Origin of the sequence: Sedimentitalea sp. XS_ASV28 (genome assembly GCF_041224545.1) — a bacterium.
Classification (GTDB): Bacteria; Pseudomonadota; Alphaproteobacteria; order Rhodobacterales; family Rhodobacteraceae; genus Sedimentitalea.
This window is the reverse complement of the sequence record NZ_JBGFGP010000166.1, coordinates 229,305-341,083: the sequence shown is the minus strand read 5'-3', so window position 1 is coordinate 341,083 and position 111,779 is coordinate 229,305. Positions and strand designations below refer to the sequence as shown.

General features: G+C 62.0%; 112 protein-coding genes, 2 tRNA genes and 1 other RNA gene (1 of these 115 only partly in view). 43 read left to right on the top strand and 72 right to left on the bottom strand.

Annotation, left to right across the window (positions count from 1 at the left end; translation table 11 throughout):
* From AB9K34_RS20735 to AB9K34_RS20725, 3 genes are all read left to right on the top strand, one after another.
* Positions 1-701, top strand: the 3' portion of a protein-coding gene (locus AB9K34_RS20735; protein ID WP_369956452.1) for a MerR family transcriptional regulator. The gene continues 130 nt to the left of window position 1, outside the view; only the last 701 of its 831 coding nucleotides appear in the window; its start codon lies beyond the left edge, outside the window; its stop codon occupies positions 699-701.
* Positions 702-761: 60 nt separating this feature from the next.
* A tRNA-Pro gene (locus AB9K34_RS20730) sits at positions 762-838 on the top strand.
* A gap of 40 nt (positions 839-878) precedes the next feature.
* Entirely contained in the window at positions 879-1,952 is a 1,074-nt protein-coding gene (locus tag AB9K34_RS20725; RefSeq protein WP_369956450.1) for a 2'-deoxycytidine 5'-triphosphate deaminase, read from the top strand.
* Between the two features lie 24 nt (positions 1,953-1,976).
* On the opposite strand, the gene AB9K34_RS20720 is transcribed toward AB9K34_RS20725, so the two are convergent.
* From AB9K34_RS20720 to AB9K34_RS20690, 7 genes are all read right to left on the bottom strand, one after another.
* Entirely contained in the window at positions 1,977-2,219 is a 243-nt protein-coding gene (locus AB9K34_RS20720; RefSeq protein ID WP_369956449.1) for a hypothetical protein, read from the bottom strand.
* 167 nt (positions 2,220-2,386) lie between these two features.
* On the bottom strand, positions 2,387-2,995 hold the full coding sequence (gene scpB, locus AB9K34_RS20715) for an SMC-Scp complex subunit ScpB (RefSeq protein ID WP_369956504.1): 609 nt from the start codon (positions 2,993-2,995) through the stop codon (positions 2,387-2,389).
* Positions 2,996-3,051: 56 nt separating this feature from the next.
* Positions 3,052-3,843 (bottom strand): ScpA family protein, encoded by a 792-nt coding sequence (locus AB9K34_RS20710; RefSeq protein WP_369956447.1) that lies wholly within the window; start codon positions 3,841-3,843, stop codon positions 3,052-3,054.
* Positions 3,836-4,840 (bottom strand): beta-N-acetylhexosaminidase, encoded by a 1,005-nt coding sequence (gene nagZ / locus AB9K34_RS20705; RefSeq protein ID WP_369956445.1) that lies wholly within the window; start codon positions 4,838-4,840, stop codon positions 3,836-3,838. Before nagZ ends, AB9K34_RS20710 begins: the two co-directional genes overlap by 8 nt.
* Positions 4,837-5,799, bottom strand: a complete 963-nt coding sequence (locus tag AB9K34_RS20700) for an SPOR domain-containing protein (RefSeq protein ID WP_369956443.1) — start codon at positions 5,797-5,799, stop codon at positions 4,837-4,839. The genes nagZ and AB9K34_RS20700 overlap by 4 nt, the downstream gene beginning before the upstream one ends.
* Before the next feature lie 85 nt (positions 5,800-5,884).
* On the bottom strand, positions 5,885-7,630 hold the full coding sequence (gene argS / locus AB9K34_RS20695; protein ID WP_369956442.1) for an arginine--tRNA ligase: 1,746 nt from the start codon (positions 7,628-7,630) through the stop codon (positions 5,885-5,887).
* A 118-nt stretch (positions 7,631-7,748) separates the two neighbouring features.
* On the bottom strand, positions 7,749-8,918 hold the full coding sequence (locus AB9K34_RS20690) for a deoxyguanosinetriphosphate triphosphohydrolase (protein WP_369956441.1): 1,170 nt from the start codon (positions 8,916-8,918) through the stop codon (positions 7,749-7,751).
* Between the two features lie 82 nt (positions 8,919-9,000).
* Here AB9K34_RS20690 and AB9K34_RS20685 point away from each other — a divergent pair, with 82 nt between their 5' ends.
* On the top strand, positions 9,001-9,324 hold the full coding sequence (locus AB9K34_RS20685) for a HesB/IscA family protein (protein WP_369956440.1): 324 nt from the start codon (positions 9,001-9,003) through the stop codon (positions 9,322-9,324).
* A 9-nt stretch (positions 9,325-9,333) separates the two neighbouring features.
* Here AB9K34_RS20685 and AB9K34_RS20680 read toward each other — a convergent pair whose 3' ends face one another.
* From AB9K34_RS20680 to AB9K34_RS20670, 3 genes are all read right to left on the bottom strand, one after another.
* Positions 9,334-10,242 carry a DMT family transporter gene (locus tag AB9K34_RS20680; protein WP_369956438.1) on the bottom strand — a complete coding sequence of 303 codons (909 nt, stop codon included), beginning with the start codon at positions 10,240-10,242 and terminating at the stop codon, positions 9,334-9,336.
* The gene (locus AB9K34_RS20675) at positions 10,239-11,315 is read right to left on the bottom strand and encodes a hypothetical protein (protein WP_369956436.1); all 1,077 of its coding nucleotides are present in this window, start codon (positions 11,313-11,315) and stop codon (positions 10,239-10,241) included. The genes AB9K34_RS20680 and AB9K34_RS20675 overlap by 4 nt, the downstream gene beginning before the upstream one ends.
* 67 nt (positions 11,316-11,382) lie before the next feature.
* Positions 11,383-11,805: a hypothetical protein gene (locus AB9K34_RS20670; protein ID WP_369956434.1), complete on the bottom strand. Its 423-nt coding sequence runs from the start codon at positions 11,803-11,805 to the stop codon at positions 11,383-11,385.
* On the opposite strand from AB9K34_RS20670, the gene AB9K34_RS20665 reads away from it, so the two are divergent.
* Both AB9K34_RS20665 and xth read left to right on the top strand, forming a co-directional pair.
* Positions 11,804-12,211: a hypothetical protein gene (locus tag AB9K34_RS20665; RefSeq protein ID WP_369956432.1), complete on the top strand. Its 408-nt coding sequence runs from the start codon at positions 11,804-11,806 to the stop codon at positions 12,209-12,211. The genes AB9K34_RS20670 and AB9K34_RS20665 overlap by 2 nt on opposite strands.
* Complete coding sequence (gene xth / locus AB9K34_RS20660; RefSeq protein WP_369956430.1) at positions 12,186-12,965, top strand: exodeoxyribonuclease III; 780 nt, start codon at positions 12,186-12,188, stop codon at positions 12,963-12,965. The genes AB9K34_RS20665 and xth overlap by 26 nt, the downstream gene beginning before the upstream one ends.
* Before the next feature lie 9 nt (positions 12,966-12,974).
* Here xth and AB9K34_RS20655 read toward each other — a convergent pair whose 3' ends face one another.
* Entirely contained in the window at positions 12,975-14,132 is a 1,158-nt protein-coding gene (locus AB9K34_RS20655; protein WP_369956428.1) for an FAD-dependent monooxygenase, read from the bottom strand.
* Between the two features lie 74 nt (positions 14,133-14,206).
* Complete coding sequence (gene dksA, locus AB9K34_RS20650) at positions 14,207-14,629, bottom strand: RNA polymerase-binding protein DksA (RefSeq protein ID WP_369956427.1); 423 nt, start codon at positions 14,627-14,629, stop codon at positions 14,207-14,209.
* A gap of 184 nt (positions 14,630-14,813) precedes the next feature.
* Between dksA and AB9K34_RS20645 the strand changes: the two genes are divergently transcribed.
* Entirely contained in the window at positions 14,814-15,653 is an 840-nt protein-coding gene (locus tag AB9K34_RS20645; RefSeq protein WP_369956426.1) for an AAA family ATPase, read from the top strand.
* A gap of 133 nt (positions 15,654-15,786) precedes the next feature.
* Here the strand turns inward: AB9K34_RS20645 and AB9K34_RS20640 are convergent, their stop codons facing one another.
* The 7 genes from AB9K34_RS20640 to AB9K34_RS20610 all read right to left on the bottom strand — a co-directional run bounded on the left by AB9K34_RS20640 (position 15,787) and on the right by AB9K34_RS20610 (position 24,903).
* The gene (locus AB9K34_RS20640) at positions 15,787-18,219 is read right to left on the bottom strand and encodes a DUF3772 domain-containing protein (protein ID WP_369956425.1); all 2,433 of its coding nucleotides are present in this window, start codon (positions 18,217-18,219) and stop codon (positions 15,787-15,789) included.
* Position 18,220: 1 nt separating this feature from the next.
* Positions 18,221-19,255 (bottom strand): cysteine synthase A, encoded by a 1,035-nt coding sequence (locus AB9K34_RS20635; RefSeq protein WP_369956424.1) that lies wholly within the window; start codon positions 19,253-19,255, stop codon positions 18,221-18,223.
* A gap of 72 nt (positions 19,256-19,327) precedes the next feature.
* Positions 19,328-20,449 (bottom strand): NUDIX domain-containing protein, encoded by a 1,122-nt coding sequence (locus AB9K34_RS20630; RefSeq protein WP_369956422.1) that lies wholly within the window; start codon positions 20,447-20,449, stop codon positions 19,328-19,330.
* Between the two features lie 19 nt (positions 20,450-20,468).
* Positions 20,469-20,909, bottom strand: a complete 441-nt coding sequence (locus AB9K34_RS20625) for a TrgA family protein (RefSeq protein ID WP_369956420.1) — start codon at positions 20,907-20,909, stop codon at positions 20,469-20,471.
* A gap of 15 nt (positions 20,910-20,924) precedes the next feature.
* Complete coding sequence (locus AB9K34_RS20620) at positions 20,925-22,133, bottom strand: class I SAM-dependent methyltransferase (RefSeq protein ID WP_369956418.1); 1,209 nt, start codon at positions 22,131-22,133, stop codon at positions 20,925-20,927.
* 76 nt (positions 22,134-22,209) lie between these two features.
* On the bottom strand, positions 22,210-23,631 hold the full coding sequence (locus AB9K34_RS20615; protein ID WP_369956417.1) for a deoxyribodipyrimidine photo-lyase: 1,422 nt from the start codon (positions 23,629-23,631) through the stop codon (positions 22,210-22,212).
* A 48-nt stretch (positions 23,632-23,679) separates the two neighbouring features.
* Positions 23,680-24,903 carry an aminotransferase class V-fold PLP-dependent enzyme gene (locus AB9K34_RS20610; RefSeq protein ID WP_369956416.1) on the bottom strand — a complete coding sequence of 408 codons (1,224 nt, stop codon included), beginning with the start codon at positions 24,901-24,903 and terminating at the stop codon, positions 23,680-23,682.
* A gap of 132 nt (positions 24,904-25,035) precedes the next feature.
* Between AB9K34_RS20610 and AB9K34_RS20605 the strand changes: the two genes are divergently transcribed.
* Positions 25,036-25,410, top strand: coding sequence for a VOC family protein (locus AB9K34_RS20605; RefSeq protein ID WP_369956415.1), 375 nt, complete (start codon positions 25,036-25,038; stop codon positions 25,408-25,410).
* 53 nt (positions 25,411-25,463) lie between these two features.
* Here AB9K34_RS20605 and AB9K34_RS20600 read toward each other — a convergent pair whose 3' ends face one another.
* The 3 genes from AB9K34_RS20600 to AB9K34_RS20590 form a co-directional block, all read right to left on the bottom strand.
* Complete coding sequence (locus tag AB9K34_RS20600) at positions 25,464-27,098, bottom strand: BCCT family transporter (protein ID WP_369956413.1); 1,635 nt, start codon at positions 27,096-27,098, stop codon at positions 25,464-25,466.
* A gap of 418 nt (positions 27,099-27,516) precedes the next feature.
* Entirely contained in the window at positions 27,517-28,512 is a 996-nt protein-coding gene (acuI, locus tag AB9K34_RS20595) for an acryloyl-CoA reductase (RefSeq protein ID WP_369956412.1), read from the bottom strand.
* A gap of 110 nt (positions 28,513-28,622) precedes the next feature.
* On the bottom strand, positions 28,623-29,732 hold the full coding sequence (locus AB9K34_RS20590) for a dimethylsulfoniopropionate demethylase (protein ID WP_369956411.1): 1,110 nt from the start codon (positions 29,730-29,732) through the stop codon (positions 28,623-28,625).
* 246 nt (positions 29,733-29,978) lie between these two features.
* Here AB9K34_RS20590 and AB9K34_RS20585 point away from each other — a divergent pair, with 246 nt between their 5' ends.
* The 6 genes from AB9K34_RS20585 (at position 29,979) to AB9K34_RS20560 (ending at position 34,604) form a co-directional block, all read left to right on the top strand.
* Positions 29,979-30,716, top strand: coding sequence for a FadR/GntR family transcriptional regulator (locus tag AB9K34_RS20585; protein WP_369956410.1), 738 nt, complete (start codon positions 29,979-29,981; stop codon positions 30,714-30,716).
* Positions 30,717-30,775: 59 nt separating this feature from the next.
* Positions 30,776-31,122: a transfer-messenger RNA gene (gene ssrA / locus AB9K34_RS20580) on the top strand.
* A gap of 138 nt (positions 31,123-31,260) precedes the next feature.
* Entirely contained in the window at positions 31,261-31,890 is a 630-nt protein-coding gene (locus AB9K34_RS20575; protein WP_369956409.1) for a thiamine phosphate synthase, read from the top strand.
* Positions 31,891-32,015: 125 nt separating this feature from the next.
* Positions 32,016-32,912, top strand: coding sequence for a PfkB family carbohydrate kinase (locus AB9K34_RS20570; RefSeq protein WP_369956408.1), 897 nt, complete (start codon positions 32,016-32,018; stop codon positions 32,910-32,912).
* Complete coding sequence (locus tag AB9K34_RS20565; protein WP_369956406.1) at positions 32,909-33,832, top strand: pseudouridine-5'-phosphate glycosidase; 924 nt, start codon at positions 32,909-32,911, stop codon at positions 33,830-33,832. Before AB9K34_RS20570 ends, AB9K34_RS20565 begins: the two co-directional genes overlap by 4 nt.
* Before the next feature lie 70 nt (positions 33,833-33,902).
* Entirely contained in the window at positions 33,903-34,604 is a 702-nt protein-coding gene (locus AB9K34_RS20560; protein ID WP_369956405.1) for a DUF502 domain-containing protein, read from the top strand.
* Between the two features lie 4 nt (positions 34,605-34,608).
* On the opposite strand, the gene AB9K34_RS20555 is transcribed toward AB9K34_RS20560, so the two are convergent.
* Both AB9K34_RS20555 and AB9K34_RS20550 read right to left on the bottom strand, forming a co-directional pair.
* Positions 34,609-35,646, bottom strand: a complete 1,038-nt coding sequence (locus tag AB9K34_RS20555) for a patatin-like phospholipase family protein (protein WP_369956404.1) — start codon at positions 35,644-35,646, stop codon at positions 34,609-34,611.
* 94 nt (positions 35,647-35,740) lie between these two features.
* Positions 35,741-36,514: a 3-hydroxybutyrate dehydrogenase gene (locus tag AB9K34_RS20550; protein ID WP_369956403.1), complete on the bottom strand. Its 774-nt coding sequence runs from the start codon at positions 36,512-36,514 to the stop codon at positions 35,741-35,743.
* A gap of 325 nt (positions 36,515-36,839) precedes the next feature.
* Here AB9K34_RS20550 and AB9K34_RS20545 point away from each other — a divergent pair, with 325 nt between their 5' ends.
* Positions 36,840-38,657 carry an extracellular solute-binding protein gene (locus AB9K34_RS20545; RefSeq protein ID WP_369956402.1) on the top strand — a complete coding sequence of 606 codons (1,818 nt, stop codon included), beginning with the start codon at positions 36,840-36,842 and terminating at the stop codon, positions 38,655-38,657.
* Between the two features lie 268 nt (positions 38,658-38,925).
* Positions 38,926-39,162 (top strand): hypothetical protein, encoded by a 237-nt coding sequence (locus tag AB9K34_RS20540; protein ID WP_369956401.1) that lies wholly within the window; start codon positions 38,926-38,928, stop codon positions 39,160-39,162.
* Positions 39,163-39,198: 36 nt separating this feature from the next.
* Here the strand turns inward: AB9K34_RS20540 and AB9K34_RS20535 are convergent, their stop codons facing one another.
* Complete coding sequence (locus tag AB9K34_RS20535; RefSeq protein WP_369956400.1) at positions 39,199-39,822, bottom strand: helix-turn-helix domain-containing protein; 624 nt, start codon at positions 39,820-39,822, stop codon at positions 39,199-39,201.
* A 64-nt stretch (positions 39,823-39,886) separates the two neighbouring features.
* Here AB9K34_RS20535 and AB9K34_RS20530 point away from each other — a divergent pair, with 64 nt between their 5' ends.
* From AB9K34_RS20530 to AB9K34_RS20510, 5 genes are all read left to right on the top strand, one after another.
* Entirely contained in the window at positions 39,887-41,404 is a 1,518-nt protein-coding gene (locus tag AB9K34_RS20530; protein ID WP_369956399.1) for a class I adenylate-forming enzyme family protein, read from the top strand.
* Entirely contained in the window at positions 41,401-42,063 is a 663-nt protein-coding gene (locus AB9K34_RS20525; RefSeq protein WP_369956397.1) for a DsbA family oxidoreductase, read from the top strand. The genes AB9K34_RS20530 and AB9K34_RS20525 overlap by 4 nt, the downstream gene beginning before the upstream one ends.
* Entirely contained in the window at positions 42,060-42,443 is a 384-nt protein-coding gene (locus AB9K34_RS20520) for a potassium channel family protein (RefSeq protein WP_369956396.1), read from the top strand. The genes AB9K34_RS20525 and AB9K34_RS20520 overlap by 4 nt, the downstream gene beginning before the upstream one ends.
* 142 nt (positions 42,444-42,585) lie before the next feature.
* Entirely contained in the window at positions 42,586-43,794 is a 1,209-nt protein-coding gene (locus AB9K34_RS20515; protein ID WP_369956394.1) for a multidrug effflux MFS transporter, read from the top strand.
* 159 nt (positions 43,795-43,953) lie between these two features.
* A complete protein-coding gene (locus AB9K34_RS20510; RefSeq protein ID WP_369956393.1) occupies positions 43,954-45,621 on the top strand; it encodes a hypothetical protein in 1,668 nt (555 codons plus the stop codon).
* A 39-nt stretch (positions 45,622-45,660) separates the two neighbouring features.
* Here AB9K34_RS20510 and AB9K34_RS20505 read toward each other — a convergent pair whose 3' ends face one another.
* The 5 genes from AB9K34_RS20505 to AB9K34_RS20485 all read right to left on the bottom strand — a co-directional run bounded on the left by AB9K34_RS20505 (position 45,661) and on the right by AB9K34_RS20485 (position 49,250).
* Entirely contained in the window at positions 45,661-46,197 is a 537-nt protein-coding gene (locus AB9K34_RS20505; protein WP_369956392.1) for a GNAT family N-acetyltransferase, read from the bottom strand.
* Between the two features lie 265 nt (positions 46,198-46,462).
* Positions 46,463-46,732, bottom strand: coding sequence for a 50S ribosomal protein L27 (rpmA, locus tag AB9K34_RS20500; protein WP_369956391.1), 270 nt, complete (start codon positions 46,730-46,732; stop codon positions 46,463-46,465).
* A gap of 11 nt (positions 46,733-46,743) precedes the next feature.
* Positions 46,744-47,382 (bottom strand): 50S ribosomal protein L21, encoded by a 639-nt coding sequence (locus AB9K34_RS20495; protein ID WP_369956389.1) that lies wholly within the window; start codon positions 47,380-47,382, stop codon positions 46,744-46,746.
* A gap of 187 nt (positions 47,383-47,569) precedes the next feature.
* Positions 47,570-48,388 carry a DUF2059 domain-containing protein gene (locus AB9K34_RS20490; RefSeq protein ID WP_369956387.1) on the bottom strand — a complete coding sequence of 273 codons (819 nt, stop codon included), beginning with the start codon at positions 48,386-48,388 and terminating at the stop codon, positions 47,570-47,572.
* Position 48,389: 1 nt separating this feature from the next.
* On the bottom strand, positions 48,390-49,250 hold the full coding sequence (locus tag AB9K34_RS20485) for a DUF2059 domain-containing protein (protein ID WP_369956386.1): 861 nt from the start codon (positions 49,248-49,250) through the stop codon (positions 48,390-48,392).
* Between AB9K34_RS20485 and AB9K34_RS20480 the strand changes: the two genes are divergently transcribed.
* Positions 49,249-49,419 carry a hypothetical protein gene (locus AB9K34_RS20480; protein ID WP_369956385.1) on the top strand — a complete coding sequence of 57 codons (171 nt, stop codon included), beginning with the start codon at positions 49,249-49,251 and terminating at the stop codon, positions 49,417-49,419. The genes AB9K34_RS20485 and AB9K34_RS20480 overlap by 2 nt on opposite strands.
* 428 nt (positions 49,420-49,847) lie before the next feature.
* Positions 49,848-51,017 (top strand): dTDP-4-amino-4,6-dideoxygalactose transaminase, encoded by a 1,170-nt coding sequence (rffA, locus tag AB9K34_RS20475; RefSeq protein WP_369956384.1) that lies wholly within the window; start codon positions 49,848-49,850, stop codon positions 51,015-51,017.
* 60 nt (positions 51,018-51,077) lie between these two features.
* Here the strand turns inward: rffA and AB9K34_RS20470 are convergent, their stop codons facing one another.
* Positions 51,078-52,712: a sodium:solute symporter family protein gene (locus tag AB9K34_RS20470; protein WP_369956383.1), complete on the bottom strand. Its 1,635-nt coding sequence runs from the start codon at positions 52,710-52,712 to the stop codon at positions 51,078-51,080.
* Between the two features lie 224 nt (positions 52,713-52,936).
* Positions 52,937-54,421, bottom strand: coding sequence for an aldehyde dehydrogenase family protein (locus AB9K34_RS20465; protein WP_369956382.1), 1,485 nt, complete (start codon positions 54,419-54,421; stop codon positions 52,937-52,939).
* Positions 54,422-54,617: 196 nt separating this feature from the next.
* Between AB9K34_RS20465 and AB9K34_RS20460 the strand changes: the two genes are divergently transcribed.
* Entirely contained in the window at positions 54,618-56,015 is a 1,398-nt protein-coding gene (locus AB9K34_RS20460; protein ID WP_369956381.1) for an NAD(P)/FAD-dependent oxidoreductase, read from the top strand.
* Here the strand turns inward: AB9K34_RS20460 and AB9K34_RS20455 are convergent.
* Entirely contained in the window at positions 55,988-56,920 is a 933-nt protein-coding gene (locus tag AB9K34_RS20455) for a LysR family transcriptional regulator (protein WP_369956379.1), read from the bottom strand. The genes AB9K34_RS20460 and AB9K34_RS20455 overlap by 28 nt on opposite strands.
* Before the next feature lie 153 nt (positions 56,921-57,073).
* Here AB9K34_RS20455 and AB9K34_RS20450 point away from each other — a divergent pair, with 153 nt between their 5' ends.
* From AB9K34_RS20450 to AB9K34_RS20440, 3 genes are all read left to right on the top strand, one after another.
* A complete protein-coding gene (locus tag AB9K34_RS20450) occupies positions 57,074-57,439 on the top strand; it encodes a cupin domain-containing protein (protein ID WP_369956378.1) in 366 nt (121 codons plus the stop codon).
* Positions 57,440-57,485: 46 nt separating this feature from the next.
* Positions 57,486-58,433 (top strand): agmatinase, encoded by a 948-nt coding sequence (speB, locus tag AB9K34_RS20445; RefSeq protein ID WP_369956376.1) that lies wholly within the window; start codon positions 57,486-57,488, stop codon positions 58,431-58,433.
* A gap of 141 nt (positions 58,434-58,574) precedes the next feature.
* Positions 58,575-58,892 (top strand): DUF3775 domain-containing protein, encoded by a 318-nt coding sequence (locus AB9K34_RS20440; RefSeq protein ID WP_369956375.1) that lies wholly within the window; start codon positions 58,575-58,577, stop codon positions 58,890-58,892.
* A 20-nt stretch (positions 58,893-58,912) separates the two neighbouring features.
* On the opposite strand, the gene AB9K34_RS20435 is transcribed toward AB9K34_RS20440, so the two are convergent.
* The 7 genes from AB9K34_RS20435 to AB9K34_RS20405 all read right to left on the bottom strand — a co-directional run bounded on the left by AB9K34_RS20435 (position 58,913) and on the right by AB9K34_RS20405 (position 64,027).
* On the bottom strand, positions 58,913-60,049 hold the full coding sequence (locus AB9K34_RS20435) for a saccharopine dehydrogenase family protein (RefSeq protein ID WP_369956374.1): 1,137 nt from the start codon (positions 60,047-60,049) through the stop codon (positions 58,913-58,915).
* 3 nt (positions 60,050-60,052) lie between these two features.
* Entirely contained in the window at positions 60,053-61,108 is a 1,056-nt protein-coding gene (locus AB9K34_RS20430; protein ID WP_369956372.1) for a saccharopine dehydrogenase, read from the bottom strand.
* Between the two features lie 12 nt (positions 61,109-61,120).
* Positions 61,121-61,738, bottom strand: coding sequence for a glutathione S-transferase family protein (locus AB9K34_RS20425; RefSeq protein WP_369956371.1), 618 nt, complete (start codon positions 61,736-61,738; stop codon positions 61,121-61,123).
* Between the two features lie 11 nt (positions 61,739-61,749).
* Positions 61,750-62,400, bottom strand: a complete 651-nt coding sequence (locus tag AB9K34_RS20420; RefSeq protein ID WP_369956370.1) for a histidine phosphatase family protein — start codon at positions 62,398-62,400, stop codon at positions 61,750-61,752.
* Positions 62,401-62,807: 407 nt separating this feature from the next.
* Positions 62,808-63,305, bottom strand: a complete 498-nt coding sequence (locus AB9K34_RS20415; RefSeq protein WP_369956368.1) for a MarR family winged helix-turn-helix transcriptional regulator — start codon at positions 63,303-63,305, stop codon at positions 62,808-62,810.
* A gap of 75 nt (positions 63,306-63,380) precedes the next feature.
* The gene (locus AB9K34_RS20410; RefSeq protein ID WP_369956367.1) at positions 63,381-63,638 is read right to left on the bottom strand and encodes a succinate dehydrogenase assembly factor 2; all 258 of its coding nucleotides are present in this window, start codon (positions 63,636-63,638) and stop codon (positions 63,381-63,383) included.
* Positions 63,635-64,027 carry a multiprotein-bridging factor 1 family protein gene (locus tag AB9K34_RS20405; RefSeq protein ID WP_369956366.1) on the bottom strand — a complete coding sequence of 131 codons (393 nt, stop codon included), beginning with the start codon at positions 64,025-64,027 and terminating at the stop codon, positions 63,635-63,637. The genes AB9K34_RS20410 and AB9K34_RS20405 overlap by 4 nt, the downstream gene beginning before the upstream one ends.
* 93 nt (positions 64,028-64,120) lie before the next feature.
* On the opposite strand from AB9K34_RS20405, the gene AB9K34_RS20400 reads away from it, so the two are divergent.
* The gene (locus tag AB9K34_RS20400; RefSeq protein ID WP_369956503.1) at positions 64,121-65,323 is read left to right on the top strand and encodes a pyridoxal phosphate-dependent aminotransferase; all 1,203 of its coding nucleotides are present in this window, start codon (positions 64,121-64,123) and stop codon (positions 65,321-65,323) included.
* 19 nt (positions 65,324-65,342) lie between these two features.
* On the opposite strand, the gene AB9K34_RS20395 is transcribed toward AB9K34_RS20400, so the two are convergent.
* The 3 genes from AB9K34_RS20395 to AB9K34_RS20385 form a co-directional block, all read right to left on the bottom strand.
* On the bottom strand, positions 65,343-66,812 hold the full coding sequence (locus AB9K34_RS20395) for a carboxypeptidase M32 (RefSeq protein ID WP_369956364.1): 1,470 nt from the start codon (positions 66,810-66,812) through the stop codon (positions 65,343-65,345).
* 5 nt (positions 66,813-66,817) lie between these two features.
* Positions 66,818-67,963, bottom strand: coding sequence for a heme A synthase (gene ctaA, locus AB9K34_RS20390; protein WP_369956363.1), 1,146 nt, complete (start codon positions 67,961-67,963; stop codon positions 66,818-66,820).
* 61 nt (positions 67,964-68,024) lie between these two features.
* Positions 68,025-68,771, bottom strand: coding sequence for an RNA methyltransferase (locus tag AB9K34_RS20385; RefSeq protein ID WP_369956362.1), 747 nt, complete (start codon positions 68,769-68,771; stop codon positions 68,025-68,027).
* A gap of 353 nt (positions 68,772-69,124) precedes the next feature.
* On the opposite strand from AB9K34_RS20385, the gene AB9K34_RS20380 reads away from it, so the two are divergent.
* Complete coding sequence (locus tag AB9K34_RS20380; RefSeq protein ID WP_369956361.1) at positions 69,125-69,508, top strand: hypothetical protein; 384 nt, start codon at positions 69,125-69,127, stop codon at positions 69,506-69,508.
* Positions 69,509-69,561: 53 nt separating this feature from the next.
* On the opposite strand, the gene AB9K34_RS20375 is transcribed toward AB9K34_RS20380, so the two are convergent.
* Genes AB9K34_RS20375 through AB9K34_RS20365 form a run of 3 tightly spaced genes read right to left on the bottom strand, consistent with a single transcriptional unit; the run spans position 69,562 to position 72,973 of the window.
* A complete protein-coding gene (locus AB9K34_RS20375) occupies positions 69,562-70,914 on the bottom strand; it encodes a cytochrome P450 (RefSeq protein ID WP_369956360.1) in 1,353 nt (450 codons plus the stop codon).
* On the bottom strand, positions 70,911-72,185 hold the full coding sequence (locus tag AB9K34_RS20370) for a hypothetical protein (protein WP_369956358.1): 1,275 nt from the start codon (positions 72,183-72,185) through the stop codon (positions 70,911-70,913). The genes AB9K34_RS20375 and AB9K34_RS20370 overlap by 4 nt, the downstream gene beginning before the upstream one ends.
* Positions 72,186-72,220: 35 nt before the next feature.
* The gene (locus tag AB9K34_RS20365) at positions 72,221-72,973 is read right to left on the bottom strand and encodes a cytochrome c biogenesis CcdA family protein (RefSeq protein WP_369956357.1); all 753 of its coding nucleotides are present in this window, start codon (positions 72,971-72,973) and stop codon (positions 72,221-72,223) included.
* 103 nt (positions 72,974-73,076) lie between these two features.
* On the opposite strand from AB9K34_RS20365, the gene AB9K34_RS20360 reads away from it, so the two are divergent.
* Positions 73,077-73,325 carry a sulfurtransferase TusA family protein gene (locus tag AB9K34_RS20360; RefSeq protein WP_369956356.1) on the top strand — a complete coding sequence of 83 codons (249 nt, stop codon included), beginning with the start codon at positions 73,077-73,079 and terminating at the stop codon, positions 73,323-73,325.
* A gap of 229 nt (positions 73,326-73,554) precedes the next feature.
* Here AB9K34_RS20360 and AB9K34_RS20355 read toward each other — a convergent pair whose 3' ends face one another.
* The 6 genes from AB9K34_RS20355 to purC all read right to left on the bottom strand — a co-directional run bounded on the left by AB9K34_RS20355 (position 73,555) and on the right by purC (position 81,765).
* Positions 73,555-76,455, bottom strand: a complete 2,901-nt coding sequence (locus AB9K34_RS20355) for a ribonuclease E/G (RefSeq protein WP_369956355.1) — start codon at positions 76,453-76,455, stop codon at positions 73,555-73,557.
* A 447-nt stretch (positions 76,456-76,902) separates the two neighbouring features.
* Positions 76,903-78,237, bottom strand: a complete 1,335-nt coding sequence (locus tag AB9K34_RS20350) for a sigma-54-dependent transcriptional regulator (protein ID WP_369956354.1) — start codon at positions 78,235-78,237, stop codon at positions 76,903-76,905.
* A 13-nt stretch (positions 78,238-78,250) separates the two neighbouring features.
* Positions 78,251-80,023 (bottom strand): ATP-binding protein, encoded by a 1,773-nt coding sequence (locus AB9K34_RS20345; protein ID WP_369956353.1) that lies wholly within the window; start codon positions 80,021-80,023, stop codon positions 78,251-78,253.
* A 36-nt stretch (positions 80,024-80,059) separates the two neighbouring features.
* Positions 80,060-80,728 (bottom strand): phosphoribosylformylglycinamidine synthase subunit PurQ, encoded by a 669-nt coding sequence (gene purQ / locus AB9K34_RS20340; RefSeq protein WP_369956351.1) that lies wholly within the window; start codon positions 80,726-80,728, stop codon positions 80,060-80,062.
* Entirely contained in the window at positions 80,728-80,958 is a 231-nt protein-coding gene (purS, locus tag AB9K34_RS20335; protein WP_369956349.1) for a phosphoribosylformylglycinamidine synthase subunit PurS, read from the bottom strand. The genes purQ and purS overlap by 1 nt, the downstream gene beginning before the upstream one ends.
* A 45-nt stretch (positions 80,959-81,003) precedes the next feature.
* Positions 81,004-81,765 (bottom strand): phosphoribosylaminoimidazolesuccinocarboxamide synthase, encoded by a 762-nt coding sequence (purC, locus tag AB9K34_RS20330; protein WP_369956347.1) that lies wholly within the window; start codon positions 81,763-81,765, stop codon positions 81,004-81,006.
* Positions 81,766-81,926: 161 nt separating this feature from the next.
* On the opposite strand from purC, the gene AB9K34_RS20325 reads away from it, so the two are divergent.
* Complete coding sequence (locus AB9K34_RS20325) at positions 81,927-82,244, top strand: DUF1476 domain-containing protein (protein WP_369956346.1); 318 nt, start codon at positions 81,927-81,929, stop codon at positions 82,242-82,244.
* A 247-nt stretch (positions 82,245-82,491) separates the two neighbouring features.
* Entirely contained in the window at positions 82,492-83,505 is a 1,014-nt protein-coding gene (gene bmt, locus AB9K34_RS20320; protein ID WP_369956345.1) for a betaine--homocysteine S-methyltransferase, read from the top strand.
* A gap of 17 nt (positions 83,506-83,522) precedes the next feature.
* Here bmt and AB9K34_RS20315 read toward each other — a convergent pair whose 3' ends face one another.
* Together AB9K34_RS20315 and AB9K34_RS20310 are read right to left on the bottom strand one after the other, a co-directional pair.
* On the bottom strand, positions 83,523-84,152 hold the full coding sequence (locus AB9K34_RS20315; RefSeq protein WP_369956343.1) for a class I SAM-dependent methyltransferase: 630 nt from the start codon (positions 84,150-84,152) through the stop codon (positions 83,523-83,525).
* Between the two features lie 30 nt (positions 84,153-84,182).
* Positions 84,183-85,262, bottom strand: coding sequence for a PA0069 family radical SAM protein (locus AB9K34_RS20310; RefSeq protein WP_369956341.1), 1,080 nt, complete (start codon positions 85,260-85,262; stop codon positions 84,183-84,185).
* A 203-nt stretch (positions 85,263-85,465) separates the two neighbouring features.
* Here AB9K34_RS20310 and AB9K34_RS20305 point away from each other — a divergent pair, with 203 nt between their 5' ends.
* From AB9K34_RS20305 to AB9K34_RS20295, 3 genes are all read left to right on the top strand, one after another.
* The gene (locus AB9K34_RS20305) at positions 85,466-86,164 is read left to right on the top strand and encodes a corrinoid protein (protein ID WP_369956340.1); all 699 of its coding nucleotides are present in this window, start codon (positions 85,466-85,468) and stop codon (positions 86,162-86,164) included.
* A 62-nt stretch (positions 86,165-86,226) separates the two neighbouring features.
* Entirely contained in the window at positions 86,227-86,892 is a 666-nt protein-coding gene (locus AB9K34_RS20300; protein ID WP_369956338.1) for a DUF1638 domain-containing protein, read from the top strand.
* A gap of 10 nt (positions 86,893-86,902) precedes the next feature.
* Complete coding sequence (locus AB9K34_RS20295; RefSeq protein ID WP_369956336.1) at positions 86,903-87,496, top strand: hypothetical protein; 594 nt, start codon at positions 86,903-86,905, stop codon at positions 87,494-87,496.
* Between the two features lie 5 nt (positions 87,497-87,501).
* On the opposite strand, the gene AB9K34_RS20290 is transcribed toward AB9K34_RS20295, so the two are convergent.
* On the bottom strand, positions 87,502-87,912 hold the full coding sequence (locus tag AB9K34_RS20290) for a SufE family protein (RefSeq protein WP_369956335.1): 411 nt from the start codon (positions 87,910-87,912) through the stop codon (positions 87,502-87,504).
* 130 nt (positions 87,913-88,042) lie between these two features.
* Here AB9K34_RS20290 and AB9K34_RS20285 point away from each other — a divergent pair, with 130 nt between their 5' ends.
* Positions 88,043-88,543, top strand: a complete 501-nt coding sequence (locus AB9K34_RS20285; RefSeq protein ID WP_369956334.1) for a hypothetical protein — start codon at positions 88,043-88,045, stop codon at positions 88,541-88,543.
* Between the two features lie 217 nt (positions 88,544-88,760).
* Here AB9K34_RS20285 and rnd read toward each other — a convergent pair whose 3' ends face one another.
* The 3 genes from rnd to purM form a co-directional block, all read right to left on the bottom strand.
* A complete protein-coding gene (gene rnd, locus AB9K34_RS20280) occupies positions 88,761-89,918 on the bottom strand; it encodes a ribonuclease D (RefSeq protein ID WP_369956332.1) in 1,158 nt (385 codons plus the stop codon).
* Between the two features lie 118 nt (positions 89,919-90,036).
* On the bottom strand, positions 90,037-90,633 hold the full coding sequence (gene purN, locus AB9K34_RS20275) for a phosphoribosylglycinamide formyltransferase (RefSeq protein WP_369956331.1): 597 nt from the start codon (positions 90,631-90,633) through the stop codon (positions 90,037-90,039).
* Positions 90,630-91,676 carry a phosphoribosylformylglycinamidine cyclo-ligase gene (gene purM / locus AB9K34_RS20270; protein ID WP_369956329.1) on the bottom strand — a complete coding sequence of 349 codons (1,047 nt, stop codon included), beginning with the start codon at positions 91,674-91,676 and terminating at the stop codon, positions 90,630-90,632. Before purM ends, purN begins: the two co-directional genes overlap by 4 nt.
* Positions 91,677-91,792: 116 nt before the next feature.
* Between purM and AB9K34_RS20265 the strand changes: the two genes are divergently transcribed.
* Positions 91,793-91,869, top strand: a tRNA-Ile gene (locus AB9K34_RS20265).
* A gap of 125 nt (positions 91,870-91,994) precedes the next feature.
* Here the strand turns inward: AB9K34_RS20265 and AB9K34_RS20260 are convergent.
* Genes AB9K34_RS20260 through AB9K34_RS20245 form a run of 4 tightly spaced genes read right to left on the bottom strand, consistent with a single transcriptional unit; the run spans position 91,995 to position 93,946 of the window.
* Complete coding sequence (locus AB9K34_RS20260; protein WP_369956327.1) at positions 91,995-92,489, bottom strand: periplasmic heavy metal sensor; 495 nt, start codon at positions 92,487-92,489, stop codon at positions 91,995-91,997.
* Positions 92,490-92,495: 6 nt separating this feature from the next.
* Positions 92,496-92,849 carry a hypothetical protein gene (locus AB9K34_RS20255; protein ID WP_369956326.1) on the bottom strand — a complete coding sequence of 118 codons (354 nt, stop codon included), beginning with the start codon at positions 92,847-92,849 and terminating at the stop codon, positions 92,496-92,498.
* Positions 92,842-93,423 (bottom strand): RNA polymerase sigma factor, encoded by a 582-nt coding sequence (locus tag AB9K34_RS20250; RefSeq protein ID WP_369956502.1) that lies wholly within the window; start codon positions 93,421-93,423, stop codon positions 92,842-92,844. Before AB9K34_RS20250 ends, AB9K34_RS20255 begins: the two co-directional genes overlap by 8 nt.
* 52 nt (positions 93,424-93,475) lie before the next feature.
* Positions 93,476-93,946, bottom strand: a complete 471-nt coding sequence (locus AB9K34_RS20245; RefSeq protein ID WP_369956325.1) for an EF-hand domain-containing protein — start codon at positions 93,944-93,946, stop codon at positions 93,476-93,478.
* 236 nt (positions 93,947-94,182) lie between these two features.
* Between AB9K34_RS20245 and AB9K34_RS20240 the strand changes: the two genes are divergently transcribed.
* A complete protein-coding gene (locus AB9K34_RS20240) occupies positions 94,183-94,581 on the top strand; it encodes a DUF983 domain-containing protein (protein WP_369956323.1) in 399 nt (132 codons plus the stop codon).
* A 47-nt stretch (positions 94,582-94,628) separates the two neighbouring features.
* Entirely contained in the window at positions 94,629-95,330 is a 702-nt protein-coding gene (locus tag AB9K34_RS20235) for an NUDIX domain-containing protein (protein ID WP_369956321.1), read from the top strand.
* 97 nt (positions 95,331-95,427) lie between these two features.
* On the opposite strand, the gene AB9K34_RS20230 is transcribed toward AB9K34_RS20235, so the two are convergent.
* Entirely contained in the window at positions 95,428-96,330 is a 903-nt protein-coding gene (locus AB9K34_RS20230; RefSeq protein ID WP_369956319.1) for an EamA family transporter, read from the bottom strand.
* Between the two features lie 19 nt (positions 96,331-96,349).
* Positions 96,350-97,246 (bottom strand): fatty acid desaturase, encoded by an 897-nt coding sequence (locus AB9K34_RS20225; protein WP_369956317.1) that lies wholly within the window; start codon positions 97,244-97,246, stop codon positions 96,350-96,352.
* 203 nt (positions 97,247-97,449) lie between these two features.
* Here AB9K34_RS20225 and AB9K34_RS20220 point away from each other — a divergent pair, with 203 nt between their 5' ends.
* The gene (locus AB9K34_RS20220; RefSeq protein WP_369956316.1) at positions 97,450-98,319 is read left to right on the top strand and encodes a helix-turn-helix domain-containing protein; all 870 of its coding nucleotides are present in this window, start codon (positions 97,450-97,452) and stop codon (positions 98,317-98,319) included.
* A gap of 170 nt (positions 98,320-98,489) precedes the next feature.
* Here AB9K34_RS20220 and AB9K34_RS20215 read toward each other — a convergent pair whose 3' ends face one another.
* Together AB9K34_RS20215 and AB9K34_RS20210 are read right to left on the bottom strand one after the other, a co-directional pair.
* The gene (locus AB9K34_RS20215) at positions 98,490-99,962 is read right to left on the bottom strand and encodes a carnitine 3-dehydrogenase (RefSeq protein ID WP_369956314.1); all 1,473 of its coding nucleotides are present in this window, start codon (positions 99,960-99,962) and stop codon (positions 98,490-98,492) included.
* 87 nt (positions 99,963-100,049) lie between these two features.
* Positions 100,050-100,967, bottom strand: coding sequence for a 3-keto-5-aminohexanoate cleavage protein (locus AB9K34_RS20210; RefSeq protein ID WP_369956312.1), 918 nt, complete (start codon positions 100,965-100,967; stop codon positions 100,050-100,052).
* Between the two features lie 78 nt (positions 100,968-101,045).
* On the opposite strand from AB9K34_RS20210, the gene AB9K34_RS20205 reads away from it, so the two are divergent.
* Positions 101,046-102,023 (top strand): GlxA family transcriptional regulator, encoded by a 978-nt coding sequence (locus AB9K34_RS20205; protein WP_369956311.1) that lies wholly within the window; start codon positions 101,046-101,048, stop codon positions 102,021-102,023.
* A 10-nt stretch (positions 102,024-102,033) separates the two neighbouring features.
* Here AB9K34_RS20205 and AB9K34_RS20200 read toward each other — a convergent pair whose 3' ends face one another.
* Positions 102,034-103,080, bottom strand: a complete 1,047-nt coding sequence (locus tag AB9K34_RS20200) for an aldo/keto reductase (protein ID WP_369956309.1) — start codon at positions 103,078-103,080, stop codon at positions 102,034-102,036.
* A 269-nt stretch (positions 103,081-103,349) separates the two neighbouring features.
* Between AB9K34_RS20200 and AB9K34_RS20195 the strand changes: the two genes are divergently transcribed.
* Positions 103,350-104,573, top strand: a complete 1,224-nt coding sequence (locus AB9K34_RS20195) for an MFS transporter (RefSeq protein WP_369956308.1) — start codon at positions 103,350-103,352, stop codon at positions 104,571-104,573.
* Positions 104,574-104,653: 80 nt separating this feature from the next.
* A complete protein-coding gene (gene metG, locus AB9K34_RS20190; protein ID WP_369956307.1) occupies positions 104,654-106,372 on the top strand; it encodes a methionine--tRNA ligase in 1,719 nt (572 codons plus the stop codon).
* A gap of 99 nt (positions 106,373-106,471) precedes the next feature.
* On the opposite strand, the gene AB9K34_RS20185 is transcribed toward metG, so the two are convergent.
* From AB9K34_RS20185 to AB9K34_RS20165, 5 genes are all read right to left on the bottom strand, one after another.
* A complete protein-coding gene (locus tag AB9K34_RS20185; RefSeq protein WP_369956306.1) occupies positions 106,472-107,077 on the bottom strand; it encodes an ATP-binding cassette domain-containing protein in 606 nt (201 codons plus the stop codon).
* Positions 107,074-107,811 (bottom strand): ABC transporter permease, encoded by a 738-nt coding sequence (locus AB9K34_RS20180; RefSeq protein WP_369956304.1) that lies wholly within the window; start codon positions 107,809-107,811, stop codon positions 107,074-107,076. Before AB9K34_RS20180 ends, AB9K34_RS20185 begins: the two co-directional genes overlap by 4 nt.
* Before the next feature lie 4 nt (positions 107,812-107,815).
* Positions 107,816-108,793, bottom strand: coding sequence for an ABC transporter substrate-binding protein (locus tag AB9K34_RS20175; protein WP_369956303.1), 978 nt, complete (start codon positions 108,791-108,793; stop codon positions 107,816-107,818).
* 135 nt (positions 108,794-108,928) lie between these two features.
* Entirely contained in the window at positions 108,929-110,713 is a 1,785-nt protein-coding gene (locus tag AB9K34_RS20170; protein WP_369956301.1) for a TRAP transporter permease, read from the bottom strand.
* Between the two features lie 55 nt (positions 110,714-110,768).
* The gene (locus tag AB9K34_RS20165) at positions 110,769-111,725 is read right to left on the bottom strand and encodes a TAXI family TRAP transporter solute-binding subunit (RefSeq protein WP_369956299.1); all 957 of its coding nucleotides are present in this window, start codon (positions 111,723-111,725) and stop codon (positions 110,769-110,771) included.
* Between the last annotated feature and the right edge of the window lie 54 nt (positions 111,726-111,779).

Genomic DNA, 111,779 nt, shown 5'->3' with positions numbered 1-111,779 from the left:
GACGGTATTATCGGCCCGCCGACATGCAATTGCTCGGCGGTATCAAACAACTGCTTTACGAAGACGGCCTGACCATCAAGGGTGTTCAGAAAATCCTGCGCGAGCAAGGTGTTGGCCACGTCGCGTCCATGTCTCCTCCCCTTGCGGAGCCTTCGCTTGCAGAGGCCGCCGTCACGGAAGGCGTCACGCCCTCCACGCCGGCACGCGCGGATGACGCCCAGGAGACAGATCAGCCTTTCGTGGAACCGCAAACGGAACAGAGCTCCGAACACACGGTCGAACACACGGACGAAATTTCAGAAACCACGCCCGCCGCGACCGCGCCCACCACGGATGACGCCGCCGGAACAGAGCCTGATGCATCGGAAACCGAACAGGAGCAACTTCCCCTGCCCCAGTTCACCCACCGCCGCCCGGCACATCCTGCCGCCGGGAGTCCGGCACCGGTAACACCTGACGCTCAACCTGCGGACGTGTCCGAGACCGCAGTCCCGAAAGAAACCGTTGCGCAGCAACCCAAGGTCGTTCCGCTGGTCGTGGACGCGGCGGACCCGCCTGACGAAAGCGATCTGCCCTATTCCCCCGGTATACTCGCCGATCTCGCGGCCTGTGACTCGCTCGATGCCCGCAGGGTTGCAGCTGTCGTCCCGCTGATCGGGGCGCTGGAGGCGTGGTTGGACAAAGCGTCCGGCGCGGCATAGGAAATTTGCGGTGATTCCCTCTTGCTCCCGGTCTGAAAACCGGTATGAACGGCCCATCGTCGGGCTATGGCGCAGCCTGGTAGCGCGTCCGTCTGGGGGACGGAAGGTCGCAGGTTCGAGTCCTGCTAGCCCGACCAAATCACACCGACGATTTCCCCCATCGCCAAGGGGAACGAAATGACAGGCGTCAGTCCGAATCAGCAGATCACCGCGATGCTGGAAAACGGCACGATCACCGCCAGCGCGCCGATCGCACCGGGCCAGGTGCAGCCCGCCAGTCTTGATCTGCGTCTGGGTGACGTCGCCTATCGTGTCCGTGCCTCATTCCTGCCCGGTCCCGAGCGGACCGTACGCGAACGGATGGCCGATTTTGCCATGCACGAAATCGACCTGACCGGCGGGGCCGTTCTGGAAAAGGGCTGTGTCTATGTCGTCCCGCTGATCGAGAGCCTTGCCCTGCCCGCCGGCATGTCGGGCGCCGCCAGCGCAAAGTCTTCCATCGGACGCCTCGATCTGCTGACCCGCATCATTACGGATCGCGGTCTGGAATTCGATCGCATCGCGCCGGGATACCACGGTCAACTCTTTGTCGAGATCTGTCCGCAGAGCTTCTCCGTCATTGCACGGACAGGCCAGATGCTCAATCAGGTGATCTTTCGCACCGGCAAGACCGTCATAGAAGATGATGAGTTGCGCGACATCCATGCAGCTTCGCCCATCGTGTCCGGCGATGCGGTGATTTCGGACGGGCTCGGATTTTCCGTCGACCTGCGCCCCGAGAGCGGCACGCTGGTTGGTTACCGGGCCAAACCACACACGGGCGTCATCGATCTTGCACGGCTGAACCACTATGACCCCGACGATTTCTGGGAGCCGGTGCGCACCGAAACCGGCTGGATCATTCTCGATCCTGGCGCGTTCTATATCCTTGTCAGCCGCGAGGCGATATCGATCCCGCCCCATTGTGCCGCCGAAATGGCCCCCTATCTCGCGATGGTCGGCGAATTCCGGGTGCATTACGCGGGCTTCTTCGACCCCGGCTTTGGCTATGCCGGGGCGGGCGGCTCGGGATCGCGCGGGGTGCTTGAAGTGCGCTGTCACGAGGCGCCGTTTGTTCTGGAGCATGGCCAGATCGTCGGCAAGCTGGTCTATGAGCGAATGGCCGACATTCCGACCCAGCTTTACGGCGCGGGAATCTCGTCAAACTATCAGGGCCAGGGGCTCAAACTCTCGAAACACTTCCGATCCTGATTCTCGGCAGCGCAGATGCCGCCATCACATCTTGGTCATGCGCGCGGCACGCTTTGCCATCCGAACCGCACGACGGGCTCGGCGCTGTTCCTTGGTCATGGCGGGCGGCTTGCCTTTGGAACTTGGCGGTTGGTCCGGTCCCTGATCGGCCCCGCTCCGCCGCCGCGAATATCTGGATGCGGCATCGATGCCCGCATTGACGCCCCTGTTGACAGCCTTGCGCATGAATATCCGCAAAACCATGTTGATGACCTGATTCAGGTTCATACCGACCACCTCGCTACTGATCGAAGTATAGTTATCATCGCGCCATTTTCACGGCAAAAGAGCGTTATAGCATTTCGCGATAAACCTGAATCACCTAAAGCTGCCTGAAATCAAAGATTTCAACGCGTTAAGTGATACCAGATGTTTCAAGTTAATCGCGAAACGTTTTAATCCTCAAAGAGTTCGGGCTGTCCCGCCCCGATATCGTCGTCGTCCTCGTCCTTGTCGCTCACTGTCGGCAAGGCACTTGGCGGCAAGCGGTTCTCAAGCAGCCCCGCCGAACGCAATTCCTTTAGGCCCGGCAAATCACGTGCGCTCTCAAGGCCGAAATGATCGAGGAATTGCGGCGTCACGACAAAAGTCACGGGTCGTCCCGGAGTCATCTTGCGCCGCCCGAACCGGATCCATTCCATCTCGAGCAGTTGATCCACCGTCCCGCGCGACACCGAAACCCCCCGGATCTCTTCGATCTCGGCGCGGGTTACGGGCTGATGATAGGCGATGATCGCCAGCGTTTCGATGGCCGCCCGGCTCAGTTTACGCGTCTCGACCGTCTCTTTCTGCATCAGAAAGCCAAGATCCGGCGCAGTCCGGATCGCCCAGGCATCCCCGATCTTGAGCACCTGCACGCCGCGCCCCTCGTAACGCTTGCGCAGACGCACCAGAGCCTCGGCCGCGTCACAGCCATGGGGCATACGTGATTCCAGATCGCGCACGCTGACCGGTTCGGCGCTGGCAAAGAGCACCGCTTCGACCATGCGCTCCTGCTCGCCCATGGGTGGCGCCTGAAACAGGCTCTCTGATGGCGTCTCTTCGGCGTCACTCTCTTCGGTCACGAGCGTTCGTCTTTCCTGCGCAACTGTATCGGAGCAAAGGTTTCCGTCTGGCGGATCTCCAGATGGCCCTCCTTTACCAGTTCAAGCGAGGCGGCAAAAGTCGCCGCAGTTGCCGACCGTCGGCGCACCGGGTCAGTGTCCCAGCCATCCGGCATGTAGGTGGTCAGGTCGGTCCAGGTCCCCGCGAAACCGATCAGCGGGCGCATCCGTTCGAGCGCCTGCTCCATGGTAAAGACCGAATCGCGATCCATGACAAAAGGACGGAAGTCGTCCCGGGTGCGGATACGCGCATAGCCCTGCATCAGATCAAGCAGGGTCGCAGTATATGTCACGGTCTTGATGCGCGCGACATCCTCGGCCTGACCACGGGCAAAGAAATCCCGGCCCAGCCGGTCACGCCCCATCAGCCGCGCGGCGGCATCGCGCATCGCCTGCAACCTCTCGAGCTGAAAAGCCAGATGCGCGGCCAGTTCTTCGCCCGACGGCCCGTCCTCGGTCGGATCCGGCGGCAGCAGAAGGCGCGATTTGAGAAAGGCCAGCCACGCGGCCATGACGAGATAATCGGCGGCAAGCTCCAGACGCAGGGCCTTGGCCTTTTCGACAAAGGCAAGATACTGATGCGCGAGTTGCAAGACCGAGATTTTACGCAGGTCGACCTTTTGCGTGCGCGACAAGGTCAGCAACACGTCGAGCGGGCCCTCGAACCCGTCGACATCGACGATCAGCGCCTCGGCGGCAACGCGTTCCGCCACCGACATGCCATCGTCCTGAAAGGGTGTTTCAGCCATAGACCTTTCCGCTCATCAGGCGGTGAAGGTCGGCTTCGCAGGCCGGAATGTCAAGTTCGGAGGGGTCGCGCCGTGCCGCAAGCGCGGCCTCGGCGCGGTGTTGGGCGGCATCGGTCATGCGCCCCGCCGCCTCGGCCACCTCGGCGCGTTCCGACAGCGTACCATTGCAATGCAGGATCACGTCGCATCCCGCCGCAATTGCCGCGCGCGACAGATCGCCCAGCGACCCGGTCAGCGCCTTCATCGAAATATCATCGGTCATGATCAGACCGTCAAACCCGATCTGCTCGCGGATGACCGAGATCATGCGCGGCGAAATCGTCGCGGGCTGTGGATCGATCGCATCATAGACAAGATGTGCGGTCATCCCCATCGGCAGGTCATTCAGTGCGCGAAACGGTGCGAAATCCGTGTCATCCAATGCCTCGGCATTGACCGACACATGCGGCAGGTCAAAATGGCTGTCCTGCGTCGCCCGGCCGTGGCCCGGGATGTGCTTGACCACCGGCAGAACCCCGCCCGCCAGCATACCGTCCGCCGCCGCGCGTCCAAGCTGTGCCACCTGCCCGGGTTCTTCGCCATAGCACCGGTTCCTGAGAAACGCATGTGTCTGCGGCCCCGCAACATCAACCATCGGGGCACAATTGCTGTCGATGCCGTAGTCCCGCAATTCCTGGGCAATCAGCCGATAGCGCAGGTACATCGCCCGTTCGGCCCCGTCCCCCGCATTGGCGACATGCTCCAGCGGCGGCAGCCAGTCGCGCGCGAGCGGCGGGCGCAAACGTTGCACCCGCCCACCTTCCTGATCGATGGTGATCGGCGCATCCCGCCCCACCGCCTCGCGAAAATCGGCGCATAATGCACGTATCTGCTCCGGCGTCTCCAGATTTCGGGCAAACAGGATAAAGCCGAACGGGTCCACATCGCGAAAAAACGCTTTTTCATCGGCGCTCAGCCGCAAGCCATCCGCATCCAGAATCGTCGCGCCAAAGTTCATCGGGTGACGACCGGAATGCAATCCGCCTGTTCCGCGACAAGTGCCGAGCAGAACCGCCGCGCGTCGGCCAGATCGTCAAATCCCATGGCGCGCAACCGGTAAAAGGTGCGTCCGCCACTGCTGGCCTTTTGAACGACGCGCGACTTGCCTTCCATGTAATCGCCGAACTTGCCGGCAAGCCGATCCCATTCCTGAAGCGCCAGTTCCGGGCTTTCGAAGGCCCCCAGCTGCGCCAGACGCGTCCCGACCGGCAGGCTGTCGGGATCGACATCCAATCCGGGTTTCGTGACCACCGGTATCACCATCGCAGACGTGCCGACACTGCGGATCGGACGGATCCTGGGCCGCAGCGAACGCGCGGGCCCTGGGCCTGTCACCACCGCCGGCATCGGCTCTGCCCTGTCGCTTGCGGCCTGCGCCGACGCAAGATCGCCGGGCTGTTCCACCCGTGCCGCGGCCTTGACGATAGTTGCATCATTCTGCTCGTCCGATCCCGAAAGCACGCCGGCCAGAAGGCGATCGACCATCGAGCTGACGCTGCCGGATTCCGTCCTGCCTGCATCGGAGTCTTCCTTGGCGGCCATGATGTCATCACCCGGTTTCACCGGTTGATCCTCATCGGCAAGATCCACCGGTCGGGGCGCAAGAATGAGCCGGTCCGCCGGTGCCTCGGCAGCGCCCTGTACCGCAACCGCGTTCACCGCCAGCCCCTGGTGATCGGCCGGCATTCCGCCCGGATCCTCAGGCTGTACCCGCATCGGCCCCTCGACCGCGCGCACCACCGGAACGCCGCTGACATCCCGCATCACCAGCTGATAACCCCAGACACCGATGCCCGCGATCAGCGCCAGCGACGCAGCCGCGCCCAAAAGGTTGAGAGCCGTGCCAAGTGATGGCCCACCCGCTTCGCCGGATGACTCCTGTTCGTCCACGTCTTGCATGGAATAGATATCTGCCATGTCCGCCTCACTGCCCGTGCGCACCGTGACTTGTGGCGCAATGGGTTCTCGTTACTGCCTCGGACCGGCGTTTCGGGCGAAGTTCTTATCGCATCTCCTGCGCCGGCGTCACACCAAGAATACCAAGACCTGCGGAAATAACAACGGAAACGGCACGGGCCAACGCCATTTTCGACTGGCTGGTGGCAATATCACCGTCCTGAATGAAGCGCAGACCGGGCACGTCGTTGCCCCGGTTCCACAAGGCGTGGAAGTCTCCGGCGAGTTCGTAAAGGTAAAACGCGATGCGGTGCGGCTCGTTCGTGCGGGCGGCTATTTCGACCAGCCTCGGCCATTCGGCCAGCTTCTTTGCAACGCTCAGCTCGGCCTCGTGATCGAGCGCCGCCAGATCCGCCGCCAGCAATGTGGCGTCATCGACCGCAATGTCGGCCTCTTTGGCGCGCCGCATGACGCTCATCACCCGCGCATGGGCGTATTGGACGTAAAACACCGGGTTGTCGCGCGACTGTTCCAGCACCTTGTCGAAATCGAAATCCAGCGGCGCATCGTTCTTGCGCGTCAGCATCACAAAACGGGTCACGTCCGGACCAACCTGATCCACCACGTCGCGCAGCGTCACGAAGTTACCGGCGCGCTTGGACATCTTGAACGGTGCGCCGTTCTTGAACAGGCGCACCAGCTGGGCCAGTTTGATGTCCAGCGGCACCTTGCCATCGGACAGCGCCGACACCGCCGCCTTCATCCGCTTGACATAGCCTCCGTGGTCCGCGCCGAACACATCAATAAGCGCGTCGAACCCCCTGGAAACCTTATCATAATGATAGGCGATATCCGGCGCGAAATAGGTCCACCCGCCATCGGATTTCATGATCGGTCGATCAACATCATCGCCATGCGCGGTGGATTTGAACAGGGTCTGTTCGCGCGGCTCCCAATCTTCGGGCGTCTTGCCCTTGGGCGGTTCCAGAACGCCGCGATAAATCAGCCCCTTGGCGCGCAGATCCTCGATCGCGGCCTCGATACGCCCGGTGCCATAAAGCGACTTTTCGGAAAAGAACACATCCATCCCGATGCCCAGCGACGCGAGATCCGAGCGGATGAGTTCCATCATCGCATCGGTTGCATAGTCGCGCAGCGCCTCCAGCCAGACGCTCTCGGGCTGGTCGACCCATATGTCGCCTTTGTCGCGCGCAAGCTCTTCGCCGACCGGGATCAGATAGTCGCCGGGATAGGTGCCGTCCTCGAACGCCACCTCCTGGCCCAGTGCTTCAAGATAGCGCAGATAGACCGACCGCGCGAGCACATCGACCTGCGCCCCGCCATCGTTGATATAGTATTCGCGCGTGACATCGTGCCCCGAGAACTGCAGCAGGCTGGCCAGCGCATCGCCAAAGACTGCCCCCCGTGTGTGACCCACATGCAGCGGCCCGGTCGGGTTGGCGCTGACGAATTCGACATTGACCTTGCGTCCCTGGCCCATCCGGGAGCGGCCAAAATCGGTTCCGGATTGCAACACCTGCCCGATCACGCCCTGCCACACGACGGGCGCAAGCCGCAGGTTCAGAAAGCCGGGTCCCGCGACCTCGGCCGATTGCACACGCGCATCCTCCGCGAGCTTGCCCGCCAGCGTTTCCGCGATGTCCCGCGGCTTCAGGCGCGCGGGTTTTGCCAGCACCATCGCCGCGTTGGTCGCCATGTCGCCATGCGCCGCATCGCGCGGGGGTTCGACCGCGACATTCCGGAAATCCAGACCTTCGGGCAAGGCGCCCTCGGCGACCATTGTGTCCAGGTTCTGCAGGACAAGCGTGCGAATATCGGCAAACAGGTTCATCTTGGTATCCTTAGGCTTTGGCGCGGTGTATCACGCGCGCCGCGACGGTCAATGCTCCGCGCCAGCGGCAGTTGCGGCACGGTAAATGATGTATTCGCGCTGCGTCGGGCCCAAACACCTAGATCGGCGGCCGCCGATCCGGACCATCACCCGCGCCGCACAGGCGCGCATGTTCCTGGAGCGCGAACCGGTCGGTCATACCGGCGATGTAATCCGACACGATCCGCGCCAGTGTGGTCTCGCCCTCGGCCTCGTCGACATCCTTGCGCCACTGTTTCGGAAGCTGGTCCGGATGCGTCATGAAATATGGGAACAGGTCGTTCACGACGTCGGTAACCTCGGCCCGCATCGTCACCACGCTCGGTGCGCGATACATGCGTTGAAACAGGAATTCCCGGATGACCTTGAGATCGGCGAAAATCCGGTCCGAGAATTGCACGATCGCATGCCCCGCATGACGGACATCCCTGGCGCTTTGCGGATTCAGCGCCTTCAACCTGCCTCGCGCCACGGTGATGACGTCTTCAACCAGCACGCCGAAAAAGCGGCGCAGCGCCTCGTGTCGACGGCGGTAATAGTTCAGCCCAGGATAGAGGCGATCCACCTCGGCAAAGTTTTCCGAGAGAATCGGCAGTTCCGCGAGTTCATCCGTCGAAAACAGTTCCGCACGCAACCCGTCATGCAGATCGTGATGGTTATAGGCCACATCGTCGGCAATCGCCGCAACCTGAGCTTCGGCGCTGGCAAACGTGTGCAGTTCCAGATCATGCCGGGCATTGTATTCCTCAAGCGCCCAGGGGATCGGCGCGGGCACCGGCCCGTTATGCTTGGCGATCCCTTCCAGCGTTTCCCAGGTCAGGTTCAGACCATCAAAATCCGCATAATGCCGCTCAAGATGCGTGACGATACGGATCGCCTGCGCATTGTGATCGAAGCCTCCATAGGGCTGCATCAACGCATGCAGGGCGTCCTCCCCCGTGTGTCCGAACGGCGTGTGACCCAGATCATGCGCCAAGGCCACCGCCTCGGTCAGTTCCGCGTTCAGCCCCAGCGTACCCGAGATGGTCCGGGCCACCTGGGCCACCTCGATGGAATGTGTCAGCCGGGTCCGGTAATAGTCACCCTCGTGTTCCACGAACACCTGCGTCTTGTGCTTCAGCCGCCGAAACGCGCTGGCATGGATGATCCGGTCGCGGTCGCGCTGAAAGCACGAACGAAAGTTGCTCTCTTCCTCCCGCACCAGCCTTCCCCTGCTGGCCGACGGGTCCGAGGCATATGGGGCGTGCATTCTCGGTTGTCCTTGTCGCCTGTCCATGAGGTTTCTATATGATAGGCAGAGGTCTATTGAAACCGCCGCGGAGTAAGCAACGATGAACCTGCCCCCAAAAGTCACGGACCGTGCCTTTGCGCGGCTTGCCGAGATCGGTGCATCGGATCAGGGCCAGGCCCTGCGCGTCGCTGTTGAAGGTGGCGGGTGTTCAGGCTTTCAATATGAAATCGCGCTCGATACCCCGGCCGAGGACGATCTGGTGCTTGAGGGTCAGGGCCAGAAGGTCGTGGTCGATACGGTGTCGCTGCCGTTTCTGGAAAACGCTGTGATCGATTTTACCGAGGAACTGATTGGTGCACGATTTGTCATCGAGAACCCCAACGCCACCTCTTCCTGCGGGTGCGGGACGTCGTTTTCATTGTAAATCAAATAGTTACAGATCAGAATTGACGCGCCTCGGCGTTCCCGCAATCTTGCCCCGTGGTGCCGCAGGCGCGAACTGATCCCAGACTAGGAACAGGCCGCTGCCGATAACGATTGCCACGCCCAGATAGGTGCCGGGTGCCGGCAATTCATCAAAGATCACGGCCCCCAGGACCACCATCCAGACAAATTGCAGGTTCATCAGCGGAGTCACCGCGTAGGCCGCAAGCAGCCGCAGCGCGATTACCAGCAACCAGCGCGCACCGAACAGCAGCGCCGCATAGGCCGCAACCAGCCCCAGATCGGACAGCGGCATCGGCTTCCAGACAAAGGGCAATGCAACGCCCATCACGGCAAAAATCGCAAGATTCGGATAGAAGACCTGCGCGAGGCTATTGGTTTCATATCGCCCGATAAAGCGCGCCATAACCATGGAAAATGTGCCGAACAGAGCGGCGGCCATGGCAAATCCATGTCCGAGCGTCACCGCACCAAGCCCCGCCGGAAACAGGCACATGACACCGACAAATCCCGCAACCAGCGCCGCCCAGGCCGCCGGGCTCACATGCTCGTCCAGGATCAGACCCGACATCAACCCTGCGAGAATCGGCATCAGGCCAATGAACAGAAAGACCTCGGCGAAAGGCAGATAGCGGAACGCGTAAAAGAACGAGACCGCGGCCAACACCGTCGCCCCGGACCGAAGCGCCATTGCACGCGGGCAAGCGGTACGAAATCCACGCCGCTGAGAGCGATGCCGGTCGGCACATGCGCTGAGCGCGACGACGAACAGACCGGACAGACAGAACAACTGCGGTGCCGCATATCCGCCCGCGATCAGCTTGGTGATCGCATCTGCCGACGAAATCAACGCCGTGTAGATGACGACGAGGCATGCACCAAACGCGGCTGCCTTCACAATGCCACCCCGCGCAGGCCGGTGCGCGCAAAACCGGCAAAAAAGTCCTCGAACTTCGCGCTGCTCTTCTGCGCTTCACAGAGAATTTCATGGCCGGTTTCGGTCAGCGAGTCTTCGACATGGCTGCGCATGCTGCCCCAATCCGCGCTGCGGGCATCCTCCAGCCGGAACATGCATTCCGAAATCTCGCGCAGTGGTGCGGCAAAGGGCGCAGCCCTGAAAAACGCCATCCGCTCATTGCTGGCCGGCTTGCGGAACGTGTCCCGTCCGGACACGGCCATCAGCCAGTTGCAGACGAAATAGTCGTGGTAGTTGTCGGCGGTGTTGACCTGCGGGCCGGTTTCCACGCCGAAGCGATGGGTTTCACGTTCCAGCCAGGTTTCCCAGATCTCCGACGGTTCCTGGCCTGCATATCGCATGGCAACGCAAATCTCGGCCAAAAGATCGGCATTCTGATCCAGATACGCGAGGATACCCGCAAATTCGAGCGACGTCCTGGCATCCTGAGACAGGCCCGGGTCACGCCGGCCGTATTCGCTCAGATAGAACACGATGTGGGTCAGTTCGTAGGCGGCCTTCTTGTTCGGCATCGCAAAGGTGTCGGAGCGGTCGATGAACCTGCGCACGCGATCCTCGAGACCGGCGTCGCCCGGAAGCGGGTCAACCCCCCGTCGCTTCATCAATCGACGCGCTTCGAGCCGCTGCAAATCGGACAACTCTGCCTCGGCAAGCCCCTCTCGGGCCACCCAGTGCGACAGCGCCTCGGCCTTGCTTCCCGCCATCCCGAGATCCTCAAGATCGAGACAGATCGACAGCAGGAACCGGTAATATTGCGGAAAAAACCCGAGGCGCTTTTCGACCTGGTCATAAAATCCCTGGTGCGGCTCCAGCGCCTGATCCGGCAGCGACAGGTCGGTGCATTCCAGGATGTTCAAGAGCTCGGCGTTTTCCTTCAGCCAGAACACATCATCCCCGAACCGGCGATGCTGGGCGAAACTGGCGATCAGCGCGGCGCGCCGCGCTGCACCGCTTTGACGCTGGGACGGGACGTTCAGACGGATGACATTCGACATTGGGATACCCTTTGCAAATGGCGTCTCTCTGAACGCCCCGTTTCCAACTTGGACGATCAGACCGGGCTTAGCTGCCGGACGAGAACATCTCGGTCCGTTCACCCAGCGATGCCTCGCTGCTGGCGACAGGAGCAGACCCGGACGAGAACATCTGCGTGCCCTCGCCGCTGATCGCGTCACCGCTGGCAACAGGTGCCGAGCCGGACGAGAACATCTGCACCAGGTCGCCTGACATCGCGGTCGATGCAGAAACCGGAGCCGAACCGGACGAGAACATTTCTACCCCGTCTCCGGTGATCGTTGCGCTGGTGGCGACCGGCGCGGAACCCGAGGAAAACAGGGCCGTTGCATCCCCGGTCAGGGCGTCATTCTGACAGGTCGGAGCCGAGCCGGACGAAAACATCTCCGTGCCGTCTCCATCGAACAGGCTGCTTGTCCCCTCATTGAAGGTAACATCCTGAAATTCCGTGATTTTACGTTGAGCATTCATGGCTGTGATCCTCGGTGTTGGAGTTGATTACCCCTCGACGCTTGCATCTCACAGTAGATTCTCAAAGAACTTTTTCTTGGCTAGGTTGCAGAATCGGCAACTTATCCACATGAAAAATTCGGGCCAGCCGGTTGACGCTGTACAAAAACAGGTTGACGCAGAATGCGTTAAAAAAATGTTATCCACATGGCCAAACTGTGTAGAAACGATGCGCTTACCTTTGGTCAACGCCGCCGAATCAGATCGCAATTTCGAAGGTCTGACCCATCAGCGATTCGATCTGACACAATATGTGTCAGGTCATGGGCGAGCCGTTGTCCTTGCCCTGCGCGCCCGCATCGGCGATAGATCGACAGGGGGCATCGGGCCGGGGAAACAGGATGAAAATCGCAACATTCAACATTAACGGCATCAAAGCACGGGCACAGGCACTACCCGCATGGCTGGACGATGCGCAGCCCGACGTCGTCCTCCTGCAAGAGATCAAGTCCGTGGATGATAATTTCCCCCGCGAGCTGTTCGAAGACCGTGGTTACAATGTCGAAACACATGGTCAAAAATCCTTTAACGGCGTCGCGATCCTCTCAAAATTCCCGCTCGAGGACGTCGAGCGCGGATTGCCCGGCGACGAGTCTGACGAACAGGCCCGCTGGATCGAGGCGACGGTCGTTGGCAAATCCGCCGTGCGTCTCTGTGGTTTGTATCTGCCCAACGGAAATCCCGCCCCGGGACCAAAATTCGACTACAAGCTGGCCTGGATGGATCGCCTGCGCACCCGTGCTGTCGCGCTTCTGGCGCAGGAACAGCCTGCGTTGATGGCTGGCGATTACAACATCATTCCGCAGTCCGAGGATGCCAAGACGCCAGATGCCTGGCGCGAGGATGCCCTGTTTCGCCCCGAGAGCCGCAATGCCTATCGGCGCATCGTCAATCTGGGCTTTACCGATGCCTTGCGCGCCCGCACGCAGGCGCCGGAGAACTATTCGTTCTGGGATTATCAGGCCGGAGCATGGAACCGGAACAACGGTATCCGCATCGATCATTTCCTGCTCACCCCGCAAGCTGCGGATCTGCTGGTCGATTGCCAGATCGACAAGGAGATTCGGGGCCATGACAAGCCATCCGATCACGTGCCGGTCTGGATCGAGCTTGACGCCTGACTCCGTGCGTCAGCGGGTCACGTCATGCCCATAAATCCACTCGTATCGCCGCGCGATGCGCGGTCCAAGCAGCGATAGACCGAGCTGCGCCAGTTGGCGCATCGGTGTCCTGAGGTGAAAATTTCGCGCATTCGCGGCGGCTGCGGCGACCACACGCTGCGCACGGTCGCGGCGTGCCGACTCATAGCGCGTCAAACCGCTGGCGGCATCCGTCGCGTGAGTCAGGCAATGCGCCAGAACCCAGGAATCCTCCAGCGCAAGGCACGCCCCCTGCGCCATGAAAGGCAAGGTCGGGTGCGCCGCGTCTCCGACCAGTGCCAGACGCCCATCCTGCCAACGCGATGCGACCGGATGCAGGAACAGGGCCCACAGATACACATCCGTCACCGCACCGAGTTGATGGGCGACATCCCCGCCGAACCCCGCGAACCTGCTGCGCAATTCCGCGGCGTCGCCACGATGTCGCCACCCCTCTTCACGCCAATCCGTGCGCTCTTCGACCGCGACGATGTTCAGCTCCCGTCCGGAGCGGATCGGATAGGTCACCACATGCCGGCCCGGCCCCATGGTCAGGGTCGCCCTGCGATCAGCCTTGGCCTGTCCCCAGGGGATCGTCGCACGCCACGCAACCTGCCCGGTAAAACGTGGCGCTCCCTCTTCTCCGACAAGCGCGCGTCGCAACAGACTGCGGCCACCATCCGCCGCAACCACCAGATCCGCGTGTTGTGCCCGACCGTCCGTCATCTCGATCCGGGCGCCGCCCTGCTCCGCCTCACAGGACGTGACCCGTTGCCCGAGAACAAGCTCGACGCCCATTCGCTCCGCCGCCTTGCGCAAGAGATCGATCAGGTCGGCGCGATGAAAGTAATAGGTCGGACCCGCTGCCGGAGCGGGCATGACTGTCACCTCCCGCCCGGAACGACAATCACGGATGACCGTGCCGGCAGAGCGCAATCCCGGTCCGCCCTCGCCTCGCGGCAGAATGTCGAGCGCGTGCAGAACCGCCATCCCGTTGGCGCTGATCTGCAGGCCCGCACCCACTTCGGTCAACTCCGCCGCCTGCTCGAACACCCGGACCTGCGCGCCCGAACGACGCAGCGCAATGGCCGCCGACAGGCCGCCGATCCCGGCGCCGACCACAACAATGTTCAGATTTTTCAGCGCCATGGTGCCCCCCTGAAACAACAAACGCCGGAGCAAGCGCCCCGGCGTACACAGTTCGTCACACCCGGTCCGGGCGATCAGTCGTCGCGGTGCACTTTCTCGCGCCGTTCATGCCGTTCCTGCGCCTCAAGGCTCATGGTGGCGATCGGGCGTGCATCCAGCCGCTTCAGCGAAATCGGTTCTCCCGTCACTTCGCAATAGCCGTATTCGCCGTCCTCCACCCGGCGCAGGGCGCTGTCGATCTTGGCAACCAGCTTTCGCTGGCGGTCCCGAGTGCGCAATTCAAGCGCCCGATCGGTCTCTTCGCTGGCACGGTCGGCAACATCCGGAATGTTGCGTGTCCCGTCCTGCAATCCTTCGATGGTATCGCGGCTACCCGCCAACAACTCGTTCTTCCAGTCGATCAACTTGCGGCGGAAATATTCCAGCTGCATGTCATTCATAAACGGCTCATCCTCGGCCGGGCGATAGTCATCCGGCAGAAAAACGTCCTGCTTCATCTTAGCTCCCTTGGATTGGCCAACATCGTCTGGCAATGGTACTTCCCTGGATAACCGGCTCCTCACTGTGGCTGCGTTTAGCTGACGCTATTCAGAATGTCACTACACAATCCTGCGCGGCTCGGGTTAAAAGCACGGCCAACCGGTCTCCCCCGTGGAACCAACACCAAAGGGTTGTAAAAACATGAAATTTCAAGGCACCGAAAGTTACGTAGCGACAAGTGACCTGACCATCGCCGTCAACGCCGCGGTCACTCTGGAGCGCCCTCTGCTGGTCAAGGGCGAGCCCGGAACCGGCAAGACAGAACTTGCGCGTCAGGTCGCCGACTCCCTGGGCCTGCGGATGATCGAGTGGAACGTGAAATCCACCACCCGCGCGCAACAGGGCCTCTATGAATATGACGCGGTGAGCCGCCTGCGCGACAGCCAGCTTGGCGAAGAACGGGTGCATGACGTGTCAAACTACATCAGGAAAGGCAAACTCTGGCAGGCGTTCGAATCCGAGGAAAAAGTGGTTCTGCTGATCGATGAGATCGACAAGGCCGATATCGAGTTTCCAAATGACCTGCTTCAGGAACTCGACAAGATGGAGTTCTTTGTCTACGAAACCGGCGAAACAATTCGCGCGGCGCAGCGCCCGGTTGTCATCATCACCTCGAACAATGAAAAGGAACTGCCCGACGCGTTTCTGCGACGTTGCTTCTTTCACTACATCCGCTTCCCGGATGAGGCGACGATGCGCAAGATTGTCGAAGTCCACCATCCCGGCATCAAGGACTCGCTGCTGACCACCGCCCTGACCCAGTTCTACGAACTGCGCGACCAGCCGGGACTCAAGAAGAAACCGTCGACATCCGAGGTGCTCGACTGGTTGAAGTTGCTTCTGGCCGAGGATCTGACCGCAGAAGATCTCAAGCGGGACGGGGCCAACGCGCTGCCGAAACTGCATGGTGCCTTGCTCAAGAACGAGCAGGATGTGCACCTATTCGAACGCTTGGCCTTCATGGCACGCAGCCAGAGATAGCACTCAGGCTCAGACCCCGCACGATCGGGGATGGCCGCCGCGCTTGGCGAGAGAGAACTGTGACACGAATACGTTGCGGCACTCGCGCACCCACGCTGGTCCGGCCACCCCGTCGCTAACGCGACAGGAATTTTCAGTAGTCATCCCCGGCGTCGTTATCCATATCGACCTCGGTCATCTCAACCGGTTTCGAAGACGGCGAAGCGTCAGGCGTCGCGGTGTCCCCGGACCCCTCTTCGGCAGGCACTGTGCCAAGCGCCTCGGGATTGCGAATCCAGATGTCGCGCTGCGCGAAGGGGATTTCGATCCCTTCCTCGACAAAACGACGCGCGATCTCGTGATTCATGTCGGACTTGACCGACAGAACCCAGTTCACATCCCGAAGGATCGCGCGGATTTCGAAATCCAGCGAGTCCGCTCCGAACCCCTTGAACACCACGCTCGGAGCCGGATGCGCCAACACCATGGGGTGCGCATTCGCGACTTCGGACAGGATGGTTTCGACCTTGCGGGTATCGGTTCCGTAGGCAATGCCAACAGGAACGATGACGCGTCCGATGGTGTTGCCACGCGTGTAATTGGTCACTGTGCCGCTGATGAGATCCGAGTTCGGCACGATCACATCGGTCCGGTCAAAGGTCTCGATCCGCGTGGAGCGCACCGCGATATCGCGCACATAGCCCATCTGGCCGTTCACATCGATCCAGTCGCCCTTGGAAATCGGACGCTCGATCAGCAGAATGATGCCCGAGACAAAATTGGACACGATGTTCTGAAGGCCGAACCCGATGCCGACCGACAGCGCACCGGCCACGTAACCGAGCGCGGTCAGATCGATACCGGCGCTGATGATTGCCACCAGTGTCGTGATGAAGATACCGATATACCCGACCCCGGACACCACAGCGTTCTGTCCGCCGGGATCCATCCGTGTCTTTGGCAGCAGCGAATTGCGCAGCCCGCTTTGCAACAGCCGCGTCAAAGTATAGCCGATCGCAAAGACCACGGCGAACACGATGAAGATTGTCGGCGAAATCCGGATCCCGCCGATGACGAAACCGCTCATGAGCAGCGACCAGGCTTCGGCAAGCTGAGCCGGGCGCGCGCCCCAGATCAGGGCCAGGATCGGCAATGCCAGAAGCGTCAGCACGAACCCGACAATGACGATCAGCAGCGAGTCCGCCGCCGCCTCGCCCTTGCCTGAAACCCATCCGTAGACGTTGGCGATGAAGCGGTGAAGAATGACGAAAGTCGCCATGAGCGCGATTGTCTCAACCGCCGGAAAGACAATTGCTACAGCGGCGGGGACATATCCGAAAATCGCCAGCAACGGCGACAGAATCCCGAGCATGTATACAATACGCTGCACCATGTCGATGACGCTGGAAAACCCGACCCTGCGGCCGTCGTCTCCTTCGCCTTTTTCGACCTCGGGAGCAGGTGGTCTGCTCAGCCGCATCACCCGCAAGAGCAATAGACCCGTTGCCAGGATCAGTGGAAAGTAAATGACCGCAAGCGTTCCGGAAGAGGGAGAGTCAATCCGTTCGAACAGGCGAATCAGATCATGCAGGACCAGGGACAACGCCAGCAGACCCACATAGATCCTGTATTTCGTCGCATTCGCCGCAACGTGACCCTCCGGATCGATATTGACCGCGTGGGTGACGAATTGCCTGCGGATCCAGTCGAGATACAGGAATATCGCGGCAAGATAGGGTATCTGCTGCACCAGCAGCGTGCCCCGCACGCCGAGAATGCCGGAAAACTGCATCGCACCGCAAAGAAAGACGACACCGACCCAGGGGATCAGGATACGTGTCAGCGAGATCACGAAGGTCCAGACACCACTCCCGGCCCCGCCGAACGAGCGCAGGTATTTACCTATCCGGTCGGACCACCGTTTGCCTTTGACGAGCAGGATCAGCCCGATAACCGTGAGGGCTGCAATCGCAGGCAATCGGTCCTGTACCTGCGCCCGGACCGCCGCGATCCCGATATTCTCTCTTGTCTCATGAAAGAGCCGCCGAATGGCCTGTCGCGTTTCGCGATAGGCCTCGGGCAGCAACGCCAGGTTCAGCGGCGATGGTCCACGTGACAAGAGTTCCTGCTTGGTGCTAGACCAGATCGCCGTGTCGATTTCACTTATCAGGCCATTGGCGCGGCTATAGGCCTCTTCCGAGATGACCTGCGGCACGCGCAGGTTGTCGAGTTGATCATTCAGGCGCTGTCGTAGATCTGCAATGTCCTCGGCCTCGGTCGCGCCGTCCTCAGGCGGCGGGCCGAGCGCCTCAAGCTGGCTTTCGAGTGTTTGAATCCGGTCGCTGTTGCGATCACGACCGGAGTTGAACGTATCTCGAAACTCCACGATCTCCGCGCGAAGCTGTTCCAGCGACGCGTTGGAAGCCCGCTTGGTGTTCAGTACCGCTTCGGCGCGCTGCGCCGTGGCCAGCCAGCGGTCGTGGAATGCGCGTTGATCATCGGTATATTGCTGCGCGCCAGCCAGCGTTCCGACCGACAGCAAGGCAATCGAGAACAGCGCGAACAGAAGGGCGCGCAGCGGCCGCATGTCAGACGTCCTCGAAAACGCCGGGAATCGAGACCGGCCCCCGTGTCATCCACGCGGGCACTGGCAGGTTCTTGTCTTTCAGGAAATCCGGGTTGAAGAGCTTGGACTGATACCGCGTGCCGTAATCGCAGAGCACGGTGACGATGGTGTGCCCCGGTCCCATCTCGCGCGCCATGTGTACAGCGCCTGCAATGTTGATCGCGGTCGAACCGCCCATCACCAGCCCCTCGTCACGCAGAAGGTCGAACACGTATGGCAACGCTTCTTCATCCGGGATCTGATATGCAAAATCCGGCTTGAAGCCTTTCAGGTTCTCGGTAATGCGCACCTGTCCGATGCCTTCCGCGATGCTGCTGCCCTCGCTAGCCAGTTCGCCGGTGGTGTAATAGCTGAAAAGCGCCGCGCCCATCGGATCGGCCAGCGCAATCTTGACGCCCTTGGGCTGCAACGCCTCGGCGACGCCGGCAAGCGTTCCGCCCGAGCCAACCGCACTCACAAAGCCATCGACGCGGCCTTCGGTCTGCGCCCATATCTCGGGGCCCGTGGTTTCGACATGCGCCTGCCGGTTGGAGACATTGTCAAACTGGTTCGCCCAGATGGCGCCGTTCGGTTCGGTTTTCGCCAGTTCCTTCGCCAGCCGTTCGGAATATCGCACGAAGTTGTTGGGGTTCCGATACGGGGCCGCGGGCACCTGCACCAGTTCTGCCCCCGCAAGGCGCAGCATGTCCTTTTTCTCTTCGCTCTGGGTTTCCGGGATCACGATGACCGTCTTGAACCCCATCGAGGCCCCGACCAGCGCCAGCCCGATCCCGGTATTGCCGGCCGTTCCCTCGACGATGGTGCCGCCCGGTTGCAATTCGCCGCGCGCAATCGCATCGCGAATGATGAACAGCGCCGCACGATCCTTGACCGATTGGCCCGGGTTCATGAATTCGGCCTTGCCCAGAATTTCACAACCGGTTTCCGCGCTGACGCGGCGCAGCCGGATCAACGGTGTATTCCCTACGGCCCCGGCCAGATCACGTGCGATATGCATGATGCCCTCAAAACTTGTTCCTGCCCCGTGTATCGCCGGACCTTGCCGACCTCAAGCGCCGTGGCGCAGAAGTTAGGCGGTTCTGCGCAGGCGTTCGCGATGTCGGGCCAGCCAGAGCGCCGTGGTGATCAACGGCATGTCCTTGTACTCCTCTGCGTCAATCCCCCGCATCAACTCGTCATAACCGATCACCTTGCTGCGAATATCCTCGCCTTCATCCGTCCCTCCAGTCCCGGTGACATCGCCCCGCAGATTCGCGAACCCGACGAAAAGATGCAGATATTCCGTCGATGAGCCCGTACTGGAATACATCTTGCCGGCCGACTCCAGCCGACCGAGCGCCAGCCCCGCCTCTTCCAGCGCCTCGCGGCGGGCGGCCTCTTCTGCCGGTTCACCGGGTTCCAGCAGCCCGGCGACAGGCTCCCAGACCCAGGGAGAAGGATCGCCCACCATGTAGACCGGCGCACGAAACTGCTCGATCAGCATCACGCAGTCGCGCAGTGGATCGTAGGGCAGCACAACAGCCGCCTCTCCGACCAGGATTGCCGCACGGTTCAGAACATCGCTCATCTCGCCATCATACTGACGCACCTGCACATCGATTTCCTGCAGGGAAAAGAACTTGGTATAGGGATGATGGTGTGACGCGACCCGCACATCGCGCGACAGGTCCCGTTCGGGATCAGCCGTCCGCCGACGCCCTGCGACCAGTGCCGAGGCCCGGCGGCGCATACCCGGAAACGCCTGTGCCATCTCTTGTGCGTTCTTGCGACCGAACCACGCCATCGCCTCCTCGGCGGCGCACAGGCTGATCTCTGCCCAGTCACGTTCCCAATCGGGCAGCGACCACTTACGGTCGGTGGCCTGACCGGCGTCATCGGGGTAGAATACATGTGCCGCGACCTGATCGCCTTCGTCCGTGCGCACCGAAACCTCGTGACGGCGATACCCGAACGCGCTTTCGTAAAACTGCAACCGCTGCGCCTCGTCCTCGGAGACATCCCGTAGCAGGATACCCGTTGCCGAGGAGCCGGCGACCGATGCGAAATGGGGAAACGGCTCGTCTCCGAGTTGGAAAACCCCATGATCCGCAAGCCTCGCTGCGCTGACCCGCAGGGTGTCCCCGGCGCGCCCCAGAACAATCCGCAACAAGGGCAAATGGCGCAGCGTGCCATAGAAAAAGAAATCAGCCAATTTATATCTGCTCCTGTGATCAGCGCCAGCGACGCCATGCCAATTCGCTTGCCAGCCCCGACAAGGCACCGCCAACAAGTGTTGTCGCGATGACAATCGGAACCAGGATGACCGTCAGGTATCCGGCTGCAATATCGAAGATGGCGAGAAGTGCCTCAAGCGGCCCATCGAAGCGGTCGTTCATCGCCTGATCGACCATTCCGTAACAGGACTGCACGAAGAGCCCCCAGAATATCAGGACCACGGCACCGGTCAGCCCGTTGTTGATGGCCGCGGTGATCCCCCGCCCTGCCCGGCTTCCCATGATGCTCCAGCCGACCAGAAACCCGATCACCATGTTCACATGGATGAAATATCCGAAATTCATCCCCTCGGGCATCAGCGGCATGATCTGCCGCGACAGAACGAACGCCAGCAACGCCAGGCAGATGCCGGCGACAAGACGTGACGAAGTGGGCATCGGGCGGGTCGGCTCCTAGGTCGGTCGCGTCACCGTTATCTGTGTCACATCGACATTGGAACTGTCAAAAGCGGCCGCACAGGAGGTGAGGTAGAAATTCCACATGCGCCGGAACCGCTCGTCAAAGCCGAGCCGGGCGATTTCATCCCATTTTTCGTTGAATGTCTGATGCCAGCGGCGCAGCGTCAGATCATAGCTCGGGCCAAACTCGATCGAGCGCGCAACGGTCAGATCCGCTTTTTCGATATGCTGCCGCAGGATCGACGGTGCGGGCAACATGCCGCCGGGGAAAATGTACTTCTGAATGAAATCGACACCGCGCTTGTAAACCTCCCACCGACGATCGGCGACGGTGATGATCTGCAGCGTCGCATTTCCCCCAGGTTTCAACCGCTCGCGCACGGTGTTGAAGAACACCGGCCAGTACTTTTCCCCCACCGCTTCGAACATCTCGATGCTGGCGATGCCGTCATAGGTGCCGGTTTCATCGCGATAATCCTGCATCTTGAAGGTGACCTGCTCGCTCAGGCCTGCTTTCTCGATCCGTTCACGCGCATATTTCAATTGTTCCGCGCTGATTGTCAGCCCGGTCACACGCATGCCCCGTTCCCGCGCCGCGTATTCCGCGAAGCCACCCCAGCCACAGCCGATTTCAAGAATGTGATCGCCGGGCCGGGCCTGCATCTGGTCGAGCATGCTGGCATATTTCGCGGTCTGCGCCATTTCGAGGCTTTCCTGCCCGGTGGTGAACAACGCGCTGGAATAGGTCATCGTGTCATCCAGCCACAGACCATAGAACTCATTCCCAAGGTCATAGTGATACGAGATGTTCTTGCGCGCCTGTTCCCGATGATTGCGCCGCAGCCAGAACCGCAAGCGTTCATAGGCGCGCACCAGCGACATTCCGGGAAACCCGTCATAGATCGTATCGTTGCCCAGATGCACGAGATCCATGAAGGCCTGCAGATCGGGCGTGCTCCACCAGTTTTCCAGGTAAGCGTCGCAAAACCCGAGATCGCCTTCACGCACCAGCCGGGCAAAAAGATCGGGATGATGCACATGCAGTTCGGCAACCGGGCCGGGTTCCGGTCCTTCGGCGCGAAACACCCGTCCGTCGTCCAGGTGGATATCCAGCCGACCGCATTGCATGCGCTGCACCGTGTCCATCGCCTGCGCGAAATACCGGGGCAGATCCTCCTGCCCGTCTACTGTCGTAAGGACCATAGGCTCACTCTCCGTGACTTCCCTGCGAAAAGGTTAATTCCTCTCCGGATATCAGGCAAGGGAACTGACGCCTTCCCTAGAAGCTGCGCGATTCATAGGCGGAAAGCGCCCGTTTCCTGCCCTCGTCCGCGGACACGACGGCGGATGGGTAGGCATCCTCTGGCGACAAGCCCCACCGACGCGGCACCGCCTTGAAATACGCCAGCGCGTCCTCGCCCGGCGTGTCCTGATCTTCGGCGATCCAGCGTCGAACGTAACGTCTGTCCCGGTCGAACTTGTCAAGCTGGGTCACCGGATTGAACACCCTGAAATAGGGTGACGCGTCAGGCCCGCAGCCCGCCGCCCATTGCCAACCCATCGCGTTGCTCGCCGGATCCCAGTCGGTCAGGCAATCGGCGAACCAGTTCATGCCGGTTTTCCAATGGCACATCAGATGCTTGGTCAGATAGCTCGCGACGATCATCCGCCCGCGATTATGCATCCGTCCGGTCACGTACATTTCACGCATCGCGGCATCGACGAATTCGATGCCGGTGCGCCCCTGTTTCCAGGCAACCGCATGAGGATGGTCAGGATCCGTTTCCCACGGAAAGGCTTCCCATTCCTCACGCCAACTGGTCCTGAGGATATGCGGGGTGTGGTGCATCAGGTGATAGGCAAACTCGCGCCACACCAGTTCCTTGAGAAAGGTCTCAGCGCCGCTCTTGCCATCGTGGCGCGCGCGCAACCCCGCATGCCAGCAGCGATGCGGGCTGATCTCTCCCAAGCTAAGATAGTCCGACAGGCCGGAGGTTCCGTCGACACCGGGTATGTCGCGTCGATCCGCATAGGTGTCAACATCATCTTCGATGAATTGATCAAGCCGCGCGATCGCCGCATCCTCGCCGGGATCGACATGATTCCCAACGATCCGTGCGCCCCGATCCATCATATCGTCGAGTCGCCAGTCAGCGAGCGTTTCCGAAGCCGGCCATTCGTCGGGAGCAACGAGGCGCGATGGTTCGGGCTGCGGGGCCTCGACATCGCGTTGCTTGACGGATTTCCAGTAAGGGGTGAACACCTTGTAATAGCCGCCGCTGCCGGTCTCCACGGACCAGGGTTCAAACAGCAGGTGACCGCCAAAGGACCGCGCCGTCATACCCTGCGACTTGAGTTCCGACTTGATCCGCGTGTCGCGTTCGACAGAATCCGGATCGTACAGGCGTGACCAGTACACCGCCCCTGCCCCGGTTTCCCGGATCAGGTTCTGCAAGGTCTCCAGCGCGTCGCCGCTGCGCAGGATCAGACGGCTGTCGCGGTCTGCGAGGGATTGCGCAAAACGCGCCAGCCCCAACCCCAGCCGAAACCGCGGAGCGGCACCAAGCGAGTCGACCACAGGATCGCGTATGAAAACGGGTATTACCGGCTGACCGCTCTGCGCCGCCTCGCTCAGTGCCGCGTGGTCGGACAGACGCAGATCGCGCCGGAACCATATCAGGATCGGTGAAGGAGTGCTCATATGCGTTCAACCTCTTTCAGATTGCTACGCAACACGCGCGCTACCGGATCAAAGAACCTCGTCCAGCGCCGTCAGCAGCTGATCCAGTTCGGCCTGCGATGTGTAATGCGTGAAACTGAGCCGCAGGACGCCGTCCTCGGGCCTGACGCCCACCGCGTCGAGCACCCGCCCGGCATAGAAATCGCCACCCCCTGCCATGATCCCGCGCGCCGCGAGTTCGGCGGCCACCGCCCCGGCATTCCGGTTCAACGCCAGCGCAACCGTGGGCGCGCGCAGGGCGGCATCGGACGGGCCGATCAGGCGCACCGCGTTGCGATCCCTGACCGCGTCCAGCAACGGTTGCAGCAATTCGATTTCATGCGCCCGCATAAGGTCATGCACATGGCTTCCCTTGTCGGATGGCTTGCCCGACGGACCGTCGTGATGGGCGTTCAGCATATCGACATAATCCGCCATGCCGGCACAGGCCGCGACCTGTGCGTGATCCGGTCCCGCAGGCGTGAACCGCTTGTACAGCGTGTCGCCATTGAACCAATGGCCCTGATTGGGCAACATCTGACCCAGCGCGCGGCGGATCACCATCACCCCCTGATGCGGACCATAGGTCTTGTAGGCGGAAAACATGTAGATGTCCGGCCCCAGCCGCCCGACATTCGCAAAGCCGTGCGGCGCATAGGACACGCCGTCAACGCAGACGAATGCCCCCGCCGCATGCGCGATCGCGGTGATCTCGGTCACCGGGTTGATTTCGCCCACCACGTTCGAGCAATGGGGAAAACAGACCAGCCGCACCGACTCGTCCAGCAGGTTTTCAAGCTCGGACGGATCAAGATGGCCGCTATCCGGATCAACCTTCCATTCGCGAATTTCGATGCCACGATCCGCCAGCCGCCGCCATGGCCCCGAATTGGCCTCGTGATCCTGATTGGTGACGACGATGGCCTCGCCCGGCTGCATCCATGCCCCAAAGGCCTGCGCCAGGACATAGGTGTTCTGCGTGGTGCTCGGGCCAAAGCTCAGCTCGTCCGTTTCGACCCCGAGAATTGCGGCCATGCGCCTGCGCGCCTCGTCCATTTCCTCGCCCGCCAGACGGCTGGCCTCGTAAGGACCGTAAGGTTGCACCTTGCGCTGTGTATAGTACCGCGACAGCCGGTCTATCACCGGCGCACAGGTATAGGATCCGCCGGCATTCTCGAAAAACGCCTGCCCCTGCAAGGATGGTTCGGAAAAGGCCGGGAACTGCCCACGCACGAATTCAATGTCCAACGCCATACCAATGCTCCACCTTTGCTGACGTGAAATGGATGCCGCTCCTGAACGCCAAGGTCAAGCATCGGTTCTGATGACAGAAACTGGCATCATCCACTGTTAGAGATGCGGTATTGGAAAAGCATAGGATACATCATGAACACGACATCCGAACACGCCCTTGTCTGGGCCGAACTGCCGGTCCGCGATCTCGACAAGGCCACCGCATTCTACGCGGAAACCACGGGCGGCACGCTGACCCGCCAGGAAGACGGCCCCAACCCGATCGCGGTCTTTCAGACCCCCGGACGGGGCGTTGCCCTGCATCTCTATCCCGGCGAACCTGCCGGGGACGGGCGCGGTCCGACACTGCACCTGTCCAGCGTGGGCACACTCGAAGACACCCTTGAGCGGGTGAAACAGGCCGGCGGCGAGGTGATTTCACCCATCATCGAAATTCCGCCGGGGCGGTTCTTCTACACCAAGGATCCGGATGGCAATTCCATCGGGTTCTTCGAAACCCGGTCCTGAAACGACGGCGCCCCGACCACACGGCCGGGGCGTCGCGCAAGGTGCAAGGGCGCTCAGCGCGCTTCGGTCGAAAGGCCCTTCATGATTGCCCAGCACATCATCAGCAGAACGACCGTAAAGGGCAGCCCGGTCGAGATCACCATCGCCTGAAGCGCGGCAAGCCCCCCGCCCAGCAAGAGCACGATCGCCACCGCCCCCTCGAACACACACCAGAACACCCGCTGCGGCACCGGCGCATCCACCTTGCCGCCCGCGGTGATCGTGTCGATCACCAGCGAGCCGGAATCCGACGAGGTGACAAAGAAAACCACGACCAGCACGATACCGACAAAAGAGGTGATCGACGCCAGCGGCAACTGCCCGAGCATCTCGAACAGCTTCAATTCCAGCGCCGCGTCCTGCGCCCCGGTAAAGCCGTCGACGACGACCTGATAAATGGCGGTGCCGCCGAACACGCTCATCCACAACACGCAGACCAGGCTCGGGATCAGCAACACGCAGATCACGAACTCGCGCACGGTGCGACCGCGGCTGACCCGCGCGATGAACATCCCGACGAACGGCGACCAGCTGATCCACCAGGCCCAGTAGAATGCCGTCCAGCCCTGGCTGAAGTTGACGTCTTCCCGACCGAACGGATTCGCCAGCGCCGGCAGATACTTGAAATAGGCCACCAGACTGTCGAAGAACCCGGTCAGGATCGCCGCCGTCGGCCCCACGATCAGCACGAAGAGGAGCAACACGAACGCCAGCCCCATGTTGATCTCGGAGAGCACCTTGACCCCGCCGTCAAGCCCGCGCACCACCGACACGAGCGCAACCGCGGTGATCGCGGTGATCAGCACAACCTCGGTCGTCGGACCCACCGGTATCCCGAACAGCGCGTTCAGCCCCGCATTGGCCTGCGTGGCACCGAACCCAAGCGATGTGGCAAGGCCAAACAACGTCGCGAACACCGCAAGCGTGTCGATGACATGCCCGGTCCAGCCCCAGACCCGCTCGCCAAAGATCGGATAGAACGCCGAGCGGATCGTGAGCGGCAATCCCTTGTTATAGCTGAACAGCGCCAGTGACAGTGCCACGATCGCATAGATCGCCCAGGGGTGCAGCCCCCAGTGATAGATCGTCGCCGCCATGCCAAGACGTATCGAGCCCGCCTGATCGCCGGCAGCACCTCCCAGCGGGGCCCAGTCGGTGCGCACACCGCCTTCTGACGCGACGCCGGCAAACGAGGTCGAATAATGGCTCATCGGTTCGCTGACGCCGTAGAACATCAGGCCGATGCCCATCCCGGCGGCAAACAGCATCGCAAACCAGCCCGCATAGGAATAATCCGGCTGCGCATCCGCGCCGCCCAGTCGCACCCGCCCCCAGGGGGATACGATCAGGAACAGGCAGAACAGCACGAAAATATCGGCTGCCGCCATGAAGAACCAGTCGAACGAGGCGGTCACCGCCGGGCGCAACCAGCCGAACAGCGCCGCAGAGTGTTCCGGCAGCGCAAGCGCATAGAACACGAAGGCGACAATCGTCACCCCCGACACCATGAAGACCGGGTTGTGAATATCAAAGCCGATCGGGCCGACGCTGCCCTCGACATTGTCCTGGCCGATCTCGTAATCGGTTTCAATGACATCGGCGGCCCCTTCCGGTTCCGGAATGCCCTGGTTGGTTGACTCATCGCTCATGGCAATCTCCCGTGTTTCAGTTCTGTTGATCGGTGCTGTCGCCCCGGTAGCTCATGCGCTGCGCACGATCATGACACGGCTACCGCCATCATGCGCCATCCGGCCGCCACATGCGCACATGGTCAGACCGTTCAGCAGGCACCGGATCGACCGCGACCGTGATTTTGGCAAACGCGTGTTTCCCCCTTTCCGTCACCCCATCCTCCGAAGGGCTGGCCCGGAACATCTCTGTTGCCCGGGAAATCCTCCGGAACTTTCCGGCCTTTCCGGACCGGGATGTGGGACTCAGGGTAAATCGATCCGGACAGCACACGCAACCAATCACGACGCTACAGCCGTCGCTTGCGACCGGACCGCATCACCCCGGCCGGCCATCGCGACCGGGGAACACCCGAACGGGCGGGCGCGAAACAACCGGTCAGGCGTTCACATCCACGACGACACGTCCCTTGACCCGGCCATTGAGAATATCCGCGCCCAACTGCGGCAAATCCCCCAGCGTCGCGGGCTGTACCATGCTTTCCAGCTTGTCCATCGGCAGATCGCGGGCAATCCGCGTCCACGCGCGCAGGCGATTGTCATAGCGCTGCATCACGCTGTCTATTCCCAAAAGGTTCACACCGCGCAGAATGAACGGCGTGATCAGTGCGCCCTCGATCGCCGCGCCCCCGGCCAGTCCGATCGCCGCAACGGAGGTTCCGTATTTCATCTGCTTGAGCACACGTCCCAACATGGCACCGGCCACCGCATCGACACAGCCCGCCCACAGCTCGCTCTCCAGCGGCTTGCGGGTGACCTCCGTCAGGTCGCTTCGCGCCACGATCCGGGATGCCCCGAGCCCGCGCAGATAGTCTTCCTGCTCCGGACGCCCGGTCACAGCGGCGACCTCGTGACCCAGCCCGGCCAGGATCGCCGTCGCGACCGATCCGACACCGCCCGCGGCTCCCGTCACCAGCACCGGACCATGACCGGGCTGCAAACCGTGATCCTCCAGCGCCATCACCGCCAGCATCGCCGTCAGCCCCGCCGTGCCCACCGCCATCGCGGCACGGGCATCCAGCCCCTCGGGCAGCGGCACCAGCCAATCGGCGTTCACCCGCGCCTTCTGCGCATAGCCCCCCCAATGGGCCTCGCCCACGCGCCAGCCGGTCAAGACGACCTTGTCGCCCGGCTTGTATCGCGCGTCCGCCGACTCCTCGACCGTGCCGGCAAAATCGATACCGGGCACATGTGGATATTTCCGGACCAGACCCGCGCCGGGACCGATACAAAGACCGTCCTTGTAATTCACGGTGGAATACTCCACCGACACCGTGACATCGCCATGCGGCAGATCATCGAGACCGATCCGCGTCACTGCGGCGCTGGTTTTGCCGCTGTCTTCGTCCTTGTTGACGAGCAATGCATTGAACATTTGAATCTCCTTTGCTTGTCGGCCGCGCAACCCGTGCAGCACTCATTGTCCAGTTGATTTCAGCTTTGTGCAAATACTCCCGCCGGAGGCACCCGACCGCGCCACCCGCGCTAGAGCCAGAAGGACTCCCGCACGGTCGCCCGGCGCAGCCCGTCGGGCGTTTCCACATCCAGACCGGTGCCCGGGTCCCAATGGGTCATCCGGACCATTCCGATGGCGACATTGGTTTCGAAATCCGGGCTCCAGGCGGCGGAACTTACCCGTCCCACGCGTTTTCCCCGCGCAAGCAGCGGCCACCACCGATCACAGCCGGGCACCGCGGGTCCGTCAATCGCGATCGGGCGAATCTGCTGGATCGGCCCTTCCTTGGCCACCCTCAACAGCGCGTCGCGACCGATGCACCCGATGGCGCTATGGGTGTTGCAGAACCTTCCCAGCCCACATTCATGGGGCGTGTTGTCGTCGGTCATGTCATTGCCATAGCTGAGCAGCCCGCCTTCGATCCGCTCGATCGCATTGGGACACCCCGCATGTACGTCGAGCGACGCCCCGGCCTCCATCAGCGCATTCCACAGCGGCATTCCGATGTCGCCCCCTTCGACATAGATCTCAAAGCCGCCCTGCCTGGAATAGCCCGAGCGCGCGATCACCATCTCCCGGCCCTGGAAGTCGAAGCGACCGAAGCGGAAAAAGCGGATATCACGCACCGCGTCACCAAAGACCCGCGCCATCAGCTCATCGGATTTCGGCCCCTGAACGGCGAGCGGTGAAACATCCGGTTCATCCACCAGCACATCGAGCCGCCAGCCAAGCGCCGTCGCCTTCACCCAATAGAGCAGATCGCTGTCCGCGATTGAAATCCACCACCGGTCCTCCGCCAGCTTGACGGCCACCGGATCGTTGAGCATGCCACCCGTCTCATCGACGATCGGGACATAAAGACACTGTCCCACGGTCATGCTCCGCAGATCGCGCGGGGTCAGCATCTGCATCAGCCGCGCCGCGTCCGGTCCGCGCAGCTCAACCTGGCGCTCGCAGGACACGTCCCAGACCTGCACCGCCTCCTTGAGGTGGTGATAATCCTCCTGAACGCTGCGGAACACCGTCGGCAACAACATGCGGTTATAGACCGTATAGGCCCTGACCCCGGCGCCCTCGACCCCTTCGGAAAAAGGCGTTCGCCGCAACCTGTTCGACGGTGACAACAATGGGGCAGCCATCAGTGTTCCTCCTCTGGCATGACAACGATATCGCTCACGGTCGCAGCCCGTTGCGCAGGTTCAGGTCGGGCGCCGTCCGTACAACCATCGAACAGAACCGCCTCCGCCCGCAGGGCAAGGCGGCCCAAATATCGGACCCGATCCCATTGCCAGGCTGCGTCACGGGCATGCCCCCTTTGATGCCGACTCATCTCTTGCATTTCAAATGTCAGACTTTTAAATGTCAGACAAATGAAAAATGCCCCGATGCAAATTGATCCGAACAGCAATGTGGATCTGTCCGCGCAGATCGCGCAGGCCATTCGCGATGCCATCATGGGCGGCGAACTGATCGTCGATGAACGCTTGCCCTCGGAATCCGAACTGGCCGACCATTTCGCCGTGTCGCGCCCCACGGTGCGCGAGGCGCTCAAACGCCTGGCGGCGCAGTCCCTGATCCGCACGCAACGCGGCGCGTCCGGCGGGGCCTTTGTCAATCGGCTCAGTTACCCCGAAGCCTACGCGCAACATATCACCACCGCGACACTGTTGCTCTCGATGAACGCGGTCAGCTTCGAAACCGCCTGCGAGGCCCGTTACGCGATGGAACGCGCCTGTGCCACCTTGTCGGCGCGCCGGCGCACGGCCGACCATCTGGCCACAATGCGCGCCGAGATCTTCCGACAGCAACAGCCCGGGCTGACCGATGAGGCATTCTGCATCTCCGACGTCGCGTTTCACCGGGCTTTGGTGGACGGGGCCGGAAACCCGGTCCTGTCCTATCAACTGGCTGGCGCGGTCGAAGCGATGCAGCCCCTGATGAACATGATCACCTTCTCTGCCCGCTCGCGCGAAGCCATCGTCAGGCTGCACACGGATATCGCCGACGCGATCGAAGCCGGGGACGGTCCTGCCGCGAGCACCGCTCTCACCGCGCTCGAATGCGAAACCCTCACGCTCGCCCAGACCGTCTTTGCCGCGCGCGCAAGAACCGGGAAGGGCTAGCGCCCGGCATCCGGACGGGGAAGGCCGGCAGTCGGGTTTGCCGGTTTTACCGATCAACACCAATTGCATCCCCGCTCTTGCCTGCCTATATTATGCGTGTCCTTCGGGACTATGGACATAAACGCGCTCGCAATAAGCGGATCGGACCCGGGGGCGGTACCCGGCGGCTCCACCAACATCCTTCATTTGAGGATCATGGGGCCGAAATAGGATCGACGAACGTCTAAAGGGGTTAGCTTTGTCTCGGCGGTCTGCCACCGTTACCGGCGAAAACAGTACAATTGCAAATGACAATCGTGCTCCGGTTGCCGTTGCTGCGTAAGCAGTAACAAGACCGAAACTTAAGCCCTTGCGCCTAGCCGCGTAAGGCGGGGTTCGCAGGCACCTGGCAACAGAAGCCTGCACTTTCCCCCTTCACACGCCCGATATGTCCCGGTTTGACAGAACCTGCACCCGGCGGCAGGCGAACACGGTTCGGGCAATGACGTTTCCATCCAACGGATGATCCGCTAAACCACCGCGAAACACTGCAAGGAAGATTTCGATGGACAGCCCCGACAAGCCGCAGATCTATCTCTCAACGCCGCCGGTCCTTGAACCCGAAGCGTTTTGCACAACACTGGCGCGGGTTATGGACTCATGCGAGATCGCCTGTGTGCGCCTGGCGTTGACGAGCCGCGACGAGGATCGAGTCGCACGCGCGGCGGATGGCTTGCGCGAAATCACCCACGCCCGCGACGTCGCCCTCGTCATTGATGATCATGTGGTTCTGGCCGAGCGGCTCGGGCTGGATGGCGTTCATCTGACCGACGCCGCCCGTTCGGTACGGGCCGCGCGCAAGGCTCTGGGGCCAGACGCCATCGTGGGAAGTTTCTGCGCCGCCTCGCGCCATGACGGGTTGACCGCCGGAGAAGCGGGTGCGGATTATGTCAGTTTCGGCCCGGTCGGCGCGACCGCACTGGGCGACGGAACCATCGCGGATCGCGACCTGTTTGAATGGTGGTCCGAAATGATCGAGGTGCCGGTGGTCGCCGAAGGCGGTCTGTCTGTCGACGTGCTGCGCAACCTCACCCCCGTCACCGATTTCTTTGGCATTGGCGAGGAAATCTGGTCGGCGGATGATCCGGTTGCGGCGCTTGCGACGTTGCGGCAGGCAATCGATCAGACGGGTTGATCCCGAGAACCGGCGCGCTGCTCGCACCGCAACCGGTCCAGTGGACACAAGCCCCAGGGACCAGGCCCCGACATCGCAACTCCGGCGGCTTGCGCCCGGACCGGTTTGACGGCACAAGGCAGGCTATGAACGGTTCAACCGCCCCCGTCCTGTGCATCGGTAGCGTCCTCTGGGACGTGATCGGCCGTTCCGCCAGCCACATGCGGCAGGGATCGGACGTACCCGGCCGGATCACCCGCCTGCCCGGTGGGGTCGCGATGAACATCGCCATGACGCTGGCGCGCTTTGGACTGCGTCCCGTCCTGCTCACCGCGATCGGCCGCGATGCCGAAGGGGACGAGCTGGTTGGCGCATGCGGCGACCTGGGCATGAACACCGAACATATCTATCGCTCCGACGACCTGCCCACGGATCGTTACATGGCGGTCGAGGGCGCAAACGGGCTGATCGCGGCCATCGCCGATGCCCATTCGCTCGAAGCGGCGGGTGACAAGATTATTCGCCCGCTGACCGACGGGACCCTCGGTTCAGAGACCGCGCCCTATCAGGGACATGTCGCGCTGGACGGCAACCTGACCCATTCCCTGCTCGAGAAAATCGCGCAAAGCCCGGCATTTGCCGCTGCCGACCTGCGTGTCGCGCCCGCCTCGCCGGGCAAGGCGGAACGCTTGCTGCCCTTTCTCAACCACCGCCGCGCCACGCTCTACCTCAACCTCGAAGAGGCCGGGCTGCTCTGCCAGACAGAGTTCAGCACATCGCGCGACGCCGCGATCGGGCTGCTGTCGCGCGGTGCGCTCAAGGTTCTGGTGACCGATGGTGGCAACCCCGCCACCGAGGCGGACGCGGACGATCTCATCTGCCAGACCCCGCCCGAAGTGCTGGTGACCCGCGTCACCGGCGCGGGCGATACCTTCATGGCCGCACATATTGCCGCCGAAGCCGCCGGTGCCGGGCGTGATGTTGCGCTCAGCCGGGCGCTGCACGCTGCCGCAACCTATGTTTCAGGAGATAACCCTCTGTGATCGATCCCATCCTCTCTGCCGAAGTTCAGGCCGCCCGCCGGCAGAACCGTCCCATCGTGGCGCTTGAAAGCACGATCATCACCCACGGCATGCCCCATCCGCAAAATGTCGAGGTGGCGTGCCAGCTCGAACAGGATATCCGCGATGGCGGCGCGACCCCCGCCACCATCGCCGTGATCGAAGGGCGCCTGCATGTCGGTCTGGAGCCCGAACAACTGGCCCATCTGGGTCAGGCCCGCGGGGTCGCGAAACTCTCGCGCGCGGATCTTGCCGCGTGCCTCGCCACAGGTGGCACCGGGGCCACCACGGTCGCCGCGACGATGATCGCCGCGCGGCTCGCCGGGATCGAGGTTTTTGCCACCGGCGGCATCGGGGGCGTGCATCGCGGCGCTGAAGCCAGTTTCGATATCTCCGCCGACCTGCAGGAACTCGCGCAAACGCCGGTCACGGTTGTCGCTGCCGGTGCCAAGGCCATTCTCGACATCAGCAAGACGCTCGAGGTTCTCGAAACGCTCGGCGTGCCGGTGATCGCGGTCGGACAGGATGCCTTTCCCGCATTCTGGTCGGCGCGCTCTCCGTTTCGCGCCCCGCTGCGCATGGATGAGGCCACGCCGATTGCCCGCGCACATGTCATGCGGCGCGCGCTCGGCATTCCCGGCGGTCAACTGGTCGCCAACCCGATCCCCGCAGCGGCGGAGATCCCGGCCGAGGAGTTGGCCCCCATCATCGTGTCGGCCCAGGCCGATGCCGCCCGCCACCGCATCGTGGGCAAAGCGGTGACCCCATACTTGCTGCAACGCATCTATGAACAGACCGAGGGTCGTTCACTTGCCGCGAACATCGCGCTGGTGCGCAACAACGCACGGCTCGCCGCCCGCATCGCGCAGGCAATGGGTGCCATCCGCAACGGCGCCGGCTGACCCGCCACAGTGGCTATTGTAGCCCGGATCACGAATACATAGATTGCGCGGCGGAACTGGCGGAATATACATGACGACCCCATTCGATGAAAATCCATCCCCGCGCAAAATCAGCCTTTTCGCAAGGTTGCGGTCGTCATTCCTGACGGGTCTGGTGGTGATCGCGCCGGTCGGCCTGACAATCTGGCTGATCTGGACGGTGATCGGCTGGATCGATGGTTTCGTGCTGCCGCTGGTTCCGCAACGGTTGCGCCCCGAAGAATATATCGGCATCAACCTGCGCGGCGTCGGTGTCATCATTTTCCTCGTGTTCACGATTGTCGTCGGTTGGATCGGCAAGGGCCTGATCGGGCGATCGCTGATCCGCTGGGCAGAGAGCATCGTCGACCGGATGCCCGTGGTGCGGTCGATCTATTCCGGGATCAAACAGATTTCGGAAACCGTCTTCGCACAATCCGAACGCTCATTCGAGACGGCCTGCCTGATCCAGTATCCGCGCAAGGGTATCTGGGCGATCGGGTTCATCTCCACCACCGCGAAAGGTGAAATCGCCAAGCGGGCGGAAACCACGGGCCAACTGATCAGCGTATTCCTCCCCACCACGCCCAACCCGACATCGGGCTTTCTGCTGTTCCTGCCCAAGGAAGACGTGATCGAACTGAACATGTCCGTCGAAGAGGCCGCCAAGCTGGTGATTTCCGCCGGTCTCGTCTACCCCCACGACAAGAACCAGGCCGTGCCGCAGGAAACCAGCGCCACGCGCGGGCCATAGGCATTCAGCCGTAGGTTTCCGACAGGTTCACCGTGCCCACCCGGTTCAGATCGTCCTTGTGCGCCTCCAGGAAATGCTCCGCAGCAGCACGCCCCGCCGCTTTCAGCTTCTCGATGAAATAGACACTTGGAACCAATTTGGTCGCGACAGAGAGTTCATTCATCAACCCGTCATCCGCGATCATGTGGATCAGCACCGGCGCCTTCTCGTCCCCGCTCAGCCTTCCGTCACCAAGCAACCGCTGCACAAAGGCAATCGCGCGCAGTTCCCGCAGCAAGGAGGAATTGAAACTGATCTCGTTGATCCGGTTCTGAATCTGCTGGCTGGTCACGGGCAGCGTGTCCCGTTCCAGCGGATTGATGTTGATGATCACGATATCAGCGGGCAGATGCCGGGCAAAAAGCGGATAGAGCGCCGGGTTCCCCGTGTAACCGCCATCCCAATAGGCTTCGCGGCGTCCCGTCTGGGGGTCGTCGATCTCGACCGCCTGAAACACGGTGGGAAGGCAGGCAGACGCAAGGATCGCGTCGGTGGTGATGTCGTCTCCGGAAAACACCCGGATCTTGCCGGTGCGCACCCGCGTGGCACAGATAAAGAGATCGGGTCCGGCGTCCGCGCAGACCTTGTCAAAATCGAATGCCTCGACAATCGACGTCAACGGATTGCGGTAGAACGGCCCATAGCTGTAGGGCGAAACCAGCCGCGACCAGATATCGAGAGCGGCAAAGCCCGGCGAATATTCCAGCGCCTGCGCCACGCGCCCCATGTCCAGCCCCTGCATCCAGCCGGACAGGCGCGCATCCTGCTGTCCGGTGACCTGCGACCACAACCATTCCAGGTTTTCACGGGCCCCGTCACGCCCGCCAGCCAACATGCCGGCCTTGAGCGCGGCGCCGTTCAACGCGCCCGCCGAGGTTCCCGATATTCCGGCAATCTCGATATCGTCGTCTTCCAGGATCCGGTCGAGCACGCCCCAGGTAAAGGCGCCATGTGCGCCGCCGCCCTGCAACGCAAGGTTTATCCGCTTCTTCTTCGCCGCCACGAATCATCCTTCAGCTTTGGAGAAATACTCCGGGGGTGAACGGTGGAAATCCCGATTTCCACCGGAGGGGGGCTGGCCCCCTCTTCAACCGGGGCTACAGCGCGGTCCAGCCGCCATCGACGCTGATCGTCGTGCCGGTGATCTGCGCGGCGGCATCCGAACACAGGAACACGACGGTCCCGCCCAGTTGCTCGACCGTCGCGAATTCCTTGGACGGCTGCCGCTCCAGCATGACCTTCTCGATCACCTCGTCGCGATCCATGCCGTATTTTTCCATCGTATCCGGGATCTGCGCCTCGACCAGCGGCGTCAGAACATAGCCCGGGCACACCGCATTCGCGGTAATAGGCTCCCGCGCGGTTTCCAGGGCGACGGTCTTGGTCATTCCCACGACACCATGCTTGGCCGCCACGTAGGCGGCCTTGAACGGGCTCGCCGTCAACCCGTGAGCACTGGCGATGTTGACCACCCGGCCCCACCCCGCCTTGCGCATCATCGGAAGCGCCGCTGCAGTGGTATGAAACGCCGAATTCATGTTGATCGCGATGATCGCATCCCACTTCTCGATCGGGAATTCGTCAATCGGCGCAACATGCTGGATTCCTGCGTTGTTGACCAGGATATCACAGACGCCGGCCTGTTCGACCAGAGCGCGGCACTCGTCGCCCCTTGACATATCGGCCTTGATATAGCGCGCCCGCACGCCGGTCTCATCTGCAATCCGGGCCGCCAGCGCGTGATCCTCTTCACGGTCGGTGAAGGAATTCAGAACGACATCCGCGCCCGCGCGCGCCAGTTCCCAGGCCACGCCCAGCCCGATTCCCGAATTCGACCCGGTGATGATTGCAGTCTTCCCCTTCAGCGACATGACAGTTCCCCTGCTCCAATAGTTGATCCCGCGCAAAATGCCATGCTGCACCTGCAAAGGAAACGGTAAAGATCGACCGGGTCCGGTTACGGAAAATTAACCAGGTTGCGGCACAAGCACGAAACAGACGCGGCCAAAAAAAACGCCCGCGCGAAGCGGGCGTTGAGTTATTGAGGCAGGTTTCATACAGGCAAGAAACCTATCGAGCAGTGATCTTGTTATACGCAATTCCCGGCCGACGTCCAAGCTAAAAGTTTGAAAAGACATGTATCCCCAGATATCCTGTGGCCAAGCAAAACAAGGCCAGAGCAGGATTGTTGCCAAAGTGCGACTAGTTTTTTTTCGCCGCGCGAGCGCGGTCATCACCGGATTCGCCATCCAACTCACGGCCATTCATGCGTCAGCGGAATCACCGCATGGCATAGCTATGTATGGCTCTCCGGCTCTACCACCTGATTTTGTGTCCCTGCCCTACGCCAATCCGGACGCGCCCAAAGGCGGGCGGGTCGTGTTCGGCAACACCGGCGGTTTTGATTCCCTCAACCCGTTTGTTCAAAAAGGCACAGCACCGTGGCAATTGCGCTTCTGGGGATACGAATCCCTGATGGGGCGTTCCTGGGACGAACCGTTCACACTTTACGGCCTTCTGGCCGAATCGATTCGCACCGCCCCGGATCGCTCCTGGGTAGAATTCACCCTGCGCCCGGAGGCGCGGTTTTCCGATGGCAGCCCGGTCACCGTCGACGACGTGATCTGGTCCTACGAGACACTCGGGTCACAGGGGCATCTGCGCTATCGCGGGTTCGCCAGCCAGATCGAAAGCATCGTTCAGACCGGAGAGCGCAGCGTCAGGATCAGTTTCAACAGCGACGATCGCGAGCTTGCGCTGCTTGCGGGACTGCGCCCGATCCTGAAAAAGGCACAGTGGCAGGATCGCGATTTTACCGGCTCCGGGCTCGACAACATCCCAATCGGGACCGGCGCCTATGTGGTCAGCGATTTCGAAGCGGGGCGGACTGTAACCTTGCGGCGCAATCCCGACTACTGGGGCAAAGATCTGCCGTTTCGACGCGGCACACAGAATTTCGATGAACTGCGCATCGAGTTCTACGGCGACGAGACCGTCCTGTTCGAAGCGTTCAAGGCCGGGAAACTGACCGCGCTGCGTGAATTCAACGCCGAAAAATGGGAAACCCAGTATGGCTTTCCTGCGGTGCTGCGCGGGGATGTGATCAAATCGGAGATCCCGCATCAGCGCCCCTCGGGGATGACCGGCTTTGTGATGAATACGCGGCGCGCGCCCTTTGACGACTGGCGCGTCCGCGAGGCGATGCTGCTGGCATTCAACTTCGAATATATCAACGATACGATGACCGGTGGCGCGCAACCGCGCATTACGTCCTATTTCTCGAACTCCGAACTTGCGATGCAGCCCGGCCCGGCAACCGGCAAGGTGCTCGAATTGCTGCAGCCCTATGATGATGTGCTGTTGCCCGGGGCGCTCGACGGGTATGCTCTGCCAGCCGGCGACGGCACCGCCCGCAATCGCGGCAACCTGCGGGCCGCGATGGCCTTGCTGTCCGAGGCGGGCTGGACCGTGCAGGATGGCGAGTTGCGGGATTCGCAAGGCGCACCGTTTGCCTTCGAGGTGTTGTTGCGCCAGGGCGACGGCGGCAACCAGACCGTGATCGAGATTTACAGCCAAGCTCTTGCACGTCTGGGCATCCGCACCGAGATCAGCACGGTCGACGATGCTCAATATGCCGCGCGCATCGATCAGTACGATTTCGACATGACCACGTTTCGACGCGAACTCTCGCTGTCACCGGGCAACGAGCAAAAGCTCTACTGGGGCAGCGAAGGCGTCGAGTCGCCCGGTTCGCGTAACCTCATGGGGGTCGCATCACCCGCCGTGGACGGTTTGATCGACCGCATGTTGGCGACAGAGTCGCCAGAAGACTTTACCGCCACCGTGCGCGCGCTTGACCGTGTGCTGACGACCGGGCGCTATGTGATCCCGATCTGGCAATTCGACGTCGGACGCATCGCCCATGCCCGGCAGTTGCACTATCCCGACAGGATGCCGATCTATGGTGACCGTACCGACTTCATGCCCGACGTGTGGTGGTACGAAGACGACTGAGTCGCCTCTCAATAAGCCCGGCTCGTCCGATGCGGTCTGACATAAAGGATTTCAATGCGTTGGCCATTGCCGGATACGTTGGGTTTGCTGGCAGACGGACCGGCCGTCACGGTCTCGGCCAATGTTCTTGCGACGAGATCAATCATATCGCTCCGGACGATCCGTTTCCGACTGTAACAATCATGCGACAGATCGCCACGTTTCTCTGCTTTCATGCGTCGCTAGTCTGAAAACGGGGAGGCATTGAGATGTCAAAGGGGGCGCGCAAATGACCTGGACAGATATGATTGCCGATTGGGCGGTCTGGTATCGCAGACTGCAAAACCGATTTCCAAATCTAGACGACGGGGCGATGCCCTTTGCCAAGATCGACCGGGGCGGGTTCGAGGCCTATCTGGCCGAAACGCACAACCTGTCCCTGACAGAGGCACAGGAAGAAATCGAGGATTTCCTGTTCGTCGAGTCGCTTATCCTCGAAAACGGCGGTGGCCACGAAGCGGCCTGACACCGCCACGACCTGCGGCCCGATTGGCAACATGCGTCAGGTCAGCGACGTCACCCACAGGATCGTCGCATCGTCTTCGCTTACCGACACAACATTGTGGCCCATCGCGGCGTCGTAATAGGCGCTGTCGCCCCGGCGCATTTCAATGGGTTCGTAAAACTCGGTGTAGAGCCGCACCACACCGGTCAGCACATACATGAATTCCTCGCCATCATGGCGGACCCAGCCGTCAAATTCTTCCATAGAGCGGGCGCGCACGCGGGCGCGATACGGCAACATCTGTTTTTTCGTCAGCGTCTCGGCGAGCAATTCATGCTCGTATGTCGCGGTTGCGTGCTCCGTTCCCTCGCCGATGCGGGTCACCGCCATGCGACCATTGACCTGCCCGTTCCGGGGTGCCGTGAACAGCTGAGGAACCGAGATGCGCAATCCCACCGCCAGTTTCTTGAGCGCGTCATAGGTCGGTGACATCTGACCGTTCTCGATCTTGGACAGGGTCGAGCGCGCAAGGCCCGCATGCTGCGCCGCCTGTTCCAGGGTCAAATCCTGTGCCTTGCGCAACTCGCGCACCCGCATCCCGAGATCCAGAGGCTCGACAGCGATGTCCTCGCCCGTATTGCGGGCAACGCGGATGATAGATTTGGGATCACTCGATGTCATTGCATTTCTATATGAGTGGCGCGCATGGCTTGCAACGTTTCGCAGGCCGGGCTAGCCACAAACCATGCTGTCGATATTTGACAACGGGCCGCCACCGCCCTGCCCCGAACCGTTCAACCTCGCCGCGCATGTGCTGGCGCGCGCAGGCCTGCGCCCGGACAAGATCGCACTGTCGGTCCTCGGAGCCACAGGCTCGGTGGACTGGACATATGGCGAGCTGGAAGCCGCGGTGCGGGCAACCGGAACCGGGCTGTTGCAGTCCGGGTTGACACCGGGCGACATCGTGCTGATGCGGCTGGGAAATACCGTGGATTTTCCGATCGCCTATCTTGGTGCTATTGCCGCCGGGCTGGTGCCGGTGCCGACCTCGTCGCAACTGACGGCACCGGAAACCGCCAGAATCATCGCCGATCTGTCACCTGCCGCCATCCTGCGCGATCCTGCGGTCGCAAGCGCGGGGCACCCCCGCGAGATCGATCTGGCAACCCTGCGCGCTATGCAGGACAACCTGCCCTGCGACTGGAACATGGGCGACCCGAACCGCCTGGCCTATGTGGTTTATACATCCGGCACCTCCGGCAATCCCCGCGCTGTCGCCCATGCGCATCGCGCGATATGGGCGCGGCAGATGATGGTCGACGGCTGGTATGCCCTGAGACCCGGAGACCGGCTTTGCCATGCGGGCGCGTTCAATTGGACCTACACGCTCGGCACCGGGCTGATGGATCCCTGGACCATCGGCGCAACCGCGCTGATCCCGGAACCCGGCACCGAACTGGCGGACCTTCCCGGACTGCTGCGTCGGCACAAGGCGACACTCTTTGCCGCCGCACCGGGCGTCTATCGCAAGTTTCTCGCGAGCGACACGCCCCTGGACCTTCCCGATCTGCGCCACGGGCTATGCGCCGGCGAAAAGCTCTCGCCGCATCTGCACCGGATGTGGACCGAGGCAACCGGATGCGAACTCTACGAGGCCTATGGTCTCTCGGAATGTTCGACCTTCATCTCGTCCAGCCCGGACAACCCGGCGCGTGGCGCAGCACTCGGACATCCCCAACCGGGACGCCGCGTGGCAATCGTCGGTGCCAACGGTCCGGTGCCGCAGGGGCAGGACGGGGTGATCGCCATCCACCGCAGCGATCCCGGCCTGATGCTCGGTTATCTCAACGCACCGGAAGAAGCGGCGGCCCGCATGCAGGGCGAGTGGTTTCTGACCGGGGATCTGGGCGCGATGGCGATGGATGGCCAGATCACCTATCTGGGCCGCGATGACGACATGATGAACGCAGGCGGATACCGCGTGTCGCCGCTCGAGGTCGAAGCGGCCCTGTCGGGCCACCCCGGCATCACGCAGGCAGGCGTCACGGAAATCGAGATCAAAGAGGACACGCGGATCATCGTCGCCTTTTACACCGGCCCCGCGCCACTGGACGAAACCGGGCTGGCATCCTATGTCGAGGCCAAGCTGGCGCGCTACAAGCAACCGCGCGCCTATGTCCACCTGCCTGCACTCCCGACGAGCGCGAACGGCAAGCTGCTGCGCCGTGCGTTGCCAGCATATTACGAGGCGCAGACCAAATGACCGACCAGACCATATCGCTCGACATTCTCTCCGACCCGATCTGCCCGTGGTGTTATATCGGCAAGGCGAACCTTGACGCGGCGCTCGCCGCGATCCCCGACCATCCCTTCGTGATCCAGTGGCACCCGTTTCAGCTGAACCCCGACATGCCCGCCGCCGGTATGGGGCGGCGGGAATATCTCGAAGCCAAATTCGGTGGCAAGGACGCGGCCGCCCGCGCCTATGCACCCGTGGTCGAGCGCGCCGAGGCGGCGGGGCTGATTCTCAATCTCGAAGCGATGACCCGCACCCCCAACACACTCGATGCGCACCGGCTCATCCACTGGGCCGGGATCGAGCACAGGCAACTGCCTGCGGTCGATGCGTTGTTCAAGGCATATTTCGTCGATGGCCGCGACATTGGCGATCACGAGACCCTGGCCGACATCGCCGACAGCATCGGAATGGACGCGTCCGTGGTCCTGCGCCTGCTGGCCTCGGATGCGGACCGGGCGAACATCATCAAGCGTGATACCGACAGCCGCGAGATGGGCGTCAACTCGGTCCCGACCTTCATCGTTGCGGGCAAGCACGCCGTTCCCGGCGCCCAGACGCCCGAATTGTGGCAGAAGGTCATCGGGGAACTGATGGAACAGTTGAACGCGCCCGCCACGCCGTGAAACAAATCAGCCCCTATACAGTCATCGCAACGCTGATCGCGATCGTGATTTCCGCGACGATCTTTTTCCGCCATGTAGAAGGCTGGAGCTGGCTGGATTCGTATTTCTTCACCGTGGTGACCATCTCTACCGTTGGCTACGGATCGCTGGTTCCCGTCACCGCGATTGGCAAGATCGGGGCCACGATCCTGATATTTTTCGGGCTGGGGGTATTTGCCGTCGCGATCCAGCAATTCGCGCTTTATAACATGCTGAAGCACAAGGAACACGCCGAGTGGCTGATCGCGCGGCTTGGGCATAACGGGACTGGCGAGGCACATCCCGCCGCGAACCGGGATGATCAGCCCGACTCTGACAACGCGCCGAACAGACCCTCCTGAACATGGCCGGCCCGACCGGCAATGCGCCCTTGGGTGGACGGACTGCGCGCCTGCCCTGATCTGCACGTCATCTGTGCATCACACGATATGGTGTACCGACCGTTCATGTGTTAACGGCATCCGGTAGCGCGGAGTACCAATCATGAAAAATCCCATGTCACGCGGCGAATTCATCGCGCTGATCGCGATGATGTTTGCAACCATTGCATTTTCCATCGATGCGATGTTGCCGGCCATGCCCGACATCGGCGCGGAACTCAGCCCGGATGACGTGAACCGCGCGCAATTGATTCTGACGTCTTTCGTGCTGGGACTTGGCATCGGCACCTTCGTCACCGGCCCGCTGTCAGACAGTTTCGGGCGCAAGCCGGTGATTTTCGCAGGTCTGTCGCTCTACATGGCTGCCGCAGCGGTGGCGTGGTACAGCACCGCGCTCGAATGGCTTCTCGTGGCACGTATCGTACAGGGTATCGGGGCCGCCTCCCCGCGCATCGTCGGTATCGCGATCATGCGCGACCTTTATGTTGGCCGTGAAATGGCCAAGATGATGTCGATCGCAATGATGATATTCACCATTTTCCCCGCCTTTGCACCGATGATAGGCGCCATGATCATTGCCTTTGCCGGGTGGCGCAGCATCTTTCTCGCCTTCATTCTCTTCGCGGTGATCATCATGCTGTGGATCTCCATCCGCCTGCCGGAACCGCTCCCTCCGGAGAGACGACGCCGCTTCCGCGCGCCGCTGCTGCTGGACTCGGTGCGCGAAATGCTGGTGCATCCGACGGTTCGCCTGTCGATCCTGGTGCAGTGCCTCTGTCTTGGCATGCTGTTCACCCTGCTGAGCCAGGTGCAGCAAGTCTATGACATCATCTTTGACGAGGCTGACAGTTTCCCCTTCTGGTTTGGGGCCATCGCGCTGATTTCCGGCGGCGCGAGCATCCTGAATGCCGCCGTCGTCGGGCGCGTCGGAATGCGACGCATGGTGACCTGGTCTCTTGCCGCACAACTCGTTGCATCGGGCATTGTGTTGCTGATGGCCGAAATCGGCCCGTCGCGGGATGTGATGTTCGTTCTGTTCGTGATCTGGCAAACATCGGTCTTTTTCATTGCTGGCACCACGCTGGGCAACCTCAACGCAATCGCGATGGAACCGATGGGGCATATCGCCGGCATGGCGGCCTCGGTCATCGGCGCAATCGCAACCGTGTGCGCTGTCCTCATCGCCGCTCCGATCGGTCTGCTCTTTGACGGCACACTCATTCCGCTGGCCGCCGGGATATTTGCCTGCGCCCTGATCGGATTCGTCCTGATGCTGCAAATGGGTCGCATCGAAAAACGCAGCATCGCCTAAAGCGTTTCGCGATTGACCTGAAACATCTGGTATCACTTAACGCGTTGAAATCTTTGATTTCAGGCAGCGTTGAGTGATTCAGCTTTATCGCGAAACGCTATAGGTTTCTCTCTCTGATTGCGCCATTCTGTCGGCGTGACGCCAAGAGGGAAGACGTGTATGCCGGATGACTATTACGATCTGGGCAGTCACAGCTGCCCGGTGACCACCAGTTCGCACGAGGCGCAACGCTGGTTCGACCGGGGCCTGATCTGGACCTACGGGTACAATCACGGCGAGGCCGTCGCCTGTTTTCAGCGGGCGCTGACCCATGATCCGGACTGCGCGATGGCACATTGGGGCATCGCCTATGCGGGTGGGCCGAACTACAACATGCCGTGGGAGGTGTTCGATGACGCGGGCCGGGCCAAGGCGCTGGCGCTTGCCCATGACGCGACCCAGGCGGCAATCGCATTGGCCGACCGCACATCTCCCGCTGAACAGGCGCTGATCCGCGCCCTGCCCGCCCGCTACCCGCAGCGTGAACCGATCAAAGACATGCATGCCTGGAATCACGATTTCGCCGATGCGATGCGTGCGGCCTTTGCCGCCGCGCCAGACCATCTCGACCTGCGTACGATCTATGTCGAGGCGCTGTTGAACCTGACCCCCTGGCAGGTGTGGGACCTCGCCAGGGCGCAGCCCGCGGAAGGCGCGGCGACACTCGAAGCCCAACGCGCATTGGAAGACGCGATGGCCCATGCGCCCGAAGCGATGCGGCATCCGGGGCTGCTGCATCTCTATGTGCATCTGATGGAGATGTCGCCCTTTCCCGAGAAGGCGCTGAAGGCGGGGGATATCCTGCGGACATTGGTGCCCGATGCGGGCCATCTCATCCACATGCCGACCCATATCGACGTTCTGTGCGGACAGTATCACGACGTGGTGCACTGGAACCAGCGCGCCATCGAAGCCGATCTGAAATATTTTGACCGCGAGGGGGCTTTCAATATCTACACCGGGTATCGGCAGCACAATTACCACTTTGTCATCTATGGCGCGCTGTTTCTCGGCCAGATGCAACCCGCCCTCGACGCGGTGCGCGGCATGGCGCAAACCGTTCCCGAAGACATGCTGCGCATTCAGAGCCCGCCCATGGCGGATTACTTTGAAAGCTATATGGCGATGGAGCCGCATATCCTGATCCGGTTCGGACGTTGGCAGGATGCAATCGCCCTTATCCCGCCGGACGATCCGGACCTGTATCGCACCCTGACCGCCACCACCCACTATGCCCGCGCGGTCGCCTTTGCCGCCCTTGGGCGCGTCGCCGAAGCCGAGGCCGAAGAGCAGACCTTTCTCGCGGCGCGCGCGCGGGTGCCGGAAACCCGGCTCATGCACAACAATACCGTGACCGATCTGCTGGCCATCGCCGCGGAAATGCTGCGCGGTGAGATCGAGTATCGCAAAGGGAACTTTGCCGATGCCTTTGCCCATCTGCGCCGCTCGGTGGAGCTCGACGATACGCTGCCCTATGATGAACCCTGGGGCTGGATGCAGCCAACCCGCCACGCCCTTGGCGCGCTCCTCTTTGAGCAAGGGCATGTTGCGGAAGCCGAGATCGTCTATCGCGAAGACCTGGGCCTGGGCGGCCAGCGCAGCCGCGCGACCGTCCATCCCGACAATGTCTGGAGCCTGAAAGGGTTGCACGATTGCCTGTTGGCGCGGGGGGACGAGGTTGAACGCGCCCTGATCAAACAACGGCTCGACATCGCGCTGGCGCGGGCCGATGGTGACGTGGCGGCATCATGCTTCTGCGCGCAAAAGGCGATGAAGGCGGCCCCTTAGCAAGAGCCGCCTGTTTCATAAGAATCACAATCCGCCCTGTCAGAGCTTGCGGCTGTAGGTCCAGGTCGGCACTGCGGTATCGCGCGCGAGGCAAAAGCTCTCGGCGTCTCCGAGATATTCAAAACCGCAATGAATCAGCACCCGTGCCGAGGCCGGGTTGTCCTGGAAGACACTGGCGAACATCGTGCTGCTGCCCAGAGGGTTGGCCTGAACCAGCGCCTCGACCGCCTCGGACGCGAGCCCGGTGTTCCAATAGATCGGCGCGACCCAATAGCCGACTTCCGACTGGTTGCGATCAAGCCGGTTCAGGGAAATCACGCCCTTGAGTTCGGAGCCGCCCGATTTCGTTCCATCCATCGCCCAGACGTCTTCGGTTCGGTCATCGGACATGACGCGCGCAATAAATCCTTCGATCAGACCGGGCGGCAGCGGATGCGGAATGGACGTGGTCATCCGGGCGACGCGTTCATCGCTGCCGTAGAGTTCGATCAATCCCTTGTCTGAACGGCGCAGGGGTCGCAAATCGAACCGCTCCGTTTCAATCACCGGCTGATTGATGATCTGATCCAGTTTCATGCGCCTGTCCCTCCTCCGAACATCACAAACTACGCGGACATCATGGCGACAGCAGCCATTATCCTTGAATTGGGCGTTCCGGGCGGCCGATTCAACATTTGCCGCGTAGGACCCGCCGAAGAAAACCTGAAAAGAACAGTATCGCCGAACATCTTAGCGGAATTGAGGCGATTTTCAGACACGCTGTGCCCGGCTGTCCCGAACAAGAAAAAGGGACCGGCGGTGTCCGCCGATCCCTGGTAAACTTGACCTCCGAGGTTCGGCTCTACTCGGCTGCCTCTGCCACGGGCATCACCGATACAAAGGTGCGCCCCTTCAGACCCTTGTGAAAGGTCACGGCGCCGTCGACGGTTGCAAAGATGGTATGATCCTTGCCCATGCCAACGCCTTCGCCCGGCCAGAACTTGGTTCCGCGCTGACGCACGATGATGTTGCCCGAAATGGCGGCCTGACCGCCATAGAGTTTGACGCCAAGGCGGCGACCCGCGGAATCGCGACCGTTACGGGAGGAACCGCCAGCTTTCTTGTGTGCCATTCTCTCTCTCCTTAACCTTTGGCCAGTTCTTTGGCCTGTTCGATCCAGCCTTCACGCTCGATCCGGCCCTTGAACGACAATTGCTCATCCATAGCAGCAACGTCTTCGTCGGTCCATGCCGCAACCTGTGCAAAGGTCGTCACGCCGGCAGCGTGCAGCTTTTTCTCGAGCGCGGGGCCAACGCCGGACAGTTTTTTCAGATCATCGGCACCTTCCGCCGGCGCCGCTTTTGCAGCTTCGGCTTTCTTGGCGGGCTTTTTGGCTTCGCTGGCCGCAACCGCGACTGCCGCGACGGATCCAGCTCCGACAGCGGCCTTCACGCCGGACTTGTCGGCACCCGACGACAAGATGTCGGTGACACGAACCAGGGTCAGCTTCTGACGGTGACCCTTGGTGCGCTTGCTGGAGTGCTTCCGGCGGCGCTTGACAAAGTGGGTGACCTTTTCGCCCTTGATCTGATCAACGACCTCGGCCTGAACGCCGGCACCTTCGATCAGGGGCGCACCGACGACGGTTTCATCACCGCCCAGCATCAGGATCTCGTTGAACTGAATTGTTTCGCCAGCGTCAGCAGCCAGTTTCTCAACGCGGAGCATATCGCCCGCCTGAACCTTGTACTGCTTGCCGCCGGTCTTCATGACCGCAAACATGCGTCTGTTCCTTTGTCTACCGCGTCCTGTGGTCCCCGTTCCCGGTGTTCATGGCCCGGTATGCCCGATGCCACCGCAGACAGCGCGCCCATCTCCGGGCGATATGATACATAAACCCGGCACGATGACTCGGGCCGGGTTGCGTGCTTATGGCCAGACCGGAACAGTCTGTCAACCGTATTCCCGCTCAAATGTCGCTGCCATTCATCGCCTGGGCAACGGCAATCCCGAGTTCATAGAAGATCGCATTGTAAATCCGGTCAAACCCGGTGAACAGCGCCGCGTTCAACGCGCTGCCCGCCGACGACGCGGAGAAATCGGAATAGGCCCGCAACGTCTCCCGCTCCAGCGGTTGATAGGCCATCAGCAGGAACCCGTAGATCCAGCCGGTTGTATCCGCACGCAGTTCCTCTTGCTGCGACAGGACCTCGGTCAGGATCTCGTCCTCGGTCATCCGTGCGCCGCCGCCATCCGCAAGTCCGCGCAGGAAATGATAATTGGACTCCAGCGCCGAGGTTACATTGCGTTCGATCAGGTCGTTGATCTCGACAAAGCGCATGACCTCGGCCAGATGCCCGTCATCGCCCCCCGCTGACGCAAGGTATCGCGCACGCGCGAGTTCCTCGACCGCAGGATCGGCCATTGCAACCCGACCGGCGTTCTCGAGCGTCAGGATGCGCTGCCCCCGATCCGTGCCAAAGAAAGCGATCACCGCGCGCATCTGATCGTCATCCAGGGTCTCGGCCAATGCGCCGAGCAAGGCCGCCCGCATGCGGCCCGGATCATAGAGCGCTGCAACACGGTCCTGAAAATAGCGACCGCCGCGCCCGCCCAGCATGTCGGCTTCGATATCGGCCCCGTGGCGCAGCCCCTCGTCCCGCAGGATCACCGCGACCTCATCCAGCCGCAGCACCCGCGCCACGTCATCCTCCAGCGGTTCGGCGCAAAGCGCGACGGCCAACAGCAGCAGCGCAGCGATCGCCGCACCCATCCTGCGCCATATCATCTCAGATGTCCTGCCCCGGGTGCAACTCGCTCATGCGGCCCGCCAATACCTCGAAACGGTTGGCCATGATCTCGTATTGCACAGCACTCAGCAGTTCATAGACCTGCATCATTTCCGGCTCTTCGAGGGCATCGGCATAGGCGGCAATGTCGTCATCGGAAAACGAACGATACGTGTATGCCGCTCCTGCAAGAGCGGACCGGCGCAGCAATGGCAGCAATTCCGGCTCCTGCGCCTTAAACATCAACCTCAGATCTTCCGGGTCCATCTGCAGTTCGACGACGCCCGCCGCCGACGCAGCCATGAGAAAGCGGAACTGGATCTCCTGTATCGCGCGCAGGCTGCCGCCCGAGGCGTCGATGGCCTTGTTCATACGCTTGAACATTTCGAGCCGCGGGCTCCCGGTGGCGACCATCTCGGCAACGAGCTGTTCTCCCGCGCGGGCGGTGTCCTCGTCTTCGTTCATGTGGCTCTTGTTCTCGACCACCACCAGCCTCTGCCCCAGATCGCTCGCATAGAAATCGACGGCATGCGACAATGCGGCGTCGCTCAGGGTCTGTTCGAGGATCTGCAACGCCATGTCATGCATCACACCGGTGTCGAAAACCTCCGCCGCGAGCCTCTCCCAATCCGCTCCGAAGGTGTTTTCATCGATGCCCAGCATATCCGGCGCGGACCCGGCAGACAGCGCGATGCTGTCCAGCGCCACGTCAAACCCGGTGACTTCGAGAAACGCCTCGATCCGATCCCGGTCTGCAGCCCGCGCCGCCCCCGCGTACATCAAAAGCAACACGCAACAGGCAAGCGCAAAAGCGCGTGGCAGGAGCGAACGAAACGGGATGAGAGCCGAAGGATGGGACATGTTTCAAATCGTAAGCCATTTGCGGATGACTACAAATGAAATTCGCGAGAACCGGCGACGATCTATTGCCGCGGTCGTGGACGTTCTGGCAGCGCACGACCGCCAGTACGGCGATGCACCGCACCTGGTCTGTGCCGGCACAATCCTGACGTGCATCACGCCACAGTGAATTTCCTGTCGCGTGAAATTTCGGATCATGTTATACTGTTATGATTGAAACGAAATTTTTTGAGTTCGAAAATTGAGTATTTCCATTACGCCGATCACCAGTCGGGTTGTACAAAAGGTCTTGGAGGTTCACCCGCTGGAGGAATACGTCACACGTGTCAATTGCGTCTCGCCACCTGAAGTCTGTTCGCTGGATGAGTCGATCTGCCTCTCGGATCAACCTGATTGCAGAATCCGGAGCAAACACGGCAATGCCCCAAATGGTCACTTGTCAATGGCGAGAGAGCGCGTGATGACTTACAAGTCTTTGGCTGGCCGGGATCACGTCATCGGTCCGCGGTCACGCCCTGCACACACTCCGGAACCGGACGAGGCCGGTGCATCCCCAGCACACCCTCAAGAACGCGCAGCATCGAGGCCCTGAGGCAAATGGATCTATCGAGTTCCAGGGCATCGCAGTTCGAAGACGTCGTGCCGTTCTGCCAACTTCCCGTCACAGGCTCCGAAAGCGAGGTCATCGCGCGTCTGCTCCGCGAAGACATCCGGTTACGCGGCGACAAGTATCAACGCAGATGCCGCGACTGGTTCGAGAGGCACCTGGGCAGCGGATGCGCCCTGCTTACGCCATCGGCAACGCATTCGCTCGAAATGTCGGCCCTGCTCCTTGACCTGAAAGAGGGCGACGAGGTCATCATGCCCTCCTACACCTTTGTTTCCAGCGCGAATGCCTTTGTGCTCAGGGGCGCGCGGATCGTATTCGTCGATGTGCGGCCGGACACGATGAATATCGACGAAACCATGATCGAAGCCGCGATCACCGAACGAACCCGCGCAATTGTCGTCGTACACTACGGCGGTGTGGCCTGTGAGATGGACGCGATCCTGTCGATTGCAAAGACGCGGGGCATTGCGGTGATCGAGGACGCGGCGCAAGGCATGATGGCCACCTGGCGCGACCGTCCGCTCGGCACCATCGGCAAGATCGGCGCATACTCGTTTCACGAAACCAAGAACTTCAGCGCCGGCGGCGAGGGTGGCCTGACCATCGTCAACGATCCCGCACTGGCAGACCGCGCCGAGATCATCCGGGAAAAAGGCACCGACCGCAGCCGCTTCCTGTCCGGCAAGATCGACAAGTATACCTGGGTCGATCTGGGCAGTTCCTATCTGATGAACGAAATCAGCGCGGCCTTTCTCTGGGCGCAGATCGGGCACCGGGACGAGATCCAATCGCGCCGCATGGCATTGTACGCCACCTACCGCACCGAGCTTGCCCATCTTGTCGCGGACGGCCGGATCGAGGTGCAGGCCCATCCGGAAGGGACGGCACACAACGCGCATATCTTCTATGTCAAACTGCGCGATCTGGATGAACGCGATGCGATGATTGCACATCTCAAAGCCAACAGGATCAAGGCGTCTTTCCACTATGTGCCATTGCATTCGTCACGCGCGGGACAGCGGTATGGCCGCTTCTCGGGGGTCGATCGTTTCACGACCCGTGAAAGCGACCGGCTTCTCCGGCTGCCCCTTTTTTTCAACATGACCGATGCGCAGCAGGCACGCGTGATCGAGGCTTTTACCGCCTTCTGGCGCTAGGCGAAGGCTGCGTCGCCCCGCCCCGGCAAAGGGGGCGAGGCAGTTTTCACCGGGTCAAAATCAGTTCTTGGAAGGCACCAGCCCGCTCCAACCCCTGATTTCCAACGGCCGCCCCTCCGCGTCGACAACCGGCTTGGGCGGCACCGCGCGCTGTGTCGCCAGCGACACCACGACCATCAGGACAACCGACGCGATGACGCCCCAGATCGACCCGATATAGATCGCATCCCAGTTTGCCCAATCCTCGTATACCCCATCGACGCCGGGGACGATCCCGGTATTGGCTTCGGAGGTGATCGGCAGGTAATAGTAATAACCCGCTACCCAGCCCAGAAAGCCGCCGATCATCGCGGCAAGAGCACCGGCAGAGTTCGCCTTTTTCCAGAAAAACCCACAGGCATAGGGCACGAAATTGGACACCAGAAGCAGCGTCCAGGCAGCGACCATCAGGTTATAGATCACTTCGAATTTCAGCGCGATCAGCAGCGAGAGACAGGCCACGACCGGCACGAAGATGCGGGTCCAGCGCAACGAGTCCGCATCCGAAATATCCGGGTTCACCATCTTGCCGCCGTTATAGCCCACGATCGAGGCACCGGCGAGTGTCGCCGCCGCAGCCGACGACATCAGCGCCGCGACAAGGCCGCAAACAAAGATGACGACCAGCCCTGCCGGCAGGTAATCGGCCGCCATCACCAGCAGCATCTGGTTCTGCACCACCTCAAATTCGAGATCCGGATAGAGCTTGAACGCCGCGACCCCGAGGATCACCGGGATCATGCCAAGGACGATATAGACCACGCCCGACACGATGGCCGACGCCACGCCGACATTCTCTGATTTCGCCGACATCAGGCGCTGGTTCACGTCCTGTGCCGCGATCGACCCGACACCGACGGCCATTATAGCGGCCAGCCAGTAGAACCAACCCATATGACCCGTGTAGTAGTTGAAGCCCGCATTGCCCAGTTCCGCATCGGCACGTGCCTCGGAGGTCGGGAAGAAATCCCACTGGTTGATCCCCATCCAGTTGTGCGACGGATCATTGGCAAAGATATAATCCCAGCCGCCAACCTCGGGCAGGCTCATCACGATGACAAAGATCGCGATCATCGAGACGGTGACCACCGCAATCTGGACACTGTCGGTCATGGTGACCGCGTACATGCCGCCCATGAACGTGTAGACGATCAGAACCAGTGTCGAGATGCCGATACCCCAGGCCAGCGAAACGCCGGTAAAGAAGGTGATGATCGATCCGAAACCGACCAGAAGCGCGCCAATCCAGCCCATTTCGGCAATCAGCATGACGAAGGCCGAAAGGCCCGCGACCTTGCTGTTGTAGCGGCTTTCGAAGAAATCGACGAGGGTCATGAATTTCGAACGCCGGACGACACGCGCGAAGAACACACCCAGCAGGACAAGACACAGGGCCGCCCCAAACGGGTCGAAAACCACCCCCTGCACCCCGAAAAGATAGGTGGCTCCGGACGCCCCCATCGTGGTTCCGGCTCCGAACCATGTCGCCACCAGCGCACCAACCATCAGCGGCAGGCCCAGACGACGCCCGGCGACAAGAAAATCGGCCTCGTCGGTCACCCGTCTGGATGCCCACCATCCGACAGCCAGCAGGATCATCATGTAAATGCCCAGCCCCCCGATCACCCAGCTCCCATATTCGTAAGTCTGTTCCATGCGTACACTCCCTAGCGCATTCGGGCATCGCCCTCGGCCCGCCCATCGACAGTGCGAATGTGCATTGCTGCATCGTGACGACGAATTACGAAGTCAGGGATTGTTACACCGACAATTCTAGAAGTTACCGCAAAGGCGTTTTTCGACCGCCTGCCCCGCAACGCGGGCAGCCGCCCGGCGCGGGGCGGCTGAAACGATCCGTCCGGAAAGACGCGCAACCGAGATCAGGTTCCGGACAGGATATGTTTGACGCCGAGGTAACCCGAGAGCCCCCACGGGCCAAGTTCGCGACCGATGCCGCTTTGCTTGAACCCGCCCCATGCGCTGTCCGGATAGACGATCTGCGGCGTGTTGATCCAGACCTGCCCCGCCTCGATACGGTCGGCGATGGCCTTGGCGCGCGCCCAGTCTGCGCTGACAACCGATCCGACCAGCCCATAGCAAGTGTCATTGGCGACGGCGATGGCCTCTTCATCCGATGAAACCGTGGTCGTCGCCAGCACCGGCCCAAAAATCTCGTCGCGCCAGATGGCATGATCATAAGGCACATCCCGGAAGATCGTCGGGCTGACGAAATGTCCCTCGCGATCAATCGCCCCGCCGCCGATGATGCAATCCAACCCGTCCGACTTGGCCTCTTCGATCATCCAGAGCACCTTGTGACATTGTGCGCTGGTGGTGAGCGGCCCCATTTCGGTGCCGTCTTCGAACGGCGAACCGACCGTGAGCGCACGGGTCCGCTCCACCAGCGCCTCGATCAGCTTCGGTTCGATCGACTTGTCGACGATCAACCGCGAAGTGGCAGAGCACATTTGCCCCGCATTGAAGAAAATGCCGCCCATGATGCACTCGACCGCCGTATCGATACCGGCATCGGCGGTCACCACGATGGGCGATTTCCCCCCAAGCTCCAACGACACCGGCAGGCACCGCGAGGACACCGCCTCCATCACCTTGGCCCCGATCATGTTCGAGCCGGTAAAGCTGATCTTGCGGAATTCCCGGGCGCGGGTCAGTGCGACACCAACCTCGGCCCCGCCCGTGATGATGTTCAGAACCCCGGCAGGCAGACCGATTTCCATCGCGATATCGCCATAGACCAACTCGTTCAGCGGAGTCATCTCGCTGGTTTTCATGGTCGCGGTGCATCCTGCGGCCAATGCCGGTGCGATTTTCCAGGCACTCGTCACCAGCGGAAAATTCCACGGAACGATCATCCCGACGGGGCCAACGGGATCATGACGCACCAGTCCGAAATGTGCACCGCCCGCGTGATCGACGCGCGCGTCCTGATCTGCATCCAACCCCTCGGCAAGCGTGGCATAATATTCGAAGGTCGCGATCGCGTCATCGACATCGATCTCCGCCTCGACGCGCGGTTTGCCGTTATTGTGCATCTGCACCCGGACAAGGATGTTCTTGCGAGACGCAAGCCCGCGCGCGAACCCGCGCAGATAGTCGGCACGTTTGGCGCCTGGCGTGCGTTTCCAGCCGTCAAAGGCGCGCATCGCGGAACGCGCCGCCTTTTCCACGTCTTCGGCGCCACCGGCCTGCACCCGCGAGAGAATGCTTCCGCTGCTCGGGTCGATAACCTCAAGCCGCTCGGCCCCGCGCCCGGTTTTCCACTGACCGCCCACAAAGACGGTGTTCTCTCGTTCCAGCAATGCCTCGGCCATGTAATGTTCCCCGTTTGCGTCTGACAGGACCATGCCCGACGACCCGCGTGGGAAGAATGACGAAACTTCGTCGTGTTGCTACGATGGTTGTCGTGGAAAACGGTACCGACCATCCGCTATGCCAGAGAAACCCCGACAATCCTCGCGGTAACGCATAGGCGGGTGGTTATTTTAGCAGGTCGGCCAGACCGGCAGGATGCCGGAAACGAGATCAGATGTGAGAGAAACGATGAGCTTTGCAACCGGTGCCCTGAAAGATGTGACGTTCTTCCCGTTCTGGCTGGACAATGACGCCGCGCCCGATGTGATGCCGCAGCATATCGGCCATACATCGGCTGATCTGTTGATTGTCGGCGGCGGTTTCACCGGACTCTGGGCCGCGATACAGGCCAAGGAGGCCGATCCGGATCGCGACGTGATGCTGATCGAGGCGGGCAAGGTCGCCTATGGCGCATCGGGACGTCCCGGCGGCGTGGTATCGACATCGATCATGCACGGGCTGCACAATGCCGAACGGCTGTTTCCCAACGACATCGCCGAACTCGAGCGGCTTGGCCAAGAGAACATGCGAGGTTTTCTCGACACGCTCGAACGACACGAGATAGATGCCCACAACACGTGGGGCGGCGAATTGACCGTGGCGATCGGTGATGGTGCCCTGCCCGACGTTCAGGCCGAGTACGACCTGCACCGGAAATACGGTCATAACGTGGAACTGCTCGACAAGGCGGCTGTTCAGGCACAGATCAACTCACCGATCTTCTCTGGCGGTTGCTGGAGCAAGGATCTGAGCGGCACCGTGCACCCCGCGCTGCTGGCCTGGGGGCTGAAACGGGCGGCGCTGAGCCTTGGCGTGCGGCTGCATGAACTGACCCCAATGGAAAAGATCGACCGTGAAAACGGTGTGCTCAGGGTCACGACCCATGACGGTACGATCAAGGCCCACAAGATCCTGTTGGGCACCAACGCGTTCGCCGCGGGCCACAAACATATCAAGAAGCGCGTTGCCGGCATCCGGGACCGCATCATAGCCACCGAACCGCTGAGTGACGAACAACTCGACAGGATCGGCTGGAGCAACCGACAGGGAATTTATGATACCCGGACCCAGCTCAACTACATGCGGATGACCAAGGATAACCGGATCACGTTTGGCGGGCGGCTGACCTATTATTACGACGGCACCAACAACACCGATCCGGCGGGCGAGCGGGTGGTTGACCCGTATCTGAGGCTGGCCGATGCCTTCAACCGCACCTTTCCCCAGCTGGACGACATCAGGTTCACCCATGCCTGGTCGGGCCCGATCGCACTGACCACACGGATGGCGGTGCATTTTCAGGACTACATGGATGGCGATATGGTCTGGGCCGGTGGCTATTCGGGCTTTGGCATCTCGACCAGCCGGTTCGGCGCGCGCCTGGGGCTTGCGAAACTGGACGGGGCGGACCTTCCCGAACTCGGGATGGATTTCGCCACATCGATGCCCAACACGATCCTGCCCGAGCCGTTCCGATGGATCGGCTCCAAGATCACGCTCTATGCGCTGGACACCGCCGACGAAAAGGGCGGCTGGCGGCACGGGTGGCTGAAACTGGTTCAGGCAATGGGCTTTCCGCTGTCCTGAACAGGGTCCGGATGCGCGGCACAGATGGCGTCGCGCACCGCCTGCACGCGGCGTTCGCTGGCGGTGTCGTCCCGCGCCGCGAGGCTCATCGGCAATTCGTAGAAATAGGTTTCCGGATGAATGGCCCGCATCCTGTCACGCGCAACCCACGGGGCCGCAAGATGTTCTGGCAGATAGCCGATATGGGTCCCGGCCAGCACGAAATGCGCGACCCCTTCCATGTAATGCGACACCGCCGACGCCACGGGAGGATGGGCAAAATGGATCGTCTGGGGCAGTTCATAGGCCCGCGCAACCCAATCCGCCGTTTCGAGTTCTTCCGGGGCAATGTCATACGGCGCACGCGCAAACAGCGGGTTGTCGGCACCGCAATAGACCTGATGCCGTTCGTGAAACAGCAGTTCATAGCGCAAGCTGGGAGTCAGCGAGTTGAACCAGCCCAGTGCCAGATCGGTTTCCCGCTTCAACAGGGCGGTCTCGATCCGACCCGGCGCCATTTGTCGGACTTCCAGTTGCAAATAGGGGTTTTCGCGCCGCAGGCAGGCCATGGCCGTGGGAAACCGGCAGCCCGGATGTGACAGGATATTGTCGATCAGGAAGATCCGCACCGACCCGACCAGATCATCCTGGGTGGCTTCGATCGTGTTGACGAATTCTCCCAGGTCGCGCAGCAGCTTGTAGGTCGAGGTCAGGACAATTTCACCCTGATTTGTCAGGGAAAATCCCGCCCGGCCGCGCGCGCACAGCCGAAAACCCAGCCGCGTTTCCAGATTGGAGATCTGTGTGCTGATGGTTGATGCGGCGACGTTCAACCGATCCTGCGCCGCCGCGAACCCGCCACATTCCGCAACCGCCACGAATACCCTGAGAAGGTGGATATCCGCATCCCTGACCTGGTTCAGCATGGGTTCACCGCTACTTTTATCGCGCCAATGCCCCATTGCATTCATGATTTTAGCGGGCAGGCAAGCTCTTTAACCCGTACCACATGAAATCAAGAGCGTCAGGGCGGCCCGGCCTTCCAACGACGCGACACGCTGAAATGGAGCATGATACCGATGACCTCAGTTCTCAAGATGACCCCCGATGGCGCAGGCGACCTTCGGCTGGAACCCTGCTCGGTGGTGCCGCCGGAAACCGTGATCGACGGCACACCGCAAGAGCAAGGTACCGTGATCTCGGACTCCGGCGACGGAAAATTTGTCGTCGGCATCTGGGAAAGCACGCCTTATGCCGAAGCTTTCGATTCCTATCCCGGCGATGAGTTCTGCCAAGTCCTGTCCGGCAAGGTTGCGCTGACCGACGAGGATGGCAACGTGTCCACCTTCTCGGCCGGGGACAGCTATTTTGTTCCGAAAGGGTTCAAGGGCACCTTCCGGGTCGTCGAAACCATGCGCAAGTACTATGCTCTTTACATGGGCTGACGTCAGGGCACGGCACGACAGGTAACGGACAAATCGGGAGATCGACATGGCATTCAACCAACCGCTTGGCGGAAATGAAATGCCCCGCTTTGGCGGGCTGAACACGATGATGCGGCTGCCGCATCAGGAAACAGCCGAAGGATTGGATGCCTGTTTCGTCGGCATCCCTATGGATATCGGCACCTCTCACCGCTCCGGAACGCGGTTCGGTCCGCGCCACATCCGGGCGGAAAGCGCCATGATCCGCCCCTACAACATGTGGACCAGGGTATCGCCCTTCGACTCGCTTCAGGTGGCCGATATCGGCGATATCGCCATCGATACGTTCGACCTGAAACGCTCGGTCAGGATCATCGAGGAACGCTATGACGAAATCCTGCGCCACGACGTCATCCCGCTGACGCTTGGCGGCGATCACACGCTCAGCTACCCGGTGCTCAAGGCGATTGCCAAGAAGCATGGCCCGGTCGGATTGATTCACGTGGATGCCCATGCAGATATCAACGATCTGATGTTCGGCGAGAAAATCGCCCATGGCACCCCGTTCCGCCGCTCGCACGAGGACCAGTTGCTCGATCCTTCCCGCGTCTGCCAGATCGGGTTGCGCGCCACGGGCTACGAATCCGGCGATTTCGACTGGCCCCGCGAGCAGGGCTGGCGCGTGGTTCAGGCCGAGGAAATCTGGTACAAATCGCTTGCCCCCCTCATGGCGGAAGTCCGCGCCCAGATGGGCGACGGGCCGGTCTATGTGACCTTTGACATCGACAGTTTCGACCCGGCCTATGCGCCGGGCACCGGAACCGCGGAACCGGGCGGGTTAACCTCGCATCAGGGTATCGAGCTGATCCGCGGCCTTGCCGGGCTGAATATCGTCGGCTGCGACCTTGTCGAGGTCTCGCCGCCCTATGATCCGACCGGCGCAACCGCGGTGCTTGCCGCCAATATCCTGTTCGAGATGCTGTGCGTTCTGCCCGGAGTAAGGGCGCGGGACTGAACCGGGTCTCTCCCGCGCCGCATACACTCAGCTTTGATGCCGATACCGCAAGCAGAACCCAAAGCGTTTGCGCAAGATCAAGGACTCTCGCCACCATGCCGTGTCAGCGTGCTCCAGAGACAGCGAACCGGAGAAAAAGTCATGCTTGAGATTTCCCCGCGCAAGGTGGCCCAGGTCATCCTGATGTCGCGCGAACTGCATCGGGCCGAGGGCGAATTGCGCGCGTTTATCGACCGGCTGAGCGAGGATGAGCAAGCCGAACTGGTGGCCATCATGTGGATCGGGCGCGAGAGTTTCGACGCAGAGGATCTGAACGATGCCATCGCGACCGCCAAGGCAGAAGCCTCGATCCCCTGCGCCGATTATCTTCTTGGCAGCCCGCACCTGTCCGACCATCTGGAAAACGGTCTGGATGCGCTCGGTATCTCGGCGACCGCAGCGGAAGACGATCTGATGTGACCGGCTGCGCGCCGCTCGGATCAGTGCTCCACGATCTCCAGATGCTGCGCCAGCTTGCCGACCTCTGCCATCCAGCGGTCAACGAGCCGGGGATCGCTGGGCGCGGCATGCACGCCGGCACCGATTTCACCATCCAGCACCGCCTCGATGGCAAGCGAGACCGGGATCGACACCAGGCGCGCCATGGCCGTACCGCGGGCGTCCCCCCATGCGTCCATCACGTAGGTCTTGTGCCAGACGACGGCCCCGTCCTGTTCTGCCTTGAGGCTGACGCACAACACAACCCTGTCCGGCTCGCCATCGTCATACGCGTGCTCGGCCCAGAACTGATCCGACATGTCCTTTAGACGGGCATCGCCCTCGGCACCCGACAGGGTTTCAACCTCGGCGAACACGTCCTTCCAGGCCTCGGCCCAGCCGTTCAGCCGCAGGGTACCGCGCACGAATTCCCTGACCGTCCAGTCCGCGTCGAACCCGTATTGCGCCATGAACGGCAGGCTGTCGCGATTGGGATAAACTTCGAATGTTTCCGGCACAGGCAACGGGGCGTCATAGCTGCTGATCGCGTCCCACGGGCGCGCGACCTGCAATTCGGTGTAAGAGCGGATCGACCGGCTGGGCGAGCGCAGCGCCTTGAGCACGCCGAGCGGCGACCAGCTGAATTTGTAGCGGAACGCGTTCGCCCGCTTGGGCACGCCGCCGCAATAGGAAATGAAGCTGAGGTGATTGGCGGCATCAAACCTGTCCGATCCGCGATAATCATCCATCAGGCTGTGCGCCATCAGGTGGTCGATACCCGGATCGAGCCCCACCTCATTGACCAGAGCCACCCCGGCGGCGCGTGCCGATTGATCCAGAGCGCGCATCTCCGGCGCGATATAGGACGAACTCACGAAATGTGCCCGATGCGCGATCGCCAGTTCTGCCAGCGGCACATGCCAGTCACCGGGCAGCATCGATACGATCACGTCGCCGGCGGCAAGCTGCGCCTCCAGAGCGGTGATGTCAAACGCGTGGATCCGTTGCGTCAGGTCGCCCACCGCCGCCTGCGCCTTGTCCGTGGTACGGTTCCAGACCGTGATATCGTGCCCCGCCTCGAGCAGACGGCGCAGGCCGGGAACAGCGGAAAGACCCGTGCCACACCAGTGAATTGTCATCTCTCAAAGTCCTCGTATGTGATCGTTGAATGTCGCCCTGGCACGGCCCCAGACACCGCCTTCGAGGTCATCAAGGCTCAGCAGCGACGGCAGCAATTGCCGCGCATAATCCTGCGAGCTTTCGACCGGCAGCAGCGACGGCAGGTTGTCGATCGCGGTGACATCCAGCACCGGCACATCCTGAACCCGCAGCGCCGGTTCGTCCCATGTGGTCGTGCGATCATAGACCTTGATCGGAGAAAACACGCTGTCCGGATCACAGGCAATGTCACCGATCACGCTCAGCCGACGCGGCGCTGTCTTGGCAATGGCGGGCACAAATACCGGCGTGTCGGGACGTGCGAGGATGCAGTTCAGGAAAATATCGTGATCCAGAACCTCGGGAAACGGTCCGCCATGGCTGGTTTCCTGCATGTCCCACTTGGTCACCTCGACGTCCATCGCTGCACACAGATCGGCGGCGCCCGTCCCCACCCGACCAAGGGCGCCGATCACCAGCGCCTTGGGCCGTGACGTCCCGATTGCCGCAAGCTCTGCCGACAGTTCATCGCGCAAGGCCTGCGAGCTGGCATAGGTCGATACCGGACCTGCAATCCCGCCGCGCCGCTGTGCCGCCCAGCATTTGAGCGCAACCGCCGCACCGGCGAACCCGGCCCAATAGCCGAACGCCGCCACGCGCCGCCCGCTCTCGTCCACCAGATATTCCAGATCATAGAGCGTACCGCCACCGGCCTTGAACCGTTTCAACAGGACCCGCCCGGCAGGCTGGCCCTTGAACGCGTGACCGAACAGGATATGCCGGTGCGTCAGCGGCGTGCCGTCATCAGGCAGTTCCTTGAGACCGAATATGATCGCGTCAGCGGGCGCGCCGGGCCAGCTGTTCTCTGCCGCGATCTCGCAACCGGCATCGCGATACCCTTGGATGGGGATGGCGCGAAACGAACTTTCCTCGACCGTTACCTGCATTCCCGCATCGATCAGCCGCGCCGCGCCGTCCGGTGTCAGACCGACACGTTCCTCGTTATCCCGTTGTTCGGCCCGCACCCACAGATGTGTCATGACAATTTTCCCTCAGATCATACCTTTGGCGCGCGCGTCCTGCACCGACGACCGGGCGTTCATGGCCTGCATGAATGCCGTGATCCTGTCATAGCGCAACACATCGACCCCATCGCCATTCAGCCACGAACAGACCACGAAAAGATAGGGGTCGGCGATGCTGAAGGCCTCGCCCAGCACATAGGGACCGGCAAGACCATGTTGTTCGATATAGTCCGCGCTCGCCGTCATGGTGTCGGGAACCTTGGCGGCCATGTCGTCAAACGACTCCTGTCTCGTGGCCCAGCGGCTGCCGCGCAGGCGATGGGCATGATTCACATGCATGGTCGACGCCAGATAGAACATGACCTCGCGCATTTTCGCCGCCAGAAACGCATCCTGCGGAATCAGCCCGGCCGCCGGGGCGCGCGCCGCGACATATTCCAGCAAAGCGCCGGTTTCGGTCAGGACACCCTGTTCGGTGACCAGCGCGGGCACCCGCCCCTTGGGGTTGATACCGAGATAATCGGCCCCGGTCTGCTCTGCGGTGGCGAAATCCACCTTGACCGCCTCGAATGGGAGTTCTGCCTCATGCAGGGCGATGGCCGTTGCAATCGAGATCGTCCCCGGCGTGTAATAAAGCTTCAGCATCCTCGCTCTTTCTAGAAGTGGGTCTGGGCAAACTGCCGGTCAGGTGTATCAAGATGCGGAACGGCGTTGAACAGCACCGGGCTGAGATGTGCGCCGATCGGGAAGAGACGATGCATCGACGTGTTCATGATCGCGAGCGCCACGCGGGCGGTTGCCGACATGTTGAGCTCCAGAAGCCGGCGCAGGGCGATGGCGATCAAGCCGCCCGACGTCACCACGAGCGCCGGCCCACTGCCATCGGCGATGTCGCGCAGGGCATCGGCGACACGCGCCTCAAAGGCCGCAAATCGCTCCGGCGCGCCTTCGAGCTCGTCTTGCTCCCAGGCTGTGAAAACCCTGGGCAAATGGCTGATGAACCCCTCGCGCTCCTGCGGGATGTCGACCCCGTGCTGCTCTTGCAGCAATTGCGACAGCGTGAAGTACTCAAGCTCGTTGAGCCGTTCGTCCCGCACCGCATCGCCCAGGTCCATATCCTGCGCCGTTTCGATGTGACGGGTCAGTGTACCGCTGTAAAGTCGCGGGTGATGGCTGCCGCATGATTTCAGGTAATCACCCAGCCAGACGGCTTGCTGATGTCCCAATTCACTGAGCCGGTCGTATTCGGCTTCATCCCGCGCGCCTGTATTGGCCTGACCGTGACGAATGAGAGTGATGTGGGACATGTCGACTGCTCCTGCTGCTCCCCCTCTTAGGCGAGAGCGCCAGCAGGTGCCAGTGGCAGTCGGCGAATTTCAGTCGGGTTTGTCAGGAACGATTTGTCCGGTCGGGCGCTGCCTGCGTCGTTCATGGTCGAAAACCGCCTCTGCCGAGCCACCGCTTCGCAACAAGCCTGATGCCCCTGAGGCTGCCTGACATCAAAGGTTCAACGCGGCAGATCATGCTGGATGTGTCAGGTCCGCCACCCGTCGGTGCAAGGCAGGGCCAAGAGCAGCAAAGAGCGGAAATGAAGCAACCGGCGTCAGGGGCAGCGCTCTGGCAACTTGCCAAGACGGAGAGCTCCGGTAATCACGCGCCCTTGGAGTTCGCCCTTCTACGGCAGGCCCGACCTACACCGTTTCTGCCTGCCGTTTCAGTAGATGTACCGGATCTGGTCCGTCCAATACCTCTCGACACGCTTGAGCGACGTGGTGATGCCCTCGATACCGTCGGCATCGATCACCCCGCGCCCTTCCAGCCCTTCGGCATGGCGCGCGAACAGGGTCGCCACGATTTCGCGCACCTCCCGGCCACGCGCCGTCAGCTTGACACGGACCGAGCGGCGGTCGATTTCGCAGCGTTGATGATGCATGTATCCCATTTCGACCAGCTTCTTGAGATTATAGCTGACATTGCTGCCCTGATAGTAGCCGCGTGTTTTCAATTCGCCCGCCGTGACCTCGTTCTCGCCGATGTTGAACAACAACAAAGCCTGAACCGCGTTGATCTCGAGAACACCGACACGTTCGAATTCATCCTTGATCACGTCGAGCAACAACCGGTGCAGCCGTTCGACCAGCGCCAGCGCTTCCAGATATCCGGTCATGAACCCCTTTTGGGCAACCGGGCCTACATGCATTTCCATACTCATCCGTCTCTCCGACTCGAACTGCTTGGGTCAGAGAGTGGCGATAAAACCCGAATAATCTGTTAAACCGAATTTGCCTCAGTTCTGAAAGGTTTGCGCTATTTCACCGACAAGATCCGCGAATGCCGGCGGCGTCGCGGCCTGCCCGGTGACCCATTGATAGAGGTCCTGATCGTTCTCTTCGAGCAGCGCATCGTAGAGATCAAGCTGTTCCGTGCTCATATGCGCGAGGCTGGACGCTGCATAGGCGCTCAGGATCAGGTCCATTTCCTTGATCCCGCGCCGCATCGAGCGCATCCTGAGACGCCTGATCCGGGTCTCGCGCAGCTCGGTCATCGACGGTCCTGCACAAGCTGGCGCAGCCTTTTCTCCAACCGCGCGGTGCGTTCGGCATTGGTTCGCATCACGGCGCGAATTTCCCGGAGTTCCGCCAGAACGCCGGCGAAATCGTCACCGACCGTCAGTTCATCCGGTGCCGACGGGCCTTCGCCCTCGCCCGTCAGCAGCCATTTGATCGAGACGTTCAGTAAGCCCGCCAGCATCGACAGCCGGTTCGCACGCGGTTCGGAGATGTCATCTTCCCAACCGATCAATGTCGCTTTCTTGACGCCCAGCCGCCGCGCCAGCTCTGCCTGGCTCATGTCGGCCGCCTCGCGCGCACCGGCGACGCGATCACCGAATGTCGCTGAATCGGGGCCATACCAGTCGGTGTCTAGATCGTTCATTGTCGCTCTCCCATGAGTCGCGTTGAAACCTGCTTGATCGGCTGTGGGGCGCAACCTATGACAGTCGCGACAAACATTCAAACCGAGGCCGCCATGAGTTTCCTGTCTGCGACATTGTCGCGTGTCAAACCATCTCCGACCATCGCCGTCAGCAACAAGGCACAAGAGCTGAAGGCCGCCGGGCGCGATGTCATCGGTCTTGGTGCGGGAGAGCCTGATTTCGACACGCCCGAGAACATCAAGGCCGCCGGTATACGCGCGATTCAGGAAGGCAAGACCAAATATACCGCCGTTGACGGGCTTGCAGATTTGAAACAGGCCATCTGCGCCAAGTTCCTGCGCGACAACGGGCTGACCTATGCGCCAGAGCAGGTCAGCGTCGCAACCGGCGGCAAGCAGATCCTCTACAACGCCCTGATGGCGACGCTGGATCCAGGTGACGAGGTGGTGATCCCCGCGCCCTATTGGGTAAGCTATCCGGACATGGTTCTGCTGGCGGGCGGCACTCCGGTGATCGCCGAAGCGTCGCTGCAAAACGATTTCAAGCTGACCCCGGATCAGCTCGAGGCGGCGATTACCCCCAGGACCAAATGGTTCATCTTCAACTCGCCCTCGAACCCGACGGGCGCGGGATACTCGCGCGACGAACTCGGGGCCCTGACCGATGTTTTGATGCGTCACCCCCATGTCTGGGTGATGACCGACGACATGTACGAACACCTCGCCTATGACGGGTTCGAATTCTGCACCCCTGCCGAGGTCGAGCCCCGCCTCTATGAACGGACCCTGACCTGCAATGGCGTCAGCAAGGCCTATGCGATGACCGGCTGGCGGATTGGCTATGCCGCCGGTCCCGCGCAGCTGATCGCGGCCATGCGCAAGATCCAGAGCCAGAGCACGTCGAACCCCTGCTCAATCAGCCAATGGGCGGCCGTCGAGGCGCTGAACGGGCCACAGGATTTCCTTGCCCCGAACAACAAGATCTTCAAACGCCGCCGCGATCTGGTGGTGTCGATGCTCTCGGAGATCGAGGGCATCACCTGCCCCACCCCCGAAGGCGCGTTTTATGTCTATCCGTCCATTGCCGGGCTGATCGGCAAGACAACCCCCTCGGGCGTGGTGATCAAGGATGACGAAACCTTTGCAACCGCGTTGCTGGACGACGTGGGCGTCGCCGTTGTTTTCGGAGCGGCCTTCGGTCTCAGCCCGAATTTCCGGGTCAGCTATGCGACCGCGGACGAGGCTCTGAAAGACGCCTGCACCCGCATCCAGACCTTCTGCGCCTCCCTGACCTGACCGGCTTGCGCGGCGACGCTCAGAGGTCGTACAGGTCCGAGAACTTGCGCTCGAGATAGTCCAGCAGCGGTGCCTCGGACGGGGTCATGCCGCTGGCTTTCTCGATCACTTCGCGTGGGGCATAAAGCCCGCCGTGGCGTTGCACCTGAGCACGTAGCCACCCGGTCGCGCCCGAGGTGTCGCCCGCAGCCAGTTGCGCATCGAGATCGGGGACGGCGGCGCGCAACGCCTGGTGAAGGCACCCGGCATAGACATTGCCCAGCGAATAGGTCGGGAAATAACCGAACAGGCCCACCGACCAATGCACATCCTGCAAACACCCGTTCGAGGGCCTGTCGACCGCATAGCCGAAATCCGCCAGGAACCGGTCGTTCCACGCGGCTTCCAGATCGGACACCCTGAGGTCGCCCGACATCAGCGCCCGCTCAAGATCAAAGCGCAGCATGATGTGCAGGTTATATTGAACCTCGTCCGCCTCGGTGCGGATATAGCCATTCTCGACGCTGTTGACAGCGGCATAGAACGCATCGGCATCGGCGATCCCGAACGCCCCGAAGATCTCGACCATCCGCTGGTATAACCAGCCGGTAAACGCGCGCGAGCGGCCGATCTGGTTTTCATAGATGCGGCTCTGGCTTTCGTGCACGCCCATGGACACACCCTGCCCCAGCGGCGTCAGCGCATAGTCCGGATCAATCCCCTGTTCATAGCCCGCATGACCGACTTCGTGGATCGTCGAATAGATGCAGTTGAACGGATCGGTCGCACTGGTGCGGGTCGTGATACGGACATCCGCACCGCTGCCGGAACTGAACGGATGCACCGCCTTGTCGATGCGTCCACGGCTCAGGTCATAACCAAACACCTCGGCCAGCTCGCGGCTGAGCCCCATTTGCCGGGCCTCGTCAAACGTGCCGGTCACACCGCCGGGTCGGGGTCGTTCGAGAACTGCGGCCCGCAGATCGACCAGACGCGGGCGCATTGCATCGAACATGGTTGCAATCTGTGCGCCGGTAGTGCCGGGCTCGTAATCATCCAGCATGGCGTCATAGAGATCGCCGCCATCCGCGAGCGCGGCACCTTCCTCGCGTTTGAGCGCGACGACCTCATCAAGGACCGGAAGGAACGCGCTGACATCCTCGTCCGCCCGCGCCGCCGCCCATTTGCCCTGTGCTTCCGACGTCACCCGCGCAATCCGCGCGGCCAATTCCGCGGGAACCTTGTTCGCCCGCTCGTAGGCGCGGCGAATCTCGCGGAGCTGGGCGGCATCGACGGGGCCCTTTGCCTCTGCCTTCGCCAGCCATTCGCCGACCTGCGGGGCAGAGCGGCGGGCATGTAGGATGGCTTCCATCGCGCCCATTTCGACGCCGCGTTGTTGTGCTGCGCCGCGTGGCATCATGGTTTCCTGATCCCAGCCCAGTCGCCCGGCAACCTGCGCCAGTGCGGACGTGTCACGCTGAAACGCCATCAAAGAGTCGAATGCGGTCATTTCGATTATCCTCTCACCGATGTCGCAATGGGATAGGCGGTCAGGAAGCGGGCGCGCAGGATCAGCGTCCAGACGAGGACCGCCGCAAGCTGATGCAGGATCGCCACCTGCCAGGGCGCACCGTACAGGACGGTCACGATACCCAGAACGACCTGAAACGACAGCGCCGCAAAAACCGCGTTGAACGCAAATCTCGTGGCTTCATGGACGCTTTTGCGCCCGCGCAGCCAGACAACGACGGTAAACAGGAACAAAAGATAACCTGTGATCCGGTGCATGAACTGCACCAATCCCGGATTCTCAAAGAAATTCCGCCACAGCGGTTCGAACAGGAACGGGTTGGGCGGGATAAACTGCCCCCCCATCAGCGGCCAGTCGGTATAGCTGCGCCCCGCATCGATCCCCGCAACCAGTGCCCCGATCAGGATTTGCAGAAAGGTGAAATGCAGAAGCCCCGTGGACAACCCGAACAACCGGACCTCCCTGGCGCGCCGCGCCTGCATCAACTCGCGCTCTTCCCGACCGAGCAGGAGCACAAACCAGCCGATCACGCCGAGAATGACAAAGGCCAGCCCCAGATGCACCGCCAGCCGATAGCTTGCCACATCGGTCATGCCTTCGCCCTGCGTGACGCCCGAGGCCACCATCCACCAGCCGATCGCCCCCTGCAATCCACCAAGGACACCAACAAGAAACAGACGACCCGTCCACCCTGCCGGGATCTGCCGCGCGGCGAGGAAACCGAGGAAACCGACAGCCCAGACCAAGCCGATCACGCGGCCAAGTTGCCGGTGGCCCCATTCCCACCAGTAGATCTCCTTGAAATCCGACAGGTCCATCCATTGGTTCTGAACCCGGAATTCGTCGATCTGCTTGTACTTGTCGAACTCGGCCTGCCAATCCGCCTCGGACATCGGCGGCAGCGCCCCGGTCACAGGACGCCATTCGGTGATCGAAAGACCGCTATCGGTGAGACGCGTGAGACCGCCGACCGCGATCATCAGGACAACCAGCGCGAACAGGATCATCAACCACAGCCGAATGCCCTTGCGCGCGCCCCTGCGTCCCTTGTCGATCAATCCGGGCTGAACGGCGGGCCGCGCCGCCGCCTCGCCGGATACCTCTTCGAAAATGCTCCGTTTTTCGCTCATCTTCGCCTCGCTCGCGATTTGCACAGACCCTAGGTCGCTCCGCCTTTGCCGTCCAGCGGCATCACCCGTCCCGCTCTTTCCAGCGCACCATCTGGCGCAGGATCCCGTGCAGCATCTGCACATCCGCCTGTGTCAATGGCATCCGCGACCACAGGTTGCGCAGGTTGACCTTCATGCTGTCCGCCTTGGTCGCCGGGAAAAAGAACCCCGCCTCTTGCAGGCGTGTCTCGTAATGCTGCGCCAGCTTTTCGACTTCGATACCCTGCGCCCAGCCGGATTTTCCCGGATCGTCGATCTCGGGCGTGACCTGTTCGGTCTGTCGCCGCCATTCATAGGCCACAAGCAACACGCATTGCGCCAGGTTGAGCGAGGGAAAGTCTGGATTGACCGGCACCGAAATCAACGCGTTGGCGCGGGCTATGTCCTCGTTTTCGAGCCCGGCGCGTTCCGGTCCGAACAGAACCGCCACCTTTTGTCCGGCCGCGATCTTTTCGCCGGCCATCTGCATCGCGCGTTCCGGGCTGACCACCGGCTTGGTCAGATCCCGTGACCGCGCCGTGGTCGCAAAGACAAAATTGCAATCGGCGATCCCGTGGGCGACATCATCGCAAAGCTGCGCCTCGTCGAGCAACCGCCCCGCGCCGCTGGCAAGTGCCGTGGCGGCCGGGTTCGGCCAGCCGTCACGCGGCGCGACAATGCGCATCCGGTCGAGGCCGAAATTCCACATGGCACGCGCGGCCGAGCCGATATTCTCGCCCATCTGGGGGCGCACGAGAACAAAGGCGGGCGGCGGGCTGTGGTCTGGCATGTGGCTCTCCGAAATCCGGCTCTGCCATACTGCTCCCCCCGCGCCGGGGCAAGACATCGCCGTCGCGGCTGCGCGGATATGCCCACGCGAACACCTGCGCGCGCGTTAACGCTTTCAACGCAGCAGCGTGGTATCATTCGTGTACCGGTGGCTCTGCACCTGTGAAACGGCGACGGCGCGATTGAGGGAAGCGCGATTGAGGAAAGGTTGACAAAATCGCGCCCAAATTGGGCCAGCATTTCGCGACACTGTGAAATCGAGGGTCCGTTGCGCAGCATCGCGGCTGACAGATCACCGGGAAGACTGACCAGGCCGGAGGCAGGCACATCGCCCTTAAAGACGTGAGTGAGACAGTGTTCAGAATTCTAACCCTGGGCCGGGAAACCAGAACGCATCTGGCGCTTGCGGCGGACCTGCATGACCGCAAGCAATCGGACATGCGCGAACGTCAGGGCCGCCGAAGATTCCAGCAATGGGCACGCGATACCCGATATGCCGAACTGATCGCCAGCTTTGCGCAGATGGACAACGCCGCGGCGCGGTTGGGCTCTGACGATCTTCCCGACAGGTTTCTCGCCTGCACCGCGATGCAGGATTTCATCGGCTTTGTCGACCGTGAAGCCTCGGCGAACTGGACGGCGGATTATGACACGTCGGTCGCCGACGCGATTTTTTCAGGCTTTGTCGCCGAAGCAATCGCCGAGAGGAAAGCCGAGGACACAGCCGGGAACGATTAGGCCGTGCGGCGCCGGACGCGGTTTGCCATGACAGCCGCCGCGACATCCAAAACTCATGATCGCGGCGTGATGCGCAGCCAGATTCCGTCCCTGGCCCGCACGGTCAAATGCGCAACCGGCACCGGCTCGCGACCTGCAACCGGCTCAACCCGGAAATCACGCAACAGTGTCGACAGCAGCAGCGGCCCCTCGATCATCGCAAAGCCCGCCCCCGGACAGACCCGCGAACCGCCGGAAAACGGCAGATAGGCGCTGCGCTGGCATTGCCGGCCATTCTCGGTATTCCAACGATCCGGGTCGAATGCGTCCGGACGCTCCCACAGACGTTCATGGCGGTGCAGGTGCCAGGGGCTCAGCACGATCTGCGCGCCACGCGGGACGTCGCGATCACGGAACCGCTCGGGACATCGTGCCTCGCGCACCATCATCGGAACCGGTGGATAAAGCCTCAGCGCCTCGCGGAACACGTCCCGGCTCAGACGCAGCCGGCCCATGTCGGAAAAGGTTTCCGCCGCGCAATTCTGCGCTTCCTCGGCCACGCGATCCTGCCAGTCGGGTGAAATCGCCAGCAAGTACAGCGCCCAGGCCAACGCCGATGCGCTGGTTTCGTGTCCGGCGAGGAAAAAGATCGCGACCTGATCGACCATTTCGCCGGCTTCAAAGCGCTGGCCCGTTTGCGGATCCGCCGTGGTCATGATCTTGGTCGCCAGATCATCCGGTGCCGTCCCCGCCTCGATCCGGCGCATTCTTTCCCGCGTGAGCTCGGTGATCAACGCACGAATTTCGCGCGCGGTCTGCCGTGTGCGCCGGCTGAAAAACCGGGGCATCCAGCGGGGCACAGGCACGAAGGCGGCAAGGTTGAGGATCGGCTGACTACGTTGATAATCGCGGAACAGGCGGAACACGCGCGACGCCGTTTCATGTTCGATGGGAATCGAAAACAACGTCCGAAAAATGACATCCGCGGCCATATGGCTGGCCATCGGTTCGATATCGATGCAATCCCCCGCTCCGTGCCGCAGGCGCAGCGCGGCGGCCTCGGCGGCGGCTTGCATGGCGGAGAACACATCGCGCAACCGCCCTCCCTCGAACGCCGGATCGATGATCCTGCGCTGCCTTTTCCAGGCCTCGCCATTGGTCAGGAAAACCGAATTTCCCAGGAGCGGGCGCAACCCTTCGCTGATGCGATCGGATTTCGGGAAGTCGTCGGGCCGCTCGCGCAAGATCGCCCGCAACAGTTCGGGTTGATTGATCAGATAAGAGCGAAAGAATGGCGTGCGAAACTCGGCCATCCATGCCCTGTAGAGACGCGCGGGCTGGGCCGACAGAATGTCTTTGCGAAACAGCCGTCCATATTGCCAGAGCGAAACGCGGTCCGGGCGCGATGGCGGCTTTGGCGGGATCATGACCGCGACATTCCGGTGTATTTCGACACCGCGCGTTCGATCCGCGATGGCGAGCCCTGGCGACCTGAGAACCGGCTTGCCAGAGTGAGCGGGCCGGCGGTGACACGAAAATAATCATACTCTCCGGGGTGATCGAAGGCACAGAGATACTGAAAATGCAACCGGAAGAAACGCCAGCGCATGGCCTTCCAGCGTTCGGGCGACAAGGTTCGTGTGAACGCGGCGGACAGGACAAGCGGCCAACGCTTGTCTTCCGGCGCGACGCCGCTGACCGCAACGGGATCGCACAGCGCAAAGGCACAGCCGTCACCGGGGGCCGTGACATCGACCCAGGCGATCCTGTCCTGTGCCGACAGGTCATGCAGGTCCGCCCGCAGCCGATGCGCATCAGGCAGAAAGGACTGCATCGGGATCGCCTGCCCCAGCGACAGGAACCCGAGCGCCGGGCGATCCTGTGACAATCGGCCCGCGCGCAACAAATCCGCAAGCAGGGACACGCCCAGATGCGCGCCGGAGGAATGACCGACCAGCAGCACCTCATCCACGTCTTGCTGCATGGCGTCGGCCAGCAGATCGGCAAACCGCGCGATCCGCGCCTCGAGCGCTGGCGGATAGGCGCCGTTTTCCTGTGCCGCATAGGCATAGTCATGCATCAGGTAATAGGCAAAGACGCGACCGTCCAGCGCCCGGAACCAGCGCAACAGGGCCAGCGCAACCAGAACACCGGCAACGAAGGCCGCCAGTTGAATCGCGACGACCGCGATCTCGCGATGCGGCAACGGTCGCAGGCCGCGTTCAAGCTCGTTCAATCCACAGGACAGGACCGAGCCAACCGCCCAACCGAACCCGACCGCCGCCAGAAGTTGCAGCAGCAATATCCCCACCGGGTAGAGCGCCGCAATCACCGGCCCCTTGCGAAGTTGCATCAGGCGCCACAACGCCCCCGAGGCGATATAGGTCCACGCCGTCCGCAAGAGGTGGCGGTAGGTGGTCAGGATCGATCCGTCCATGCTTTCGCGCACGAGATCGGACCAGACCAGGACACTGAACCGGGTCTCGATCTCTGCGCCATCGATGGTGGCGTTGACGGTCCAGCCAAACGGACCGGCCCCCTGCGCCGCTGACAGCCGCAATTGATAGCCCGATATCCGGGCCTGTTCGGCACCTTCCTTGCGGTAAAGCTCGCGATAGCGGCGCGGGTGGGAGGGATCGTAACCGGGCACATAGAACACCCGGCGGCGATAGACCCGCGGCTCTGGCTCGCTGCTCATGTGCATCCTCTTGCCTTTTGAGGCAGCTTAACCGGTCAGCCGAGCGTGGCAAGCGCCGGGAAACGTTCGAGAAGCCAGTAAGAAAAGCTCGAAAAGCCGCCGGTCAGCATCAGCAACCCGATGGTCCACAGCAACAGCCCCATGACGCGCTCGATCTGTTCCATATGCCGCTTCATCCAGCCCATCAAACCGCCCAGCCGTGGCAGAAATGCAGCAACCAGCAGAAACGGTATACCCAGACCGGCGGCATAGACCGCCAGCAGAGCGGTGCCGCGCAGCACCGAGGCCTCAGAGGCGGCAAGGGACAGGATCGCGCCCAGTTGCGGACCGATACAGGGCGTCCAGCCAAAGGCGAAGGCAAGACCGAGCACATAGGCACCAAAGGCGCTACCGCCCCGGTCGCCGGCATCGATACGCAACTCGCGGTCAAGAAAACCGATCCGGTAGACCCCGACAAAATGCGCGCCAAAGATCATCACCAGAATGCCGGCAATCGTGTTGAACCATCCCTGGTATTGCAGAAACATCGACCCGATTGCCGATGCCGTAAATCCCAGGAGCAGGAACACCGTGGACAGGCCCAGCACGAAAAACAGCGCCGGGACGAGCGCCCGGTTGCGCGCGCCCGTGTCACTGCCGAGATCCTGCAATGACACGCCGCTCATATAGGCGAGATAGGGCGGCACGATGGGCAGCACACAGGGCGACAGGAAACTGATGATCCCCGCGCTCAGCGCCACGATCATCGCCGGCAGCAAGGCCGCGTCAAAGATGTCTATTCCAAACATGCCACCGCCATAGGACATCGCGCAAACAAGGTCACGGGTGCAAATGCGCCGTCCCTGTCACAACCCTGTGGACAGGATGAAATATCCGCAGTAACTGCCGCGTATGACCGAAGTTTCCGACACCCTGGATGCCACCGGGCTCTTGTGCCCGCTGCCCGTACTGAAAGCCCGCAAGCGATTGAAATCGCTACCTTCTGGCGCGGTACTCAGAATGCTCGCGGATGATCCTGCGGCCCTGGTGGACGTGCCGCATTTCTGTTTCGAGGCCGGGCACACTCTGGTTTCACAAAATGACGAGGGGCCGCATCAGGTTTACCTGATCAGAAAGGGCGGCGCGACACAGGCTTCCTGAATGGCGGGCCTTAGCATTTCGCGATAAATCTGAATCACTTAACGCTGCCTGAATTCAAGGATTTCAACGCGTTAGGTGATACCAGATGTTTCAAGTTAATCGCGAAACGCTTTAAAAGCGCGAAACAGGCGCGTGCGCCTGTTTCGGAACATTGTCACCGGTCCCCGCTTTGCACCCCGCTCCCCTACCGCCCGACGAACCGGCGCGACAAGAGAGCGGCGCTCTTTCTTCAGCTTCCCAAAGACCACCAGCCACGCCGCTTCGGCTTGGCCGCTTCTGCGGGGGCCGCAATCTCTTCCGGTTCGACGGATTGCTCGGGCACCACCGGCTCGGGGTCGGCAACCGGCTCTGATATCGCATCGTCGCTCGGGTTCGACTCAGTCTCCGGGTCTGCCGCGACCGCTTCCTGCGGGATTTCGGCAACAGCCGGTTCCGGCACCGCTTCTGCCGCAACGGCGTCGGGCGCAGCGTCGGCATTCGCGGGCGCCGTCGGCTCGTCTGCGGCTGGTTCTGCTGCCGCTTCCGGCGTTTCGGGCACTGCGTCGTCGGCATCAGCCTCGGCCTTGGCTTCCGTAACCGCTTTGGGCTTGCTCTTGCTGCGGCTCGACCGTGTGCGGGTCGGCTTTGGCTTGGGCTTGTCCTCCGTGTCGGCATCGTCCGCCGTGGCGGCTTCGGCTGCGCTCTCGGATGCCGCAGTTGCGTCTTCGGCATCTTTCGACTTGGGCTTCGATTTGGACTTGGACGATTTCGATCTGGACGATTTGCTGCGACTCGACCTGGAAGAGGTCTTGGCCTCTTCATTATCCGTGGCCTCCGCTTCGGCTTCGCTGTCGTCTTCGGCCTTTGCCGCCGGCGTTTCAGCCTGATCTTCCGAACTGTCGTCCGTGGACTCGCCGCTTGCGTCCTGCGCCTCGTCATCCGTACCGTTGGAATAGCTTCCCGATTTGCTGCGACGGCGACGGCGGCGACGCTTGCGCTTGGGCTTGGTTTCCGATTCGTCCGCCTCTGCCGCCGAAACCTCTTCGGCCTCGGCCTCCATCTCGTCATCCGCATCCACCTGATCCATCAGGGAGGTATCGACCGACACCACCGGTGAAACAGCGGCCGGCACGGCCCGGCTTGCGGTCTTGAACTTCTCGATGGCGAAATCCGGGCTGACCAGATGCGGATCACCTTCGATCCGGACCGACAGGCCATAGCGCATCTCGATCTGCGCCACATGCTCGCGTTTCTGGTTCATCAGGAAATTCGCGATGTTCACCGGACATTTGACCAGCACTTCGCGGCTTCGGCGGCGCACGCCTTCTTCCTCGATCTGGCGCAGGATCGACAACGCCATGTTGTCATCCGAGCGGATCAGGCCGGTGCCATGACAAATCGCGCAGGGCTGTGTCGTCGCCTCGATCATCCCCGGTCGCAGGCGTTGACGGCTCATCTCAAGCAAGCCGAAGCCGGAGATCCGGCCGACCTGGATGCGCGCTCGATCCGTCTTGAGCTTTTCCTTCAGGCGCTTTTCAACCGCGGCGTTGTTCTTGCGCTCGTCCATGTCGATGAAATCGATCACGATCAGGCCCGCAAGATCGCGCAAGCGCAACTGGCGCGCGACTTCTTCAGCGGCCTCAAGGTTGGTTTTGGTCGCCGTTTCCTCGATCGACCCTTCCTTGGTCGCCCGCCCCGAGTTGACGTCGATGGCCACCAGCGCCTCGGTCACGCCGATCACGATATAGCCGCCCGATTTCAGCTGAACCGTCGGGTTGAACATGCCGGCGAGATAGCTTTCCACCTGATAGCGCGCGAACAGCGGCATCTGATCCGCATATTGCTTCACGTTCTTCGCGTGCGACGGCATGATCATTTTCATGAAGTCCTTGGCGATGCGATAGCCGCGCTCGCCCTCGACAAACACCTCGTCGATCTCGCGGTTATAGAGATCGCGGATCGAGCGTTTGATCAGATCGCCCTCTTCGTAGATCTTGGCAGGCGCGATGGATTTGAGCGTCAACTCGCGGATCTGTTCCCACAGCCGTTTGAGATAATCGTAATCCCGCTTGATCTCGGTCTTGGTCCGTTTTGCCCCTGCGGTGCGCACGATCAGCCCCGCCCCCTTGGGCACGTCGATCTCTGACGCGATCTCCTTGAGCTTCTTGCGGTCGGCCGCATTGGTGATCTTGCGGCTGATACCGCCGCCGCGCGCCGTGTTGGGCATCAGCACGCAATAGCGACCGGCCAGGCTGAGATAGGTGGTCAGTGCCGCGCCCTTGTTGCCGCGCTCTTCCTTGACGACCTGCACCAAAAGGATCTGGCGAACCTTGATGACTTCCTGGATTTTGTAGCGTTTGGGGCGCGGTTTGCGCGGCGGCCGGATATCTTCGACATCGTCGTCATCCGCCACGGATTCAATGCTGTCGTCCTTGGCGGCGGCATCACTGCCTGTCTTGGACCGCGGCGCGTCCGCGTCGTCAGTGTCGGATTCCGAACTGTCGTCTGAGTCATCTTCGCCGGCGGCGTCGTCCTCGCCCGCTTCGCCCCTGTCTTCCACCGGTTCAGCGTGATCCTCGGCGTCCTCGTCCGCCGGTTCTTCGACGGGCGTTTCCGCGACCAGTTCCATGGGCGAGGTCCCCTCGGGCGTCTCGACATCCGCAGCCTCTGCGGGTTCGTCATCCGTCAGGTCAATTGTTTCCATCCCATTGATCTCGGACTCGACCTCCTTGGAGACCCTGGCGTCGTCCGACACCGTCTCAGCAGCCTTGGAGCGCGAACGCGAGCGCGACGATGAGGATGATCGGCGCGACCGGCTGGGCTTGCTTTCCTCTTCTTCGTCACGTGCTTTCATCGCCTCGGCATAGGCGCGTTCTTCCTCCATCAACGCCTCGCGGTCGGCGATGGGGATCTGGTAATAGTCCGGATGGATCTCGGAAAATGCCAGGAAACCGTGCCGGTTTCCGCCATAATCGACAAAGGCCGCCTGAAGCGACGGCTCGACCCGGGTTACTTTTGCGAGATAGATGTTGCCAGCAAGCTGGCGCTTGTTTTCGGATTCAAAGTCGAATTCCTCGACCTTGTTTCCATCAACCACCACAACGCGGGTTTCTTCCGCGTGGGTGGCATCGATGAGCATTTTCTTTGCCATGTTTCCTTGGTGCACAATCGCATTGGCGCCCGCCCTGGCGGGCCGGCACGCATGGGAGAGTGTCTTGTCAGGGCGATTTCGGACGCGGCGCGGCAAGGTGTGGGCCTCAGCCCCCCTGCATCATCTCTCAATGTTCGCGCGCGCGTCATCGCGGTTCTTCTCCGACAGATCCGAGATGCCCCCGGCCTGCCCATTTTATCCCCGTCCCCCGTTTTCGGGTACAGGAAGGTATCTGCCCCTACGGGGCACAAGCGGTCTGTTCAGTCATTCGGAACGGTATCGCCAACGCCTGAAACAGAAAAACTCCTAATCGGACCTGTACGTCGCAATGCGTAGCGTCCGTCTGGTCAACATAATGGCAGTCAACAGGCAATTACAATGGGGTTTCGTGAACCGGGGCGAATTTCCCCGGGTCACGTTGATCGCTTCACGCGCATGCGTCCCGCGTCACAGATAATCCGAGCGTTGCAGCCCGTACTTGGCCATCTTCTCGTTCAAGGTCCGCCGGGGCAGGCAAAGCTCGTCCATCACCGACGCGATCGATCCCTTGTGACGCCGCATCGTGTTGTCGATCAGCATGCGTTCGAACGCCTCGACATATTCCTTGAGCGGTTTGCCCTCGGTGGTCATCACCGGTTGCATCTCTTCATGATCCGACATCAGCAACGACGCGATGGTTCCACTGCCGCGCCGCGATTGCAGGACCGCCCGCTCGGCGACGTTGATGAGCTGCCGCACGTTGCCCGGCCAGGGAGCCTGCAACAGCTGTGCCGCTTCCTGTGCCGTGATCTTCGGCGCGTCGCAGCCGTATTCCTCGGCAAATTGCTCGGACAGCCGCGTGAACAGCGACAGGATGTCTTCGCCGCGCTGCCGCAGCGGCGGCACCGTGATCCGCAGGGCGGCAAGGCGATAGAACAGGTCGGGCCGCAGCGCATCTTCGCAGGTGCGGCCCGCCTCCTGCAGGTTGCTGATGCAGATCAGCCGGGTTTCCGCCGGCGTCCCCTGTTCGTTGATGGCACTCAGCAGCCGCGCCTGCAGGCTTTCGCTCAGAGCCTCGATATCCTCGAGCACAAGGGTCCCGCCCCGCGCCTCTTCCATGGCCGGAAGCTGCTCGTCCTCGGGCATCATCGGACCGAAAAGCCGCTTGGCCAACACCTCTTCTTCCAGCGCGGCGCAGTTGACGAGGACGAATTTCTTGCCCGCCCGGCTGCCAGCCGCGTGCAACGCATGTGCCACAAGGGTTTTGCCGGCACCGGTTTCGCCGTCGATCAGGACATGCCCGTCCGCCTGGCCCAGATCCAGAACGTCTTCTTTCAGACGTTCCATCACCGGGCTGCCTCCGATGAGCTTGTTCATCAACTGGGTTCCGTCGCTGAGTTCGCGTCGCAGCGCCCGGTTGTCCAGCGTCAGGCGGCGCGCGCCTGCCGCGCGCTTGGCCAGTTGCGACATACGGTCGGGATTGAACGGCTTTTCGAGAAAGTCAAAGGCCCCGACACGCATCGCCTCGACCGCCATCGGCACGTCGCCGTGACCGGTAATCATGATCACCGGCAGCGCGCTGTCAGAGCCCATCAGCTTTTTCAGGAACTGCATACCGTCCATGCCCGGCATCTTGATGTCGGAAATCACGATGCCCGGATAGTCGGGACCCAGCACCTTGAGCGCCTCTTCTGCGCTGGCAAAGGTCTCGGTGTCATACCCGGACAATGCCAGCCACTGGCTGATCGACTGGCGCATGTCCTGCTCGTCATCCACGATCGCAATCTTCATGGCCTGTGCCATCACTTGTTCCTCGTCATTCCGCCGCCTCGATATCATCTTCAAGGATCGGCAACTGCATCTCGAATACCGCGCCCCGTTCGCGGGCGTTGCGGGCAATCAGCCTGCCGCCGAGGTCGTTCACGATCCCCGACGAAATGGCAAGCCCCAGGCCGACGCCATCGCCGGGCTGCTTGGTAGTGTAAAACGGCTCAAACAGCGATTCCAGATCCTCGATTCCGGTGCCGTTGTCACGCACCGTCAAGGTCGCCGTTTCGCCCGCGGCGAGAATGATCTCGACCTCGGGCTCGGACACCGATTTGGTCGCATCCAGCGCGTTTCGCAACAGGTTCACCATCACCTGTTCGATCCGCAGCCGGTCACCCATGACCCAGACATCGTGATCCGGCAGGATCCGCGTGATCTGGACCTGCCGGTGGCGAAGTTGAGGCTCCATCATAGACAGGGCGGAGGCCAGCGCATCGCCCATGTTTACAGGCGCAAAAGCATCGCCTCCCTTGCGGGCATAGGATTTGAGCTGGCGTGTGATCGCACCCATCCGCTCGATCAGGTCATCGATCCGTCCGAAGGACGATATCGCCTCTTCCGGGCGGTTCCGGCGCAACAACAGCCGCGCCCCCGCGAGATAGGTTTTCATAGCGGCAAGCGGTTGGTTCAACTCGTGGCTCACGGCCGCCGACATTTCCCCAAGCGCCGCGAGCTTGCTCGACTGTGCCAGCGACTGTTCGGTCACCGCGAGGGTTTCCTGCACACGTTTGCGCTCGGCAATTTCCCGCTGCAACCTCGCATTCAGTGCGCGAAGCTCTGCCGACTCGCGCTGAAACAGCGCCATGCGCAGCGCGGTACGGCGGCTCAGTGCGTAAAAGACCAGCGCCAGAAATATGGCGAATGCCATGATTTCAAGTGCCAGAATGCCATTCACCCGTTCGCGGATCGATGCATAGGTCGTGAAGGACGTTATCCGCCAACCATAGACGGGCATCCGCAGTTCCATCCGCATCACCGCCTCGCCGGCGAGATAGGCCTCTGCCGGTTCCGCCCCCCAGTCGGACGTGGCGCTGATCGCACGCTCGATGGCACTATGCGGCGTTTCCCGCTGCAACGCCTCTTTCTCGCTCAGCCCGCGCCAGCGCGTCTCGGTCGACAGGATGATCGTGCCGGTGCTGTCCGTGACCATCACCGCGTCCGAGATTCCCCCCCAGGCGCGCTCGAATTTCTTGAGATCGACCTCGACCACGATCACCCCAAGCACGTTGGCGCCGCTTTCGACCCGTCGGGCATAGAAAAACTGGTAACCGCCGGTCTCCAGCTCCTTCACCGAGAAGATCGTCGCATTCGACCGGATCGCGTCGACGAAATAGGATTCGCCGCCCCGCTGGGATCCGAGCTGATTGCGGTCGGTTGCTGCAACGATGCGCCCGTCCAGATCGAGCAACAGCAACGAGGCCGCGTCGAGATCCTCGACGAACGAGATCAATCGCTGGGTCGACTGGCTGTAATCGCGTGAATTCAACGCCCCGATAAGTGTCGGGTCGCGTGCCAGCAACTGCGGCATGCTGCGATTGCCGCGCAATTCGCTGACCAGGTTGCCGCTATACAGCGCGAGGCGCAGCTCGGCCCGGTTGCGGGTACTTTCGGTAAACCGGTCGGTCATCAGACGATTGGTCACCCAGATCGTCGCGGCGGCAATCACCAGCAGCAACACAAGCGCAAGCCGCACCCGCCACCCGATGTTGTCAGAGCGCGGCCAGCCTGAGAGTCGTTGGTTCGTCCGGACCGGAAGTTTCATTGTAACAGGCTAAGCCTGTCGCGCGCGCCGCTCAAGTCATGCTGGCGTCAACGCGCCCATCAATCCGCGGAACATTGCCACCCCGTCGGTGCCCCCATGCCCGGCATCGGCCGCCCGCTCGGGGTGCGGCATCATACCGAGCACCCGGCGGTTCTCGGAGAGAATACCGGCAATGTCATCCACCGATCCGTTGGGATTGTCCGCATAGGTAAACGCGATGCGATCGCTGTCGCGCAATTCGTTGCGGGTGGTTTCATCCGCGTAGAAATTGCCATCGTGATGCGCAATCGGAATGCCGATCACGTCGCCGGCATTATAGGCCGAGGTAAAGGCGCTGTTGCTGGTTTCCACTTTCAGATCAACGACCTTGCAGATATACTTCAATCCGGCGTTGCGCAGCAGGGCACCGGGCAGAATGCCGGTTTCCGTCAGCACCTGAAAGCCGTTGCACACGCCAATCACATAGCCACCACGATCCGCATGGGCCTTAACCGCCTGGCAGATCGGCGATTGCGCCGCAATCGCGCCGCAGCGCAGATAGTCACCATAGGAAAACCCGCCCGGCACGCCGACGATATCGACACCATCGGGGAGCGTGGTCTCCTTGTGCCAGACCATCGTCACCTCGGCCCCCGCCTCGCGAAAGGCCACGGCAAGGTCGCGGTCACAGTTGGAGCCGGGAAAGACGACGACGGCGGCACGCATCAGGACATCTCCACCGTGTAGGATTCGATCACCGTGTTCGCCAGCAGCTTTTCGCACATGGCGGTGACGTCCGCTTCGCTGGTGCCCTCTTCGAGGTCGAGCTCGATCACCTTGCCCTGCCGCACGCCGGCGACCCCCTGAAAGCCCATGGTCCCGAGCGCATGGCGCACCGCCTCGCCTTGCGGGTCCAGAACTCCGTTCTTCAGCATCACATGCACACGTGCCTTCATGATGTCGTCCTTTGTACGTTGCGCACGGATCATACCGTGCGTGTCTCAGTTGATCAGCGTCGGCTTGGTCACCGGGGCCGAATTCTTGGGCATCACCCCGAGGCGGCGCGCCACCTCGGAATAGGCGTCGGTAAGACTGCCCAAATCACGGCGGAAAACGTCCTTATCGAGTTTCTGGCCGGTTTCGATGTCCCACAAACGGCAGCTGTCGGGGCTGATCTCGTCCGCGACCACCAGGCGCTGAAAATCGCCGTCATAGACGCGGCCGATCTCGATCTTGAAATCGACCAGCCGGATACCGACCGCAAGCATGACACCGGACAGGAAATCATTTACCCGCAACGCGAGGCTCAGGATATCGTCCATGTCCTGCTGGCTGGCCCAGCCAAAGGCGGCAATGTGCTCTTCGGTGACCAGCGGATCGCCCAGAGCATCATCCTTGTAGCAATATTCCACGATGGGGCGCGGCAACTGGGTGCCTTCCTCGATGCCAAGACGGCTCGACATGGTCCCGGCCGCAAAATTGCGCACGATGATCTCGAGCGGCACGATTTCGCAACTGCGCACCAGTTGCTCGCGCATGTTCAGACGGCGGATGAAGTGAGTCGGAACACCGATCGCGTTCAGACCGGTCATGAAGAATTCGCTGAGCCGGTTGTTCAGAACGCCCTTTCCGTCGATCACATCCTTTTTCTGGGCATTGAACGCAGTGGCGTCGTCCTTGAAATACTGGACGATGGTTCCGGGTTCCGGGCCCTCATAGAGGATCTTCGCCTTGCCTTCGTAGATTTTCTTGCGACGCGCCATAATCAGCCTTTCGGGACTATCCGGTCCGGACTCAGTCCCGGACCCTCAGCCGCCGCTATAGTGCAAGGGCCGCAGTGTCGCAAGCCGCGCACCGCCCCTTGCGCCGGGGCGCGCGTGACTGCATATCACTCTTGACAGTTGAAACCGGAGGGGTCCGACCCATGTCTACATTCGATGATCGCGAACGCGCCTTTGAAAACAAGTTCGCCCATGACGAGGAAATGCAGTTCAGGGCGGTCGCGCGACGCAACCGGTTGCTCGGTCTCTGGGCCGCAGAACTGCTTGGAAAGTCGGGCGACGAGGCCGAGGCCTATGCCAAGACGGTCGTGATCGCCGATTTCGAGGAAGCAGGACATGAAGACGTTGTGCGCAAACTGGCCGCCGACCTGGGCACCAGGGCCGATGCGGACACCATTCGCGCCAAGATGGACGAGTTGATGCCGGTCGCCAAAGGCCAGATCATGCAGGAAGCCAAGTAGGAACACGTTTCATCGCCGAGGGCGCGGAGCGCTCGGGCAGCGGTCCGCGCGCATCGGCGGCTGGTCAGGGTCGCCGCGCGGCCCTGCCTGACGTGCATAACTCCGTCGATTTGACCCGGGGTCCATCCAGCCTCATAATCAAGATGAGAAATTCCGGTTTGCCAACGGCGCATCCCATATGCAACACGCAGGCAACGCCGCGATTGCGCCCGTTCGTACGGCCTCAGAAACCAGGACACCCCACCCCATGACCAACAAGCTGCAATCCATGCTCGACAGCCACGACGTGCTTCTGGCGGATGGCGCGACCGGCACCAACCTGTTCAACATGGGATTGATGTCGGGTGAAGCGCCGGAACTGTGGAATGTCGATCAGCCGGGCAAGATCACCGCGCTCTACAAGGGGGCGGTCGACGCGGGCAGCGATCTGTTCCTGACGAATACGTTCGGCGGCACTGCGGCCCGGCTCAAGCTGCATGACGCGCAAAACCGTGTGCGCGAACTCTCGCGTGTGGGTGCGGAACTGGCCCGCGAGGTGGCAGACAAGGCCGAACATCCGGTCATCGTTGCGGGATCGGTCGGACCTACCGGCGAAATCATGGAGCCGGTCGGCACTCTCAGCCATGCACTGGCTGTCGAGATGTTCCACGAACAGGCTGACGGTCTCAAGGAAGGAGGCGTGGATGTGCTGTGGCTCGAAACCATATCCGCGCCCGAGGAATATCGCGCGGCGGCAGAAGCCTTTGCGCTTGCCGGGCTGCCGTGGTGTGGAACGATGAGCTTTGATACCGCCGGGCGCACCATGATGGGTGTGACGTCGGCCGACATGGTGTCGATGGTCGACGGGCTTGACAATGCCCCCCTCGGTTTCGGCGCGAATTGCGGCACCGGTGCATCGGATCTGCTGCGCACCGTGCTGGGCTTTGTCGCGCAGGGGACCGAGCGCCCGATCATTGCCAAAGGAAATGCAGGCATTCCCAAATTCGTCGACGGCCACATCCACTATGACGGCACACCCGCGTTGATGGGCGATTATGCGGTGATGGCACGCGATTGTGGCGCCCGGATCATCGGTGGCTGCTGCGGCACCATGCCGGAGCACCTGCGCCACATGCGCGAGGCTCTTGATACCCGTCCGCGCGGAGAGGCTCCGACGCTGGACCAGATCACCGCGTCGCTGGGCGCGTTTTCCTCGGCGAGCGACGGAACCGGTGACTCAGAAGCGAAACCCCGCGCCCGTCGCGGTAGGCGCCGCGCATAAGGCTGCCCGGTCGAGTTCTAGTCAACCGGCTTGCGGGCGATGAAATCGACCAGGGCCGATTGTCCGGAATGACCGCTGCCCTCGTGCAACTCGGCATCGTAATCGGCAAAGCGCCTCACGTCGAAACCGGCAAACGCGTCGCGCAGCATCGTCTCGGTATACATATGCTCTTGCCGCCCCGGTCCGCCGGTTCCGTAAGCGACCTGTCGCGGGGCATAGCCGTGCAGCATCAGCAACCCGCCCGGCGCAACGGCCTGCGCCATCCAGCCAAAGAACCTGTCCCTCAGGGCGGGAGGCGCAAATTGCACGAAGATCGCGATCACCGCGTCATAAGGTCGGGACCAGTCCCAATCCTCGATACCCGAGTGCCGATACGCCACTGTCACTCCGGCTTCGCGCGCCAGGCCACGCGCCTTGGTCATCGCAACGCCCGACGCGTCAAAGGCGGTGACACGATGCCCCTGCCCGGCCAGCCAGACCGAATTGCGCCCCTCTCCATCCGCCACGCAAAGCACGTTCGAAGCCTCGCCAAGGTGATGGGCGTTGCGCGTAAGAAACTCCGACGGATCGGTGCCAAAGCGAAAGCCCGCACCGGCATAGCGCGAATCCCAGAAGTCCGCGCCCCACATCCTTGTCTCCGCCGTCATCGCTCCGTCCCCTTTTCCGCCCCGCAGGTTTCAGAACAGGGATAGCTGATCCCCGACCCGCTTTGGAACCCGGAACAGATCACGACGCAGGGGCGCGGTTGGCGTGTCCAATCCCAGCCGTCGCGCTGCGGCGCTGAATCTCTGCGCCACCATCTCGGCATAGGTGCCTTCACCGCGCATGCGGCGGCCCCACCGGGCATCATACTCCTTGCCGCCGTGCATGTCGCGCAGACGCGCCATGATCTTCGCCGCGCGCCCCGGTTCGTATTCAGCCAGCCAATCCTGCCACAGTTCGGACACCTCCATCGGCAGGCGAAGCATGATCCAGCTTGCCGCATCCGCGCCCGCATCGCGCCCGGCCTCAAGCAATCTCTCGATTTCATGATCGGTCAATCCCGGAACGATGGGCGACGTCATGATGCGCACCGGAATGCCCGCCCCGGTCAGGCGCGCCATTGCCTGCAACCTGCGACGGGGGGCCGGCGCGCGGGGCTCCATGCGCCGGCTCAGGCCGGCATCCAGTGTCGTCAGCGATATTCCGACCCGCACAAGCCCCTGTTCCGCCATCGGACCAAGGATATCGATATCCCGTTCGATCATTGCCCCCTTTGTCACGATCGCCACCGGATGCCGGTATGCCGCCAGCACCTTGAGACAGGCGCGCATGATGCCATGATCACGCTCGATCGGCTGGTAGGGGTCGGTGTTGGTGCCGATCGCAATCGGGGCGACCCGATAACGCGGCGCACGCAGTTCGCGCTCAAGCACCTGCGCCGCGTCCGGCTTGGCCACCAGACGGGTTTCGAAATCCAATCCCGGCGACAGACCCAGATAGGCATGCGTCGGGCGGGCAAAGCAATAGATACACCCGTGCTCACAGCCGCGATAGGGATTGATCGAACGATCGAACGGCAAATCGGGCGACTTGTTCCAGGTGATGATCCGGCGCGGCAGTTCGGTCGTCACCTCGGTGCGCAGGACTTGCGGATCATCGCAGATGTCCCAGCCGTCATGTATCTCTTCCCGGGTCAGATCATAGCGTCCGCTGGCATTGCCAAGCGCTCCGCGCCCACGGGGCTGCTGCCGCCGGTTTCCGACATTTTTAACCATGAGTCATGGATAGAACAAATTGGGAACATTAACAAGATCCCCATGATCTCCATGTGTAAACTTCATTATCAATCCGCCGGATTCGGCGATAGAAGTCGGTTGCAGGGCCACCAGTGTCGCAATTAACCGAGTCTGCCCGCGACCAAATGGCAATAACGAAGCAATAGGGCCACGGGGATCGCCCCCAGCAAGGAAGTGTGCGCATGTCGGAAGAAGATGACATCATCCTGTCGGAACTGGACGACGAAGAGCTTGTCCAGCAAATGTTTGACGACCTCTATGACGGTCTCCGCGAAGAGATCGAAGAGGGTGTGAACATCCTGCTCGAACGCAACTGGGAACCCTACAAGATCCTGACCGAGGCGCTGGTTGGTGGCATGACCATCGTGGGTGCCGATTTCCGGGACGGTATCCTGTTCGTTCCCGAAGTGTTGCTCGCGGCGAACGCGATGAAGGGCGGCATGGCCATTCTCAAGCCATTGCTCGCAGAAACCGGCGCGCCACGGGTCGGCAAGATGGTGATCGGCACCGTCAAGGGCGACATCCACGACATCGGCAAGAACCTCGTCGGCATGATGATGGAAGGCGCCGGGTTCGAGATTGTCGATCTGGGCATCAACAACCCGGTGGAAAACTATCTCGAGGCGCTCGAACGCGAAGATGCCGATATCCTGGGCATGTCCGCGCTGCTGACGACGACCATGCCTTACATGAAGGTGGTGATCGACACGCTCGTTGAACAGGGCAAGCGTGAAGACTACATTGTTCTGGTTGGCGGCGCGCCGCTCAACGAAGAATTCAGCAAGGCAATCGGGGCGGACGCCTATTGCCGCGACGCCGCGGTTGCGGTGGAGACCGCCAAGGACTGGATCGGGCGCAAGCACAATCGCCTGAGCGCCTGACCGGGCCAGGAATGCGAAACACCGGCCCGCCCCACGGCGGGCCTTTTTCGTCAGGAGACGCGATGGATCAGATCAGCGACCGCAGCCTGACCGACACCGGCCTGCCCGCATCGGGCACCGGGCGAATCCTGCTGATCGCCTGCGGAGCGCTGGCGCGTGAAATCCTCGACCTCAAGACACGCAACCGCTGGGACCATCTCGACCTGACCTGTCTTCCGGCCAAACTGCACCTCTACCCGGAAAAGATCACCGAAGCCGTGACCGAAACCGTGGCCAGACATCGTGGCGCATATGACGACATCTTCGTGGTCTATGCCGATTGCGGCACCGGCGGCCTGCTGCGGGCGAAATGCGACGAACTGGGGGTGCAGATGGTCGAGGGCCCCCATTGCTATTCCTTCTTCGAAGGCAACGCGGCCTTTCAGTCGCGCGCCGAGGACGAGATCAGCGCTTTTTACCTGACCGACTTCCTGGTCCGCCAGTTCGATGCGTTTGTGTGGAAACCGATGGGGCTGGACCGGCATCCGGAGTTGCGCGACATGATTTTTGGCAACTACACCAAGCTTGTCTACCAGGCACAGACCGACGATCCTGCCCTGCGCGCCAAAGCCGAAGAGTGTGCCGCGCGCCTTGGTCTGGCCTTTGAATACCGTGCCACGGGCTACGGAGATCTCGAAGGCACGCTGGCCTCCTGGGCGGGTCGTCCCGCTCGACAAACGCCGGGCTGAGCGGTAGCGATTGAAACGATGCAAACAGGACGGGCAGCCACCGGTGCACTGGCAAAATCTCTTCCATCTCTGCTCGGCACTGCTGTTCCTGACCCTGTCCGCATGCGCCGCTTCAACCGGATACCAGGCTGAAGACACCCAACGCCTTGCCGACGCGATCCGCGCCCTTGGTCCGGGTGTCGATCCCGGCGAAGCCGACCGTGCGGCACGGATCTCCTATTCCCACGCACGGGAACTGGCGATTGCCTATGAAATCAGCGACCCGCCGCTGGTGCACAACACCAAGGTCAACATGGGCCTCAAGCCGCGCGGGCTGTGCTGGCATTGGGCGGAGGACATGCAAAAGCGGCTGGATGCCGAGAACTTCCGTACCCTGGACATTCATCGCGCGATTGCCAATGCCGACAACCCTTTGCGCATCGATCATTCGACCGCGTTGATCAGCGCCCGGGATCAACCCATGCAGAGCGGGATCGTCCTTGATCCCTGGCGGAACGGAGGCCGACTGTTCTGGGCAAGGGTGCCAGAGGACACGCGTTATGACTGGCAGCCCCAAAGCAGGATTCTGGCCAGGAGGTACGGGGTGACGCCGGTTGGCGAGTGACGGGATCAGCCCGCCTCTGCCGCGACCTTGCGGATACGCTCGATCATCGCGCGCAAACCGTTCGACCGTTGCGCCGAAAGATGATCGTTCAGACCCAGCCGAGCCATTTCGGCGCGCGCATCCACCGCCGGCACATCGGCCACCGGCAGGTCGTTATAAAGCGCCCGCAGGACGGCGATCAGACCGCGCACGATCATCGCGTCGCTTTCGCCATCGAACCGGAAAACACCACCCTCGATGACCGGGTGCAGCCAGACCTGGCTGGCGCACCCTTCGACCTTGGTGGCCGGCACCTTGAGCGCATCGGGAAGCGGTTCCATCGCCTTGCCCTGTTCGATCACGTAGCGGTAGCGATCTTCCCAGTCTTCCAGGAACTCGAAATCCTCGACGATGTCTTCAAACGCGGGGCTGGCCATGTCTCGCTCCTCAGAACTGCATGCAGCCGAGGTATGTCGCGACATCGGTACTGTCCACCCCCGCCTTGAACCTTTTCAACGGCGGCGTGATGCGATAACCCGATGCAAGACAATACAAACGGCGCATCAGATGAAAAAGACCCTCACAGTCCTTCTTGCCGCCAGCCTGATCCTCTCAGGTTGTGGCCGGCGCAGTTGGTTCGGCGGTGGCGATGCGCCGCCGAATGCGGATCTCACGGCGATCGAAGCCAACAACCCGCTGATTCCCACCCGACGTGACGGTCTGTTCAGGCGACCCAAGGCGGCAGACAGCACCGTCCTGATCGCCAAGGTCACCAAACTGCAGATTGACCGAACGCCGACAGGGGCGATCATTTTGGCCGAGGGTGTGGCGAGCAGGCAGGGCGCCTTCGCCGCCGTTCTGACGCCTCCGGGCGGCACCCTCATCCCCGAGGACGGCATCCTGCGTCTGGATTTCCGCGTCGCCTACCCGGTTTACGATACGATCATCGGGTCGGAACAATCCCGCAAGGTCACCGACGGGCTCGCGCTGTCCAGTCAGGAACTGGCGGGAATCAACCAGGTGATCGTCACGGGGGCGCAGAACGCGATGCAATCGCGCCGGCGCTGATCGGGCCGCTTTTTCCCGGATTGCATCCGGTTCAGGATCGTCGCCCGCATAGGCTCACGCAAGACGGGGCGCCCGCCCCGTTATGCGTCGGATTGTTGCGTTACCAACTCATACTTTGCCACGCTGGAAACTGTTCGGGACGGGATCATGCAACAGGTAGCGCAGCCCCTGCTGCGCGATAATTTTTATTTAATTTATAATATTTTAAGTGTAAAAATTAAAGCTCTACAACAACCACGGATTGCCCCTTGGCCGCCAATCCGATCTTGCCCTCGCAGAGCCGCAGCGCATCCGCGCCAAACACCTCATGCCGCCAACCGGACAAGGCGGGCACGTCGCGCTCACCCGCAGCGATCTGATCCAGCTCCGAACTGGTGGCCATCAACTTTGCCGCGACGCCGGAACTCTCGGTCTTGGACTTGAGCAGAACGCGCAGCAGATCCGCAAGCGCCGGGTTGACCTGCAGCTTTTCACGCGCCCGGTCGGGTTTCGGCATCTTGTCGGGCGGACAGGTCACGCCCCGTTCGACCGCGGCCAGTATGCCATCGGCAATCGCGCCGCGCCGCGCTTCACGCTGCAACAGCCGCAACCCCCCGAGATCCGAGGCCGAGCGTGGTTTGGCCGATGCCAGCTCAACCAGCGCATCATCCTTGAACACCCGGTTTCGCGGAATGTTGTTGCTCTGGGCATAGCCTTCGCGAAACGCCGCCAGTGCCTGAACGATGGCGAGAAACCTGGCGGAATTGGTGCGCGTCTTGACGCGTTTCCACGCCTCCTCCGGCTCGATCTCGTAAGTGGCCGGATTGGTCAGGGTCTGCAATTCCTCGGCAACCCAGCGGGATCGATTGGTTTTCTTCAGCTCGGCGTCCAGATATTCGTAAATCCCGCGCAGATGCGTGACATCGGCCAGAGCATATTTCTTTTGCGCCTCGCTCAGCGGACGGCGCGACCAGTCGGTGAAGCGGCTCGACTTGTCGACCGAAGCCCGCGCGATCTTGCGCACCAGGGTTTCATATCCGGCCTGCTCGCCGAATCCGCAGACCATCGCAGCGACCTGCGTGTCAAAGAGCGGCTCTGGAAAAACCTTGGCTTCGACCCAGAAGATTTCGAGATCCTGCCGGGCCGCGTGAAAGACCTTGACGATGCTGGTGTCGCGAAACAGGTCATAGAGCGGTTCAAGCGACATGTCATTGGCGAGCGGGTCGACCAGAACCGCGTTTTCATCTCCTTCGCCCGGCAGCGCCAATTGCACGAGGCACAGCTTGGAATAATACGTCCGCTCGCGCAGGAACTCGGTGTCGACGGTGACATAGGGCTGGCCATGGGCCTCCTTGCAAAAGGCAGCAAGGTCTTCGGTCGTTGTGAGGGTTCGCATATTTGGGCTGTCGTCTGCTTGTTTGTTGTTGTTCTTGCGCGGTGGGCGCATATGACGCGCCGCCTTGTTCAACCCTTAGATCAATCCGCGCAAATTGCAAACCGGATGCCGCAGCGGACTATGGCAACAAAAGCGGTTCGCGGTTCCCATCGCAGAATCGCCGCAGCACCGCCGGATAGAGCCTGTGTTCCTGCACCAGAACCCGGGCGGCCAATGTCTGCGGGGTATCGTCAGAGCGCACAGGCACCCGAGCCTGCCCGAGGATCGGCCCGTCATCCAGTTCGGGCGTTACTTCGTGCACGGTACAGCCATGCTCGGCGTCGCCCGCATCAAGGGCGCGCGCATGTGTGTGCAGGCCCCGGTATTTCGGCAGGAGCGACGGGTGAATGTTCAACATACGCCCCGTCCACTGGCCGACGAAACCGGCGGTAAGCACGCGCATGAACCCCGCGAGACACACGATATCGGTCCGTGCCGCGATCAGCGGCTTGACGAGCTCCGCTTCGAACGCCGCGCGGTCTGCGCCAAACGGCTTGTGATCGATGACTGCCGTCGCCACCCCGCGCTCCGCCGCCCTGGCCAGGCCACCCGCACCGGCGTCATTGGACAGGACCAGACAGGGGCGCGCCGGGTGATCGCCGGTCATGCTGCCCAGCAGCGCGACCATGTTGGAGCCGCCGCCGGAAATCAGGATCGCAACGCGCTTGTGACTCACGCCAGCGTGCCCCGGTACTGCATGCCGGGAGTGCCGGTAACCGTGCCGATCCGGTGCACAGTTTCCCCCGCCCCACCCAGCAGGGCAGCCAGTTCCCCGGCCCTTGCAGGATCGCAAACAAGGATCATGCCGATGCCGCAATTGAATGTCTTGAGCATCTCGGCCTCAGCGATGTTGCCAATCCCGGCCATCCATTCAAAGACACCCGGCAGTTGCCAGGCCCCGAGGTCGATGCTCGCCCCCAGCCCCTCCGGCAACACCCGAGGCAGGTTTTCCGTCAGCCCGCCCCCGGTGATATGGGCCAGCGCGTGTACGCCACCGGCACGCACCGCCGCCAGGGCCGGTTTGACATAGAGCCGTGTCGGCGTCAGCAGCGCCGCCCCCAGGGTGCCGTTGCCGAACGGACAGTCCGACGCCCAGTCAAGCCCCGACATCCCGACCAGCTTGCGTACCAGCGAATACCCGTTCGAATGCACGCCATCGCTCGCCAGCCCCAGCAGAACGTCGCCCTCGGCCACGCCATCGGGCAGCGCGGTGCCGCGCTCCATCGCGCCGACGGCAAATCCCGCAAGATCGAAATCCCCCGCCGGGTACATGCCCGGCATCTCGGCGGTTTCGCCACCGATCAGAGCACAACCCGAGCCCTCGCATCCCGTCGCAATACCTTCGATGATCCGCGCGGCGGTTTCGGTCTCAAGCTTGCCGGTGGCAAAGTAATCCAGAAAGAACAGCGGTTCCGCCCCCTGGCAAACCAGGTCGTTGACGCACATCGCAACAAGATCGATACCCACGCCGTCCACATGACCGGTGTCGATCGCGATCCGCAACTTGGTGCCGACGCCATCGGTGGCGGCAACCAGCACCGGATCGTCGAACCCCGCCGCCTTGAGATCGAACAACGCCCCAAACCCGCCAAGACCGCCCGCCACGCCGGGTCGCGCGGTGCGTTTGGCCGCAGGCTTGATCCGCTCGACCAGCGCGTTGCCCGCGTCGATATCCACCCCCGCCTGGGCGTAGGTGATGCCATTCTTGCCGTTTGTCATGCGCGCTGTCCCTGTGCTGCCTGCGCGCGGGGTAGAACATTGCGTTGCCGCTTGCAACATATCCTGACGAACACGCACTTGACGCGCCCGCTCATCGTGATACGCAACGCAAAGGCGGGCCTGTAGCTCAATTGGTTAGAGCAGAGCGCTCATAACGCTTTGGTTGCGGGTTCAAGTCCTGCCGGGCCTACCAATAGCCACTTTTTTTTCAAATAAAATCATCAAAGGTGGCCCACGAGATTATCAATGTGGGCCACCTTTGGCCATTGAAGGCCGCATCCTCCCCGCCGAATCCCGCTTTTCGCATCGCGAGCACGCTCACTGGTGTTTGTCCTTGCGCTTCTTGCCGTGATCGCGCGACCTTTCGAGGGCGTCTTCAAGACGATCCGCATAGGCTTGACGCTCGTCGTCGGTCATGCGACCCAACTGCTCGATCAGCACCGTATTCGCCATCGCCTGCCAGGTCTCGCGCCGCTCGAACTGTTCCTTCAGCAGCATCTCCAGCGCAGCCCTATCAAACGGGCTCTTGCGTATGAGGGCGGCCACCTCAAGTGTCGCGGCCTTGCGACCCGGACCGGGATCGACCGACCGCTCGCGCATTTCCCGGCGCACCGCCTTGCGCTCTTCTCGCGGCAACTCGCGATACAACATCGCACCGAGCACGGGCGGCGGACGACGCGCGCCGTCCGGGCCGCCGAACCGCAGCGCCGCCCCGACCGCAAGCCCGATCACCAGCAGGTTGAGCGCGAGCGAGGCACCCAGCAGGAGGCGAAGCCACAACCGGCGCCTTGGTGCGGGTTTGTCCTGTTGCATGTTCATCTATCCTTCCTCGGCCATCGCAATGACCAGGCTGTCCTCATCCAGAAACATGGTGTCGCTGACAAGATACTGCGCCGGATCGGGCAGCGTCGCAGGGGGCGAAAACCCGAGCCACACCCCGGCCGCGCAGGCCGTTGCCAGCCCACCGATCGCCGGCCAGCCCCCGAGCATGTCATAGAGCTGCCGCCAGCGCCCGGGGCGCGGCGCGGCGGCAGGTATCTGCCATTCATGCTGCACCCGGGTGGCATCCGCCACGATCCGGCGCTCCAGATCACCCGGCAAGACCGTCGTCTCTCTCCGGGCGGCGTCAAAAAACACGTCCAGATCAACCATGTCTCTGTCACTGTCAGTCATCGCGATACCCCAGTTCGTACTTTCGCCCGGCCAATGCCCGGCTCAATGCGCGTTTGCCACGTGCGGTCAGGCTCTCGACCGCCTCGGTGCTGATCTCCATGATCTCGGCGATTTCCGGATTGGACAGCCCCTCCAGATGCCGCAGCACCACGGCCTCGCGCTGCCGATCCGGCAACAGCCCCAGCGCGGTTTGCAACGCATCCGCACGCGCAGCCTGCTGCAGGTGTTCGGCGGCGCCCTGCCCCGGATCCGGCGGGTCCGGCACATCGTCGAGCCGTGCCATGCCACCGCGGCGACGGCGCTTGATGTCGAGACACAGGTTCAGGGTGACCCGATAGAGCCAGGTGCTGACCTTGGCGGAACCCGGCTGCCAGTCCGGCGCCATGCGCCACAGGCGCATCATCGCCTCTTGCGCCACGTCCTCGGCCTCGGCACGATCGCCGAGCACCCGCATCGCCACGCCATGGGCGCGCGGTGCAAGGCGCTCGGTCAGGTCTCGCGCCGCGGCCTGCTCGCCATTGGCAAACAGGACCAGCAGCGCGTCATCCGAAGGTGCCGCACCGATCGGGATCACCGCAGCCGACCTGCGCCGATCCCCGGATATGAATCCGCCTTCGGGCACTGGCTCAGTTCTTGCGCCACTTGCCTTTGCCGTGCTTGTCCATCTGCGCTTGCGCCTCGTCGAATTCCGCCTTCGAGATGCTGCCGTTCTCGTCCTTGTCCATACGGTCAAAGACCTTGCCGGTACGCTTGCCGTCGCGGGGTTTCGGCATCTCGTCCTGCGACAATACACCATCCACGTTTGCATCAAAGCGTTCGATCATCCTGTCAACGCGATCCTCGACCTGCTTGACAGCAGCGCCAAGCAGTTCGTCACGATCCAGCGACCCATCGCCATTGGCATCCGCTTCGTTGAACCGCGCCTGGTGGCGCGCGGCGAATTCATCCTGGGAAATCTCGCCATTGCCATCCAGATCCACCTGTTCAAACGAGATCGGCGCCCGATGCATCCCGTCGGGTTTCTGGGCCATCGCGGAGCCCGCCGTTAAGGCGACGCCGCCCGCGATGATCGCAAAGATAAAGCCTGTATGTTTCATCTGTCGTTTTCCTTCATTGCAACGGCCCGGTGCCGTCAACCATGTCTACAAAACGCGGCGCCGGTCGCTTTCCGTCGCTGAAACTGCATTTTTTTCGATCACGGCGTTTGCGGCGCGCCGCCGACGGCAGGACGCAAGAGAGCGGGCACGTCGCGACATCCCGACGCAATTGCATGATGTGCCCTTTCCGTCGCGCCCGATCGTCCCCATCTTGGTGCAGGGAGAACGGAAAAGACATGACTGACGATTCGCAAAACCTGACGGCGGACGCCGCACATTCATCCGACCGCGACCTGTGGCCGGCCATGGCGCGCGGATGGCGTTGCAAATGCCCGAAATGCGGCAGCGGCCCGCTGCTGCACAGCTATCTCAAGGTGAACGAGAGCTGCACGGTCTGCCGGGAAGAGTTTTTCCATCACCAGGCCGATGACGGGCCGGCCTATCTGACGATCCTGATCGTCGGGCATATCATGGCACCGCTGCTGCTGTTCTGCTTTACCATGTGGCGGCCGGAACCGTTGACACTGTTCACCATTTTTGCGGTTGGCTGCGTCGGGTTGTCGCTCTATCTTCTGCCGAGACTGAAAGGGGCGATTGTCGGGTTCCAGTGGGCGCGACACATGCACGGCTTCTAGCGCAGGCATTCAAGAAGCCGGCCTGCCCCGTGTCGGCAGGAGAGAGCATGACCATCGACAAATCCGCAATCCGCAATGCCGCCACGGTCATCGTGCTGCGCGACCGTCACGACGATCCGTCGATCCTGATGGGACAGCGCGGTGCCAAAGCGGCGTTCATGCCCAACAAGTTCGTCTTCCCCGGTGGCGCGGTCGATGCAGGCGACGCCCGGATCCCGCTGGCCCGCCCCCTGCCCGATCTATGCCGTGATCGTCTTTGCGAAGATGCGCCGGAAGAACTGCAGCAGGCGCTTGCCGCCGCCGCCATCCGCGAGCTTTGGGAGGAAACGGGACTGATCCTTGGCACACCCGGCAAATGGCATGGTCCGGTGCCCGAGGATTGGCAGGGCTTTGCCGCAACCGGCCACCTGCCGTCTGCCGACGCCTTGCAATTCGTCTTTCGCGCGCTGACGCCGCCGGGCCGGCCACGCCGTTTCGATGCAAGGTTCTTTCTGGTCGATGCGGATGCGATCCAGGGTGATCTTGACGATTTCACCCATGCAAGTGACGAGCTGTCGCATCTGCAGTGGATCAAGCTGAGCGAAGCGCGCCGATTTGATCTGCCGTTCATTACCGAGGTGGTTCTTGCAGAGGTCGCCGGGCGCGTGGATGATCCGGCGCCGCCGGCAAGCGTGCCCTATTTCCGCAACAGTGACGAGGCCAGCCTGTTCCTGCGCCTGCGTGGGCGCGCCATGCCGGAGCATGATTGAGACAGTATGACGTGATGGGGGCGCTGCCCCCGCCGCCTGACGGCGGCTCCCCCGGAGTATTTGCCCAAAGATGAAGCTGCGACCGCTCGGTCCGGTCTCAGATCGCGAGTACGAGCAGCACGATCGACACACCCAGCAAGGCCATGCCAGCGATCTCGCGCCCGGTGATCGTTTCCTTGAAGAACAGCGTGGAGGCAAGCAGGCTCAGGACCAGTTCAACCTGTCCAAGCGCCTTGACATAGGCGGCGTTCTGCAAGGTGAACGCAAGAAACCAGCAGAACGATCCGGCCATGCTGAATATGCCGACCCAGACAGCCACGCGCCGGGTGGACCAGACGGCCTTCAGTTCGGCCCGGTCGCGCAGCCCCAGCCAGACCGCCATGACGACGGTTTGAATCGTGACCACCGCAGCCAGCGTGATGGCGGCGCGCAGCGCCGGCTCGGTCTCGCCCAGTTGCAGTGATGCGCCGCGATAGGTCACCGCCGATATGGCGAACAGCACCCCCGACCCCAATCCAAGCATCGAGGCGCGGTTTGTCAGCTGCTTCAGCCAGGAGCCGTTTGCGCCCGGCGTGCGGGACAACAGCGCGACGGCGAGCAGGCCGATCAGGATCGCGGCAAAGCCGCCGGCGCTGACCCCTTCGCCCAAAACAAGCAACCCGACCAGCGCGGTCTGGATCACTTCGGTTTTCTTGAATGTGATGCCCACAGCGAAATTGCGTTGTTTGAACAGCGCCACGACACACATCGTCGCGAGAATCTGAGCCAGCCCGCCCGCCACCGCAAAGAGCCAGAAGGCAGGAGACAACGCAGGCAGGTCGCGACCACTCATCACCAGATAGAGCGTCAGCAATCCGAGGATCAGCGGCGCGGAATAGGCAAATCTGGCAAAGGTTGCGCCCGTCGCAGACAGTTGCGTCGTGCTCAGGCTCTTTTGCAGCATGAAACGCAAGGTTTGAAAGGCAGCGGCGGCGAGGGTAACGGGGATCCAGAGGCTCATGCCTCCTAGTGACCTGTTTTCACTCGCGAGGCCAGAGCGGATGTGCAACCGGGTCCTTGCCCCGCCAGAGGTAACGTCGAAAGACCTCGCCATAGGATCGATAGACATAGCCGTCATTGATGGCGAGATACCGGGCCCGCCCCTTGCGATAGATCGCGGGCAGCCGATACCACGGTATGGTGGGGTTCATGTGATGCACCACATGCAGGTTATTGTTCAGAAACAGAAAAGCCAACACACCCCGATCTTCGACGACGACCGTCCGGCCCCGCACGCGATCATGCGCCCGATGCTCAAGAAAGGTCCGGATCCGGAGCACGGCGAGCCCGAGATAGGCCGAAACGAGGTAGGCCCAGATCGGCATGGGCGAAACCGCAACGATCAGCAGGACAACCGCAGCGCCCGCCAGATGCAGGGTCCAGGCCAGCCAGATTGCGCGATCGCCGCGCCGCATGCCCCGCAGTTCATCGCGCAGGAAACTGATCTGCCCGATCAATGGCCCGATGAGCATCCGGCCGAACAGGGTGTTGTTCAAACGATAGATCAGTTGCAGCCAGCCGGGCAGTCGCCGCCACACCATCGGATCCAGATAATTGCTCTCGGGGTCATCGTAGGGATCGGTCAGGTTGGCATCACGGTGATGCGCCAGGTGCAGGTCGCGAAAACGATTGTAGGGAACGCTGAGGTTGAGCGGGAGCGCCATCAGGAGTTCGTTGGCGATCCGTGATCGAAACGGGTGCCCGTGCAACGCCTCATGTGTCAAGGAACCGTGCAGCGCCACGAGGAAGGCGGTCGCCGGCACGGCAAGCAGAACAGGTGTCCGGAACAATACGACAACCCACGCCCCATAACATCCGACGATCAGCAGGAATGTGATCCATTCGACCTGCTGAAACGATCCCTGCCGCTCAGACATCATGCCTCCGTCGCGATAACGCTGACAATGGCCATCATCGACAGGCCCATCAGGTCTCAGCTTACCGCCCCCACGCGTGCGCACCGCCTTGTCTCCATGCTGTCCAATCCCTCATCGTGCATGCCCGTGCTATGGTATGAAATCGCGCGTGAGAATTCCGAATTTAATTAACAACAATCACCATATGTGATAATAATAAACAAATGCCGCATAATATGGACAAGCGCCTCCGCGCCGATCACTTTCGTACCCGCCTGTCGCGCACCATGCGCGAAACAGGCACCAGCCAGAGCGCCTTGGCACGTAAGATCGGGGTTGATCGTTCGACGATATCGCAGCTCTTGACCGATGAGGGTGCCCGCCTGCCAAATGGCCATGTCGTCGGCGCATGTGCCGCAGCACTCGGGGTGTCGGCAGACTGGTTGCTGTCCCTCTCCGACCGGCCGGAATGCGCGGCCGACCTTCTGGCCAACAGTCTCAGCCTCAGCGAAGCGCCGCGCGCTCTGGTCGACGAACGCATCTTCGAATGGCATCGCGAAGCCGCCGGCTACAAGATCCGTCACGTCCCGGCGGCGTTGCCCGATATGCTCAAAACCCGTGCGTTGCTCGAATGGGAATACGCCCCGCATCTCGGGCGAACCGCAGACCAGGCGATCGGCGCCTCCGAAGACCGCCTCAAATGGATGCGCAGCGCGCAATCAGACTACGAGATCGCCATGCCGCGCTACGAGTTGGAGAGTTTTGCGCAGGGCGTCGGGTATTACGAGGGCCTGCCACTGGACATCCGGCGCGAACAGCTCGACCGATTCATCGAACTCGGCGAACAACTCTATCCGCGCATGCGCCTCTACCTCTTTGACGCCCAGCGACTCTACAGCGCCCCGGTGACGATTTTCGGGCCGTTGCTCTGCGTTTTCTATGCGGGCGGTCACTACATCGCCTTCCGCGATCGCGACCGCATCGAAACCTTTACCCGCCACTTCGACAGGCTGGTACGCGAATCGACCCTGCCTGCCCGCGATCTGTCCGCGCATCTGCAAATGCTGCGCCAGACCTGCTTCATGAGCGTCTGACAACAGTTGAAATATCGCACATCGAAATCCCGGATCGCCCAGCGATGTGGTAATGCTCGCATCAGGGAACACCAAACCGATCTTCAGCTTTGGTCAAATACTCCGGGGGAGTCGCCCGTCGGGCGACGGGGGCAGCGCCCCCGCAGCCGCATCATCATTCTCCAACCGGCTTATCCTGGGCGACGGATCGCCTGGCCCGCGCCGTCCGGATAGGGCAACCCTGCCTGCGCCAACCGGATCCGCTGCATCGCAGCCTCTATCTCTGCGGATGGCGCGCAGGGCCGCCTGCTCTTGAGATCAACATGCAGAAGAAAACTCTCACCGGTCGCAAGCAGCCGTTCCCCCTCATACATGCTGTGAAACAGATGCAGTTTCTTGCCCTCTCCGACCAGCATCTGCGTCCGTACCTCGATACGCGCGCCGGCATGCACCTCGGCAAGATGACGAATATGGGTCTCGGCGGTAAAATAGCTGCCGCCGGAGGCAATATATGCCGCGTCGCATCCGATCATTTCCATGAACCGGTCCGAGGATGCGGCGAATGCTTCCAGATATCTGGCCTCGTTCATGTGGCCATTATAGTCGGTCCAGTCGAGCGGAACCGCGCGCGACAGGGTGAGAATCGGCTGGGAGAGGTCCCCGACCTGATCCACACCGCCCGACAGCGCGGTGCTTTCACGCAAACGCGCGTCCTGCTGGTTCAACACCGCACCCGCACCCCAGTCCTGTCCCTTGAGCGCCCGCATCATCGCCACGAGGTTGTTGTCGCGAATGCGTTCCAGTTCACGGATCGAATAGGCCCCCGACTGGGCATCCGATTGCCCCGAGATCAGGTCGACAAGGTCGTCGGTGAACTCCGGCACGTCCATCAGCCTGGTCCAGGGCCACTTCAGCGCCGGGCCGAACTGGGCCATGAAATGCTTCATTCCGGCCTCGCCCCCGGCCACGCGATAGGTCTCAAACAGCCCCATCTGCGCCCAGCGGATGCCAAAGCCCATGCGGATCGCCTCGTCGATCTCCGCGGTGGTGGCAATGCCGTCCTTGACCAGCCACAAGGCCTCGCGCCAGACCGCTTCCAGGAACCGATCGGCGATATGCGCGTCGATCTCCTTTTTCACATGCAACGGAAACAGGCCCAACCCGGTCAACACGTCCGTCGCCCGCCCGATCATATCCACGTCATTCGCCGCAGTCGTCACCACCTCGATCAGGGGAAGCAGGTAGACCGGGTTGAACGGGTGCGTCACCACGATCTGGCCGGGCCAAAGCGCGCCCTGTTGCAACTCGCTCGGCTTGAATCCCGAGGTCGACGACCCGATGATCGCATCCGGGTCACAGGCCGCCTGCACTCCGGCGAACACCTTGTGCTTGAGCTCCAGCCGCTCCGGCACGCTCTCCTGGATCCACGCGGCACCGGCAACCGCTTCGGCGATCTGCGCGTGAAAACTCAGCTGCCCTTCCGCAGGCAGCGGCGCATCGCTCAGCCCTGGCAGGGACCGGCGTGCGTTATCCAGCACCTCGCCGATCTTGCGCTCGGCCTCCGGATCCGGATCGAACACCCGGACATCCCACCCATTCAGCAGAAATCGCGCGGCCCATCCGCCGCCGATCACGCCACCACCGATGATTGCTGCCGTTCTCATGACATACCGTCCCTTTTCCCGCGCGGGTCATTGCATTGCAGACGCCAGAGCGATTGCAGCTTGCCCGCCAACCGCCCCCGGAGCGCTCTATTTCGTCGCCGGGGCGCGCTTCACCAGGCCCAGTTTTTCGCGCACCTCATCCGGCCCGATGACCCGTGCGCCCATGTTCTCGATGATCGTTCCGGCCCGTTCGACCAATTGCCAGTTCTCGGCCAGAACGCCCTTGTCCAGCCACAGGTTGTCTTCCAGGCCGACCCGCACGTTGCCGCCGGCCAGAACCGCCGCCGCGACATAGGCCATCTGGTTGCGCCCGAGCGCGAAGGCCGAAAAGGTCCAGTCGTCAGGCACGTTGTTGACCATCGCCATGAAGGTATTGAGGTCATCCGGCGCGCCCCACGGCACCCCCATGCACAGTTGCACGAGCGCCGGACTGTCCAGAACGCCATCCTTGACCAGTTGTTTGGCGTACCACAGATGCCCGGTATCAAAGGCCTCGATCTCGGGTTTGACACCAAGAGCGGTCATCATCCGACCCATCGCCTGCAACATCCCCGGCGTGTTGGTCATCACGTAATCGGCTTCGGCAAAATTCATCGTGCCGCAATCCAGCGTGCAGATTTCCGGCAGGCATTCGGCCACATGCTGCACCCGCTCGGCGGCACCGATCATGTCGGTACCCGCTTCTTGAAGCGGCAGCGGGCTTTCCGTCGATCCGAACACCATGTCCCCGCCCATCCCCGCCGTCAGGTTCAGAACCACGTCCACATCGGCATCGCGGATACGCTCGGTGACTTCGCGGTAATAGGCCAGATCGCGGCTGGGCGTGCCGCTGTCCGGATCGCGCACGTGACAATGCACCACCGCTGCGCCTGCCTTGGCCGCCGCAATCGCGCTTTCGGCGATCTGCCGGGGGCTGCGGGGGACATGCGGGCTGCGATCCTGGGTTCCGCCCGAACCGGTCACGGCACAGGTGATGAACACGTCCTTGTTCATGGTGAGCGGCATCGGCTGATCCTCCTGTTTGCTGGCGGAAAGATGACGCGACTTGGCAAGACAGAATTTACAATTTAGGCAGTATTCTTGATGAAATCCGCAATTAACATTCTCGAACCCACGTCACGGCCCCTGAATGTCGCCGTGCTGGTTCTCGACGACAGCAACACGCTCAGCTTTGCCGCAGCGGTCGATCCGATGCGCGCCGCCAACCGGATGTCGGATCGCCGCCTGTTCGACTGGAGCTATGTCACCGCAACCGGGAAACCCGCGCGGCTGACCTCCGGCCTCGCGGTGCCCGGTCCCGCGCTGAGCCGTCTTCAGGGATGTGATCTTCTGGTGGTCGTCGCCGGGTTCAATCTCAGAGCACATGATACCCCCGCGCTGCGCGCGGGCCTGCGCCGGATCGCGGCTGACGGTGCGACGCTGGCGGGGATCGACGGCGGTCCGTGGCTGATGGCGGAAGCTGGTGTTCTGGATCAATTCAGCGCGACAACACACTGGGAAGATTTGGAAAAGTTTGCGCGAAAATTCCCCGAGGTGACCACCCTGCGCAACCGGTTTCATGTGGATCGCACCCGGATGACCAGCGGCGGCGCGACACCGGCAATCGACATGATGCTTCACCTGATCAAATGCCGCTACGGCGCGGAATTGTCCGCCCGCGTCGCCGGGGCCTTCATATACGACAGCGCGCCCGATCCCGCACGCGCCCAGAGCCGTAGCGGCAATCCGGGGCACACCGCCCTGACCGCGCGGGTCAGCGCGCTGATGGAGCAGACTCTCGATGCGCCCCTGTCGATCCCCGACATCGCCCGCCGCGCGGGCACCGGGCCGCGCACGCTGCAGGCGCAGTTTCGGGCACGGTTGAACACCACGCCCAAAGCACACTACCTCTCACTGCGCCTTGCCGAAGCCATGCGGCTGGTGCGGGATACCGACATGCCCCTTCTCGATGTGGCGCTGGCGACGGGGTTCGGATCGGCCGCCGCCTTTGCGCGCGCCTTTCAACTGGCGCATGGCCGATCCGCCCGCGCCATCCGGCGGGCGCAGCACTCCGCGCCCTGAGGCGAATGCCCTAATAGGGCATCGGATGGGCGCGATGGGTGGTGTCGATATCGGAGAGAACGTCATCACTCAACGTGACATCCACGGATGCAAGGATGTGATCCAGCTGATCCAGATGGGTCGCGCCAAAGATCGCCGACGCCATGAAGGGGCGCGTGCGACACCAGGCCAAAGCCATGTGCACCGGATCGAGTCCGTGGCGTCTGGCCACGTCGAGATAGGCCGCCACCGCCTCGTGCGCGCGCGGCGTATCACGCCCGCCCAGGTTTGACACCAGCGACTTGCGCGATCCGTCGGGCACCGAACCATCGGCGTATTTGCCCGTCAGCAGCCCCGCCGCCAGCGGAGAGAAGGCCAACAATCCGACATCCTCGTTCACGCTCAGCTCGGCAAGATCGGTATCATAGAGCCGACACAGCAGCGAATATTCGTTCTGTATGGATGCCACGCGGGGCCAGCCGCGTCGCTCGGAGACGCGCAACCATTGCGCGGTGCCCCAGGCGCTTTCGTTGCTCAGGCCGAAATGCCGGATATTTCCCTTGTCGACCTGTTTTTGCAGCGCTTCGAGGCAATCCTCGATATTGGCGAGCGTGTCCTCGCGGTTCTGGCCTGACGGATCGTAGGTCCAGTTCTTGCGAAACATGTAGCTGCCGCGGTTCGGCCAGTGGAACTGGTAGAGGTCGATATAGTCGGTTTGCAGCCGCCGCAGATTGCCTTCGATCGTGCCCGGTATCGTCGCCGAGGAAATCGGCGCGCCGTCACGCACATGGGCCAAACCCTCGCCCGAATGCTTGGTCGCCAGAATGTAATCGCCCCGCCGTGCCCGGTTGGCGGCGTTCCAGGTGCCGATGATCTCTTCGGTCCGACCGATGGTTTCCGCGCGCACCGGATTGACAGGATACATCTCGGCGGTGTCCAGGAAATTGACTCCCGCCGCCAGCGCCTTGTCGATCTGGGCGTGGGATTCGCGTTCATCTGTCTGGGTGCCGAAGGTCATGGTGCCGAGGCACAGCTCGGAAACGGACAGGCCGGTCCGGCCCAGTGGGTTCATCTTCATTACAACATTCCTCGCTTGCTTGGCGTGCAACCTACCGATTGCGTGGCGGATGACAATTCGCTTCCCGGCCCGACCCCGGCCACGACGGCATCGGTTTCGCCAGCGCCATCCGTTCGAATACCCACCCCGAAAGTTGCCGCCACCCGTCCGGTAACGCTTGCAGTCACCGCGGCAAGGGCATAGCCATGGCCCAACTATCTGCAAAAACGACTTGTTTTTGTCGAGAAATGCCAAGCCCGGCTCGGCCAGCCAGCCAGATTGATCGCATCATGCGCCTTTTGATTTCCTCTGCCGCCCTCTTTCTCTCTGTCATTCTGCTGCAACTGTCCTCTGGGGGCGTCGGTCCGCTGGACGCTCTCTCGGGGATCGCCCTTTCATTTTCCACCACTGAAATCGGCCTGCTGGGGTCGGCGCATTTCTTTGGGTTTTTCATCGGCTGCTGGTGGGCGCCGCGCCTGATGGGCAGCGTCGGCCATTCCCGCGCCTTTGCCGCCTTTACAGCCACCGGCGCGATCGGGTTGCTGGCTCATATGCTTGTGATCAACCCCTACGCCTGGACGGTGATGCGGGTGATGTCCGGGCTTTGCGTGGCGGGCTGCTACACCGTGATCGAGGCCTGGTTGCAGGCCAAGGTCACCAATGAAAGCCGGGGTCGCACGATGGGTGTCTACCGGGTCGTGGACATGAGCGCGTCGCTCGTTGCGCAACTCATGATCGGTGTGCTCGCGCCCGCCAGCTATGTCAGCTATAACATACTGGCCATTCTGTGCTGCGCGGCGCTGCTGCCCCTGACCCTGACAACGGCGAGACAGCCCGAAACACCCGATGCCCCGCGTCTTCGTCCCAAACTGGCGATCCAGATGTCACCGCTTGCCGCGGCGGGTGTGGTGGTGGCCGCGCTGTCCTCGGCCAGTTTTCGCATGATCGGTCCGGTCTACGGTCAGGAGGTCGGGCTGACCGCCGGGCAGATCGGCTGGTTCCTCGCCACCTTCGTGCTTGGCGGCGCGGTGGCGCAATATCCGGTGGGCTGGCTGGCGGATCGGTTCGACCGGCGATGGGTGCTGATCTGGCTGTCGGTCGCGGCGATTGCCAGCAGTGCCATGACCATGGGAGCACCGGATTTCGGAGTGACCGGCGTGATGGTGAGCGCCTTTATCTTTGGCGTGACCACCTTTCCGATCTACTCGGTCGCTGCCGCCCATGCGCATGATTTCGCCAAGAGCGAGGAACGGGTCGAACTGTCGGCGGCACTGATGTTCTTTTACGCGCTTGGCGCCATCGCCGCCCCGGCGGTCGCCTCGCTCCTGATCGGGTGGTTCGGACCGCATGCCATGTTCACGATGATTGCGCTCGGGCATGTCGCGCTTGTCGTATTCGGGATTGCCCGGATGCGGATGCGCCCCACCAGCAGCACGAAAACCCCGTATGTCTACACGCCACGCACGTCTTTTACCGTGGGCCGGCTGTTCCGCCGCCAGCGGGATCCGGAGTGACGCACCGGGGTAGATAAAAGACGGGGTGACGATCCGCCTGCCCTGCGCTACACAGCGCCCAACTCAGCGCGGACGGATCAATGGCACGCATACTCATCACTTCGGCTATTCCCTACATCAATGGCATCAAGCACCTGGGCAATCTCATCGGCAGCCAGTTGCCCGCGGATCTCTACGCCCGCTACATGCGCTGTCGCGGCAACGAGGTGATGTTCCTCTGCGCCACAGACGAACATGGCACACCCGCCGAACTGGCCGCCGCCAAGGCCGGCAAGCCGGTGGCGGAATATTGCGCCGAAATGCACGAGGTCCAGTCCGATATCGCCCGGCGCTTTGGTCTCAGCTTCGATCATTTCGGGCGCTCGTCCAATCCGCAGAACCACAAACTGACACAGCATTTCGCCGGCAAGCTGGCCGAGAACGGGCTGATCCGCGAAGTGTCCGAGAAACAGGTCTACTCGAATGCCGACGGACGCTTTCTGCCGGACCGCTATATCGAAGGCACCTGCCCCAATTGCGGCTATGAAAAAGCGCGGGGCGATCAATGCGAGAACTGCACCAAGCAGCTTGACCCCACCGACCTGATCGATCCGCGCAGCGCGGTGTCGGGCTCCACGGATCTCGAGATACGCGAAACCAAGCATCTCTATCTTCGGCAGTCAGCCCTCAAGGACGATCTGGACACATGGATCGACAGCAAGACCGACTGGCCGATCCTGACCACATCGATCGCCAAGAAATGGCTGCATGACGGCGACGGCTTGCAGGACCGCGGTATCACCCGCGATCTCGACTGGGGCGTGCCGGTGAAAAAGGGCGATGCGGACTGGCCGGGAATGGAAGGCAAGGTATTCTACGTGTGGTTCGACGCCCCGATCGAATACATCGCCTGCGCCGCCGAATGGGCCGAGGCCAACGGCAGGACGGACGCCGACTGGGAACGCTGGTGGCGCACCGACAAGGGCGCGGATGACGTTCAGTACGTCCAGTTCATGGGCAAGGACAACGTGCCCTTTCACACCCTCAGCTTTCCGGCCACGATACTCGGTTCGGGCGAGCCGTGGAAAATGGTCGATCACCTGAAATCCTTCAACTACCTGAATTACGAAGGCGGCCAGTTCTCGACCAGCCAGGGGCGCGGCGTGTTCATGGATCAGGCACTCGACATCCTGCCGGCGGACTACTGGCGCTGGTGGTTGCTCAGCCATGCGCCCGAAAGCAGCGACAGCGAATTCAGCTGGGAGAACTTCCAGCAATCGGTGAACAAGGATCTTGCCGACGTGCTTGGCAATTTCGTCAGCCGCATCACCAAATTCTGCCGCAGCAAGTTCGGCGAGGCCGTACCCGAAGCCGGTGACTATGATACGGCAGAGCAGAGCCTGATCGCCGATCTGACGCAACGCGTCCGTGCCTACGAGGCGCATATGGCGGCGATGGAGGTGCGTAAATCGGCGCAGGAATTGCGCGCGATCTGGGTGGCCGGGAACGAGTATCTGCAAAACACCGCGCCGTGGACCACTTTCAAGACCGACCCCGATCGCGCGGCCGCGCAGGTTCGGCTCGGACTGAACCTTGTGCGGCTTTACGCGGTGCTCAGTGCGCCCTTCATCCCGGATACCAGCGCACTGATACTCGCGGCATTGCAGACCGACGACGACACCTGGCCGGACGACGTGCCGGCCGCGCTGGCCGCTCTTCCCGGCGGGCATGCGTTCACCGTGCCCGATGTGCTGTTCGCGAAGATCACGGATGAGCAGCGCGAAGAGTGGGAAACGCGGTTTTCAGGGGTGCGCGCATAATTGAACGCGCGACAAGCCGGATCACCGTGCGCTACCCGAGATCGGAGAGCCCTACGCGCTCAACAACCTGCGACGCGCCTTGGGCATTCGAGCGACAGGTCAGCCGGGCGCGATTGTTTCCAGAGTTGCGGGCTGACCGGCGAGTCTCAGGACGCGATCACTCAGGCTCGCCGCTTCTTCGCGGGAGTGGGTGACAAAGAGCGTGGCCGGTCGTACCTCTTCGATCAGGGCGCGCGCGAGTTCGATCATTTCCGACGCAAGATCCGGATCGAGCGATACGAAGGGTTCGTCGAGGATCAACGCCTGCGGCCGGGCGGCAAAGGCGCGCGCAAGGGCCAGACGGCGCTGCTGTCCCAGTGACAGTTGACCGGGAAACAGGTCGGCCTTGCCGCCAATCCCGACACGAGCCAGCGCCGCGCGCGCCCGCTCCTCGCCAAGGCCCGGATGCACCAGCGTAATGTTCTGAAGCGCGCTGCGCCACGGCAGCAGCGTTGGCTCCTGAAACACCATGGCCAGCCCGTCGGGACGGTCTATCCGGCCGTCGAACGCACGGTCTATTCCCGCGATCAGCCGCAGCAGCGTGGTCTTGCCAATGCCCGATGGGCCCTGCAATGCCACGGTTTCCCCCGCCGCGACGACAAAATGGATGTCGCGCAGGATCTCGCTCTCACCAAATCGTTTGCTTTTGACGTCAACGGTGATCATGCGCGCCTCCAGCGGCGGGCGCGGCGTTCCCAAGGCTGCAACAGCAGCCACTCGACCGCCAGCATCACCGCGATGAAGGACAGTGAATAGACCAGCACATGCGCGACGTCGAACAGCTGAAAATACAGGTGTATCTGAAACCCGATCCCGCTGGATCGACCAAGAAACTCCGCCACCAGCACGATCTTCCAGATCACAGCGACTCCCGAACGCGCCGCCGCGGCGATGAACGGTGCAAGCTGCGGCAAGATCACGTGGCGCAGATAGCTGCGCCGGGACATGCGATAGACCTGCCCCATCGCCCTGAGGTCGGGATCGAGCGCCCGTGCGCCCTCGCGGATGATCGTCGTCACATTCGGTATCTTGTTCAGGGTCACGGCGACGATGGCGGCAGTCTCGTTCAATCCGATCCACAGGTAGCACAGCACGATCAGAACCAGCGCCGGTAGGTTGAGAAACACCACCAGCCACGGGTCAAGCCACTTGTCCACGCGCGGGCACAACCCCATCACAAGACCGAGCGCCAGCCCCACCGACATGGCCAGCACAAAGGCCCAGGCAACCCGGATCAATGTCATGGCAAGATGGTAGGGCAGCGCGCCCGATGCGACTTCGGCCCGGAACGGCCCCAGCAGCGCGCCGGGCATGGGCAGCACCTCTGGATCATTGCCGATCCACGCGGCAATGATCCAGAGTGCCAGAAGGCCGATCAGGGACGTCAGGCGAACGATCACGGTATCATTGTATCTGCGCGAACAATCCGGGCGGCAATGTGGTCGCATCGCCCACCAGTTTCTCGCCCCCGAGTTCCGCCATCAACCGCAACAGCTTGTCCGCACTCTCCGCGTTGACCGGCCCCCTGGCCGGAATGCCCGCCCTGAAATCATCGCGCAGCGCCATGAATTCGCCGTCAGAACGCACGTTCATCGCCGCACGCAGCGGCTCCCACGCGGCATCATCCGTGGCCAGCAGCGATTTGGCTGCGCGGGTCGCCTCGTAAAATGCCTGTGCCAATTCCGGGTTCTCGGCCAGATCGCTTTCCTTCATCACATATCCCAGAAGCGGCACATCGGGGTCCAGCCCCAGCGCGACCGACGCCTCGAAAACCGACAGCAACTCACGCATGCCCGCAGCCTTCATCTTGGCAAGGAAATGCCAGAAGTTGATGGCCCCGTCGGTGTCTCCGGCAAGGGCGCTCTTGTAGATCAACGGTGGCGCGCCATAGACCTGCTCGGTGTCCTGCGCCAGATCCATGCCGAATTCACGCGTGGCATAGGCCCGCAGGATCAGCCAGCTCTTGTCGAGCGGTCCGCCCGCGATACCGATCTTGCCACCGGCGAGGTCCCGTAGCGTTTGAGCGGTGCTGTCAGCGGGCACAACCAACCCGCCAACAGCCTTGGAATACGGGATGAAAACGTAATCCTTGCCCGCCGCACGCTGTCGCGCGACCCAGATCCAGTCGACCACGGCAACATCGGCGTCACCCCCCTCGAAAGCGACACGCGTCGCGCCGTTATCGGCATAGGGCAGCGCCGCAAGCTCAAAGCCGTTTGCCTTGTCGAACCCGTTGCGCCGAATGGTATCCAGTTCCCAGTTGACCGTCCCGATCTTGAGCACCGCAACCCGGACCACCGGCATCTCCTGTGCGCCCGCAACGGTTGCCAGACCGGCGCAGCACATCGCCAGCAGCACGCGGATACAGTTGATCAGTCTCATCACATCTCTCCCCGATGCCATTGGCGAACGATGCAGCCCCGCACGGATCGCCCCCCGCCTGACATGCCGATCCTGCCGCAAGCGACGGGGGCGCGAAACCGGGACCAAAGGCGTATTGGCGACCGTCGGCCCGGGTCACAACCAGAGGCCCGACATCGCAATCCCGAGTCCCGCAGCGGTAAGGGCGAGTTTCCCCGCAATTCCCCGCACCCCGATCAAACCATAGCTCAGCAAACCCAGACCGATCGCCACGCGGCCCATCGCGAACAGCGCGGAAAGCGGCGCATCGACAAGGTTCAGAAGGTTCGGGTTCGCGATCATCGCCAGCGGGATCACGTACAGGCCCACACCAAGCGCCATCGCGGTCAGCGCCACCTTGACCCAGCTTTCGCCGATCATGCCCGCAGCGATGAACACCGCGCCGCAAACCGGCGGCGTTATGGTCGAGAGCAACGCGAACCAGAATACGAAGAGATGCGCCTGCAAGGGCTCCAGACCCTGTTGGATCAGGGCGGGGCCGGCGACCGAGACACAGATCACATAGGCCGCGGTCGTCGGCACCTCCATCCCGAGCACGAGGCAGGCCAGCGCGGTCAGAAGCAGCGACGGCCAGAGCAGACCCCCGGACGCGGACAGGATCAGAGAGGTGATCTTGACCCCAAGACCGGTGATCGACAGCACCCCGATGATGATCGAAGCGCAAAAGATGATGGACGCGATCATCGCGATCTGCCGGGCCGCGTTGAGCAGCGCCGACGAGAACCGTTCGGCCACCTGCGCCCCGTCGAACCGTCCGGTGCGATTGAAGAACAACAGGATGGCACCCGCCAAAATCGACAGGCTCGCGGCATATTGCGGCGTGAACCCTGGCCCGAACATGCCCCACAAAAGAACCGAGAACGGCACGAGGAAAAACGCAGATGTGATCAACACGTCGCGCCGGGCCGGGCGGTCCGCCTTGTCGATGCCGCGCAATTCGTAGCGGCCCGCATAGGCGTTGATCCCGATCCAGACCGCAAGGAAATAGAGCAGCGCCGGCAGGACCGCAGCGGCCATGATGCCCGTGTACGGAACGCCGGTAAGCTCGACCATGACAAAAGCGCCTGCCCCCATCAGCGGTGGCATGATCTGCCCGCCGGAACTGGCCACCGCCTCGACCGCCGCCGCCAATCGCTTTGGATAGCCCAGGCGCGTCATCGCAGGCAGGGTGATCGCCCCTGTCGAGGCGACATTGGCCGAGGCCGATCCCGAGATCGACCCGAACAGTGCCGAGGAAATCACCGATACCTTGGCCGCGCCCCCCTTGAGCCGGCCTGCGGCGGCTGCGGCGACGTTCATGAACCCCTGCCCTGCCTCGCCCGCGTTCAGAACCGCGCCGAAGATCACGAAGATCGAGACCACGCCGACGGAAACCGCGGTCAGGCTGCCCCAAATCCCGCCTTCGGCGATGGTGAGGGTCCCCAGGAAACTGTTGAGCGGCGTGCCCGCGTGGCCGAATTCGCCGGGAATATGCTGCCCCAGCAAGGCATAGGCGAGCGCGAGTACCGCCACCAGCGGCAGCGGCCAACCGATGGCGCGGCGCGCGGCCTCGATGACGCAGCCAAGCAGCACAACCGCGACACCGACCTGAAAGCGGTTTTCGAGAAACCCGTATTGATCGCCGAGCATCTCGTGGTTCCATGCCACCCACAGCGCGGCAGAGACCCCGAGAACCGCAAGGATCGCGCCGCTGATCGCCTGTGATCTCGTCCGCGCGCCAAACACGAAGACCCAAGGCAGGACAAAGGCGAGGTGCAACGGACGACTGACGAGATTGGGAACCAGGCCCCAGAAAATCAGCCCGAGATGGAAGGCGACTATGGCCGCCGCAAGGGTCAGCCATAATGCGCGCAGCGGCATCGCATCTGCGGTATCGGTCATATTCTACTTTCCTGAGGGGCCGGGCGTTCAAGGCCCGGCCCGTTGCATCGGATCGCTATTTCTGCGCGTCCGTCAGTTCGATCCCCGCCTCGGCATAATAGCGTTGCGCGCCGGGGTGAAACTTGCCGGTTATATTGGCCATCAGAGACTGATCCACACCGTTCCACCAGGGGGCCTCTGCGCCCATCCTCGCCTTGCTCTCCCAGAATGTCTTGGTCAGGGCATAGGCGGTGTCATCATCCATCCTGGTCGTGGTGAACGCAGCCACGGGCAGCGAGGTGGTAACGATATCTTCGGTCTGACCGGTATATGTACCGGCCGGGATCACAAGACGGGCGCGCCCGGTTTCGGCGATCTGCTCGTCGCTCAGGGACAGCACGCTGACCCCGGTCGACGCCGCCGCCTCGATCACGTTGGGCGCGGGCCAGGACCCGGCGGTGACGAAACCGTCGATCTGACCGTTCTTGAGAGCGGCAACAGCCCCTGAAAGTTCGACATCCGCGATGTTGACATTGCCCTCAAGCCCGAACAGTTCGAGATACTTCGCGCCCTCGCGGGCCCCGAACGAGCCCTTGCCGAGCAGGATGGTCTTGCCCTCCATGCCTGAGAAATCCGTTACCCCGGACGCCTCCGACATGACGAAATGCATGGTCAGCGACGGGATCGGAAACAGCGCCCGAATCTCGTCAAAGGACGGGTCTCCCTTGCCCTCGAACATCGCCTTGCCGCCCTGTGCCAGACCGACCAGCGCCGGCGGCGTGGTAAAGACGTAATCGGCTCCCCGCGCGCGCACCTCCATCACATTCTGCACCGAACCCTGGCTTTCCTCGACGGTGACGATGATGTCGCCATCCGACCCGGCCTTCATCGCTTCGGCGATCTGCACCCCCATCTGGTAATAGGAAGACGCGGTTTTCGCGGATTTGTATGTCACCCGCGTTTCCGCCAGCGCAGGCATCGCCAGGGTTGCCACGACGGCCGCCGCGACACACGGCAACTTGAGATTGATCATGTCATTTCTCTCCCACTGATCTGCCGGCCTTTCTATCAGGCCAGGCAACCGGGT

What these genes read in the sequence shown, in the direction of transcription:
- AB9K34_RS20450 (WP_369956378.1), top strand. Translation starts at nt 57,074, where the DNA reads ATGACCTCAGTTCTCAAGATGACCCCCGATGGCGCAGGCGACCTTCGG.
- AB9K34_RS20370 (WP_369956358.1), bottom strand. Translation starts at nt 72,185, where the DNA reads ATGAGCAGCGAGCCAGAGCCGCGGGTCTATCGCCGCCGGGTGTTCTAT.
- AB9K34_RS20570 (WP_369956408.1), top strand. Translation starts at nt 32,016, where the DNA reads ATGAACGGTTCAACCGCCCCCGTCCTGTGCATCGGTAGCGTCCTCTGG.
- AB9K34_RS20510 (WP_369956393.1), top strand. Translation starts at nt 43,954, where the DNA reads ATGCCGGATGACTATTACGATCTGGGCAGTCACAGCTGCCCGGTGACC.
- scpB (WP_369956504.1), bottom strand. Translation starts at nt 2,995, where the DNA reads ATGGGCGAGCAGGAGCGCATGGTCGAAGCGGTGCTCTTTGCCAGCGCC.
- speB (WP_369956376.1), top strand. Translation starts at nt 57,486, where the DNA reads ATGGCATTCAACCAACCGCTTGGCGGAAATGAAATGCCCCGCTTTGGC.
- AB9K34_RS20610 (WP_369956416.1), bottom strand. Translation starts at nt 24,903, where the DNA reads ATGGCGTTGGACATTGAATTCGTGCGTGGGCAGTTCCCGGCCTTTTCC.
- purQ (WP_369956351.1), bottom strand. Translation starts at nt 80,728, where the DNA reads ATGCGTGCCGCCGTCGTCGTCTTTCCCGGCTCCAACTGTGACCGCGAC.
- AB9K34_RS20455 (WP_369956379.1), bottom strand. Translation starts at nt 56,920, where the DNA reads ATGCTGAACCAGGTCAGGGATGCGGATATCCACCTTCTCAGGGTATTC.
- AB9K34_RS20550 (WP_369956403.1), bottom strand. Translation starts at nt 36,514, where the DNA reads ATGTCGCTGAAGGGGAAGACTGCAATCATCACCGGGTCGAATTCGGGA.
- AB9K34_RS20420 (WP_369956370.1), bottom strand. Translation starts at nt 62,400, where the DNA reads ATGTCCCACATCACTCTCATTCGTCACGGTCAGGCCAATACAGGCGCG.
- AB9K34_RS20490 (WP_369956387.1), bottom strand. Translation starts at nt 48,388, where the DNA reads ATGATATGGCGCAGGATGGGTGCGGCGATCGCTGCGCTGCTGCTGTTG.
- AB9K34_RS20285 (WP_369956334.1), top strand. Translation starts at nt 88,043, where the DNA reads ATGAAAAAGACCCTCACAGTCCTTCTTGCCGCCAGCCTGATCCTCTCA.
- AB9K34_RS20260 (WP_369956327.1), bottom strand. Translation starts at nt 92,489, where the DNA reads ATGCAACAGGACAAACCCGCACCAAGGCGCCGGTTGTGGCTTCGCCTC.
- AB9K34_RS20460 (WP_369956381.1), top strand. Translation starts at nt 54,618, where the DNA reads ATGAGCTTTGCAACCGGTGCCCTGAAAGATGTGACGTTCTTCCCGTTC.
- AB9K34_RS20495 (WP_369956389.1), bottom strand. Translation starts at nt 47,382, where the DNA reads ATGTTTGCGGTCATGAAGACCGGCGGCAAGCAGTACAAGGTTCAGGCG.
- AB9K34_RS20690 (WP_369956441.1), bottom strand. Translation starts at nt 8,918, where the DNA reads ATGCACGCCCCATATGCCTCGGACCCGTCGGCCAGCAGGGGAAGGCTG.
- dksA (WP_369956427.1), bottom strand. Translation starts at nt 14,629, where the DNA reads ATGAAGCAGGACGTTTTTCTGCCGGATGACTATCGCCCGGCCGAGGAT.
- AB9K34_RS20435 (WP_369956374.1), bottom strand. Translation starts at nt 60,049, where the DNA reads ATGACAATTCACTGGTGTGGCACGGGTCTTTCCGCTGTTCCCGGCCTG.
- AB9K34_RS20425 (WP_369956371.1), bottom strand. Translation starts at nt 61,738, where the DNA reads ATGCTGAAGCTTTATTACACGCCGGGGACGATCTCGATTGCAACGGCC.
- AB9K34_RS20665 (WP_369956432.1), top strand. Translation starts at nt 11,804, where the DNA reads ATGGCTGTGATCCTCGGTGTTGGAGTTGATTACCCCTCGACGCTTGCA.
- purM (WP_369956329.1), bottom strand. Translation starts at nt 91,676, where the DNA reads ATGACAAACGGCAAGAATGGCATCACCTACGCCCAGGCGGGGGTGGAT.
- AB9K34_RS20530 (WP_369956399.1), top strand. Translation starts at nt 39,887, where the DNA reads ATGCTGTCGATATTTGACAACGGGCCGCCACCGCCCTGCCCCGAACCG.
- AB9K34_RS20725 (WP_369956450.1), top strand. Translation starts at nt 879, where the DNA reads ATGACAGGCGTCAGTCCGAATCAGCAGATCACCGCGATGCTGGAAAAC.
- AB9K34_RS20465 (WP_369956382.1), bottom strand. Translation starts at nt 54,421, where the DNA reads ATGGTCCTGTCAGACGCAAACGGGGAACATTACATGGCCGAGGCATTG.
- AB9K34_RS20325 (WP_369956346.1), top strand. Translation starts at nt 81,927, where the DNA reads ATGTCTACATTCGATGATCGCGAACGCGCCTTTGAAAACAAGTTCGCC.
- AB9K34_RS20315 (WP_369956343.1), bottom strand. Translation starts at nt 84,152, where the DNA reads ATGACGGCGGAGACAAGGATGTGGGGCGCGGACTTCTGGGATTCGCGC.
- AB9K34_RS20395 (WP_369956364.1), bottom strand. Translation starts at nt 66,812, where the DNA reads ATGACCGCATTCGACTCTTTGATGGCGTTTCAGCGTGACACGTCCGCA.
- AB9K34_RS20410 (WP_369956367.1), bottom strand. Translation starts at nt 63,638, where the DNA reads ATGACCGAGCTGCGCGAGACCCGGATCAGGCGTCTCAGGATGCGCTCG.
- AB9K34_RS20645 (WP_369956426.1), top strand. Translation starts at nt 14,814, where the DNA reads ATGAAATTTCAAGGCACCGAAAGTTACGTAGCGACAAGTGACCTGACC.
- AB9K34_RS20245 (WP_369956325.1), bottom strand. Translation starts at nt 93,946, where the DNA reads ATGAAACATACAGGCTTTATCTTTGCGATCATCGCGGGCGGCGTCGCC.
- AB9K34_RS20405 (WP_369956366.1), bottom strand. Translation starts at nt 64,027, where the DNA reads ATGAACGATCTAGACACCGACTGGTATGGCCCCGATTCAGCGACATTC.
- AB9K34_RS20195 (WP_369956308.1), top strand. Translation starts at nt 103,350, where the DNA reads ATGCGCCTTTTGATTTCCTCTGCCGCCCTCTTTCTCTCTGTCATTCTG.
- AB9K34_RS20640 (WP_369956425.1), bottom strand. Translation starts at nt 18,219, where the DNA reads ATGCGGCCGCTGCGCGCCCTTCTGTTCGCGCTGTTCTCGATTGCCTTG.
- AB9K34_RS20430 (WP_369956372.1), bottom strand. Translation starts at nt 61,108, where the DNA reads ATGACACATCTGTGGGTGCGGGCCGAACAACGGGATAACGAGGAACGT.
- AB9K34_RS20200 (WP_369956309.1), bottom strand. Translation starts at nt 103,080, where the DNA reads ATGAAGATGAACCCACTGGGCCGGACCGGCCTGTCCGTTTCCGAGCTG.
- AB9K34_RS20670 (WP_369956434.1), bottom strand. Translation starts at nt 11,805, where the DNA reads ATGAATGCTCAACGTAAAATCACGGAATTTCAGGATGTTACCTTCAAT.
- AB9K34_RS20575 (WP_369956409.1), top strand. Translation starts at nt 31,261, where the DNA reads ATGGACAGCCCCGACAAGCCGCAGATCTATCTCTCAACGCCGCCGGTC.
- AB9K34_RS20620 (WP_369956418.1), bottom strand. Translation starts at nt 22,133, where the DNA reads ATGGTCCTTACGACAGTAGACGGGCAGGAGGATCTGCCCCGGTATTTC.
- purS (WP_369956349.1), bottom strand. Translation starts at nt 80,958, where the DNA reads ATGAAGGCACGTGTGCATGTGATGCTGAAGAACGGAGTTCTGGACCCG.
- AB9K34_RS20300 (WP_369956338.1), top strand. Translation starts at nt 86,227, where the DNA reads ATGGATCAGATCAGCGACCGCAGCCTGACCGACACCGGCCTGCCCGCA.
- AB9K34_RS20505 (WP_369956392.1), bottom strand. Translation starts at nt 46,197, where the DNA reads ATGAAACTGGATCAGATCATCAATCAGCCGGTGATTGAAACGGAGCGG.
- AB9K34_RS20215 (WP_369956314.1), bottom strand. Translation starts at nt 99,962, where the DNA reads ATGAGAACGGCAGCAATCATCGGTGGTGGCGTGATCGGCGGCGGATGG.
- AB9K34_RS20305 (WP_369956340.1), top strand. Translation starts at nt 85,466, where the DNA reads ATGTCGGAAGAAGATGACATCATCCTGTCGGAACTGGACGACGAAGAG.
- AB9K34_RS20400 (WP_369956503.1), top strand. Translation starts at nt 64,121, where the DNA reads ATGAGTTTCCTGTCTGCGACATTGTCGCGTGTCAAACCATCTCCGACC.
- AB9K34_RS20375 (WP_369956360.1), bottom strand. Translation starts at nt 70,914, where the DNA reads ATGATCCCGCCAAAGCCGCCATCGCGCCCGGACCGCGTTTCGCTCTGG.
- AB9K34_RS20230 (WP_369956319.1), bottom strand. Translation starts at nt 96,330, where the DNA reads ATGAGCCTCTGGATCCCCGTTACCCTCGCCGCCGCTGCCTTTCAAACC.
- AB9K34_RS20255 (WP_369956326.1), bottom strand. Translation starts at nt 92,849, where the DNA reads ATGACTGACAGTGACAGAGACATGGTTGATCTGGACGTGTTTTTTGAC.
- AB9K34_RS20365 (WP_369956357.1), bottom strand. Translation starts at nt 72,973, where the DNA reads ATGTTTGGAATAGACATCTTTGACGCGGCCTTGCTGCCGGCGATGATC.
- rnd (WP_369956332.1), bottom strand. Translation starts at nt 89,918, where the DNA reads ATGCGAACCCTCACAACGACCGAAGACCTTGCTGCCTTTTGCAAGGAG.
- purC (WP_369956347.1), bottom strand. Translation starts at nt 81,765, where the DNA reads ATGGCGCGTCGCAAGAAAATCTACGAAGGCAAGGCGAAGATCCTCTAT.
- AB9K34_RS20240 (WP_369956323.1), top strand. Translation starts at nt 94,183, where the DNA reads ATGACTGACGATTCGCAAAACCTGACGGCGGACGCCGCACATTCATCC.
- AB9K34_RS20485 (WP_369956386.1), bottom strand. Translation starts at nt 49,250, where the DNA reads ATGTCCCATCCTTCGGCTCTCATCCCGTTTCGTTCGCTCCTGCCACGC.
- AB9K34_RS20590 (WP_369956411.1), bottom strand. Translation starts at nt 29,732, where the DNA reads ATGGCTGCCCCATTGTTGTCACCGTCGAACAGGTTGCGGCGAACGCCT.
- AB9K34_RS20175 (WP_369956303.1), bottom strand. Translation starts at nt 108,793, where the DNA reads ATGAGACTGATCAACTGTATCCGCGTGCTGCTGGCGATGTGCTGCGCC.
- AB9K34_RS20635 (WP_369956424.1), bottom strand. Translation starts at nt 19,255, where the DNA reads ATGCATATCGCACGTGATCTGGCCGGGGCCGTAGGGAATACACCGTTG.
- AB9K34_RS20535 (WP_369956400.1), bottom strand. Translation starts at nt 39,822, where the DNA reads ATGACATCGAGTGATCCCAAATCTATCATCCGCGTTGCCCGCAATACG.
- argS (WP_369956442.1), bottom strand. Translation starts at nt 7,630, where the DNA reads ATGAACCTGTTTGCCGATATTCGCACGCTTGTCCTGCAGAACCTGGAC.
- AB9K34_RS20345 (WP_369956353.1), bottom strand. Translation starts at nt 80,023, where the DNA reads ATGAAACTTCCGGTCCGGACGAACCAACGACTCTCAGGCTGGCCGCGC.
- AB9K34_RS20185 (WP_369956306.1), bottom strand. Translation starts at nt 107,077, where the DNA reads ATGATCACCGTTGACGTCAAAAGCAAACGATTTGGTGAGAGCGAGATC.
- AB9K34_RS20360 (WP_369956356.1), top strand. Translation starts at nt 73,077, where the DNA reads ATGACCGAAGTTTCCGACACCCTGGATGCCACCGGGCTCTTGTGCCCG.
- AB9K34_RS20225 (WP_369956317.1), bottom strand. Translation starts at nt 97,246, where the DNA reads ATGTCTGAGCGGCAGGGATCGTTTCAGCAGGTCGAATGGATCACATTC.
- bmt (WP_369956345.1), top strand. Translation starts at nt 82,492, where the DNA reads ATGACCAACAAGCTGCAATCCATGCTCGACAGCCACGACGTGCTTCTG.
- ctaA (WP_369956363.1), bottom strand. Translation starts at nt 67,963, where the DNA reads ATGAGCGAAAAACGGAGCATTTTCGAAGAGGTATCCGGCGAGGCGGCG.
- AB9K34_RS20685 (WP_369956440.1), top strand. Translation starts at nt 9,001, where the DNA reads ATGAACCTGCCCCCAAAAGTCACGGACCGTGCCTTTGCGCGGCTTGCC.
- xth (WP_369956430.1), top strand. Translation starts at nt 12,186, where the DNA reads ATGAAAATCGCAACATTCAACATTAACGGCATCAAAGCACGGGCACAG.
- AB9K34_RS20220 (WP_369956316.1), top strand. Translation starts at nt 97,450, where the DNA reads ATGCCGCATAATATGGACAAGCGCCTCCGCGCCGATCACTTTCGTACC.
- nagZ (WP_369956445.1), bottom strand. Translation starts at nt 4,840, where the DNA reads ATGAACTTTGGCGCGACGATTCTGGATGCGGATGGCTTGCGGCTGAGC.
- acuI (WP_369956412.1), bottom strand. Translation starts at nt 28,512, where the DNA reads ATGTTCAATGCATTGCTCGTCAACAAGGACGAAGACAGCGGCAAAACC.
- AB9K34_RS20310 (WP_369956341.1), bottom strand. Translation starts at nt 85,262, where the DNA reads ATGGTTAAAAATGTCGGAAACCGGCGGCAGCAGCCCCGTGGGCGCGGA.
- AB9K34_RS20290 (WP_369956335.1), bottom strand. Translation starts at nt 87,912, where the DNA reads ATGGCCAGCCCCGCGTTTGAAGACATCGTCGAGGATTTCGAGTTCCTG.
- AB9K34_RS20625 (WP_369956420.1), bottom strand. Translation starts at nt 20,909, where the DNA reads ATGCCCACTTCGTCACGTCTTGTCGCCGGCATCTGCCTGGCGTTGCTG.
- AB9K34_RS20615 (WP_369956417.1), bottom strand. Translation starts at nt 23,631, where the DNA reads ATGAGCACTCCTTCACCGATCCTGATATGGTTCCGGCGCGATCTGCGT.
- AB9K34_RS20720 (WP_369956449.1), bottom strand. Translation starts at nt 2,219, where the DNA reads ATGAACCTGAATCAGGTCATCAACATGGTTTTGCGGATATTCATGCGC.
- AB9K34_RS20210 (WP_369956312.1), bottom strand. Translation starts at nt 100,967, where the DNA reads ATGCCGCTCACCATGAACAAGGACGTGTTCATCACCTGTGCCGTGACC.
- AB9K34_RS20655 (WP_369956428.1), bottom strand. Translation starts at nt 14,132, where the DNA reads ATGGCGCTGAAAAATCTGAACATTGTTGTGGTCGGCGCCGGGATCGGC.
- AB9K34_RS20710 (WP_369956447.1), bottom strand. Translation starts at nt 3,843, where the DNA reads ATGGCTGAAACACCCTTTCAGGACGATGGCATGTCGGTGGCGGAACGC.
- AB9K34_RS20480 (WP_369956385.1), top strand. Translation starts at nt 49,249, where the DNA reads ATGTTTCAAATCGTAAGCCATTTGCGGATGACTACAAATGAAATTCGC.
- AB9K34_RS20540 (WP_369956401.1), top strand. Translation starts at nt 38,926, where the DNA reads ATGACCTGGACAGATATGATTGCCGATTGGGCGGTCTGGTATCGCAGA.
- rffA (WP_369956384.1), top strand. Translation starts at nt 49,848, where the DNA reads ATGGATCTATCGAGTTCCAGGGCATCGCAGTTCGAAGACGTCGTGCCG.
- AB9K34_RS20235 (WP_369956321.1), top strand. Translation starts at nt 94,629, where the DNA reads ATGACCATCGACAAATCCGCAATCCGCAATGCCGCCACGGTCATCGTG.
- AB9K34_RS20600 (WP_369956413.1), bottom strand. Translation starts at nt 27,098, where the DNA reads ATGAGCGATGAGTCAACCAACCAGGGCATTCCGGAACCGGAAGGGGCC.
- metG (WP_369956307.1), top strand. Translation starts at nt 104,654, where the DNA reads ATGGCACGCATACTCATCACTTCGGCTATTCCCTACATCAATGGCATC.
- AB9K34_RS20205 (WP_369956311.1), top strand. Translation starts at nt 101,046, where the DNA reads ATGAAATCCGCAATTAACATTCTCGAACCCACGTCACGGCCCCTGAAT.
- AB9K34_RS20470 (WP_369956383.1), bottom strand. Translation starts at nt 52,712, where the DNA reads ATGGAACAGACTTACGAATATGGGAGCTGGGTGATCGGGGGGCTGGGC.
- AB9K34_RS20415 (WP_369956368.1), bottom strand. Translation starts at nt 63,305, where the DNA reads ATGAGTATGGAAATGCATGTAGGCCCGGTTGCCCAAAAGGGGTTCATG.
- AB9K34_RS20560 (WP_369956405.1), top strand. Translation starts at nt 33,903, where the DNA reads ATGACGACCCCATTCGATGAAAATCCATCCCCGCGCAAAATCAGCCTT.
- AB9K34_RS20355 (WP_369956355.1), bottom strand. Translation starts at nt 76,455, where the DNA reads ATGGCAAAGAAAATGCTCATCGATGCCACCCACGCGGAAGAAACCCGC.
- AB9K34_RS20385 (WP_369956362.1), bottom strand. Translation starts at nt 68,771, where the DNA reads ATGCCAGACCACAGCCCGCCGCCCGCCTTTGTTCTCGTGCGCCCCCAG.
- AB9K34_RS20605 (WP_369956415.1), top strand. Translation starts at nt 25,036, where the DNA reads ATGAACACGACATCCGAACACGCCCTTGTCTGGGCCGAACTGCCGGTC.
- rpmA (WP_369956391.1), bottom strand. Translation starts at nt 46,732, where the DNA reads ATGGCACACAAGAAAGCTGGCGGTTCCTCCCGTAACGGTCGCGATTCC.
- AB9K34_RS20525 (WP_369956397.1), top strand. Translation starts at nt 41,401, where the DNA reads ATGACCGACCAGACCATATCGCTCGACATTCTCTCCGACCCGATCTGC.
- AB9K34_RS20675 (WP_369956436.1), bottom strand. Translation starts at nt 11,315, where the DNA reads ATGTCGAATGTCATCCGTCTGAACGTCCCGTCCCAGCGTCAAAGCGGT.
- AB9K34_RS20700 (WP_369956443.1), bottom strand. Translation starts at nt 5,799, where the DNA reads ATGGCAGATATCTATTCCATGCAAGACGTGGACGAACAGGAGTCATCC.
- AB9K34_RS20165 (WP_369956299.1), bottom strand. Translation starts at nt 111,725, where the DNA reads ATGATCAATCTCAAGTTGCCGTGTGTCGCGGCGGCCGTCGTGGCAACC.
- AB9K34_RS20350 (WP_369956354.1), bottom strand. Translation starts at nt 78,237, where the DNA reads ATGGCACAGGCCATGAAGATTGCGATCGTGGATGACGAGCAGGACATG.
- AB9K34_RS20440 (WP_369956375.1), top strand. Translation starts at nt 58,575, where the DNA reads ATGCTTGAGATTTCCCCGCGCAAGGTGGCCCAGGTCATCCTGATGTCG.
- AB9K34_RS20585 (WP_369956410.1), top strand. Translation starts at nt 29,979, where the DNA reads ATGCAAATTGATCCGAACAGCAATGTGGATCTGTCCGCGCAGATCGCG.
- AB9K34_RS20170 (WP_369956301.1), bottom strand. Translation starts at nt 110,713, where the DNA reads ATGACCGATACCGCAGATGCGATGCCGCTGCGCGCATTATGGCTGACC.
- AB9K34_RS20515 (WP_369956394.1), top strand. Translation starts at nt 42,586, where the DNA reads ATGAAAAATCCCATGTCACGCGGCGAATTCATCGCGCTGATCGCGATG.